The organism is Micromonospora sp. C28SCA-DRY-2, from assembly GCF_030519475.1.
GTDB lineage: Bacteria > Actinomycetota > Actinomycetes > Mycobacteriales > Micromonosporaceae > Micromonospora.
This window is the reverse complement of sequence record NZ_JAUMKD010000002.1, coordinates 280,265-365,000: the sequence shown is the minus strand read 5'-3', so window position 1 is coordinate 365,000 and position 84,736 is coordinate 280,265. Positions and strand designations below refer to the sequence as shown.

General features: G+C 73.6%; 80 protein-coding genes, 2 rRNA genes and 1 pseudogene (2 of these 83 cut by a window edge). 60 read left to right on the top strand and 23 right to left on the bottom strand.

Translation table 11 applies throughout. The annotated features are described in order from the left end of the window. Both Q3W71_RS10130 and rrf read left to right on the top strand, forming a co-directional pair. Positions 1 to 2,364: ribosomal RNA gene (locus tag Q3W71_RS10130) — 23S ribosomal RNA — on the top strand (it extends 748 nt beyond the left edge of the window). An 84-nt stretch (positions 2,365 to 2,448) separates the two neighbouring features. Continuing rightward, positions 2,449 to 2,565, top strand: a 5S ribosomal RNA gene (rrf, locus tag Q3W71_RS10125). A gap of 393 nt (positions 2,566 to 2,958) precedes the next feature. Here the strand turns inward: rrf and Q3W71_RS10120 are convergent. Continuing rightward, positions 2,959 to 3,639 carry a hypothetical protein gene (locus tag Q3W71_RS10120; protein ID WP_302919055.1) on the bottom strand — a complete coding sequence of 227 codons (681 nt, stop codon included), beginning with the start codon at positions 3,637 to 3,639 and terminating at the stop codon, positions 2,959 to 2,961. Between the two features lie 69 nt (positions 3,640 to 3,708). On the opposite strand from Q3W71_RS10120, the gene Q3W71_RS10115 reads away from it, so the two are divergent. From Q3W71_RS10115 to Q3W71_RS10105, 3 genes are read left to right on the top strand one after another with little or no spacing between them, the layout of a single operon-like run. Next, complete coding sequence (locus Q3W71_RS10115) at positions 3,709 to 6,327, top strand: valine--tRNA ligase (protein ID WP_302919054.1); 2,619 nt, start codon at positions 3,709 to 3,711, stop codon at positions 6,325 to 6,327. Continuing rightward, entirely contained in the window at positions 6,324 to 7,658 is a 1,335-nt protein-coding gene (locus Q3W71_RS10110; protein ID WP_302919053.1) for a folylpolyglutamate synthase/dihydrofolate synthase family protein, read from the top strand. The genes Q3W71_RS10115 and Q3W71_RS10110 overlap by 4 nt, the downstream gene beginning before the upstream one ends. Continuing rightward, entirely contained in the window at positions 7,655 to 8,092 is a 438-nt protein-coding gene (locus Q3W71_RS10105; RefSeq protein ID WP_302919052.1) for a DUF4233 domain-containing protein, read from the top strand. Before Q3W71_RS10110 ends, Q3W71_RS10105 begins: the two co-directional genes overlap by 4 nt. A 28-nt stretch (positions 8,093 to 8,120) precedes the next feature. Here the strand turns inward: Q3W71_RS10105 and Q3W71_RS10100 are convergent, their stop codons facing one another. Then, positions 8,121 to 9,416 (bottom strand): VOC family protein, encoded by a 1,296-nt coding sequence (locus tag Q3W71_RS10100; RefSeq protein WP_302919051.1) that lies wholly within the window; start codon positions 9,414 to 9,416, stop codon positions 8,121 to 8,123. Between the two features lie 143 nt (positions 9,417 to 9,559). Here Q3W71_RS10100 and ndk point away from each other — a divergent pair, with 143 nt between their 5' ends. Further along, positions 9,560 to 9,985: a nucleoside-diphosphate kinase gene (ndk, locus tag Q3W71_RS10095; RefSeq protein ID WP_088992371.1), complete on the top strand. Its 426-nt coding sequence runs from the start codon at positions 9,560 to 9,562 to the stop codon at positions 9,983 to 9,985. Positions 9,986 to 10,071: 86 nt separating this feature from the next. On the opposite strand, the gene sigJ is transcribed toward ndk, so the two are convergent. Together sigJ and Q3W71_RS10085 are read right to left on the bottom strand one after the other, a co-directional pair. Continuing rightward, positions 10,072 to 10,950, bottom strand: a complete 879-nt coding sequence (sigJ, locus tag Q3W71_RS10090) for an RNA polymerase sigma factor SigJ (protein ID WP_302919050.1) — start codon at positions 10,948 to 10,950, stop codon at positions 10,072 to 10,074. Continuing rightward, the gene (locus Q3W71_RS10085) at positions 10,947 to 11,387 is read right to left on the bottom strand and encodes a carboxymuconolactone decarboxylase family protein (RefSeq protein ID WP_302919049.1); all 441 of its coding nucleotides are present in this window, start codon (positions 11,385 to 11,387) and stop codon (positions 10,947 to 10,949) included. The genes sigJ and Q3W71_RS10085 overlap by 4 nt, the downstream gene beginning before the upstream one ends. Before the next feature lie 393 nt (positions 11,388 to 11,780). Here Q3W71_RS10085 and ileS point away from each other — a divergent pair, with 393 nt between their 5' ends. Both ileS and Q3W71_RS10075 read left to right on the top strand, forming a co-directional pair. Continuing rightward, complete coding sequence (ileS, locus tag Q3W71_RS10080; RefSeq protein WP_302919048.1) at positions 11,781 to 14,927, top strand: isoleucine--tRNA ligase; 3,147 nt, start codon at positions 11,781 to 11,783, stop codon at positions 14,925 to 14,927. Positions 14,928 to 15,113: 186 nt separating this feature from the next. Further along, positions 15,114 to 15,809: a 1-acyl-sn-glycerol-3-phosphate acyltransferase gene (locus Q3W71_RS10075; protein ID WP_302919047.1), complete on the top strand. Its 696-nt coding sequence runs from the start codon at positions 15,114 to 15,116 to the stop codon at positions 15,807 to 15,809. Positions 15,810 to 15,848: 39 nt separating this feature from the next. On the opposite strand, the gene Q3W71_RS10070 is transcribed toward Q3W71_RS10075, so the two are convergent. After that, entirely contained in the window at positions 15,849 to 16,919 is a 1,071-nt protein-coding gene (locus tag Q3W71_RS10070) for a hypothetical protein (protein ID WP_302919653.1), read from the bottom strand. A gap of 752 nt (positions 16,920 to 17,671) precedes the next feature. Between Q3W71_RS10070 and Q3W71_RS10065 the strand changes: the two genes are divergently transcribed. The 8 genes from Q3W71_RS10065 (at position 17,672) to Q3W71_RS10030 (ending at position 27,103) form a co-directional block, all read left to right on the top strand. Then, positions 17,672 to 19,651, top strand: a complete 1,980-nt coding sequence (locus Q3W71_RS10065) for a TIGR03960 family B12-binding radical SAM protein (RefSeq protein WP_302919046.1) — start codon at positions 17,672 to 17,674, stop codon at positions 19,649 to 19,651. A gap of 176 nt (positions 19,652 to 19,827) precedes the next feature. Next, positions 19,828 to 20,547 (top strand): TIGR03936 family radical SAM-associated protein, encoded by a 720-nt coding sequence (locus tag Q3W71_RS10060; RefSeq protein ID WP_302919652.1) that lies wholly within the window; start codon positions 19,828 to 19,830, stop codon positions 20,545 to 20,547. 131 nt (positions 20,548 to 20,678) lie between these two features. Beyond that, positions 20,679 to 23,675 (top strand): Rne/Rng family ribonuclease, encoded by a 2,997-nt coding sequence (locus tag Q3W71_RS10055; protein ID WP_302919045.1) that lies wholly within the window; start codon positions 20,679 to 20,681, stop codon positions 23,673 to 23,675. Between the two features lie 118 nt (positions 23,676 to 23,793). Then, a complete protein-coding gene (locus tag Q3W71_RS10050; RefSeq protein ID WP_302919044.1) occupies positions 23,794 to 24,276 on the top strand; it encodes a hypothetical protein in 483 nt (160 codons plus the stop codon). 165 nt (positions 24,277 to 24,441) lie between these two features. Then, positions 24,442 to 24,756 carry a 50S ribosomal protein L21 gene (gene rplU, locus Q3W71_RS10045; RefSeq protein WP_088992380.1) on the top strand — a complete coding sequence of 105 codons (315 nt, stop codon included), beginning with the start codon at positions 24,442 to 24,444 and terminating at the stop codon, positions 24,754 to 24,756. A gap of 11 nt (positions 24,757 to 24,767) precedes the next feature. Then, positions 24,768 to 25,022, top strand: a complete 255-nt coding sequence (gene rpmA, locus Q3W71_RS10040) for a 50S ribosomal protein L27 (protein ID WP_302919043.1) — start codon at positions 24,768 to 24,770, stop codon at positions 25,020 to 25,022. A gap of 91 nt (positions 25,023 to 25,113) precedes the next feature. Next, positions 25,114 to 26,583 (top strand): GTPase ObgE, encoded by a 1,470-nt coding sequence (gene obgE / locus Q3W71_RS10035; RefSeq protein WP_302919042.1) that lies wholly within the window; start codon positions 25,114 to 25,116, stop codon positions 26,581 to 26,583. 70 nt (positions 26,584 to 26,653) lie between these two features. Next, positions 26,654 to 27,103: a GNAT family N-acetyltransferase gene (locus Q3W71_RS10030; RefSeq protein WP_302919041.1), complete on the top strand. Its 450-nt coding sequence runs from the start codon at positions 26,654 to 26,656 to the stop codon at positions 27,101 to 27,103. A 61-nt stretch (positions 27,104 to 27,164) separates the two neighbouring features. On the opposite strand, the gene Q3W71_RS10025 is transcribed toward Q3W71_RS10030, so the two are convergent. Both Q3W71_RS10025 and Q3W71_RS10020 read right to left on the bottom strand, forming a co-directional pair. Next, a complete protein-coding gene (locus tag Q3W71_RS10025) occupies positions 27,165 to 27,824 on the bottom strand; it encodes a DUF6766 family protein (protein ID WP_302919040.1) in 660 nt (219 codons plus the stop codon). A 109-nt stretch (positions 27,825 to 27,933) separates the two neighbouring features. Beyond that, positions 27,934 to 28,416: a DUF4383 domain-containing protein gene (locus Q3W71_RS10020; RefSeq protein ID WP_302919039.1), complete on the bottom strand. Its 483-nt coding sequence runs from the start codon at positions 28,414 to 28,416 to the stop codon at positions 27,934 to 27,936. Between the two features lie 252 nt (positions 28,417 to 28,668). Here Q3W71_RS10020 and Q3W71_RS10015 point away from each other — a divergent pair, with 252 nt between their 5' ends. From Q3W71_RS10015 to Q3W71_RS10005, 3 genes are read left to right on the top strand one after another with little or no spacing between them, the layout of a single operon-like run. Continuing rightward, the gene (locus Q3W71_RS10015) at positions 28,669 to 29,442 is read left to right on the top strand and encodes a hypothetical protein (RefSeq protein ID WP_302919038.1); all 774 of its coding nucleotides are present in this window, start codon (positions 28,669 to 28,671) and stop codon (positions 29,440 to 29,442) included. 28 nt (positions 29,443 to 29,470) lie between these two features. Next, entirely contained in the window at positions 29,471 to 29,938 is a 468-nt protein-coding gene (locus Q3W71_RS10010) for a phage holin family protein (protein ID WP_302919037.1), read from the top strand. Next, a complete protein-coding gene (locus Q3W71_RS10005) occupies positions 29,935 to 30,585 on the top strand; it encodes a DUF3618 domain-containing protein (protein WP_302919036.1) in 651 nt (216 codons plus the stop codon). Before Q3W71_RS10010 ends, Q3W71_RS10005 begins: the two co-directional genes overlap by 4 nt. 159 nt (positions 30,586 to 30,744) lie before the next feature. Here the strand turns inward: Q3W71_RS10005 and Q3W71_RS10000 are convergent, their stop codons facing one another. Together Q3W71_RS10000 and Q3W71_RS09995 are read right to left on the bottom strand one after the other, a co-directional pair. Next, the gene (locus Q3W71_RS10000) at positions 30,745 to 31,845 is read right to left on the bottom strand and encodes a glycosyltransferase family 2 protein (protein WP_302919035.1); all 1,101 of its coding nucleotides are present in this window, start codon (positions 31,843 to 31,845) and stop codon (positions 30,745 to 30,747) included. Continuing rightward, the gene (locus Q3W71_RS09995; RefSeq protein WP_302919034.1) at positions 31,842 to 32,579 is read right to left on the bottom strand and encodes a class I SAM-dependent methyltransferase; all 738 of its coding nucleotides are present in this window, start codon (positions 32,577 to 32,579) and stop codon (positions 31,842 to 31,844) included. Before Q3W71_RS09995 ends, Q3W71_RS10000 begins: the two co-directional genes overlap by 4 nt. A gap of 145 nt (positions 32,580 to 32,724) precedes the next feature. On the opposite strand from Q3W71_RS09995, the gene Q3W71_RS09990 reads away from it, so the two are divergent. Both Q3W71_RS09990 and Q3W71_RS09985 read left to right on the top strand, forming a co-directional pair. After that, complete coding sequence (locus Q3W71_RS09990; protein WP_302919033.1) at positions 32,725 to 33,360, top strand: cyclase; 636 nt, start codon at positions 32,725 to 32,727, stop codon at positions 33,358 to 33,360. Beyond that, complete coding sequence (locus Q3W71_RS09985) at positions 33,357 to 34,529, top strand: zinc-dependent alcohol dehydrogenase (protein WP_302919032.1); 1,173 nt, start codon at positions 33,357 to 33,359, stop codon at positions 34,527 to 34,529. Before Q3W71_RS09990 ends, Q3W71_RS09985 begins: the two co-directional genes overlap by 4 nt. Before the next feature lie 74 nt (positions 34,530 to 34,603). On the opposite strand, the gene Q3W71_RS09980 is transcribed toward Q3W71_RS09985, so the two are convergent. Then, positions 34,604 to 35,851 carry a cytochrome P450 gene (locus Q3W71_RS09980; RefSeq protein WP_302919031.1) on the bottom strand — a complete coding sequence of 416 codons (1,248 nt, stop codon included), beginning with the start codon at positions 35,849 to 35,851 and terminating at the stop codon, positions 34,604 to 34,606. A gap of 349 nt (positions 35,852 to 36,200) precedes the next feature. On the opposite strand from Q3W71_RS09980, the gene Q3W71_RS09975 reads away from it, so the two are divergent. Further along, a complete protein-coding gene (locus Q3W71_RS09975; protein ID WP_302919030.1) occupies positions 36,201 to 36,587 on the top strand; it encodes a hypothetical protein in 387 nt (128 codons plus the stop codon). A gap of 14 nt (positions 36,588 to 36,601) precedes the next feature. On the opposite strand, the gene Q3W71_RS09970 is transcribed toward Q3W71_RS09975, so the two are convergent. After that, a complete protein-coding gene (locus Q3W71_RS09970; RefSeq protein ID WP_109899781.1) occupies positions 36,602 to 36,820 on the bottom strand; it encodes a DUF397 domain-containing protein in 219 nt (72 codons plus the stop codon). A gap of 68 nt (positions 36,821 to 36,888) precedes the next feature. Here Q3W71_RS09970 and pepN point away from each other — a divergent pair, with 68 nt between their 5' ends. Continuing rightward, positions 36,889 to 39,405, top strand: a complete 2,517-nt coding sequence (gene pepN / locus Q3W71_RS09965) for an aminopeptidase N (protein ID WP_302919029.1) — start codon at positions 36,889 to 36,891, stop codon at positions 39,403 to 39,405. Between the two features lie 104 nt (positions 39,406 to 39,509). On the opposite strand, the gene Q3W71_RS09960 is transcribed toward pepN, so the two are convergent. Continuing rightward, entirely contained in the window at positions 39,510 to 40,715 is a 1,206-nt protein-coding gene (locus Q3W71_RS09960) for an FAD-dependent monooxygenase (RefSeq protein WP_302919028.1), read from the bottom strand. Between the two features lie 153 nt (positions 40,716 to 40,868). After that, complete coding sequence (locus Q3W71_RS09955; protein WP_302919027.1) at positions 40,869 to 41,516, bottom strand: PadR family transcriptional regulator; 648 nt, start codon at positions 41,514 to 41,516, stop codon at positions 40,869 to 40,871. Between the two features lie 98 nt (positions 41,517 to 41,614). On the opposite strand from Q3W71_RS09955, the gene nadD reads away from it, so the two are divergent. From nadD to Q3W71_RS09905, 10 genes and pseudogenes are all read left to right on the top strand, one after another. After that, the gene (nadD, locus tag Q3W71_RS09950; protein WP_302919026.1) at positions 41,615 to 42,211 is read left to right on the top strand and encodes a nicotinate-nucleotide adenylyltransferase; all 597 of its coding nucleotides are present in this window, start codon (positions 41,615 to 41,617) and stop codon (positions 42,209 to 42,211) included. Positions 42,212 to 42,321: 110 nt separating this feature from the next. After that, positions 42,322 to 42,726: a ribosome silencing factor gene (gene rsfS, locus Q3W71_RS09945; RefSeq protein ID WP_302919025.1), complete on the top strand. Its 405-nt coding sequence runs from the start codon at positions 42,322 to 42,324 to the stop codon at positions 42,724 to 42,726. Continuing rightward, positions 42,723 to 43,352, top strand: a complete 630-nt coding sequence (locus Q3W71_RS09940; protein ID WP_302919024.1) for a histidine phosphatase family protein — start codon at positions 42,723 to 42,725, stop codon at positions 43,350 to 43,352. Before rsfS ends, Q3W71_RS09940 begins: the two co-directional genes overlap by 4 nt. 48 nt (positions 43,353 to 43,400) lie before the next feature. Further along, a complete protein-coding gene (locus Q3W71_RS09935) occupies positions 43,401 to 44,264 on the top strand; it encodes a DegV family protein (protein WP_302919023.1) in 864 nt (287 codons plus the stop codon). Positions 44,265 to 44,569: 305 nt separating this feature from the next. Beyond that, a complete protein-coding gene (locus Q3W71_RS09930; RefSeq protein WP_302919022.1) occupies positions 44,570 to 45,337 on the top strand; it encodes an SDR family NAD(P)-dependent oxidoreductase in 768 nt (255 codons plus the stop codon). A 54-nt stretch (positions 45,338 to 45,391) separates the two neighbouring features. Further along, complete coding sequence (locus Q3W71_RS09925) at positions 45,392 to 45,562, top strand: hypothetical protein (RefSeq protein ID WP_302919021.1); 171 nt, start codon at positions 45,392 to 45,394, stop codon at positions 45,560 to 45,562. Positions 45,563 to 45,867: 305 nt separating this feature from the next. Then, on the top strand, positions 45,868 to 46,662 hold the full coding sequence (locus Q3W71_RS09920) for a ComEA family DNA-binding protein (RefSeq protein WP_302919651.1): 795 nt from the start codon (positions 45,868 to 45,870) through the stop codon (positions 46,660 to 46,662). A 305-nt stretch (positions 46,663 to 46,967) separates the two neighbouring features. Further along, the gene (locus Q3W71_RS09915) at positions 46,968 to 49,322 is read left to right on the top strand and encodes a ComEC/Rec2 family competence protein (RefSeq protein WP_302919650.1); all 2,355 of its coding nucleotides are present in this window, start codon (positions 46,968 to 46,970) and stop codon (positions 49,320 to 49,322) included. 124 nt (positions 49,323 to 49,446) lie between these two features. After that, on the top strand, positions 49,447 to 50,427 hold the full coding sequence (holA, locus tag Q3W71_RS09910) for a DNA polymerase III subunit delta (protein WP_302919020.1): 981 nt from the start codon (positions 49,447 to 49,449) through the stop codon (positions 50,425 to 50,427). Beyond that, a pseudogene (locus tag Q3W71_RS09905) lies at positions 50,424 to 50,810 on the top strand (hypothetical protein); the annotation flags it as partial. The gene holA and the pseudogene Q3W71_RS09905, both read left to right, overlap by 4 nt. Before the next feature lie 712 nt (positions 50,811 to 51,522). Here the strand turns inward: Q3W71_RS09905 and rpsT are convergent. Both rpsT and Q3W71_RS09895 read right to left on the bottom strand, forming a co-directional pair. Continuing rightward, a complete protein-coding gene (gene rpsT, locus Q3W71_RS09900; RefSeq protein WP_302919019.1) occupies positions 51,523 to 51,789 on the bottom strand; it encodes a 30S ribosomal protein S20 in 267 nt (88 codons plus the stop codon). Between the two features lie 328 nt (positions 51,790 to 52,117). Next, entirely contained in the window at positions 52,118 to 53,089 is a 972-nt protein-coding gene (locus Q3W71_RS09895; RefSeq protein WP_368050613.1) for a phosphotransferase family protein, read from the bottom strand. A gap of 60 nt (positions 53,090 to 53,149) precedes the next feature. Here Q3W71_RS09895 and Q3W71_RS09890 point away from each other — a divergent pair, with 60 nt between their 5' ends. The 9 genes from Q3W71_RS09890 to Q3W71_RS09850 all read left to right on the top strand — a co-directional run bounded on the left by Q3W71_RS09890 (position 53,150) and on the right by Q3W71_RS09850 (position 61,732). Then, positions 53,150 to 53,764, top strand: coding sequence for a DUF4240 domain-containing protein (locus Q3W71_RS09890; protein ID WP_302919017.1), 615 nt, complete (start codon positions 53,150 to 53,152; stop codon positions 53,762 to 53,764). Next, positions 53,761 to 54,297: a DUF4240 domain-containing protein gene (locus tag Q3W71_RS09885; protein ID WP_302919016.1), complete on the top strand. Its 537-nt coding sequence runs from the start codon at positions 53,761 to 53,763 to the stop codon at positions 54,295 to 54,297. The genes Q3W71_RS09890 and Q3W71_RS09885 overlap by 4 nt, the downstream gene beginning before the upstream one ends. A gap of 207 nt (positions 54,298 to 54,504) precedes the next feature. After that, the gene (lepA, locus tag Q3W71_RS09880) at positions 54,505 to 56,382 is read left to right on the top strand and encodes a translation elongation factor 4 (RefSeq protein WP_302919015.1); all 1,878 of its coding nucleotides are present in this window, start codon (positions 54,505 to 54,507) and stop codon (positions 56,380 to 56,382) included. Positions 56,383 to 56,790: 408 nt separating this feature from the next. Beyond that, complete coding sequence (locus Q3W71_RS09875; RefSeq protein WP_088992413.1) at positions 56,791 to 57,078, top strand: GlsB/YeaQ/YmgE family stress response membrane protein; 288 nt, start codon at positions 56,791 to 56,793, stop codon at positions 57,076 to 57,078. A 293-nt stretch (positions 57,079 to 57,371) separates the two neighbouring features. Beyond that, positions 57,372 to 57,656, top strand: a complete 285-nt coding sequence (locus Q3W71_RS09870) for a GlsB/YeaQ/YmgE family stress response membrane protein (protein WP_302919014.1) — start codon at positions 57,372 to 57,374, stop codon at positions 57,654 to 57,656. A gap of 217 nt (positions 57,657 to 57,873) precedes the next feature. Next, a complete protein-coding gene (locus Q3W71_RS09865) occupies positions 57,874 to 59,163 on the top strand; it encodes a sugar ABC transporter substrate-binding protein (RefSeq protein ID WP_302919013.1) in 1,290 nt (429 codons plus the stop codon). Further along, positions 59,160 to 60,146 (top strand): carbohydrate ABC transporter permease, encoded by a 987-nt coding sequence (locus Q3W71_RS09860; RefSeq protein ID WP_302919012.1) that lies wholly within the window; start codon positions 59,160 to 59,162, stop codon positions 60,144 to 60,146. Before Q3W71_RS09865 ends, Q3W71_RS09860 begins: the two co-directional genes overlap by 4 nt. 23 nt (positions 60,147 to 60,169) lie before the next feature. Next, complete coding sequence (locus Q3W71_RS09855) at positions 60,170 to 61,000, top strand: carbohydrate ABC transporter permease (protein WP_302919649.1); 831 nt, start codon at positions 60,170 to 60,172, stop codon at positions 60,998 to 61,000. Between the two features lie 84 nt (positions 61,001 to 61,084). Next, entirely contained in the window at positions 61,085 to 61,732 is a 648-nt protein-coding gene (locus Q3W71_RS09850; protein WP_302919011.1) for an MOSC domain-containing protein, read from the top strand. An 81-nt stretch (positions 61,733 to 61,813) separates the two neighbouring features. Here the strand turns inward: Q3W71_RS09850 and Q3W71_RS09845 are convergent, their stop codons facing one another. From Q3W71_RS09845 to Q3W71_RS09835, 3 genes are all read right to left on the bottom strand, one after another. Continuing rightward, positions 61,814 to 62,719, bottom strand: a complete 906-nt coding sequence (locus Q3W71_RS09845) for a phytanoyl-CoA dioxygenase family protein (RefSeq protein ID WP_233257757.1) — start codon at positions 62,717 to 62,719, stop codon at positions 61,814 to 61,816. 219 nt (positions 62,720 to 62,938) lie between these two features. After that, a complete protein-coding gene (locus Q3W71_RS09840) occupies positions 62,939 to 63,802 on the bottom strand; it encodes a hypothetical protein (protein ID WP_302919010.1) in 864 nt (287 codons plus the stop codon). 192 nt (positions 63,803 to 63,994) lie between these two features. Then, a complete protein-coding gene (locus tag Q3W71_RS09835; protein WP_302919009.1) occupies positions 63,995 to 64,801 on the bottom strand; it encodes an enoyl-CoA hydratase-related protein in 807 nt (268 codons plus the stop codon). Between the two features lie 18 nt (positions 64,802 to 64,819). Here Q3W71_RS09835 and hemW point away from each other — a divergent pair, with 18 nt between their 5' ends. Then, positions 64,820 to 66,043 (top strand): radical SAM family heme chaperone HemW, encoded by a 1,224-nt coding sequence (gene hemW / locus Q3W71_RS09830; protein WP_302919008.1) that lies wholly within the window; start codon positions 64,820 to 64,822, stop codon positions 66,041 to 66,043. Between the two features lie 42 nt (positions 66,044 to 66,085). On the opposite strand, the gene Q3W71_RS09825 is transcribed toward hemW, so the two are convergent. Beyond that, positions 66,086 to 66,745, bottom strand: a complete 660-nt coding sequence (locus Q3W71_RS09825; RefSeq protein ID WP_302919007.1) for a DUF4870 domain-containing protein — start codon at positions 66,743 to 66,745, stop codon at positions 66,086 to 66,088. A gap of 215 nt (positions 66,746 to 66,960) precedes the next feature. Between Q3W71_RS09825 and hrcA the strand changes: the two genes are divergently transcribed. From hrcA to Q3W71_RS09810, 3 genes are all read left to right on the top strand, one after another. Beyond that, entirely contained in the window at positions 66,961 to 67,983 is a 1,023-nt protein-coding gene (gene hrcA / locus Q3W71_RS09820) for a heat-inducible transcriptional repressor HrcA (RefSeq protein WP_088992423.1), read from the top strand. Between the two features lie 73 nt (positions 67,984 to 68,056). Next, on the top strand, positions 68,057 to 69,199 hold the full coding sequence (gene dnaJ, locus Q3W71_RS09815) for a molecular chaperone DnaJ (RefSeq protein WP_302919648.1): 1,143 nt from the start codon (positions 68,057 to 68,059) through the stop codon (positions 69,197 to 69,199). 84 nt (positions 69,200 to 69,283) lie between these two features. Then, complete coding sequence (locus Q3W71_RS09810) at positions 69,284 to 70,018, top strand: 16S rRNA (uracil(1498)-N(3))-methyltransferase (RefSeq protein ID WP_302919006.1); 735 nt, start codon at positions 69,284 to 69,286, stop codon at positions 70,016 to 70,018. A 68-nt stretch (positions 70,019 to 70,086) separates the two neighbouring features. Here the strand turns inward: Q3W71_RS09810 and Q3W71_RS09805 are convergent, their stop codons facing one another. Beyond that, complete coding sequence (locus Q3W71_RS09805; protein ID WP_302919005.1) at positions 70,087 to 70,848, bottom strand: SDR family NAD(P)-dependent oxidoreductase; 762 nt, start codon at positions 70,846 to 70,848, stop codon at positions 70,087 to 70,089. A 68-nt stretch (positions 70,849 to 70,916) separates the two neighbouring features. Here Q3W71_RS09805 and Q3W71_RS09800 point away from each other — a divergent pair, with 68 nt between their 5' ends. The 8 genes from Q3W71_RS09800 (at position 70,917) to Q3W71_RS09765 (ending at position 78,493) form a co-directional block, all read left to right on the top strand. Then, complete coding sequence (locus tag Q3W71_RS09800; protein WP_302919004.1) at positions 70,917 to 71,267, top strand: histidine triad nucleotide-binding protein; 351 nt, start codon at positions 70,917 to 70,919, stop codon at positions 71,265 to 71,267. A 45-nt stretch (positions 71,268 to 71,312) separates the two neighbouring features. Continuing rightward, complete coding sequence (locus tag Q3W71_RS09795) at positions 71,313 to 72,689, top strand: serine hydrolase (RefSeq protein ID WP_302919003.1); 1,377 nt, start codon at positions 71,313 to 71,315, stop codon at positions 72,687 to 72,689. A gap of 132 nt (positions 72,690 to 72,821) precedes the next feature. Then, complete coding sequence (locus Q3W71_RS09790) at positions 72,822 to 73,880, top strand: PhoH family protein (protein WP_302919002.1); 1,059 nt, start codon at positions 72,822 to 72,824, stop codon at positions 73,878 to 73,880. 14 nt (positions 73,881 to 73,894) lie between these two features. Next, on the top strand, positions 73,895 to 74,368 hold the full coding sequence (gene ybeY / locus Q3W71_RS09785) for an rRNA maturation RNase YbeY (RefSeq protein WP_088992429.1): 474 nt from the start codon (positions 73,895 to 73,897) through the stop codon (positions 74,366 to 74,368). After that, complete coding sequence (locus tag Q3W71_RS09780; protein WP_302919647.1) at positions 74,344 to 75,759, top strand: hemolysin family protein; 1,416 nt, start codon at positions 74,344 to 74,346, stop codon at positions 75,757 to 75,759. Before ybeY ends, Q3W71_RS09780 begins: the two co-directional genes overlap by 25 nt. Further along, positions 75,752 to 76,138: a cytidine deaminase gene (locus Q3W71_RS09775; protein WP_109899809.1), complete on the top strand. Its 387-nt coding sequence runs from the start codon at positions 75,752 to 75,754 to the stop codon at positions 76,136 to 76,138. The genes Q3W71_RS09780 and Q3W71_RS09775 overlap by 8 nt, the downstream gene beginning before the upstream one ends. 64 nt (positions 76,139 to 76,202) lie before the next feature. Continuing rightward, positions 76,203 to 77,099: a GTPase Era gene (gene era / locus Q3W71_RS09770; RefSeq protein ID WP_302919001.1), complete on the top strand. Its 897-nt coding sequence runs from the start codon at positions 76,203 to 76,205 to the stop codon at positions 77,097 to 77,099. Between the two features lie 206 nt (positions 77,100 to 77,305). After that, positions 77,306 to 78,493 (top strand): acyltransferase, encoded by a 1,188-nt coding sequence (locus tag Q3W71_RS09765; protein ID WP_302919000.1) that lies wholly within the window; start codon positions 77,306 to 77,308, stop codon positions 78,491 to 78,493. On the opposite strand, the gene Q3W71_RS09760 is transcribed toward Q3W71_RS09765, so the two are convergent. Further along, the gene (locus Q3W71_RS09760) at positions 78,474 to 79,250 is read right to left on the bottom strand and encodes a DUF4097 family beta strand repeat-containing protein (protein ID WP_302918999.1); all 777 of its coding nucleotides are present in this window, start codon (positions 79,248 to 79,250) and stop codon (positions 78,474 to 78,476) included. The two genes, Q3W71_RS09765 and Q3W71_RS09760, sit on opposite strands and share 20 nt — an antisense overlap. 101 nt (positions 79,251 to 79,351) lie before the next feature. On the opposite strand from Q3W71_RS09760, the gene recO reads away from it, so the two are divergent. The 5 genes from recO (at position 79,352) to Q3W71_RS09735 (ending at position 82,443) form a co-directional block, all read left to right on the top strand. Further along, the gene (gene recO, locus Q3W71_RS09755) at positions 79,352 to 80,161 is read left to right on the top strand and encodes a DNA repair protein RecO (RefSeq protein ID WP_302918998.1); all 810 of its coding nucleotides are present in this window, start codon (positions 79,352 to 79,354) and stop codon (positions 80,159 to 80,161) included. Between the two features lie 8 nt (positions 80,162 to 80,169). Continuing rightward, complete coding sequence (locus tag Q3W71_RS09750) at positions 80,170 to 80,970, top strand: isoprenyl transferase (protein WP_302919646.1); 801 nt, start codon at positions 80,170 to 80,172, stop codon at positions 80,968 to 80,970. A gap of 70 nt (positions 80,971 to 81,040) precedes the next feature. Continuing rightward, positions 81,041 to 81,226 (top strand): hypothetical protein, encoded by a 186-nt coding sequence (locus Q3W71_RS09745; RefSeq protein ID WP_302918997.1) that lies wholly within the window; start codon positions 81,041 to 81,043, stop codon positions 81,224 to 81,226. 231 nt (positions 81,227 to 81,457) lie between these two features. Then, complete coding sequence (locus Q3W71_RS09740; protein WP_302918996.1) at positions 81,458 to 81,685, top strand: thioredoxin reductase; 228 nt, start codon at positions 81,458 to 81,460, stop codon at positions 81,683 to 81,685. Further along, entirely contained in the window at positions 81,682 to 82,443 is a 762-nt protein-coding gene (locus Q3W71_RS09735) for a pirin-like bicupin family protein (RefSeq protein ID WP_302918995.1), read from the top strand. The genes Q3W71_RS09740 and Q3W71_RS09735 overlap by 4 nt, the downstream gene beginning before the upstream one ends. A gap of 77 nt (positions 82,444 to 82,520) precedes the next feature. Here Q3W71_RS09735 and gndA read toward each other — a convergent pair whose 3' ends face one another. Together gndA and Q3W71_RS09725 are read right to left on the bottom strand one after the other, a co-directional pair. After that, entirely contained in the window at positions 82,521 to 83,966 is a 1,446-nt protein-coding gene (gndA, locus tag Q3W71_RS09730; protein ID WP_302918994.1) for an NADP-dependent phosphogluconate dehydrogenase, read from the bottom strand. A 135-nt stretch (positions 83,967 to 84,101) separates the two neighbouring features. Next, on the bottom strand, positions 84,102 to 84,398 hold the full coding sequence (locus Q3W71_RS09725; protein WP_302918993.1) for an MTH1187 family thiamine-binding protein: 297 nt from the start codon (positions 84,396 to 84,398) through the stop codon (positions 84,102 to 84,104). Positions 84,399 to 84,695: 297 nt separating this feature from the next. On the opposite strand from Q3W71_RS09725, the gene Q3W71_RS09720 reads away from it, so the two are divergent. After that, positions 84,696 to 84,736, top strand: the 5' portion of a protein-coding gene (locus Q3W71_RS09720; protein WP_302918992.1) for a hypothetical protein. It continues 202 nt past the right edge of the window; only the first 41 of its 243 coding nucleotides appear in the window; the start codon lies at positions 84,696 to 84,698; the stop codon falls past the right edge of the window.

The window sequence follows — 84,736 nt, the reverse complement described above, 5'->3', positions numbered from 1 at the left end:
TCCTAGACCCGAAGCGGAGTGATCTAGCCATGGGCAGGCTGAAGCGCGGGTAAGACCGCGTGGAGGGCCGAACCCACCAACGTTGAAAAGTTGGGGGATGACCTGTGGTTAGGGGTGAAAGGCCAATCAAACTCCGTGATAGCTGGTTCTCCCCGAAATGCATTTAGGTGCAGCGTCGCGTGTTTCTTGCCGGAGGTAGAGCACTGGATGGTCTAGGGGGCCCACAAGCTTACCGAAATCAGCCAAACTCCGAATGCCGGTAAGTGAGAGCGCGGCAGTGAGACTGCGGGGGATAAGCTTCGTAGTCGAGAGGGAAACAGCCCAGATCACCAGCTAAGGCCCCTAAGCGTGTGCTAAGTGGAAAAGGATGTGGGGTCGCATAGACAACCAGGAGGTTGGCTTAGAAGCAGCCACCCTTTAAAGAGTGCGTAATAGCTCACTGGTCAAGTGGTTCCGCGCCGACAATGTAGCGGGGCTCAAGTACACCGCCGAAGCTGTGGCACTCACACAAGTACTTCGCGAAGTTCTTCGGAGCTTCGTGCAGGTGTGTGGGTGGGTAGGGGAGCGTCGTGCCGGGGGTGAAGCAGCCGAGTGATCGAGTTGTGGACGCGGCACGAGTGAGAATGCAGGCATGAGTAGCGAAAGAAGGGTGAGAAACCCTTCCGCCGGATGACCAAGGGTTCCAGGGCCAGGCTAATCCGCCCTGGGTGAGTCGGGACCTAAGGCGAGGCCGAGAGGCGTAGTCGATGGACAACGGGTTGATATTCCCGTACCCGCGAAAGAGCGACCCTGACGAACCTCGTTGTGCTAACCACCCAAACCATCCAAGACCTTCGGGTTGAGGGTGGGGAGCGTGGGAACCTGGCGGGTAGTAGTCAAGCGATGGGGTGACGCAGGAAGGTAGCTGATCCCGGCCGGTGGTTGTGCCGGGGTAAGCGTGTAGGCCGTGCTGTAGGCAAATCCGCAGCACATGAAGGCTGAGACGTGATGCCGAGCCGATTCAGGTGAAGTCAGTGATCCTATGCTGCCGAGAAAAGCCTCTAGCGAGTTCTGAGCGGCCCGTACCCCAAACCGACACAGGTGGTCAGGTAGAGAATACCGAGGCGATCGGGCGAACTGTGGTTAAGGAACTCGGCAAATTGCCCCCGTAACTTAGGGAGAAGGGGGGCCGGAGACGTGAAGCCCCGCGCGGGTGGAGCGTTGTATGGCCGCAGAGAGCAGGGGGAAGCGACTGTTTACTAAAAACACAGGTCCATGCGAAGAAGTAATTCGATGTATATGGACTGACGCCTGCCCGGTGCTGGAACGTTAAGGGGACCTGTTAGCTCTTCGGGGCGAAGCGGAGAACTTAAGCGCCAGTAAACGGCGGTGGTAACTATAACCATCCTAAGGTAGCGAAATTCCTTGTCGGGTAAGTTCCGACCTGCACGAATGGCGTAACGACTTCCCCACTGTCTCAACCACAGGCCCGGCGAAATTGCAGTACGAGTAAAGATGCTCGTTACGCGCGGCAGGACGGAAAGACCCCGGGACCTTTACTATAGCTTGACATTGGTATCCGAATTAGCTTGTGTAGGATAGGTGGGAGCCGGTGAAGTCCATACGCCAGTATGGGTGGAGGCAATCTTGAAATACCACTCTGGTTGATTTGGGTATCTAACTTCGGACCGTTATCCGGTTCAGGGACAGTGTCTGGTGGGTAGTTTAACTGGGGCGGTTGCCTCCTAAAGGGTAACGGAGGCGCCCAAAGGTTCCCTCAGCCTGGTTGGCAATCAGGTGTTGAGTGCAAGTACACAAGGGAGCTTGACTGTGAGACTGACAGGTCGAGCAGGGACGAAAGTCGGGACTAGTGATCCGGCACTTGCGTGTGGAAGCGGTGTCGCTCAACGGATAAAAGGTACCCCGGGGATAACAGGCTGATCTTCCCCAAGAGTCCATATCGACGGGATGGTTTGGCACCTCGATGTCGGCTCGTCGCATCCTGGGGCTGTAGCAGGTCCCAAGGGTTGGGCTGTTCGCCCATTAAAGCGGTACGCGAGCTGGGTTTAGAACGTCGTGAGACAGTTCGGTCCCTATCCGCCGTGCGCGTAGGATACTTGAGAAGGGCTGTCCCTAGTACGAGAGGACCGGGACGGACGAACCTCTGGTGTGCCAGTTGTCCCGCCAGGGGCACGGCTGGTTAGCTACGTTCGGAAGGGATAACCGCTGAAAGCATCTAAGCGGGAAGCTCGCTTCAAGATGAGGTATCCCACCACCCTTTGGGTGGGTAAGGCCCCCAGCTAGACGACTGGGTTGATAGGCCGGAAATGTAAGCCCGGTAACGGGTTCAGTTGACCGGTACTAATAGGCCGAGGACTTGACTACCAAGCTGCTACGCGTCCACTGTGCAACTCCCGACAAACGAACAACACACCCGATGTGTGGTGTTGTTTGATATGTCGATAGAGTTACGGCGGTCATGGCGGAGGGGAAACGCCCGGTCACATTCCGAACCCGGAAGCTAAGCCCTCCAGCGCCGATGGTACTGCACTCGCGAGGGTGTGGGAGAGTAGGACACCGCCGGACAACCTTTCCATTCAGGGCCACCCCGACCAAGGGGGTGGCCCTGAATGCGTTCACCCCCCTTTCTGCCGGCCGCCAACCACCCCGCCGAACACAGCGGGGGCCGAACCCCACCCGGCCGCTAACCACGATCACCGCCGAGCAGTTGGAGGCCCGACCCGAGACCGCCGGCGCCTTTTGCGGTGTGCGAGCGATCGCTCTGAAGGTCCTCGCCCCCTTGGCGGGTGGACAAAACCGCGGCCGGGAGCCGTTCCACCCGCTGCGTTTCTGGCGCTACCGCTTGGCCACACCCCCAACCGCAACCGCATAGCGGCGGCCCAGCCACGTTCCAGCCGCCGCGGGAAAGTAGTCGGAGGGCACGCCGATATCGACGGCCGCGGAAGCGGCGAAAGGGCCTCAGTCCCGGGTCTGGATGCCCTCGCGGATCTTGCGGAGCAGCTCGCCCGCCTGGTCGACCGGACGTCCGGGGAACATCGCCATCACCACGCTGCCGTGGTCGGCCCAGCCGCAGATGGCGAAGTCGCCGCCCTCGCCGCTGGTGCTGCCGCACTTCATCACCCCGCCGAGCCGGCCGGCCGGCACCTCACGCAGCCCGGTCACCTTGCCGGTCTCGTCGGACATCAGGCCGAAGAGGGTGTCCAGGTCGCGCTCGGGCTGCCAGAGCAGCGTGGCGCCGCCGAAGATGAGCACCGACTTCCGCTCGTCGGCCGGGTCGCGGTAGACGGTGCCGAAGCTACGGTCCAGGTCGATGTCGGCGGCGAAGCCGCTGCGCAGGTAGTCGGCGGTGCTGCGGGCCCGTTCGCTGTCGTCCCGGGTCAGGCCGGCCACCCGCTCCGGCGTGGCCAGGTCGGTGTCCTTCTGCTGGCTCACCCGCCAGCCGGCAGTGCCCAGCGCACCGGCGCCGGCCAGGCCGGCGACGAGCAGCGCCGCGAGCAGCACCCGCCGGCGCCGCGACCGGGGCCGCCGTTCGGCGGCTGCCTCCGGGTCCCGGTTGCTCAGCTGGATCGGCTCCTCGGTCAGGTCGATGGGCTCCCGCCCGTCGTCGACCGGGCGCTCGGTGAGATGTGCGTCGGACATAGCCGACACCGTACGCGAAGCACCGGTGGCGCACGTCAGGTCCGCGGAAGCGCTCCGTAGACTTTCAGGGTGACCGAGAGACTGGATGCCCGACGCCCCGACGCCCCGACCCTGCCCGGCCAGTACCAGCCGGGCGAGGTAGAGCAGCGACGGTACGAGCAGTGGGTAGCCGCCGGCCACTTCCGGGCGTCGGCGGAGAGCGACAAGCCCCCGTTCACCATCGTCATCCCGCCGCCGAACGTCACCGGCTCGCTGCACATGGGCCACGCGTTCGAGCACACCCTGATGGACGCCCTCACCCGGCGCAAGCGCATGCAGGGCTACGAGGCGCTCTGGCTGCCCGGCATGGACCACGCCGGCATCGCCACCCAGAACCTGGTGGAGCGGCAGCTCGCCACCGAGGGGCTGTCCCGGCACGACCTGGGCCGGGAGAAGTTCGTCGAGCGGGTCTGGCAGTGGAAGGCCGAGTCCGGCGGCGCGATCCTCGGCCAGATGCGCCGCCTCGGCGACGCCGTCGACTGGGACCGCGAGCGCTTCACCATGGACGAGGGCCTGTCCCGGGCCGTGCAGACCATGTTCAAGAAGCTCTTCGACGACGGGCTGATCTACCGGGCGAACCGGATCATCAACTGGTGCCCGCGCTGTCTCACCGCGCTCTCCGACATCGAGGTGGAGCACACCGACGACGAGGGTGAGCTGATCTCGATCCGCTACAGCGACGAGGTCGTGGTGGCCACCACCCGGGCCGAGACGATGCTCGGCGACACCGCGGTCGCGGTGCACCCGGACGACGAGCGGTACCGGCACCTCATCGGCACGGAGGTGGCGCTGCCGCTCACCGACCGGCGGATCCCGATCGTCGCCGACGAGCACGTCGACCCGAGCTTCGGCACCGGCATGGTCAAGGTGACCCCGGCGCACGACCCGAACGACTTCGAGATCGGCCAGCGGCACGACCTGCCGGCGCTGACGATCATGGACGAGCGGGGCGTCATCACCGCGCCCGGCCCGTTCGAGGGGCTGGACCGGTACGAGGCCCGCCCGGCGATCGTCGCCGCGCTGCGCGAGCAGGGCCTGATCGTGGCCGAGAAGCGGCCGTACCTGCACGCGGTGGGGCACTGCTCGCGGTGCAAGACCACCGTCGAGCCGCGGCTGTCGCTGCAGTGGTTCGTGAACACCGGGCCGCTCGCCCAGGCCGCCGGCGACGCGGTGCGCGACGGCCGGGTGAAGATCGAGCCGGCCGAGCTGGCCAAGCGCTACTTCGCCTGGGTCGACAACATGCACGACTGGTGCATCTCCCGCCAGCTCTGGTGGGGCCACCGCATCCCGGTCTGGTACGGCCCGAACGGCGAGATCGTCTGCGTCGGCCCGGACGAGCAGCCGCCGACCGGCGAGGGCTGGCGGCAGGACGAGGACGTCCTGGACACCTGGTTCTCCAGCGGCCTGTGGCCCTTCTCCACGCTGGGCTGGCCGGAGCAGACCCCGGACCTGGCGAAGTTCTACCCGACCAGCGTCCTGGTCACCGGCTACGACATCCTCTTCTTCTGGGTCGCCCGGATGATGATGTTCGGCCTCTACGCGATGGACGGCGTGCAGCCGTTCGACGTGGTGGCGCTGCACGGCATGGTCCGCGACGAGCACGGCAAGAAGATGTCCAAGTCGTTCGGCAACGTGGTCGACCCGCTGGACTGGATCGACCGGTTCGGTGCCGACGCCACCCGGTTCACCCTGGCCCGGGGCGCCAACCCCGGTCAGGACGTGCCGGTCAGCGAGGAGTGGTGCCAGGGCTCCCGCAACTTCTGCAACAAGCTCTGGAACGCCACCCGGTTCGCGCTGATGAACGGCGCGCACACCGAGGGGCCGCTGCCGGCGGCCGAGGCGCTGTCGACCGTCGACCGGTGGATCCTGTCCCGGCTGGCGCACGTCACCGCCGAGGTCGACGAGCAGTTCGAGGCGTACGAGTTCGCCAAGGTCTGCGACCTGCTGTACCACTTCGCCTGGGACGACGTCTGCGACTGGTACGTCGAGCTGAGCAAGCCGGTGCTGGCCGAGGGGGGACCGGCCGCCGAGGCCACCCGCCGGGTGCTCGGGCACGTGCTGGACCAGCTGCTGCGGCTGCTGCACCCGGTCATCCCGTTCGTCACCGAGGAGCTGTGGTTGGCCCTGACCGGCGGCGAGACGGTGATGACCGCCGCCTGGCCGACCGCCGACCGGGCGCGGCTCGACGACGCCGCGGAGGCCGAGGTCGGCACCCTGCAACGGGTGGTCACCGAGGTCCGCCGGTTCCGCTCCGACCAGGGCCTGCGCCCCACCCAGCGGGTCGCCGCCCGGCTCGACGGCCTGGCCGCCGCCGGGATCGCGGCGCACGAGCCGCTGATCCGGTCGCTGGCCCGGCTGGACGCGGCCGGTGACGACTTCCAGGCCAGCGCCACGCTGGCCATGCCCGGCTCGGTGAACGTCGCCCTGGACACCCGGGGCTCGATCGACGTGGCCGCCGAGCGGGCCCGGCTCACCAAGGACCGGGCGGCGGCCGAGAAGGAGGCCGCGCAGGCCCGGGTTAAGCTGGACAACCCGGCGTTCGTCGGCAAGGCCCCGGAGCCGGTGGTCGCCAAGATCCGCGACCGGCTCGCGGTGGCCGAGGCCGACCTGGCCCGGATCGACGCGGCTCTGGAGGCGCTGCCCTCGTGACCGATCGTGACTCGTTCGCCGCGCTGGAGGCCGAACTGGCCGGCCGCGGGTTCACCCGGATGGTCTTCGAGCTGGACCGGATCCAGTCCCTGCTCGACCTGCTGGGCGACCCGCAGCGGGCGTACCCGGCCATCCACCTGACCGGGACGAACGGCAAGACCTCCACGGCCCGCATGATCGATTCGCTGTTGCGGGCGTTCGGCCTGCACACCGGCCGCTACACCAGCCCGCACCTGGAGACCGTCCGGGAGCGGATCAGCCTGGACGGCGAGCCGGTGAGCGAGGAGCGGTTCACCGCGACGTACCGGGAGGTCGAGCCGCTGGCCCGGCTGGTGGACGAGCGGTCGGCCGAGCCGCTGACCTACTTCGACATGACCACCGCGCTGGCGTTCGCCACCTTCGCCGACGCCCCGGTCGACGTGGCGGTGGTCGAGGTGGGCCTCGGCGGCGCCGAGGACTCGACCAACGTGATCCAGGCCGGCGTCGCGGTGATCACCCCGATCGGGCTGGACCACACGGAGTGGCTCGGCGACACGGTCGAGGACATCGCGCTGCACAAGGCCGGCATCATCCACAAGGGCGCGACCGTCATCTCGGCCGCGCAGGAGGAGGAGGCGGCCCGCCCGATCCTGGAGCGCTGCGCCGAGGTCGGCGCGACCATCGCCCGCGAGGGCTCGGAGTTCGGCGTGCTCCGGCGGGCCGTCGCCGTGGGTGGGCAGGTGCTCACCCTGCAGGGCCTGGGCGGCGTCTACGAGGAGGTGTTCGTCCCGCTGCACGGCGCCCACCAGGCGCAGAACGCGGCGGTGGCGCTCGCCGCCGTCGAGGCGTTCCTCGGCGCCGGCGCCCGGCGCCAGCTGGACGTCGAGACGGTCCGCGAGGGATTCGCGGCGGCCAGCTCGCCGGGGCGGCTGGAACGGGTCCGCAGCGCGCCGACGATCCTGCTGGACGGGGCGCACAACCCGCAGGGGATGGCCGCCACGGTCACCGCGCTCCAGGAGGAGTTCGCGTTCAGCAAGCTGGTGGCGGTGCTCGGCGTGCTCGCCGACAAGGACGCCGCGAGCCTGCTGGAGCTGCTGGAACCGGTGGTCGACCAGGTGGTGGTGACCCGCAACAGCTCGCCGCGGGCGATGCCGGCGGGGGAGTTGGCCGCGCTGGCCGCCGAGGTGTTCGGCCCGGACCGGGTCGAGGTGGCTGAGGAGATGCCGGACGCGATCGAGGCGGCGGTGGCGCTGGCCGAGGAGGACGTGCCGGGCGAGTTGAGCGGGGTCGGCGTACTGATCACGGGCTCGGTGGTGACCGTGGCCGACGCCCGCCGGCTGCTGAAGCGATGACCGGCCCGGAACAGCAGCGGGCCGGCGCGCCCGACGGGCCGGCCGGTGCACCGGGCGAGCCGGGCGGGCGCGGCGGGCCGCCGGCGGGTGGGCCGCGGCGGTCCGGGCTGCGGAACCCGGAGCGGGCGGTACGCGGCCTGGGCGCCGGCACGCTGAGCCTGGAGGCGTTGGTGCTGCTGCTCGCCATCCAGCCGATCCGGGTGGTCGGCGGTGACCTGAGCGGCACCGCGATCGGCGCGGTGGTGGCGCTGGCCGTGACGGCGGTGGTGCTGGCCGGCATGATGCGCCGGCCGTGGGCCTGGCACGCGGGCACCGCCCTGCAGGGGCTGCTGATGCTGGCCGGCCTGCTGCACTGGTCGCTGTTCGCGCTGGGCGTCATCTTCGCACTGGTCTGGGCGTACGCCCTGCACGTCCGCCGGGTCATCCTCGGCTGACCGCGGCCCGGCGCCGGGCGGCGGCGGTTCAGGCCTCGGCGCGTTCCCGCCACTGGGTCAGCGCGATGCCGTGGCCGTCCGGGTCGCGGAAGGCGGCTGCCCACACCTCCAGCCGGCTGCCCCGGTTGACCACCCGGGGCGCGTAGGTGAACCGCACCCCGGAGTCGCGCATCCGGTCGTACGCGGCCTGGATGTCGTCGACCTCCAGGTTGACGTGCACCAGCCGCCGGTTCACCGCCGCCGCCTCGGTGTTCTCCCGCAGCACCAGCCGGGTCGCGCCGGAGGCGAGCACCGCGTTGCCGGCGCCCCGGTCGACCTCGGTGAAGCCGAGCACGTCCCGGTAGAACGCCAGCGAACGGGACAGCTCGGTGACCAGCAGGGTGAGCCCCACCCCGCTGATCGGTGCGGCCGGGTCGGCCGGCGCCGCGTCCGGGTCGAAGCCGAAGATCGCCTCGTCCAGCTCCTCCGGGGTGACCGCCTCCTCGCGCGGCCGGGGCGGCGGCAGCGAGTCGTCCAGCGGCAGGTCGATCGGGTCCAGCGGCTCGGCCGCGGGCGGGTCGAACCGCTCCTCGGCGGGCGGCCGCGGGGCGGGGGTGGCCCGGCGGGGCAGGGTGCCGCTCTCCGTCGACTGCTCGACCACGGTGCCCTCCAGCACCACCGGACCGCCGGGACGCTGGTGCATCCGCACCGGCTCGCGCTCGTCGGCGGGTGGGCCGAGCTCGTCGACCAGCGGGTCCGGCCCGAGCGGCCCGAGCGGGTCGTGCGGTTCGTCGCGCAGGTCGTCCTCGGGCGCCCGGTCGGCCCACGGCGGGGCCTCCTGCTGGATCAGCACCTCCTCCACCGGCTCGGCGTCGGCGTACTCGGGCGGGAGGTCGGCGGCGGCCGCGGCGGTCTCGGTGTGGGTGGGCACCTCGTCCCAGAGGACCCGGACGTGCCGCTGGTCGTCCAGCGCCACCCGGATCGGCAGGGCCTGGCCGAGCGAGGGCCACTTCGCCACCGGCACCCGCGGCTCGATGATCTTCTTGGAGCGGGGCGGCAGGCCGGGCGCGTCGATCACCAGTTGCAGCTCACAGCGGCCGAAGGCGTACTGGGTGGGTGGCTCGGAGGCGCTGTGCACGTGCCCGACCCCGACCACCCAGGTGCGCCCGCCGCCGCGCACCGTGGCCAGCGCGATGGCCAGCACAAGCAGGGCCACCCCGAGCGCCACGATCGCCCAGCTGGTCATGCCGAGGCCGAAGAGGATCACGAAGGTGGCCACGGTGCCGAGCACCGCGGCGATCAGCTTGCGTACCGGCGCGATGGGTCGGTTCCCGCCATTCGCCACTGTGGACCTCCCGGGGGTCAAGGGCCAGGCTAGGCCGGACCGGTGGCCGGGGGAAAGACTGGCCGCCGCGCCGGCGCCGGGACCGGGTCGCTAGGCTGACCGTACCCAGCAGGACGGTCTTGCGCGCACAGGAGGAACCCAGCGTGTCCAGCAGCAGCCCGGATGAGCGCACCCTCGTACTGATCAAGCCGGACGCGGTGCGCCGCGGGCTGGTCGGCGAGGTCATCTCCCGTTTCGAGCGCAAGGGGCTGCGGATCGACGCGATGGTGACCCGGACGATGGACGCCGCGCTGGCCGACGAGCACTACGCCGAGCACGTCGACAAGCCGTTCTACCCGCCGCTGAAGGACTTCATGACCGGCGGCCCGCTGGTCGCCCTGGTGCTCTCCGGCGACCAGGTCATCGACGTGGTACGCGGGCTGGTCGGCGCGACCGACGGGCGCAAGGCGGCCGCCGGCACCATCCGCGGCGACTTCTCCCTGTCCAACCGGGAGAACCTGGTGCACGCCTCCGACTCCCCGGACAGCGCCAAGCGCGAGATCGCGCTCTGGTTCCCCGAGCTGGGCTGACCGACCTTCCCGGGTCCGGGATGCCGAACCTCCCCGCGGAGCCCGGCGGCGGCCGCCGCCGGGCCGTACGGGCTCCGGACCCCGGCTCAGTCGGTGAGCGCCGATAGCTTGTCCGGGTTCCCCATGACGTAGAGCCCGGTGATCCGGCCGCCGGCGGCGGCCACGGTGATCGCGTACCGGCTGCCGTCGGGCCGGACGATCAGCGCCGCCGGCTGGCCGTTGAGCTCCAGCCGGCGTGCCGAGAACGGGACGCCGCCGTAGATGCCGGCGAAGAAGCGGGCGATCCGGTCCACCCCGGCCACCGGGTTGCGGGCCGCCTTCACCCGACCGCCGCCGTCGGTCCAGGCGGTGGCGTCCGCGGCGACCAGCCCGGTCAGCCTCGCCAGGTCGCCGTCGCGGGCGGCGGCGAGGAAGGCGTCCAGCAGCCGCTCCTGCTCGGCCCGGTCGGCGGTGAACCGGCGCCGGTCCTGCCCGATCCGGGCCACCGCCCGGTGGTGCAGCTGCCGGCAGTCCGCCGGCGACCGGTCCAGGATCTCCGCGATCTCGGCGTACGGCAGCTCGAAGGCGGTGTGCAGCACGTAGACCGCCCGCTCCGGCGGGCTGAGCCGTTCCAGCAGGTGCAGCAGTGCGGTGGCCAGCGAGTCGCGCTGCTCGGCGCGGTCCAGCGGGCCGAACGGCGAGGGCGCGGTGGGCACCGGCTCGGGCAGCCAGGGGCCGACGTACGCCTCCCGGGTCGACTGCCGGGCCCGGAGCCGGTCCATGGCCAGCCGGGTGACCACCCGGGACAGGTACCGGCGCGGCTCGGCCACCCGCGTCCGGTCGACGTTGAGCCACCGCAGGTAGGCGTCCTGGAGCACGTCCTCCGCGTCGTGCCGGCTGCCGAGCAGGCGGTAGGCGAGGCCGAGCAGCATCGGCCGGTGCGCGTCGAGCGCACCGGCCGCCTGTGCCGCTTCGGTAGTGGTCACACGTCCAGCGGCGGCTGGGTCCGGCTGGGCACCGCGATCCGGTTCCACACGTTGATTGTGGCAATCGCGATCAGGAGATCCGCGAGTTCCTTCTCCGACCACACCTTCGCCGCGGCGTCCCACACCTCGTCCGGCACGCCGTCCTCGCCCAGCCGGGTGACGGCGTCGGTGAGCGCCAGCGCGGTCCGCTCCCGCTCGTCGAAGAAGGGCGCCTCCCGCCAGGTGGCCACCGCGAAGAGCCGCCGGCTCGACTCGCCCTCGGCGAGCGCGTCCCGGCTGTGCATGTCGACGCAGAACGCGCACCCGTTCAGCATCGACGCCCGGAGCTTCACCAGGTGGTACACGGTGCGCTCGACGTTCGCCCGGGCGTACTTCTCCAGCCCCAGCACGGCCTGGTACGCCTGCGGCGCCACCTCGGCCACGTTGATCCTCTGCATGACGACCTCCTCGGTCCGGTCGGTGTCGACACCCGAACGACGGATCGGCCGGGGCCGGGCGTGACAGCCGGCGCTGTGACGCCGGTCATGCCCGCCGGCCCGCGACCGCGGCCGTTACTCGGCGGCGATCTCCGCCGGAGGTCGGGTAACCTTGACTGCCGTAAGGCGATGACCCGGCCATCACCGGCGAGCCTCCGGAAGAACAGCCGGGTGACCGGCCCAGTAGAACCGGACGGGTCCGGCCCGTCACAGCCGGCCAACGAGCGGGCGGTCGATCCTGACCGCCAAGCGGGGTGGTACCGCGGGCCCACCCGGGGCGCCGACAGGCGTACCGGAACGGCTCGTCCTCGCAGACCCACACGACGCGTGAGCTGCTGAGGAGAGCGACCCCCGATGGCCTATCCGTTGCACGACCCGACCGCCGCCGGCGTGCCGGCGAGCCCGGACCTGCCCGCGGTCGAGCGCCGGGTGCTGGAGCACTGGACGGCCGACAAGACCTTCGAGGCCAGTGTCGAGGCCCGCCCCGCCGGCACCGACGGCAAGAACGAGTACGTCTTCTACGACGGCCCGCCGTTCGCCAACGGCCTGCCGCACTACGGCCACCTCTTCACCGGCTACGTCAAGGACGTGGTGCCGCGCTACCAGACCATGCGCGGCAAGCACGTCGAGCGGCGCTTCGGCTGGGACTGCCACGGCCTGCCCGCCGAGGTGGTGGCCGAGAAGCAGCTCGGCATCACCAGCAAGGCGGAGATTCTCGACCTCGGCGTGGCCCGGTTCAACGAGGCGTGCCGCACCTCGGTGCTGGAGTTCACCCAGGACTGGGAGCGGTACGTCACCCGGCAGGCCCGCTGGGTCGACTTCGCCAACGACTACAAGACCCTCGACCTGGACTACATGGAAAGCGTCATGTGGGCCTTCAAGACCCTGCACGACAAGGGTCTGGTCTACGAGGGCTTCCGGGTGCTGGCGTACTGCTGGCGCTGCGAGACGCCGCTGTCGAACACCGAGACCCGGATGGACGACGTCTACCGGGACCGGCACGACCCGACGCTGTCGGTGTGGTTCGAGCTGACCCCGGACGAGCGCGCGCCGGAGCTGGTGCGCGGGCCGGTGCGGCTCGGCGTCTGGACCACCACGCCGTGGACCCTGCCGTCCAACCTGGCGCTCGCCGTCGGCCCGGACATCGAGTACGCGGTGCTGGAGCGCGACGGCCAGCGGTACGTGGTCGGCGCGGCCCGGCTGGCCGCGTACGGCAAGGAGCTGGAGGGGTACGAGCAGGTCGGCACGGTGCGCGGCACGGACCTGGTCGGGCGCCGGTACACCCCGCTCTACGACTTCCTCGTCGAGCAGGCCGGCCCGAACGCGTACCAGGTGCTCGGCGCGGACTTCGTCACCACCGAGGACGGCACCGGGATCGTGCACCTCGCCCCGGCCTTCGGTGAGGACGACCAGAACGTCTGCAACGCGGCCGGCATCCCGACCGTCGTCACGGTGGACGACCACACCCGGTTCACCGCGCTGGTCCCGCCGTACCAGGGCGAGCAGGTCTTCGACGTCAACAAGCCGGTGATCCGGGAGCTCAAGGAGCGGGGGGTGGTGCTCAAGCAGGACACCTACACCCACTCCTACCCGCACTGCTGGCGCTGCGACACCCCGCTGGTCTACAAGGCGGTGTCGTCGTGGTTCGTCGCCGTCACCACGTTCAAGGACCGGATGGTCGAGCTGAACCAGCAGATCAACTGGACCCCCGGGCACATCAAGGACGGCTCGTTCGGCAAGTGGCTGGCCAACGCCCGCGACTGGTCGATCAGCCGGAACCGGTTCTGGGGCTCGCCGATCCCGGTGTGGAAGTCCGACGACCCGAACTACCCGCGGGTCGACGTCTACGGCTCGCTGGCGGAGATCGAGCGGGACTTCGGCGTACGCCTGACCGACCTGCACCGGCCGGCGGTGGACGAGCTGGTCCGCCCCAACCCGGACGACCCGACCGGGCGCTCGATGATGCGCCGGGTCCCCGAGGTGCTGGACTGCTGGTTCGAGTCCGGCTCGATGCCGTTCGCCCAGGTGCACTACCCGTTCGAGAACCGCGACTGGTTCGAGCACCACTACCCGGGCGACTTCATCGTGGAGTACATCGGGCAGACCCGCGGCTGGTTCTACACCATGCACGTGCTGGCCACCGCGCTGTTCGACCGGCCGGCGTTCCGCAACTGCCTCAGCCACGGCATCCTGCTCGGCTCCGACGGGCGCAAGATGTCCAAGAGCCTGCGCAACTACCCGGACGTCTACCACGTCTTCGACTCGTACGGTTCGGACGCGATGCGCTGGATGCTGATGTCCTCGCCGGTGCTGCGCGGCGGCGACATGCCGGTCACCGAGGCGGGCATCCGGGACGCGGTGCGCCAGGTGCTGCTGCCGCTGTGGAACGTCTGGTACTTCTTCTCGCTCTACGCCAACGCGGACGGGTACCAGGCGCGCCGCCGGACCGACAGCAGCCACCTGCTCGACCGGTACGTGCTGGCGAAGACCCGGGAACTGGTCGACACGGTTCAGGCGCAGCTGGACGCGTACGACATCTCCGGTGCCTGCGCCACCGTGCGGTCCTACCTGGACGCGCTGACCAACTGGTACGTGCGCCGCTCCCGGGACCGGTTCTGGTCGGGTGACCACGACGCGTTCGACACCCTGTGGACGGTGCTGGAGACGCTCTGCCGGGTGGTGGCGCCGCTGGCGCCGCTGACCGCCGAGGAGATCTGGCGCGGGCTCACCGGCGAGCGGTCGGTGCACCTGACCGACTGGCCGGACGCCACCGGGTTCCCGGCCGACCACGAGCTGGTGGCGGCGATGGACGACACCCGGGCGGTCGCCTCGGCGGCGCTGTCGCTGCGCAAGGCGAAGGGCCTGCGGGTGCGGCTGCCGCTGTCCCGGCTCACCGTCGCCTCCCCGGCGGCGGAGCAGCTGCGGCCGTTCGCCGACCTGGTCGCCGACGAGGTCAACGTCAAGGCGGTGGAGTTCACCGGCGAGGTGTCCGCGTACTGCCAGCAGGTGCTGACAGTGGTGCCCCGGGCGCTCGGCCCGCGGGTCGGCAAGCAGGTGCAGCAGGTCATCAGGGCGGTCAAGGCGGGGGAGTGGGAGCTGGTCGACGGCGCCCCGGTCGCCGCCGGGGTCACCCTGGCCGAGGGTGAGTACGAGCTGCGCCTGGTCGCCGCCGACGCCGAGCACTCCGCGCCGCTGCCCGGCGGTGAGGGGGTGGTCGTGCTGGACACCGAGGTCACCCCGGAACTGGCCGCCGAGGGGCTGGCCCGGGACGTGGTGCGGGTGGTGCAGCAGGCCCGCCGGGACGCCGACCTGGACGTCTCGGACCGGATCGTGGTGGCGCTATCGGCGTCCGAGGAGGTGCGCGCGGCGGTGGCCGGGTTCGCCGACTTCGTGGCGCGGGAGGTGCTGGCCGACCAGATCGACGTCGTCGAGGGCGTCGAGGGGTTCACCGGGGAGGTCGGTGAGGGCGATCGGGTGACGGTCGCCGTTCGCCGGGTATGAGATCCGGGTGAGCCGGCCGTAGTGGCCCCTTCCGTCGCGTTCGCGCGGCGGAAGGGGCTCTCCCGGTCCCTCGCCGCCCACCCGGACCAGCCCGCGGACCGCCCGCCACCCGCGCGGGGTGTCCCGGTGGCGTCCGCTAACGTGACACCGCCCGACCAGCCGACCAGTCCGACCGCCGGAGGATCCGTGCCCCTGCTCTACACCATCGGCAAGCTCACCGTGGCGCCCGCGCTCCGGTTGGCCTGGCGCCCCACCGTGGAGGGGCTGGAGCACATTCCGCCGACCGGCGGGGCGATCTTCGCCGCCAACCACCTCTCGGTCGCCGACGAGCTGCTGCTGGGCACGGTGGTGCCCCGGCACCTGGCGTTCTGGGCCAAGTCGGACTACTTCAAGGGCACCGGCCTGCGCGGCCGGTTCAGCAAGGCGGTGCTCATCGGCCTCGGCGCGATCCCGGTCGAGCGGGCCGGCGGGCGGGCGGCGCTGTCGGCGTTCGACGCGGCGATCCCCGCCCTCAAGGGCGGTGACCTCGTGGTGGTCTATCCGGAGGGGACCCGGTCGCCGGACGGTCGGCTCTACCGCGGGCGCACCGGGGTGGCCCGGCTGGCGGTCGCCGCGCAGGTGCCGGTGATCCCGGTCGGCACCATCGGCACCGAGAAGGTCCAGCCGATCGGCGCCCGGATGCCCCGGCTGCTGCCGGCGGACATCACCATCCGGTTCGGCAAGCCGCTGGACTTCACCGGCCGGCCGGACGACCGGACCTCGTTGCGGGCGATGACCGACGAGGTGATGAGCGAGATCCAGAAGCTCACCGGCCAGGAGTACGTGCCCCGGTACGCCCCGCCGCGGACGCACTCGGCCACCCCCGGCGACACCCCGGCCTGACCCCCGGCCGACCCGGTCGGTCGGGGGCCGCCCGTCGGCTCACTTCTGGTCGGCCGTCACGATCTGCCTGCGCATCCGGTCGAGCAGCCGGGCGCTGTCGTCGACGGAGAGCCGGGTGAACACCGCGGTGGCGATGCTGCCGTGGTCGGCCGAGGTGCAGACCACCACGTCCGTGCCGCCGTCCCGGCCGACCGCGCAGCGCCCGTGCCGGCCGCGCACCCCGGTCTCGACCACCTGCGCCTCGCCGAGCTGGTACTGCTCGGCGAGCCGGTTCAGTTCCTCCTCGGCGTCCGACTCCGGGGTGATCCGGAAGCCGGTGCCGCCGAACACGGTCACCCGCTTGCCGTCGCCGGTGGCGTAGACGCCGGCGAAGGTCTCCTCGGCCAGCCAGTGCGCCTTGCGTACCTCGGTCTCCAGTTGCCGGGCGGTCTGCTCCGACCGGCTGTCGTCGCGCAGCCGCAGATCGTCCACCTCGGCCGGCAGCGCCGCCTTCGCCGGGTACTGCGCCGTCATCGGCATGCCGTAGTAGGCCGGGCAGCCGCAGCAGCAGGCCAGGGTGAGCAGCAGCAGCCAGGGCCAGCGCCGGCGCTTGCGGACCGGGACCGGGACGTATCCCTTGGGGGCCTGCCAGCCGGGCGGCGGCGCCACCGGCGGCGGGGTCTTCCCGCGTCGTTGCCGGGGTGGCCGGACCGGCGCCGCCGGCGGCGGGGCGACCGGGGCCGGTGGACGGGCGACCGGGGCCGGTCGGGCGACCGGGGCCGCTGGCGGGGCCGGCGGACGGGCGACCGGTGGTGGCGGCGGCGGCGCGACCGGGTTGGCGGGTGGTGGGGCGGGCGGCCCGGAGTACGGCCGGGTCGGCGGCGGGGCCGGGTAGGGCAGCGTCGGCGGCAGCGCGGGCAGCTCGGCCGAGGGCAGCTCCCAGCCCCCGGTGTCCGCGCCCGCCCACGGGTCGACCGGCGGCCGGTGCTCGGGCGGCTCGGGCGGGGCCGGCGGCACGGGGGTCGGCTCCGCCGACTCACCCCAGGCCCGCCGGCGCGGCGGCGGGGGCGGGACCGGTGCCGAGCCGCTCCACCGGGGCGCGGGTGCGGCCGCCGGCTCACCGGCCGGCAGCCGCCGGGTGCCCTGCGGCCCACGGTCCGGACCGCCGTCCCCGGCGGCGGGGTCCGGGGTCGGCGCGGTGGCGTCGGCGGTCAGCCGGCGGGTGCCCTGCGGGCCGTCGCCGGCCACCGCGTCGACCGGTGTCGCGTCGGCGTCCCGCGGGCCCGGACCGGGCTGGTCGGCGGGCGGCTCGGGGGCGTCCGCGGGGGCCGGGTGCGGGGCGGCGTGGTCCGGCTGGTCGGCGGCGGCGCCCCGCGCGCCGATTTCGGGCGGGCTGGCCGGGGACGGGTGCGGGGCGGGCGGCTCGGGTTCGCCGGTGGTGGCGGCCCGTGGGTCCGCGCCGGGCTGGTCGTCGGCCGGCGGCGGCTCGCTCGCGGCCGTGGTGGGCGCGCCGGCCGGGCCGTCCTCCGGGGCTTGGCCGGGCCGGTCGGTGGGCAGCTCCCGGGTGCCCGCCGGGCCGGTGCGGGGCGCCTCGTCCGGCGGTACGGGGGAGAGGGTCGGCTCCTCGTTGACCGCCGGATCCCGGTCCGGGTGCTGCTCCGGGGGGCTCCCGTCGGCCGGCCGGTCTGCTCCCGGCTGCGGCTGCGGCATCGCGGCAATCTCCTCTCGCGCCGATCCGAGGTTAGTACCGCTGTGCCACCGTCGCCGATCCGCCCACCGCCAGCGCGGGTGACCCGGGCCGGCGGCGGCGGAGCACCCCGTCCGGTCACGTGCCCGTGGCGTGCACGCCACCACCGCCACCGGGCCGCGTACCCTTGGGCATCATGAGCGTCCCGTCCACCACCCCGCGCCCCGTCGCGGGCGAATCCGTCTGGCCCCGGCTGGAGCCGCTGCTGCCCCAGGTGACCAAGCCCATCCAGTACGTCGGTGGCGAGCTGGGTGCGGTGGTCAAGGACTGGGCCGCGGCGACCGTGCGCTGGGCGCTGATGTATCCCGACGCGTACGAGGTGGGCCTGCCCAACCAGGGCGTGCAGATCCTCTACGAGGTGCTCAACGAGCTGCCCGACGTGCTCGCCGAGCGCACCTACGCGGTCTGGCCGGACCTGGAGAAGCTGATGCGCGCGCACGGCGTGCCGCAGTTCACCGTCGACGCGCACCGCTCGGTGCGCGACTTCGACGTGTTCGGCGTCTCCTTCTCCACCGAGCTGGGCTACACCAACCTGCTGACCGCTATCGACCTGGCCGGCATCCCGCTGCTCGCCGCCGACCGCACCGACGCCGACCCGGTGATCGTGGCCGGCGGCCACGCCGCGTTCAACCCGGAGCCGATCGCCGACTTCGTCGACGCCGCCGTGCTCGGCGACGGCGAGGAGGCGGTGCTGGAGATCACCGCTATCGTCCGGGAGTGGAAGGCCGAGGGCTCCCCGGGCGGGCGCGACGAACTGCTGCTGCGCCTGGCCCGCACCGAGAGCGTCTACGTGCCGCGCTTCTACGACGTGGACTACCTGCCCGACGGCCGGATCCAGCGGGTCGTGCCGAACCGGGCGGATGTGCCGTTCCGGGTGCACAAGCGCACGACGATGGACCTGGACGCCTGGCCGTACCCGAAGAAGCCGCTGGTCCCGCTCGCCGAGACGGTGCACGAGCGGTACGCGGTGGAGATCTTCCGGGGGTGCACCCGGGGCTGCCGGTTCTGCCAGGCCGGCATGATCACCCGGCCGGTCCGGGAGCGGTCCATCACCACCGTGGGGCAGATGGTGCAGCAGGGGCTGGAGTTCTCCGGCTTCCACGAGGTGGGCCTGCTGTCGCTGTCGTCGGCCGACCACTCCGAGATCGGCGACATGTGCTCCGGCCTGGCCGAGCAGTACGCGGGCACCAACGTCTCGCTGTCGCTGCCCTCCACCCGGGTGGACGCGTTCAACATCGACCTGGCGCAGGAGCTGTCCCGCAACGGCCGGCGTACCGGCCTGACCTTCGCCCCGGAGGGCGGGTCGGAGCGGATCCGCAAGGTCATCAACAAGATGGTGTCGAAGGAAGACCTGATCCGCACGGTCGTCACCGCGTACACCAACGGCTGGCGGCAGGTGAAGCTCTACTTCATGTGCGGCCTGCCCACCGAGACCGACGAGGACGTCCTCGAGATCGCCGACATGGCGCACGAGGTGATCCGCGCCGGCCGGGCGGCCACCGGTTCCAAGGACATCCGCTGCACCGTCTCCATCGGCGGTTTCGTGCCGAAGCCGCACACCCCGTTCCAGTGGGCGGCGATGGAGCGGCCGGAGGTCATCGACGCCCGGCTCAAGCTGCTCAAGCAGGCGATCAACGCGGACCGCTCGCTGGGCCGGGCGATCGGCTTCCGCTACCACGACGGCGAGCCCTCGCTGATCGAGGGCCTGCTCAGCCGGGGTGACCGCCGGGTCGGCGCGGTGATCCGCAAGGTGTGGGAGAACGGCGGCCGGTTCGACGGGTGGAGCGAGCACTTCTCCTACCAGCGCTGGGTGGACGCGGCGGCCGAGGTGCTGCCCGCGTTCGGGGTGGACCTCGACTGGTATACCACCCGGGAGCGCGACGAGCTGGAGGTCCTGCCCTGGGACCACCTGGACTCGGGGCTGGACAAGGACTGGCTCTGGCAGGACTGGCAGGACTCGCTGAGCGAGTACGAGCAGGACGACTGCCGGTGGACGCCGTGCTTCGACTGCGGCGTCTGCCCCGCCATGGACACCGAGATCCAGATCGGCCCCACCGGCAAGAAGCTTCTCCCGCTGACCCCGATCAACGGCCTCAAACTCCCCACTCCCCAGTAGCCCGCCCGCCCCGCGCCCCGGGCCCACTCGGTTGATCATGAAGTTGTCGTCACCGCCACCGCGTGTCGCCGACGACAACTTCATGATCAACGAGCACTGACCGAACGAGGAGCACGACGATCAGTAAGAGACCACAGCCGGAGGGCGGGCAGGCGCCGGTCGTCCAGCGCGTCCGGATCCGGTACGCCAAGCGCGGACCGTTGCGGTTCACCTCGCACCGGGACTTCGCCCGCGCCTTCGAGCGGGCGCTGCGCCGGGCCGGGGTGCCCGTCGCCTTCTCCCAGGGCTTCACCCCGCACCCCAAGATCTCGTACGCCAGCGCGGCGCCGACCGGGGTGGCCAGCGAGGCCGAGTACCTGGAGATCGGCCTGCGGGAGCAGGTCGACCCGGCGGAGCTGCGCGCCGCCCTGGACGCCGCGCTCTCGCCCGGCCTCGACGTGCTGGACGCCGTGGTGGCCAGCGGGGGCAGCCTGGCCGACCGGATCGAGGCGTCCCACTGGCGGATCGAGCTGCCCGAGGTCGACCCGCGCGTGCTGTCGGCCGCCGTGTCCGCTTTCACCACCGCCGAGGAGGTGCTGGTGGAGCGGATGACCAAGCAGGGCCGGCGTACCTTCGACGCCCGGGCGGCAGTCATCGCTATCGATGTCGTCGCGCCGACGGAGACGCCTTCCGAGGTGGCGGGCGTACCGTGTGCGATACTCGAACTGGTCGTGCGGCAGGTCACCCCCTCCGTACGGCCCGATGACGTCCTTTCCGGCCTCCGCGTGGTGGCCGCCCTGGAGCCGCCGGTTCCGCCGAGAGTGACCCGGCTGGCTCAGGGCACGCTGACCGCGCAGGGTGCGATCGCGGATCCGTTGGACGCGGACCGCGACGGGGCAACCATCGGCGGGCACTGACCGACGGTCAGCGCCCAGGCAGGCAGACTTCGCCGGTCGCACGACTCGCGCGCCCGGCGGAAACACCTTTGCGGCAACCCTGCGTGGCAGCGCTCACCCGCGCCCGGGGTAGCCAGAACTGGAGAACGTCCATGCTCGAGAACGAGCCCGAGGGCGGCGAACGGACCGGTTCACAGCCGGCCGGCGAGACCGCCGACAGCAGCAACACCCTCGACGGCAGCGCCGTCGGAAGCGCCCCGCTGGCGGGACCGGAGGGCGAGGCCCCGGCCGCGCCGGCCCGGCGGCGGGCCACCCGGCGGCGGACCACCCCGCTGAACCAGCCGGAGCAGGTCGAGACGCCGGTCGAGGCGTCCACCGCGCCCACGCCGGGCAGCGGGGAGGCCCCGGAGGCCGAGGTCCTCGCCCCGATCTCCGGCGACCTCGACGCCACGCCGAAGACGCCGCGTCGCCGGCGCAAGGCCACCACCGCGAAGGCCGCCGAGGAGCAGCCGGCCGAGGTGACGGAGGCGGCCGCCGAGGCCCCGCCGGTCAAGGCGACCCGTACCCGGCGGCGGAAGGCCGCCCCCGCGGCGGCCGAGCCGGCCGCCGAGACGCCGGCCGAGGGCGCCGCCCCGGCCGCCGGGCCCGAGGGCGCCGCCCCGGACACCGAGCCGGCGGCCGGCACCGACTTCGGCGCGGCCGCACCGGCGACCGACAGCGGGGCGGAGCCCCGCTCCGGCGAGGTGCCGCCGGGCGTGGCGGTCAGCCCGCCCGCCGACGAGGAGACCGAGCCGGTCGCCGTCGAGCCCGAGGTCGTGGAGCCGGAGGTGGTCGAGCCGGAGCCCCGGACCCGCCGCCGGCGGGCCGCGCTCTCCGCGCCCACCGTCCTGTTCATGGCACCGCAGCCGGAGGAGATCCCGGTCGCCCGGGTCGTGCCGCCCGCTCCGGTCGAGGAGCCCGCCGAGGAGGCGGCCGAGCCGTCCCGCCGGCGCCGCCGTGGTCGCCGCGAGGCCGAACCGGTGGAGGCGGTGGAGGTCGAGGAGGAGCCGACCGAGGAGCCCGAGGAGGCCGAGGAGGGCGCCGAGGAGGACGAGGACGAGACCGCGGCCGCCCGCCGTCGTCGCCGCCGGGGTCGCCGGGGCCGGGGCCGCGGCAAGGGCGGCGTCGAGGACCTCGAGGACGAGGAGGCCGAGGAGGCCGTCCGGGCCGACGCCGAGGAGGCCGAGGCGGAGGAGGCCGAGGAGGACGAGGCCGAGGGCGGCGAGGGGCTGACCCGCCGCCGGCGTCGTCGTCGCCGCCGGGGCGCCGGGGACACCGAGGGCGCCGCCGAGGACGGCGTGCCGACCGTGGTCAAGATCCGCGAGCCCCGCCGGACCGTCGACGAGGTGCAGGGCGTCTCCGGTTCGACCCGGCTGGAGGCCAAGCGGCAGCGCCGCCGGGACGGCCGCGAACAGCGCCGGACCCGCCCGCCGATCCTCAGCGAGTCGGAGTTCCTGGCCCGCCGCGAGGCGGTCGACCGGGTGATGGCGGTGCGCCAGCGCGGTGACCGCACCCAGATCGCCGTCCTGGAGGACGGCGTGCTGGTCGAGCACTACGTCACCCGCAACTCCGCCGGCACCATGGCCGGCAACGTCTACCTGGGCAAGGTGCAGAACGTGCTGCCCAGCATGGAGGCGGCCTTCGTCGACGTCGGCCGCGGCCGTAACGCGGTGCTCTACGCCGGCGAGGTCAACTGGGACTCCACCGGTCTGGAGGGGCGGGCCCGCTCGATCGAGCAGGCGCTGAAGTCCGGCGACTCGGTGCTGGTGCAGGTCACCAAGGACCCGATCGGGCACAAGGGCGCCCGGCTGACCAGCCACATCGCGCTCTCCGGCCGGCACCTGGTCTACGTGCCGAACGGCAACGCCTCCGGGATCAGCCGGAAGCTGCCGGACAACGAGCGCAAGCGGCTGCGGGACGTGCTGAAGAAGCTGGTTCCGGACGGCGCGGGCGTGATCGTGCGGACCGCCGCCGAGGGCGCCAGCGAGGACGAGCTGGCCCGCGACGTGAAGCGGCTCCAGGCGCAGTGGGAGGACATCCAGGCCAAGGCGGCCTCCGGTGGCGCCCCGGTGCTGCTCTACGAGGAGCCGGACCTGGTCATCCGGGTGGTCCGGGACCTGTTCAACGAGGACTTCCGCGAGCTGGTCATCGAGGGCGACGAGGCGTACGACATGGTCGAGTCGTACCTGTCGCACGTCTCGCCCGACCTGGTGGCCCGGCTGCGCCGGCACGTCGGCACCACCGACGTCTTCGCCGAGTACCGGATCGACGAGCAGATCCTCAAGGGGCTCGACCGCAAGGTCTTCCTGCCCTCCGGCGGCCACCTGGTGATCGACCGGACCGAGGCGATGACCGTGGTCGACGTGAACACCGGCAAGTACACCGGCGCCGGCGGCAACCTGGAGGAGACGGTCACCCGGAACAACCTGGAGGCCGCCGAGGAGATCGTCCGCCAGCTCCGGCTGCGCGACATCGGCGGCATCGTGGTGATCGACTTCATCGACATGGTGCTGGAGTCGAACCGGGAGCTGGTGCTGCGCCGGCTGACCGAGTGCCTGGGTCGGGACCGCACCAAGCACCAGGTCACCGAGATCACCTCGCTGGGTCTGGTGCAGATGACCCGCAAGCGGATCGGCGCCGGCCTGCTGGAGGCGTTCAGCGAGACCTGCGACTGCTGCAAGGGTCGCGGTGTGATCATCCACACCGAGCCGGTGCCCGAGAAGCCGCGTGCCGGCGGGACGGCGGAGAAGGTCAAGGCGGTCGCCTCCGCGGTCGCCGCCCCCGAGTCGGCCGGCGGGACGTCCCGGCGGCGGGCCCGCAAGAGCGCGCCGGCCGAGCGGACCGTGGTCGAGGTGACCGACACCGACACCGCCGCCACCACCACGACGGACGCCGACTACCACGACACCATGGGCTACGACCTGTCCCGCTACGAGGCGGACACCGCGGCCGCGCCGGAGGTGTCCGACAGCCAGCAGGGCGAGTCGGCCCGGCTGGCCGCGCCGGACGACCCGGACGCGCTCGCCGAGGCCGAGGCCGAGGAGTCGGAGGGCGGCGCCGGGCGGCGCCGGTCCCGCCGGGGCGGCGCGCGGCGGCGTACCCGGCCGTGACCGGCTGACCAGCCTCGGGTTTGACAGGGCCCCTTCCCCGGCAAAGTCCGGTGGGAGGGGCTCTGCCGTCCGCGCCGGCCGGGACGGGACCGGTTCGCCCCGGGACTGGAGGAGAAGGATGCGCCGTCTGCTCGCCGTCACGGTGGCCGCCACCGCCCTGCTCGTTCCGGCGGGTTGCGCCGCCGACCGGCCGGAGCCGGCCGAGCCGGTCACCCCGGCCGCGTCGGCCGGCGCCCTGACCTCCGGCCCGGCGGCGAGCGGGGTGGCTGGCGGCGACGCCACCGGGGCGTGCGCCGCCGCGCGGCAGGCCGGCGCCACCGCGGTGAGCACGTACGTCGAGCAGGTGGGCAGGATGCTCGCCGCGACCGGGGCGAACGACGCCGCGACGGCGGAAACCGCCCGCCGGCGGGCCGAGGCCGCCCTCGTCGGCTGGCGGACCGCCCTGCGGCAGCAGGCGGAGCGGGCCGGGGATCCCCAGCTCAAGACCCTGCTGGCTGACCTGGCCGGTGAGCTGGAGGCGCTGGGCACCGACCTCGACGCGATAGACGAGAGCGAGCTCGACCGGCTCCAGCAGCGCCTTGACCAGCTCTGCGGCCGCTGACCGGCCGGCCCGGTTTGGGCGTCCGGCCTGCCATGGCGTACGCTTGCCTGCGGCGCACTTTGGTGTGCCGAGTTCCCGCGTGCCCACGCCGCCGTGCCACTGCTACCCGGCGAGCCGCCGCGGGGACTACCGCCAGCAGCCTCAACGACAGGGAGTCCGCCTCCGATGTACGCGATCGTCAAGACCGGCGGCAAGCAGTACAAGGTCGCCGAGGGCGACGTGATCGAGGTCGAGAAGCTCGCCGGTGCCCCCGGCGACGCGGTGAAGCTCGCCGCGGTGCTCCTCGTCGACGGTGACGACCTGGTGACCGACGCGGCGAAGCTTGCCAAGGTCGAGGTGTCCGGCGAGATCGCCGCGCACACCAAGGGCCCGAAGATCCGGATCCACAAGTTCAAGAACAAGACCGGCTACCACAAGCGCCAGGGTCACCGCCAGCCGCTGACCCAGGTCAAGGTGACCGGCATCTCCAGCGGGAAGTAGGTCGTCCTCCAATGGCTCACAAAAAGGGTGCGTCCAGCTCGCGTAACGGCCGTGACTCCGCGGCCCAGCGGCTCGGCGTGAAGCGCTTCGGTGGTCAGGTCGTCAGCGCCGGCGAGATCATCGTCCGGCAGCGTGGCACCAAGTTCCACCCCGGTGACCTGGTCGGCCGCGGCGGGGACGACACGCTCTTCGCGCTGGCCGCCGGTGCTGTGCAGTTCGGCACCAAGCGCGGTCGCAAGACCGTCAGCATCGTGCCGCAGCAGTAGTTGTTCGGTCGAAGCGGGCCGCGGACCTGGTGTCCCGGCCCGCTTCGCCGTTTCTCGTGCGGGGACGTGCCTCGCTGGAAGGATTGGCGTCGTGACGACGTTCGTTGACCGGGTCGTCCTGCACCTGCAGGCCGGCGACGGCGGGCACGGCTGTGTCTCGATCCACCGGGAGAAGTTCAAGCCCTTCGGCGGGCCCGACGGCGGCAACGGCGGGCACGGCGGCAGCGTCTCGCTGGTGGTCGACCCGCAGGTGCACACGCTGCTCGACTTCCACTTCCGTCCGCACGTCAAGGCGCCGAACGGCAAGGGTGGCGCCGGCTCGAACCGGGACGGCGCCAACGGCGGCGACCTGGTGCTCAAGGTGCCCAACGGCACGGTGGTGCAGACGCTCGACGGCACGGTGCTGGCCGACATGGTCGGCGCCGGCACCACCTTCGAGGTGGCCCGGGGCGGCCGGGGCGGCCGGGGCAACGCCGCGCTGGCCAACGCCCGGCGCAAGGCCCCCGGCTTCGCCGAACTGGGCGAGCCCGGCGAGCAGCTCGACGTGGTGCTGGAGCTGAAGAGCGTCGCCGACGTCGGCCTGGTCGGCTTCCCGTCGGCCGGCAAGTCGTCGCTGATCTCGGTGCTCTCGGCGGCCAAGCCCAAGATCGCCGACTACCCGTTCACCACCCTGGTGCCCAACCTCGGTGTGGTCCGGGTCGACAACCACACCTTCACCGTCGCGGACGTGCCCGGCCTGATCCCCGGTGCGGCCACCGGCAAGGGGCTCGGCCTGGAGTTCCTCCGGCACGTCGAGCGCTGCGCGGTGCTGGTGCACGTGATCGACACGGCGACCCTGGAACCGGGACGGGACCCGCTCGCCGACATCGACGCCATCGAGGCCGAGCTGACCGAGTACGGCGGGCTGGCCGACCGGCCCCGGCTGGTGGCGCTGAACAAGGTCGACGTGCCCGACGGCCGGGACCTCGCCGAGATCGTCCGCCCCGACCTGGAGGCGCGTGGCCTGCGGGTGTTCGAGGTCTCCGCGGCCACCCGGGAGGGGCTCAAGGAGCTCAGCTACGCGATGGCCGAGCTGGTGGAGGCGTCGCGCAAGGCGGCCCCGCCGGCCGAGCCGACCCGGATCGTGATCCGCCCGACCGCGGTGGACGACGCCGGGTTCACCATCGAGCCGGCGCCGGACGGCGCCTGGGTGGTGCGCGGCGTACGGCCGGAGCGCTGGGTGCGGCAGACGAACTTCGACAACGACGAGGCGGTCGGCTACCTGGCCGACCGGCTGGCCCGGCTGGGCGTCGAGGAGAAGCTCGCCAAGGCCGGCGCCGAGGCGGGCGACCTGGTCCGCATCGGCGACCGGGAGTTCGACTGGCAGCCCACCCTCTACGCCGGCGTCGACTTCATCCCCGGCAACCGGGGCACCGACGTCCGGCTGGAGGAGAAGTCGGCCCGCGCCTCGGCGGCGGAGCGGCTGGCGGCCCGCAAGGCCCGCCGGCAGCGGCCGGCCGACGAGGTCGAGGCCGGCGAGGTGGCGGCCGGCGAGTCGGCCGTGGAGGCCGACGCCGAATAGCTCGTTGCGCTCCGTGACCAGGTTGCGCGCTGGAAACCTGGGCGAAATCCGCGCGTCGTAGCGTGGCGTGATGCTGATCGAGTCACGTCCCGCCACCGATCCGGAGATCGCCGCCCTGGTCGCGGCCCAGCAGCGCGAGCTGCGCGAGGCCGACGGCGGGCTGGACGGGCAGGCCACCGTGACCCACGACGACATCCGTTACCTGGCGGTGGTGGTCGACGGGCGCGCGGTGGCCTGCGGCGGGATCCAGGCGCTGGACGCCGGCACCGGCGAACTCAAGCGGATGTACGTCCGGCCCGCGTACCGGGGGCGGGGGATCGCCCGGCAGTTGCTCGTCGCGCTCGAGGAACTGGCCTTCCGGCAGGGGCACGAGCGGCTCTGCCTGGAGACCGGCAGCTACCTGCCGGCGGCCATCGGCCTCTACACCTCCTGCGGCTACCAGCCGATCCCGGTCTACGGCGAGTACGTCGACAACCCGTACAGCGTCTGCTTCGCCAAGCGGCTGCCGGTGCCGGCCTGACGGCCGGTCGACCGCCCGGCGGGCTGGCGGCCGGTCGACTGGCCAAGCGGCTGCCGGCCGGTCAGGCGCCGGTGTGCGCGTGCTCGACGGTGACCGGCTTCGACTCCGGGGAGGCGTGCTGGCGCAGGAAGATGCTCAGCACGATCAGGGTGCCGACGGCGAGGAACTCGCTCTGCCAGTTCTGCATGGACTGGAACCAGAAGTCGCTGGTGCCGAGGAAGTCCCAGACGCCGATCGGCGGGGCGCCGCTCTGCAACGCCTGCTGCTGGTTGTACTCGGCGGTGCCGGCGAACAGGTGGCCGAGGAACGAGCCGGCGAAGATCAGCAGCAGCGCGATGGAGAGGCTGTTGCGGTACACCACCAGGGGCAGCCCGCCGACGCGTACCGGCCAGGGGGATTCCGGCTTGGCCCGCCGCTCGTCGTCCTCCGGCCGGTCGGTCTGCTCCAGCGGCTTCGACTCCGCCGATCCGCGCTGCACCAGGTACGCGGTGAGCAGCACGTAGCCGCCCATCTGGAGGAACTCCGACTCCCAGTTCTCGAAGACCGCCTCCAGGAAGTGTCCGCTGCTCAGGTACGCCACCCAGCTGACCTGGGGGGCGCCGAACTCGGCCAGTTCCTGGTTGTGGGTCTGCCAGCCGAACACGCTCTGCAGCACCAGGAAGACCAGGAACGCGCCGAACATCGACACGCTCAGTGCGTTGTTCCGTAGCCACCGGGGCATCGTCGCCTCCTCGTCGGAGATCCGGTGACTCTCCGTTGCCCCAACGGATCAGCCGGCAAACTCCGCCGCCGCCTCCGTCACCCGGTCGGTACGGCGGCAGCACCGCCGGTCAGGGGCGGTCGAACGGGGTGTCGAGCCGGCTGCCGGTGCCGAGCCGGTTGGACAGCAGCAGGCCGAAGGCGAGCATGCCGAAGCCGAGCACCAGGTGCAGCCAGTTGTCGGCGTCGTTGACCGGGATGAAGTTCGCCACGCTCTCCCGGTCGATGACGAAGCCGTAGAGCCAGAGCCCGAGGTAGAGGGCGCCACCGCCGGCCAGGAAGATCCGGGACCCGGCGATGCTGCGGGCCATCACCAGGCCGACCAGCCCGAAGCCCAGGTGCAGGATGTTGTGCAGGATCGACACCTGGAACACGCCGAGCAGCTTGGCCCCCGAGTGGTGCCCCGCGAAGTCCAGATCGTCGTAGCCGGTGGTGATGCCGGGGATGAACCCGAGCACCCCCACCAGGGCGAAGACCCCGGCCGCGGCCACCGCGGCGATCTGGACCCCGGGCTTGCGCCCCGCGACCGCGCCACCGCGTGCGTCACGCGCCATCGATGTCACCTCCGTGGATCCGCGGCCTCTCCGCGGCGCCGGTCGCGAGAAGCGCTCGTTACCGTCCGCATCGGCGACGTCACCCCAACCCGACGATCCTCCATTTTGTAACCCTGCGCGGACCGCTCCGCAGAGAAATGGCGAATCAGGTATGGACCCGGCGACGCAGGGTAGGTGAATCTGCGCGGCGGTCGGACGGCCGGCGCATCCCCCCAGCACACCCGCGACGACTTTCCGAGCGGAAGGGACATCATGACTTACGATCTGTCACCCACGTCTGCCACCTACGGGCAGGAGTCGAACGGCGGCGGCGTCCGCGAACAGGCCCGCCAGGTCGGCTCGGAGGCCAAGCAGGCCGGCGGCGCCGTCGCGCAGACCGCCAAGGAGCAGGGCACCGAGGTCGGCCGCGAGGCGGCCCGGCAGGCCCGCAACCTGTACGGCGAGGCGCGCACCCAACTCGCCAGCCAGACCAGCGAGCAGCAGCGCCGCGCCGCCGGCGGGCTCCGCTCGCTGGCCGACGAGATGCGGACGATGGCCGAGCAGGGCGGGCAGGCCGGCCCGGTGAGCGAACTGGCCCGCCAGGCCGCCGACCGGGTGCACGGGGTGGCCGGCTGGCTGGAGGCGCGCGAGCCCGGCGACATCCTCGCCGAGGTGCGCGACTACGCCCGCCGCAACCCGGGCACCTTCCTGGTGGGCGCCGCCGTGCTCGGCGTGCTCGCCGGCCGGCTGACCAAGAACATCGCCGCCACCGGTGACGGCCAGGGCGGCGGCCACCGGGCGTACGGCTCGGACGCCGGCTACGACCCGGAGCAGACCGCGGTCATCCCCACCCCGCCGGCCCCCCGCGCGGTTCCGGACGCCGCGCCCCCGGGCGGCTACCTCGACCCGACGCCGGGCGCCTACCCCGACCCCGGCACCACCACCAGCTACGCCGACCCGGCCGGCGGCACCGGCCAGCCGCTGCCGCCGGTGAACCAGACCGACCCGCTGCCGGGCGTGCCGTCCAGCGGAACCACCCGTCCGTGAGCCGAGTCATCCGAAGGGAGGCGGCGGCATGAGCATGCCGACGCAGGGGTCCGGACTGGACTCCGGTTACCAGCCCCCCGCGGGTGCGCCGCACACCGCGGACGAGGTCAGGGGCAGCTCGATCGGCGAGCTGATGCGCCAGGTCACCACCGACCTGTCCACCCTGATGCGCCAGGAGGTGGAGCTGGCCAAGGCGGAGATCCGCCAGGAGGGCAAGAAGGCGGGCAAGGCCGCCGGGTTCTTCGGCGGCGCCGGCTTCGGCGGCTACATGGTGGCGCTCTTCCTCTCGCTGGCCCTGTGGGCCGGGCTGTCCAACGTGATGGACGCCGGCTGGGCGGCGCTGATCGTGGCCGTGATCTGGGGCGTGATCGCCGCCGTCCTCTACTCCATGGCGAAGAAGAACGCGGAGCGGATCCGCGGCCTCAAGCAGACCAACGACAGCGTGCAGCGGATCCCCGACGCGCTCAAGCCCCACCCGCAGGAGGTCACCCGATGAGCACCGACCCCGCCCAGATCCGCCGGGAGATCGAGGCCACCCGCAACAACCTGAGCTCCGACGTGGACGCGCTGGCGTACAAGGTCAGCCCGAGCCGCATCGTCGACGACCGTAAGCAGCGGGTCCGCACCGCGCTGCAGAATGTGAGGGACAAGGTGATGGGAACCGCTTCGGACCTGGGCCACGGCACCGGCCACGCCGCCCACTCGGTGGGCGACCGGGCCTCGTCGGCGGCGCACACGGTCAGCGACAAGGCCCAGTCGGCGGCCTCGACCGTCGGGGACGCCGCGCAGCGGGCGCCGCAGGTTATCCGGGAGAAGTCCGAGGGCAACCCGCTGGCCGCCGGCCTGATCGCGTTCGGCGTCGGCTGGCTGGCCTCGTCGCTGATCCCGGCCACCCGCCGCGAGCAGCAGGTGGCCACGCAGGTCAAGGAGAAGGCCAGCGAGCACACCGGCGCGGTCAAGGAGAAGCTGACCGAGGTGGCCGGTGAGCTGAAGGAGGAGCTGCGCGAGCCGGCGCAGCAGGCGACCGAGTCGGTGAAGTCCACCGCGCAGGAGGCCGTGCACGCCGTCAAGGACGACACGAGGTCCGCCGCGCAGGACGTGAAGGACCAGGCGCAGCAGTCCCGCGACCAGGTGCGGTACTGACCGGCCGGTCACCGTACACCGCAGCTCGCGGCCACTACCCGGCACCGCCGGTGAGTGGCCGCGAGCTGCCGTGTGCGTCCCGGCTCTCGCGATCGTGCACCCTGGGTTCGGCATCCGCGGCGTTACCACCCCGCCGGGGCGGAACGCGCACGATCGCGGTCAGCGGAGGCGGCGGCGGAGGGCGCGTTCGGAGTGGGCGGCGCGGCGGACGCGGGTGCCCGCGTAGCGGACGCCGCCGAAGAGGACCCGGCGGCCGACCGCCAGCCAGGCGCAGACGCCCCGCTCCAGCAGCCACAGCGGCGCCGCCAGGGCGGTGGCGGGCGGGAAGACCGCCGTGCCGCCGGCCCGCCGCCGGCCGACCTCGGCCAGCCCCACGGTGGTCGCGGCCGCGCCGAGCAGCAGCCCGGGTCGCCGGGCCAGGGTCGCCGCCGCCAGCGCCGGCAGGACCGCCAGCGAGGTCACCAGCCGCACCGGCTGGGCCAGGTCGTCGTACGCCTGGCGGACCCGCTGGCCGCGGAAGTGCGCGGTGTCCGGGGGCAGCCGACGGACGTACAACCCGGCCGGGGCCGCCTCGGTGCCCCCGTACGCGCGCACCGTGCGGATCAGCTCCAGGTTCTCGAAGAGCACGTCCGGGTCGTAGCCGCCCATGCCGAGGAAGGTGCTCCGGCGCACGGCGAGGGTGCCCGGGTAGTCCGCGCCGAGCGCCCGGTTCAGCAGGGTCCGCCCGGTGTCCCAGTACGCGTGCCACGGCAGCGGGTCGAAGTAGTTCTGCGGCCGGACCAGGTCCACCCGGTGCAGCAGCCGGTGTACCGCGCGCAGCCCGGCCTCGTCGTAGCGGACGTCGTCATCGGCGACCACCACGTGCTCGTGCCGCGCCGCCCGGACGCCGGTGAGCACCCCGACGACCTTGCCGTTCACCCCGCGCAGCGCCGGATCCGGGGGCACGTGCCGGAGCAGCCCGCGCCAGGCGCGCGCGTGCCGGGCGAAGACCTCCGGGGCGGAGCCGTCCACCACTGTCACCTCGACCCGGGTGGCGAGCCACCGCAGGTAGTCGGTCAGCTCGGCCAGGCCGGCGTCGTCGGCCCAGCGCAGCGGCAGCACGTACGACATCGGCAGCGGGCGCGGCCGGTCGCCGGCGGGCCCGGCCGTGGCGGCCCGGGCGGATTCGTCGCCGCTGGTCGGACCGGTCGGACCGGGCGCGGGCGGGCGGGCCCGGTCGTCGCCGGTGGCCCCGCCGGCCGGGCGGGTCGGGGCGCTCACGCCGCCACCGGCCGGCGCCAGACCGAGACGTGCTCCCGGCTGCCGTCGGTGAACGGCCGCCCGGACCAGTCCGCCCAGCGGTGCTCCCGGGCCATCCCGGCCAGCTCGGCCATCAGGTCCAGCTCGGCCGGCCAGGCGTAGCGGTGGTTCGCCGGCAGCAGCCGCACCCCGCCGTCGGTGAGCCGGATCTTCGTGGTGGTCATCCGCTGCTCGGCCGGGTGCAGCACGGCCGCCTCCAGCAGCACCTCGTCCTCGGCGACCCGCACCGGCCGCAGCGCGGACCCGGCCCGGAACGCGCCCGGGTCCGGCACCCACGCCTCGACCACGAACCGGCCGCCCGGACGCAGGTGGGCGGCGGCGTTGCGGAAGCAGGCCACCTGAGCGGCCTGGTCCGGCAGCGCGAAGATGGTGTTGAAGGCCAGCACGACCAGCGCGAACTCGCCGGGCACCCGGGTCTGCGCGAAGTCGCCGACGGCTACCTCGATCCGGTCGCCGCCCGGCTTGGCCCGCAGCCCGGCCACCATCTCGGGCGAACCCTCGATGCCGGCGACGGTCAGGCCCCGCGCCAGCAGCGGCAGCGCCAGCCGCCCGGTGCCGACGCCGAACTCGCAGACCGGGCCGCCGTCGGCCAGCGCCGCCAGCCGCTCCACCGCCTCGGCCGGGTCCAGGTGGGCGTACGTGTCGTCGTAGACGGCGGCGACGTGCCGGCCGTAGGCGCTGGCGTCGAAGGGCAACGGGGCCTCCCGGGCGAGTTGTCGGTGCCCGCAGCAGGTGCCCGGATATCGCTGGATCAAACCGGTCTGTCGTTTCGCGGGGCCGGTGCCGGGTAGCGCAACGGCACGGGCTGTCCACCCCGAGGCGCCCGGTGGAGGAGACGTGATGACCAGCAACGGAACGAGGTGGGTGCTGCTCGGCGCCGGGGCGTTGACCGCGGTCGGCGTCGGCCGGACGGTGGCCCGGCGCCGCCGTCGGCACCAGCCGGAGCGGCAGGACGGCTGGTACGTGGTGCGGCGCGGGATCACCGTGGACCGGCCGGTGGACGAGGTGATCGGCTTCTGGACCGACCGGGAGCGGCTGGACCGGGCGCTGGCGGAGTGGGCGACGCTGGAGCAACTGGCCGACAACCGCTGGCGGTGCGTGGCCCGCGACCCGGCCGGCGGCGGCACCGAGTGGTGCGCCGAGATCCAGGTCGCCGGCCCGGGACGGCTGACCTGGCGGGTGACCGACGGGCCCGCGCAGCACGGCACGGTCGAGCTGGTGCCCGCGCCGCAGGACCGGGGCACCGAGATCCGGGCCGAGCTGCGCTACCGCTCCGGGCGGTTGCGCCGGGCGTTCGGCCTGGCCGCCGGCGACGAGCCGGACCTGGGCCTGCGGGACACCCTGCGCCGGGTGAAGTCGCTCATCGAGGCCGGGCAGGTGATCGACACCCGTCGGGACCCGTCCGGTCGGAGCCCGGCCCAGGAGGCGGCGACCGACAGGGTGCGCGAGAAGCTGACGACGGGAGGCCGGGCGTGAGGGCGCTGTGCTGGGAGGGAGTCGGCAAACTGGCCGTGCGCGACGTCCCCGAGCCGCGGATCCGCGCCGAGGGCGACATCATCGTCAAGGTCCGGGCCAGCAGCGTCTGCGGATCGGACCTGCACCTGATCAACGGCTACCTGCCGGCGATGCGCGAGGGGGACGTGCTCGGTCACGAGTTCATGGGCGAGGTGGTGGAGACCGGGCCGGGGGTACGCCGGCTGAAGGTCGGCGACCGGGTGGTGGTCGGCTCGGTGGTGGCCTGCGGCGGCTGCTGGTACTGCCGGACCGAGCAGTACTCGCTCTGCGACAACTCCAACCCGCAGCCGGTCTTCACCGAGAAGCTCTGGGGGCACTCGCCGGCCGGCATCCTCGGCTACTCGCATGCCGCCGGCGGCTACTCGGGCAGCCACGCGGAGTACGTCCGGGTGCCGTTCGGCGACGTCGGGGCGTTCCCGGTGCCCGACGGGGTGCCGGACGACTCGGTGGTCTTCGCCTCCGACGCCATGCCCACCGGCTGGATGGCCGCCGACTTCTGCGGGCTCACCGGCGGCGAGGTGGTCGCGGTCTGGGGCGGCGGCGGGGTGGGGCAGATGGCCGCCCGCGCCGCCCAGTTGCTCGGCGCCGGGCGCGTGATCGTCATCGACCGGCTGCCGGAGCGGCTGGCCCCCGCCGCCGACCGGCTCGGCGTGGAGACTGTCAACTACGCGGATACCGACGTGCTGGAGGCGCTGCGCGAGATGACCGCCGGACGGGGGCCGGACGCCTGCATCGAGGCGGTCGGCATGGAGAGCCACGACGTCGGCCCGGCGTACGCGTACGACAAGGCCAAGCAGACCGCGCGCCTGCAGTCCGACCGGCCCACCTCGGTCCGCCAGGCGATCATGGCCTGCCGCAAGGGCGGCACGGTGAGCATCGTCGGCGTCTACGGCGGGCTCGTCGACAAGTTCCCGCTCGGCGCGGCGATGAACAAGGCGCTGGTGCTGCGGATGGGGCAGATGCACGCCCAGCGCTACATCCCGATGCTGCTGGACCGGCTCGCCGCCGGCGAGATCGATCCCGGCTACCTCGCCACCCACCCGCTGTCGCTGGAGCAGGGGGTGCGCGGCTACGAGGTGTTCGAGAAGAAGCAGGAGGGCTGCCTGCGCAGCGTGCTGCACCCGGCCTGACCGGCTGGCGCGCCGGACCCGCCCGCCGAAGGGCCGCCCCCACGCCGGGCGGCCCTTCGGCGGGCGGCCGGACGTCAGGCGGTGCGCCGCACGTTGGTGATCAGGAAGCCGCTGGGCGGCAGCGCCGGCATCCGGCGCAGGCTCACCGCCAGGTCCTGCGGCGGCACGTCGTACCGCATGGCGGTGGTCAGGTTGGTCACCGCCCGCTTCATCAGCTCGATGGTGATCCACTCGCCGGCGCAGCGGTGCCCGGTCAGGTGCTCACCGCCGCCCTGCGGGATCAGCCCGAACGGGTCGGCCCGCCAGTTGGCGAAGCGCTCCGGGCGGAACTGCTCGGGCTGCGGCCAGAGGGTGGGGTCGTGGTTGGTGCCGTACAGGTCCAGCACCACCCGCCGCCCGCGCGGGAAGTGGTAGCCCTGCCAGTCGAAGGAGCGCCGGACCCGGGCCGCCGCCATCGGGAAGAACGGGTAGTAGCGGCGGACCTCCTGCACGAAGCACTCGGCGGCCTCGTCGCTCTCCCCGGCCCGCTGTCGCCAGGCCGGGTGGTCGTGCAGGGCCAGCGCGGCGAAGACGATGAAGCGGTCCACGGCGACCGTCGGCCGGAGCACGTTGAGCAGTTCCACCGCGGCGATCCGGCGGGGCAGCGGCCGCCCCCGCTCGTCCCGGTGCTCGGCGATCACCCGGAGCGCGCTGCCCTCCGGGGCGGGCAGGGTGCCGACCCGGGCCCGCTCGACGAGGTCGCCCGCCCAGTGTTCGCCCCGGCGGCGGCCCAGCAGGCCCCGCCAGTGCCGGGGGCCGAGCGCGGCCGGCCCGTCGATCATCGCGTGCAGCTCGTCGGTGCGCCGGAGCACGTCGCCGTCGGCCAGCGGCACCCCGGCCCAGGCGCAGACCGCGCGGGTGAGCATCCGGCCCAGCTCGTCGTAGAGCACGACCGGCCCGGACTTCTCCCAGACCGGGATCCGGGCCCGCCACTCGTCGTCGAAGAGCTGGCCGATCTGCCGGACCGCGGTCGGCGTCATGATCGACATCAGCATCGCCTTGCGGTCCCGGTGGGTCGCGCCGTCGAGCCCCTGCACGCCGCCGCGACCGGTGAGCGTCCGCTGGGCCCGCAGCGGCATGGCGCCGGCGCGGACGAAGCGTTCGTTGTCGTAGAAGAGCACCGCCGCCGGCCGGCCGCGCAGGCAGATGGTGCGTTCCAGCAGCAGCCGGGTCTGGAAGATGTCCGTGCCGTACCGGTCGCACCGGGCACCGACGAAGCGGTAGCCGTCGCGCAGGAAGGCGAGGGTGCTGTCCGGGCTGCGGTCCGCCGGGATGGACGGCATGGGGCCTCCTGACGCTGCGGTGCGGGGCCGTGACCGTGGCCGGCCCGCCGATGTGCTTCGGCCACGTTGCTTCTACCCAGGTCAGGGGCGCTGAATCCCGGGTCCGGCCGGCCCCGACGGCACGGCTGGCCGGGGAGGGGCCAGCAAACCGCCCGCCGGCTGGCCCCTCCCCGGAGCGGCCGGATCTGCTTGGCTGGGTGGGCGGCGTCGGGTGCGGTGGCGCGGGCCGTCCGGCAGCGGACCGGTTCGCCGGGCCACCGGCGGGTCACCCCCGGGTGGTCGGCCGGCGTGCCCGGCGAGGCGGCGCCGGGCGGGCCGGCGCCGATGAGTCGACCACGGGGAGGGGCCCATGCGGGACAACACGTCGCCGTACTGGCGGCAGCGTACGGTCGAGCGGCTCGGCGGGGGACGGGACGCCGGCGGGGCGCCGCTGCTCGCGCCGCCCCCGCGGGCCGCCCGGCCGGTCCGCTTCTACACCGTGCACCTCGGCTTCACCGCCGCCGGCCCGGCCGACGCCCGCGAGCTGGCGGTCGGCTACGCCGAGGCGCTGAGCCTGCTCCGGCCCGAGCTGGCGCTCGGCGCGGCCGCGTTGTCGCCCGCCGACGCCTGGCACCGGGCCGAGCGGCTGTTCTGCGGGGCCGTCGGTCCCGACGGCGAGCGCTGCGCGGACGTGGCCGAGCATCCGGGGTTCCACCACGCGGCCGGCCCCGGCGGTCTCGGCTGGGGCGACGGGTGAGCCCGCCGCTCCGGTCAGTCCAGGTCGAACTCGCCATCCTGGGCGCCGGCCACGAAGGCGTCCCACTCGGCCTGGGTGAAGACCAGCACCGGCCCGTCCGGTTCGGCCGAGTTGCGCATGCCGATCAGGTCGTCGACGAAGGCGACCTCGACGGCGCTGTCGGAGGTGTCGCCCTCGGCCCGTTGCCAGACCGCCCGGGACAGGTCGAAGTCGCCCTTGGGGTGCGAAGCCATGGTTCATCCTCCAGTGCCACGGGTCACGGGGGAGACACGTGCGGTTCCCCATCCGGCAGGATAAGCGGATGCCCAGCCTGACCCGTGTAGAGGCGACCGCGCGTGGCGCGGCGATCACCGTCGAGTCCTACCAGGTGGACCTCGACTTCACCGGCGGTGCGGAGCGGTTCCGCTCGCACGTCACCATCCGGTTCCGGGCGACCGCCGGCACCGCGACGTTCGCCGAGGTCAAACCCGCGAAACTGCTGGCGGTACGGCTCAACGACAGCGACCTGGACCCGGCCACGCTGGACGACAACCGGCTGCCGCTGACCGGGCTGGCCGAGACCAACACGCTGACCGTCGAGGCCGAAATGGCCTACACCAACACCGGCGAGGGGATCCACCGGTTCGTCGACCCGGCCGACGGCGAGACCTACCTCTACGCCATGTCCTTCCTGGACGACGTGCAGCGCATCTTCGCCGCCTTCGACCAGCCCGACCTGAAGGCCCCGGTCACCCTCGCGGTGACCGCCCCGGAGCACTGGACGGTGGCGGCCAACGGCGTGCTCGCCGCCACCCCGCGCCCCGGCCGCTGGGAGTTCGCCCCGACCGCGCCGCTGGCCACCTACTTCGTCTCGCTCGTCGCCGGGCCCTGGCACGTGCGACGCGACGAGCACGACGGCATCCCGCTCGGCGTCTACTGCCGCCGCTCGCTCGCCGAGCACCTGGACGCCGACGCGGACGAGATCTTCACCGTCACCAAACAGTGCCTGGACCGGTTCCACCAGCTCTTCGACGAGCGCTACCCGTTCGGCAAGTACGACCAGGCGTTCGTGCCGGAGTTCAACGCCGGCGCGATGGAGAACCCGGGGCTGGTCACCTTCCGCGACGACTACGTCTTCCGGTCCGCGGTGACCGACACCCAGCGCGAGCTGCGCGCCACCACCATCGCCCACGAGATGGCGCACATGTGGTTCGGCGACCTGGTCACCATGCGCTGGTGGGACGACCTGTGGCTGAACGAGTCCTTCGCGGAGTACCTGGGCACCAGGGTCACCGCCGAGGCGACCCGCTTCGACCAGGCGTGGACCACCTTCGCGATGCGCCGCAAGGCCTGGGGCTACGCCGCCGACCAGCGCCCCTCCACCCACCCGGTGGCGCCCGAGGAGGTGGCCGACGCCGCCCAGGGGCTGCTCAACTTCGACGGCATCTCGTACGCCAAGGGCGCCAGCGTGCTGCGGCAGCTGGTGGCCTGGCTCGGCGACGACGCCTTCCTCGCCGGCCTGAACGCCCACTTCGCGAAGCACCGCTTCGGCAACGCCACCCTGGCCGACCTGCTCGGCAGCCTCTCCGCCGCCAGCGGACGCGACCTGGCCGGCTGGGCCGAACGCTGGCTGCGCCGCGCCCAGGTCAACACGCTGCGCGCCGAGGTCGCCGTCGACGCCGACGGCCGCTACCGCGAGGTGACGGTGGTGCAGACCGCCCCGGAGACGCACCCGGTGCTGCGCCCGCACCGCATCGGCGTGGGCCGGTACTCCGCCGACGGCACTGTCGACCGGATCGAGGTGGATCTCGACCCGGACACCGACGGCGGCCGGACGGTGCTCGCCGAGCTGACCGGCCAGCCGGCGGCCCGGTTGCTGCTGCCCAACGACGGCGACCTGACCTTCGCCAAGGTCCGCCTCGACCCGGCCTCGGCCGACGCCGTGCCGCTGGTGCTGCCGGGTCTGGCCGACCCGCTGGCCCGGGCGCTGCTGTGGCGCGAGGCGCTGGACGCCGCCATCGACGGGGAGCGGCCGGTGAGCGGGCTGGTCGAGCTGATCGCCGCCGCGCTGCCCGCCGAGACCGAGGTGATCGTCGCCGAGGACGTGCTCACGCTCAGCCGCTCGCTGATCGACCGCTACCTGGAGCCGGCGGCCCGCACGGCCGCGCTGGCCCGGGTCGCCGACGCCTGCCGGCACCTGCTCGACGGCGCCCCGGCCGGCCGGTCGTTGCAGCTGGCCGCGGCCCGCGCCTGGATCGCCGCCACCACCGACGCCGACCTGCTCACCGGCTGGCTGGCCGGGCGCGGCGTACCGGCCGGGCTGGCCGTCGACGCGGAGCTGCGCTGGGCGGTGCTCTACCGGCTGGTGGTGCTCGGCGCGGCCGGCGAGACGGAGATCGCCGCCGAGGCGGCCGCCGACCCGAGCGCCGCGGGCGCCGAGCGGGCCGCCCGGTGCCGGGGCGCGCTGCCCGACCCGGCGGCGAAGCGGGCCGCGTGGGAGATCGTCGTGTCGAACGCCGAGCTGTCCAACCGGCTGGTCGAGGCGACCGCGGAGGGCTTCTGGCAGCCCGAGCAGGCCGAGCTGACGGCCGGGTACGTCGAGCGCTACTTCGCCGACATGCCGGCCGCGGCGCGGCTGCGTACGCCCTGGACGGCGGACCGGGTGGCCGGCCTGGCCTTCCCCCGCTACGCGGTGGCGCAGCCCACCCGGGAGGCGGCCGCGGCGCTGCTGGCCCGCGACGACCTCACTCCCGGTCTGCGCCGGGTGGTCACCGACGCCGACGACGACCTGCGCCGGGCGCTGGTCGCCCGCACCGCCGTCGCCGCCGCCACCGCCTGATCCGGCCGGGTGGTGGGCCGCCGCCTTCGGTGTACATGGGTGGCGGGTGCGGGGTGCGCCTGTGGGGTGGCACACCGAGCCGGGTTTGCCACCCCACTGGCCGGTCAGCGCCGCGCCGGCTCGGGCGCCACCGGGGCGTCCCAGTCGATGACGTAGCGCTGTTCCGGGCCGACCGTCTTCTCCGGGTTCATCGCGGTCTTCACCAGCAACGGCATCAGCAGCGGCATCAGCGCGCGGGCCACCGGGCCCGGCGCCTTGGCCTGGTTGATCCGGGCCGCCCGGGCGGCGATCCGCTCCACCCGGGCGCGCCGCAGCCGCTCGAAGGTGGCGAACGCCGAACCGACGTCGGGCAGGTCGCGCAGGCAGCGGGCGAGCTGCACGGCGCTCTCGATGGCCAGCGACGCGCCCTGCCCGGAACTGTTCGAGGGCGCGTGCGCCGAGTCGCCGACCAGCACCATCCGGCCCCGGTGCCAGTGCGGCACCGGCGGCATGATGTGCAGCGCGCCCACCACCTGCAGGCCGGCCGGGTCGCTGGTGCGGAGCAGGTCGCGGCCCGGGTCGTCGTCGGCGTACGCGGCCCGCAGCGTGCGCAGCCACTGGTCCGGCGCGACCGCGCGGGCCTCGACCAGGCTCATCGGCCGCTGCCCGGGCAGGTTGACCCCCCACCGGGTGCCGCCGCCCGGCTCGGGCCAGTAGAGGTAGTAGCCGCGCTGGCCGAAGGCGAAGGTCATGGTGCCCGGTTCGACGTCCACCTCGTGCCGGGCGACCGACTCGAAGCCGAGCAGGCCGGTGAACCGCGGGCCGGGCGCCGCCGGGTCGATGAGGGTGCGCACGGTCGACCGGACGCCGTCGGCGCCGATCAGCACGTCGGCCGTGGCGGTGCTGCCGTCGGCGAAGACCGCGGTCACCCCGGCGGCGGTCTCCCGCGCCTCGACCAGGCGCTTTCCGTGCTCGATCGGTACGTCCGCGGCGCGGGCCCGCTCGTGCAGCACCCGGTGCAGTTCGTTGCGGTGCACCACCCGCAGCGGTGGCACGTCGGCCAGGCCGGGCAGGTCGATGCGCTTGCGGCCGACGGCCATCACCGTCCGGTGGATGGGGGTGGCGATCGCGGTCACCGCGTCGGCCGCGTCGACGGTACGCAGGGCGGCGACGCCGTTCGGGGCGAGCGCGAGGGTGCCGCCGATGCCGTCGGTGGTGCTCGGGTACGCCTCGTGGACGGTGGCGGCGATGCCGGCGCGGCGTAGCGCCAGCGCGGTCACCGGGCCGGCGATGCCGCCGCCGATGACGAGGGCTGTCCTCACTCGGGTCATGGGTCCTCTCCAGGGGTTCGATGGTGTGCGAAACCGTCCTGGGTGGGAGCCCGGTTATCCTCGTGGTTGCCGCTTCGGGCCGGGCACCTTCCCAGGTGTGGTTCGAGGTAAGGGCCCCGGCGCGGTGTTGGCGCACCGCGCCGGGGCCGCCGGTCACTCGGTGCGGCGGCTCCTCTCCGCGACGTCGGTCAGCTCGGCCGGCAGCTCACCGGTCTCGTGGAAGGCCCGCCACTGGTCGAGCCCGGGGAAGTCGCCCGAGGTGAAGGCGGCCAGCAGGTCGCGGACCCAGGCCGCCTCCGCCTCCTGGACCGCCAGGTCGTACTCGGACTCGACCAGGAACAGCCGGGGCACCTGGCGCAGGTGCTCGGCGAGCGCCGCCCGACCGGCCCGGATCAGCTCGTCGAGCAGTTCCAGCCGGCGCCGCAGCAGCGCCGTCGCCTCGTCGGGGTGCAGCGCGGCGAGCACGGAGAGGCCGGCGCGGAACCGGGACTGCTCCGACTCCGGGGTGGAGACCAGCTCCCGCGCCCAGTCGACCAGCTCGGCCCGGCCGGCGTCGGTGATCCGGTAGACCGTGCGCTCGGGTCGCCGGCCCGCCCGGACGCTCTCCACCGCCGCGATCAGCCCGTGCCGGTCGAGGTTGCGGATGACCGTGTAGAACGACCCCCACTTGATCTCCATGTCCTGGTCCTTGCCCCAGGCCCGCAGCGCGGTGGCGATCTCGTACGGGTGCATCGGCCGCTGGACGAGGGCGGAGAGCACGGCCAGCGCCAGCAGGTTCCCCACCTTGCGTCGCTTGGGCATGGCCACCTCCTCGCCGCACTCGCCTGCGATTACTCGTAGACGAGTATAAGGGTGGCCGCGCCGGCTCCGCGACCCCCTGGCCGGCATAGGATCACGGGGTGGAGGAAGACATCCGGCGGATCGGGATCATGGGTGGCACCTTCGACCCCATCCACCACGGGCACCTCGTGGCGGCCAGCGAGGTGGCCGACCGGTTCGGGCTGGACGAGGTGGTCTTCGTCCCCACCGGCCAGCCGTGGCAGAAGGCCGACGAGCCGGTCAGCCCGCCCGAGGACCGCTACCTGATGACGGTGATCGCCACCGCCTCCAACCCCCGCTTCCAGGTCAGCCGGGTCGACATCGACCGCGGTGGCCCCACCTACACCGTCGACACGCTGCGCGACCTGCACGCCGAGTACGGCCCGAAGGTCCAGCTCTACTTCATCACCGGCGCCGACGCGCTGGCGAAGATCCTCAGCTGGAAGGACCTCGACGAGATCTTCGAGCTGGCCCACTTCATCGGGGTGACCCGGCCCGGGTTCGAACTCTCCGACGCGCACCTGCCGGCCGACACGGTCAGCCTGATCCAGGTGCCCGCGATGGCCATCTCGTCCACCGACTGCCGGGCGCGGGTCGCCCGCGGTGAGCCGGTCTGGTACCTGGTGCCCGACGGTGTGGTGCAGTACATCGCCAAGCGGCGCCTCTATCAGCAGTGATTTCGCCCGGTATCGACCAGATCGTGCGGGTAATCGGCCAGAACTGACAAGTCGGAATTCGGCCGCGTGTGAGACGCTTGGAGGATCGCACGGTTGATCGAAGGAGAACGGTGACAGTTTCCGAACGCGCTCACGAGCTGGCGATCGCTGCCGCACAGGCCGCCGCCGACAAGAAGGCGCAGGACATCGTCATCATCGACGTGGGCGACCAGCTCGCCATCACCGACGCGTTCCTGCTCGCCGCGGCCCCCAACGAGCGCCAGGTGCTGGCCATCGTCGACGCCATCGAGGAGCGACTGCTCCAGCTGCCCGAGAAGGCCAAGCCGGTGCGCCGCGAGGGCGAGCGCGGCGGCCGTTGGGTGCTGCTCGACTACGTCGACGTCGTGGTGCACGTCCAGCACACCGAGGAGCGCGAGTTCTACGCCCTCGACCGGCTCTGGAAGGACTGCCCGACCATCCCGTTCGTCGACCGGGACCTGGTCGAGGCCGAGTCCGGCACCGCCGCCGCGGAATGACCCGCCTGATCATCTGGCGGCACGGCAACACCGACTGGAACGCCGCCGGCCGGGTCCAGGGGCAGACCGACGTACCCCTCAACGACCTGGGCCGCGAGCAGGCCCGGGCCGCCGCCCCGCTGCTAGCCGGGCTGCGCCCGGACGCCATCGTCGCCAGCGACCTGCGGCGCGCGGCGGACACCGCCGCCGCGCTGGCCGCGGTCACCGGGTTGCCGGTACGCACCGACCCCCGGCTGCGCGAGCGGCACTTCGGCCAGTGGCAGGGGCTGGAGCTGGCCGAGGCGGCCCGCCGCTACCCGAGCGAGTACGCCCGCTGGCGGGCCGGCGACCCGGACCCCGGCGCCGGCATCGAGACCCTCGACGACCTCGGCAAGCGGGTCGGCGCGGCGCTGCAGGACGCCGCCGACGCGGTGGCCGGCGGGACCGTCGTGGTCGCCACCCACGGCGGCGGCGCCCGGCAGGGCTGCGGCCAGCTGCTCGGCTGGGACCACCAGGTGCTGCGCACCATCGGCTCGCTGCAGAACTGCCACTGGACCGAGCTGCGCCACGACGAGGTGCGGGGCTGGCACCTGCGCGCCCACAACGTCGGGCTGATCAGCGCACCGGCCCCGGCCGAGCCGGTCTGAGGGGCGCGGCCTCGGCGCACCGGGGCGGCATCGGCTAGCGTGCCGGGCATGCCCGTCGCGGTCGTCACCGACTCCACCGCCTACCTGCCCGCCGAACTGCTCGCCGCCCACCGGTTGACCGTGGTGCCGCTGACCGTCGTGCTCAACGGGGCGGAGGGGCTGGAGGGCGTCGAGACGTTCCCGGCCGACGCGACCCGGGCGCTCGGCGGCCGGCGGGTCTCGGTGAGCACCTCCCGGCCCGCCCCGGAGCAGTTCGCCCAGCCGTACCGCCGGCTGCTCGACGACGGTGCGGACGGCATCGTCTCGGTGCACATCTCCGCCGAACTCTCCGGCACGGTGGAGGCGGCCCGGCTGGCCGCCGCGGAGTTCGGCGACCGGGTCGCGGTGGTCGACAGCCGCTCCTGCGGCATGGGCCTGGGCTTCCCGGCCGTGGCGGCCGCCGCGGCCGCCGACCGGGGCGCCGACCTCCCGGCGGTACGCGACGCCGCGCTGGCCACCGTCGGCCGCACCACCATCTGGTTCTACGTCGACACGCTGGAGTTCCTCCGCCGGGGCGGCCGGATCGGCGCGGCCGAGGCGCTGTTCGGCACCGCCCTGTCGGTAAAGCCGATCATGCACATGCCGGACGGCGCGATCGTGCTCAAGGACAAGGTGCGCACCGCGAGCCGGGGCGTGGCGCGGCTGGTCGACCTGGCCGTCGAGGCGGCCGGCGACGCCGAGGTGGACCTCGCCGTGCACCACCTCGCCGCCCCGCAGCGGGCCGAGGCGCTGCTGACCGCGTTGCGCGAGCGGCTCGGCGACCGCCTGCACGACGCGTACGTCTCGGAGGCCGGTGCGGTGGTGGCCGCGCACGCCGGTCCGGGCCTGGCGTGCGTGGTGGTGCACCGCCGGCCCGCCCCCGACGGCGGCTGACCGGCCGGTCCCCGCCGGGGTGCGGCCTGTTCGGACGGTGCCCGTCCCGTCGAGCTGGCAGGGTTGGTGTGGCGTGCGTGCCCGGCCGGTGGCGGCTCTCCGCTGAGGCCGGGCCGGGCGGCGGAGGACGGGTCGGGCTGGCAGGTTGGCTTCGTGGAGCTGCCCGGGCCGGGTGGTCGGCTCCGCTGGGTTGCCCGGCGCGGCAGGCGGAGGGCGACGTGTCCTTTCGAGCTGCCCGCACGGATGGGGCAGCGGCCGGCAGGCAAGCGTGCTGGCCAGGGTGACGGCGGGGGAGAGGAGCAGCGATGTCCATCGTGGTGACCGGCGGTGGCCGGGGCGTGGGCCGGGCCGTCGCGGAACGGCTGGCGGCCGCCGGCGACACCGTCGTGATGATCGAACACGACGGCGACGCGCTCGACTGGCTGCGCCATTCGGCTACCCCGGAACGGCTGGTGGCGGTGATCGGGGACGCCGGCGCCGAGGAGATCGTCACGCGCGCCGCCGACCTGGCGGAACGCGCCGGCCCGCTGACCGGGTGGGTGAACAACGCGGCGGTGTTCCGGGACGCCTCGGTGCACGCCGCGCCCGCGGCCGAGGTGCTCGACCTGATCGGGCTCAACCTGCGCCCGGCCGTGGTCGGCGCGGCCACCGCGGTCCGCCGGTACCTCGCCGCCGGCACCGCCGGCGCCATCGTCAACGTCTCGTCCCACCAGGCCCGCCGGCCGGTGCGCGGCTGCCTGCCGTACGCGACGGCGAAGGCGGCCGTCGAGGGGCTGACCCGGGCGCTGGCCGTCGAGTACGGCCCGCACGGCATCCGCACCAACGCGGTCGCGCTCGGGTCGATCGCCACCGAACGGCACGCCGCCTTCCTCGCCGAGCGGGAACCGGCCGAGGCGGAGTGGATCGACGCGGAGTTGCGGCGCCTGCACCCGGTCGGGCGGATCGGCCGGGTCGAGGAGGTGGCGGAGGCGGTCGCCTACCTGTTGTCGCCCGCGGCGGGCTTCGTCAACGGGGTGACCCTGCCGGTCGACGGCGGCCGTTCGGTGCTCGGCATCGACCCCGAGGCGCACTGACCAGCGCGGTCGCGGACGCGCCGGGGAGGAAAGCGTGGCCCGGCGGCTCGGCTCGTGTCGATCATGATCACCGCGAAGGACCTGGCCGAGCGTCTGTCAGGACGGCTGGGTGGTGGCCCGAGCGGTGCGGGGGTGACACCGCACCACTGGTTCGACGGGCTCGACCTGGCCGGCCACCTGCGCCTCTGGCCGGCGCACACCGACGCGGCTGCGAGCATTCGCTAGCACACCCGCCGCATGATCAGGGCGCTGTCCACAGGGCAGGTGTGTGTCCACAGCCGGACCGGCGCGAGCGTACGGGGGCGGTCGGAGCGGCCTAGCCTCGCGCCGTGTCGAATGACGAGGACGCGGTGGTGCGCCAGCGCCTGCGGCGCCTGCTGCCCGGCGCGGCGGCCGACGACGCGGAGGGGCCCGATGCGCCTCCTGCCGGGCGGTCCGGCGCCGCGCCGGGGCTCGCGGCAGACCCGCCCGACCTGAGCGCTGCCCCGGGGTCGTTCGGCGGCGAGCCGCCGCTCGCCGGACCGGATCGGGTGGGCGGCCCTTCGCCCGCTGTCCCCGAGGATCTGCTGTCCGGGCTCGGCCACGTGCCGGTCCGGGCCACCCTGTCGCGGCCTGCCGCCCGGTCGGGTCCCGACCCGGAAGCGGTGGGCGGGGCGGGGGCCGGCCCGTCGACGCCCCGCCTGCCCGGCCCCGGGGTCTTCGATCCGGGGCGGCGGGGCGTACGGGCGCTGGCTCTGGTGGCCGTGCTGGTCGTGCTCGGCGCCGGCTTCTGGGCCTGGCGGTCCCGGCCACGGGCCGAGCCGGTCGCCCCGCTGGCGACCGCGGCACCGGCCGGGCCGCTCGGCTCGTCGTCGCTCGACGATCCGGTGGCGTCACCGGCCGGCGAGTTGGTGGTGGCCGTGGCGGGCAAGGTACGCCGGCCCGGGCTGGTCCGGGTGCCGGCCGGTGCCCGGGTCGCCGACGCCGTCGAGGCGGCCGGCGGGGCGCTGCCCGGCGTGGACGTGGCCCTGCTCAACCCGGCCCGCAAGGTCACCGACGGCGAGCTGATAGTGGTCGGCGTCCCGGCGCCGCCGAACGTGGCGGGCGCACCCGGCGCACCGGCCGGGCCGGGGCCCGCAGCGGCGGCACCCGGCGGGCGGGTCAACCTGAACACCGCCACGCTGGCGCAGCTCGACTCGCTGCCCGGCGTCGGGCCGGTGCTCGCCCAACGCATCCTCGACCACCGCGAGCAGCACGGCGGGTTCCGGTCCGTCGGCGACCTGCGCCAGGTGGACGGCATCGGCGACGCCCGGTACGAGCAGCTCAAGGACCTGGTGACGGTGTGAGCACCCGGCACCCGCCCGCTCCCGGCGCCGGCCGAGCCGGCACACCGGCCGCCCCACCCCGTTCGGCCCGGCCCGCAGGCACGGACAGGGCAGCGGATCCGGAGGCGGTGGCGGGCGTGGACGGGGTGATCTCTCCGGCTCGGACGGTGGGTGTCAGCCGGGTGGCGCGGGGCCCGGTGGCGACCGCCGAACAGGTGTCGGGTGAAAACCGGGTGCCGGGCGGGGACGAGGCCGAGGGGCCGGACGGCGCGGCGGGGGACCGGGCCGAGGGGTCGGACGGGTCGGCGGGCGGGGAGCGGGCGGCGGTGCCGGACCTGCGGCTGGCCGGGCTGGCGGTGGCGGCCTGGCTGGCAGCGCTGGCCGGGCTGCACCTCACCGCCGCGCGCACGCTGCTGCTGGCCGCGACGGCGGCCGCGCTGGCCGTCCTCGGCGTGCTGCGTCTGCTGGGCGTCCTCGGCCGGCCGTCGGCGCGCCTGCGGCGGTACGGCTGGATCGCCGTCGCGGTCCTGATCGGGGTGGTCTGCGGCGCCAGCGCGACCGCCGCCCGGCTGGCCGTCCGGGACGCCGGGCCGGTCCGCGCCCTGGTCGACGAGCGGGCCAGCGTCACCGCCGAGCTGGTGGTGCGCGACGATCCCCGGCCGGTCCGCGGCGGCGCCATCGGCCGGCCGGCGATGCTGCTGGTGGCGGCCGAACTGGTCGGCGTCACCGGCCCGGACGGTCGGCGGGTGGTCGCGCCGGTGCGCGTGCTGGTGCTCGCCACCGACCCGGGCTGGCGGGGACTGCTGCCCGGGCAGCGCCTCACCGCCGAGGGGCGGCTGGCCGCCCCGCGTGGCGGCGACCTCACCGCCGCCGTGCTGCGCGCCACCGGTGCGCCCGAGCCGCACGGCCCGGCGCCGACCTCCCAGCGGGCCGCCGGCCAACTCCGGGCCGGTCTGCAACGCGCCTGCGAGCCGCTGCCGGACGAGCAGGGTGGACTGCTGCCCGGCCTGGTGGTCGGGGACACCAGCCGGCTGCCGGCCACGGTGGAGGAGGACTTCCTGGCCACCGGCATGACCCACCTGAACGCCGTCTCAGGGTCCAACGTGGCGATCGTCGTCGGTGCGGTGCTGCTGCTGGCCCGGTGGGCGCGGGCCGGCCCGTGGCTGGCGGCGGGGCTGTGCGCCGTGGCGCTGGTGGGCTTCGTCATCCTGGTCCGTCCGTCGCCGAGCGTGGTGCGGGCCGCCACCATGGGCGCGATCGGGCTGGTCGCGCTGGCCGCCGGCCGACCCCGCGCCGCGCTGCCGGCCCTGGCCGCGGCGGTGACGGTGCTGGTGCTGGTGGACCCGGAGCTGGCCGGCGACCCCGGCTTCGCGCTCTCCGTCCTGGCCACCGGTGGCCTGCTGCTGCTCGCGCCCCGGTGGCGAGACGGGTTGCGTCGTCGGGGCGTACCGGCCGGGCTGGCCGAGGCTCTGGCGGTGCCGGCCGCCGCACAGCTCGCCTGCGCTCCGGTGGTCGCCGGGATCTCCGGCACGGTCAGCCTGGTCGCGGTGCCGGCCAACCTGCTGGCGGTACCGGCGATCGCGCCGGCCACCGTGCTCGGCGTGCTCGCGGCGGCGGTGTCACCGGTCTGGCCGACCGGGGCCGAGTTCGCCGCCTGGCTGGCGAGCTGGCCGGCGTGGTGGCTGGTCACGGTCGCCCGGTACGGGGCGCAACTGCCGGCCGGCACCCTGCCCTGGCCGGGCGGCGTGCCGGGCGCGCTGCTGCTGGCCGGCCTGACCGGCGCGCTGCTGGTGGCCACCCGACGGCCGCTGGTGCGCCGTTTGGTCGCGGTGGTCGGGGTCGCCGTGATGCTCGGCACGCTGCCGGTCCGGCTGGTGGCGGACGGCTGGCCGCCGGCGGGCTGGGTGGTGGCCGCGTGCGCCGTCGGCCAGGGCGACGCGATCGTGCTGCCGGTGAGCGCCGGGCGGGCCGTGGTGGTCGACGCCGGCCCGGAGCCGGCGGCGGTGGACGCCTGCCTGCGCCGGCTCGGCGTACGGGAGGTGCCGCTGCTGGTGATCAGCCACTTCCACGTCGACCACGCCGGTGGCGTGGCCGGGGTGTTCCGGGGACGCCGGGTCGCGGCCGTGCTCGCTCCACCGTGGCCGGAACCGGAACACGGTCGGGACCTGGTCCGGTTGGAGGCGGCGGCACGGGCCGCCGAGCTGCTGACCGTGACGCCCGGCTGGCGCTGGCGGGCGGGTGCGGTCGAGCTGGCCACCCTCGGGTCGGCGCATCCGTTGCGCGGCACCCGTTCCGACCCGAACAACAACTCGATAGTGCTGCGTGCCGTGGTGTCCGGGGTGCGGATCCTGCTCACCGGCGACGCGGAGACCGAGCAGCAGCGGGCGCTGCTGGCCGACGTACCGGCGGGGGAGCTGCGGGCGGAGGTGCTGAAGGTGCCGCATCACGGCTCGGCCTATCAGGACCCGGCGTTCCTCGACGCGGTCCGTCCGGCGGTCGCCCTGGTGCCGGTCGGCACCGGCAACACCTACGGGCACCCGAATCCGGCGCTGCTGGCCCGGCTGGCCCGGGGCGGGGCACGGGTGCTGCGTACCGACACCGACGGCGACCTGGCGGCGGTGGTCGGGCGCTCCGGCCTGGCGGTGGTGACCCGGGGCGTCGACCCGGGGCGCCAGCGTTGACGGATCGACGGCGATTCCAGCGATTAGCGATGAATCAACATAGATGTCTGGATTTGCGCTGAGTGCGGGCTCCGCGAGCGGAGTACCGATGACCAGGCTGGATCCGGCAGCGTGCCGTGCGAATATGGGCGGCGTGACCGCCGCCAGCCTCGCTCCCATTCTGCTCGTCCTCGGCGACGAAGAGCTGCTCGCCACGCGGGCGGTGTCCGAAGCCGTCGCCCGGGCCCGCAGTGTGGACCCCGACGTGGACGTCCGGGAGTACCAGGCCGGCTCGCTGACCGTCGGCGAGATCGCCGAGATGCTCAGCCCGTCCCTGTTCGGCGGCCGGCGGGTGCTGGTCCTCCGGTCCGGTCAGGACGCCCGCAAGGACCTGGTCACCGCCCTGCTGGCGTACGCGAAGAATCCCGACCCGGAGGTGCAGCTCGTCGTGCTGCACCTCGGCGGCGCCAAGGGCAAGGCGTTCGCCGACGGGCTCAAGGCGGCCGGCGCCACTGTCGTGCCGGCGGCCAAGCTCAAGGGCCACCGGGACCGGGTGGCCTTCGTCCGCGACGAGATCCGCCGGGCCGGCGGCAAGTGCACCGAGGACGCCGCCGAGGCGCTCATCGCGGCGGTCGGCAACGACCTGCGCGAGCTGGCCGCCGCCTGCTCCCAGCTGATGGCCGACACCGACGGCCGGATCGGCGCCGACACCGTGGCGCGCTACTACCGGGGCCGGGTCGAGGTGACCGGCTTCACCGTCGCCGACGCCGCCATGGTGGGCGACCTGCCCGGGGCGCTGGAGGCGTTGCGCTGGGCGCTGCACGTGGGGGTCGACCCGGTGCCGATCGCCGACGCGATCGCCGACGGCGTGCGCACCGTGGCCCGGGTCGCGGCGGCCGGGCGGGGCGACCCCTACCAGTTGGCGAGCACCCTCGGCATGCCGGCGTGGAAGATCCGCTCCGCCCAGCAGCGCGCCCGCGGCTGGACGCCGGAAGGGCTGGTACAGGCCATGCAGGCCGCCGCCGAGTGCAACGCCGCCGTCAAGGGCGGCGCGGACGACCGGGCGTACGCCCTGGAGCGGGCGCTCTTCTCGGTCGCGGCCGCCCGGCAGGGTGGCGCCCGGTGAGCGGAGCGGGCCACGGCTCGTGGGCGACGATCCCGGCCGACGAGGAGCGGTACCGGCCGCTCTACGCCCGGATCCTCGGCCTGCGCTTCGTCAATCCCGGCGGGGTGCTCTGCTTCCTCTTCTTCGAGGGCGTCGTCGCGCTCGCCGCGCTGCTCGCCCTCGCCGAGCTGGTGACCTGGTGGGCGGTGCTGGTCCTGCCGGCCGCGGTGGCGGTGATGGTGAAGCTCAACGACATGGTGGCCGCGCTGGTGGTCCGGTCCGCGGCGGCCGTGCCCGAGCAGGAGCGGGAGCGGTTCCGGCGGCAGATGGAGCCGGTCGTCGGCCGGGCCCAGGTCGAGTGGATCACGCACAGCGTGCCGGGGGTGGTCATCACGTCCGAGCCGGTGCGCAGGCCCGCTCGGAACAAGTCGGGCGGCGGGGACCGGCCGACCGGCGTCGCCCCGGCGACCGGGGCGGGCGGATCGGACCCGCCGGGCGGTCCCGGCTCGGTGCGCCGGGCGTCGAGCCCACCCGAGATCGCTCCCGGCGTGCGCCGGGCGTCGAGCCCACCCGAGATCGCTCCCGGCGTGCGCCGGGCGTCGAGCCCACCGGAGACCGCTCCCGGCGCGCGCCGGGCGTCGAGCCCACCGGAGATCGCTCCCGGCGTGCGCCGGGCGTCGAGCTCACCCGAGATCGGCCCCGGCGGGCGCGGGCCGTCGAGCCCACCGGAGACCGGCCCCGGCTCGACCACCGGCCGCCCGACTCCGCTGACCTGAACCGCCAGCGGCGGCAGCCCGTCACCTAACTGGGTGCGTCTGTGGTCGTGGGAACGACAACAGGTGCACCCGCAGGCGCCACGCCCCGGCCGACGGTAGCTGTGGCCCGCACCGAACGCCGGTGGCCGCGCCGCCATCTGGCAGCAGTGGCGGTAGCCGTCACTCGGGCAGCAGTGGCGGTAGCCGTCACTCGGGCAGCAGTGGCGGTAGCCGTCAGTCGGGCACAGTGACGCGGCCGCACCCGGGCGCCGGACCGGCGGCGGGGGAAGTGCCCGCGCACACACAGACGGAAGCCCCGGGCACCGCCCCGGGGCTTCCGGTCAGGTCTGGGTCCGCCGGATCAGGCGGAGAGCGACACCACGCGCTTGGCGATCGCGGACTTGCGGTTCGCGGCCTGGTTGGCGTGGATCACGCCCTTGCTGGCGGCCTTGTCCAGCTTGCGAGCAGCGTCGCGCATGAGGACGGTGGCCTTCTCCGCGTCGCCGGCCTCGGCGGCCTCGTGGAACTTGCGGATGGCGGTCTTCAGCGACGACTTGACCGACTTGTTACGCAGCCGGCGCTTCTCGTTCTGCCGGTTGCGCTTGATCTGGGACTTGATGTTCGCCACGCGACAGCCTCGTCTTGATAGCTCGGGTTGGTCTGCTTGTGCGCCCGACGAGCATGCGTCATCGCTGCGCGAAGAGCCAGGTTACCAGGTCGCCCGGGACGAGCCAAAACGGCCGGCTCCGCGATGCCCGGATCGGGCGCCGGGCGAGGACCGACCGCCCCATCCTGCCCCTGCCACGCCGGGGTCGACCAACGCCAGCCCGCGGCGGCTCGCAGGGACGCCGGCTCGGGTCGTCCCGCGGGACGCCGGGCTCAGGGGACCGGCGCGGAAGCCGGCTCGTGGCCGATCCGCGCGGGGACGCCGGGGCGGAGCGGCGCAGTCAGCGGGGTCACGCCCAGCCCTGGCGGCGGGCGAGCCAGTCGAGTGCCTGCTCACCGCTCCAGCGCTGGTGCGTCCGCAGGTGCACCGAGGCGGTCGGCGGGGCCGAGGCGGCGGTGGTGAGGAAGTAGCCGGCGAGCGCCGCCAGGGTGACGTCCAGCACGTCCGGGGGAGCACCGGCGGCGGCCGGGTGGGCGGCGAAGAGGGCGTCCGCGTCCAGTCCGCTGGCGTACCCGGTGATCAGCAGGCTGGCCAGGTCGAACCAGGGCGGGCCGTGGCAGAGCCAGGTCCAGTCGCAGAACCAGGCCCGGCCGGCGGCGTCGAGGAGCACGTTGTCCAGCCGCAGGTCGCCGTGGATCAGCCCGGGGGCGCCGGCGGCGTACCCGGGCAGGCGGGACTCCAGGGCGACCAGGTCGGGCAGCCGGTCCCGGACCGGGCCGGGCAGGGGCGGCGGTGGCTCGCGGCCGGCGGCCACCTCACCCCACCAGAGGATGTCCTCCCGGGCCAGGTCGGCGAGCTGGGGAAGCCCCAGGGCGACCAGTTCGGCCGGCGGATCGGCCAGCGCGGCGGCGAGCCGGGCGTACCCGGCCAGGGTGGCCGCCAGCTCGGCCGGGTGCCAGGGCAGCGCGGGCGTACGGCCGTCGATCGCCTCCTGGCCGACCGCGAACCAGCCCGCCGCGCGCAGCGTCCAGCGGGGGCGGGGCGCCGGCAGGCCGGCGGGCAGCCGGTCGAGGATCGCCGCCTCCCGGGCGTACCAGTCGACCAGGTGCGGTTGCCCGGCGGCCGGCGCGGCCTTGACGAAGACCCGGCCCCCGTCGGCGGTGCTGAGCACACCGGCGAACCCGCGGGTGAAGCCGGCCCCGGCGACCCGGACCGCGACCACCGGGGCGCCGAGCCGGTCGGCCAGCGCCGCGCGCAGCCCGGCCGGCAGGTCGGCCCAGTCCGGCCGCAGCGCCGTCGCGTCGTACGGCACCGGGGGCAGCGACGGCGGGGGCACGCCTCCATGCTGCCGGCTGTCGTACCGCCCCGCGATACTGCGCCGGTGATCGCCACCGACGACTTCTGGGCGCTGATCGAGGCGTCCGCCGCCGCCACCGCCGACCCGGACGCTCGCCTCGACTGGCTCACCGACCGCCTGGCCGAGCGGCCCACCGACGACCTGGTCGACTTCGCGCTCCGGCTCGACGAGGCCCGCGCCCGGGCCGACACCTGGTCGCTGTGGGGCGCCGCGCTGCGCGTCTGCGGCGGGCTCTGCTCCGACGACGGCTTCCACTACTTCCAGGCCTGGCTGGTGGGGCTGGGCCGGGCGACGTTCGAGCGGGTGGTCGCCGACCCGGACGCGCTCGCCGACGTGCCGCAGGTCCGCCGGCTGGCCGGCCGGTCGAACCGGGACTGGGCCGATCACGAGTGGCCCGACTGGGAGTCGCTCGACTACGTGGCCGAGCGGGCGTACGAGCGGATCACCGGCGACGAGGACGGCCTGGCGGGGGCGCTGGCGGCGCGCGGGCGGGACGTGAGCATGTCGCCCGATCCGCAGGACGAGGAGTGGGCGCTGGAGGATCCGGTCGAGTTCGCCCGGCGCTTTCCCCGGCTCGACGCGCTCTTCCCGCTGCCCGACCGGCGGCCGTGGTCGGTCTGGGAGACTGCCAGGCCATGAGGACCGACGACTTCTGGCAGTTGATCGACCGGGCCCGCGCCGGCGGCGGGGGCGAGCCGGGCGCGGTCGCCGCGCGGGCGGCGGCGCTGCTGGCCGAGCGCGACCCGGCCGACATCGTCGGCTACGCGCGCCACCAGCAGCGGGTGCTCGCCGCTTCCTACCGGGTGGACCTCTGGGGCGCGGCCTACCTGATCAACGGGGGCGCCTCGGACGACGGCTTCGAGTACTTCCGGGGCTGGCTGATGACCCAGGGCCGGGAGGTCTTCGCCCGGGCCGTGGCCGACCCGGACTCGCTGGCCGAGCTGCCGCAGGTGCGGGCCGCCTCGCTCAGCGGCGAGGAGTTCGAGTGCGAGGAGATGCTCTCGGTGCCCTGGGACGCGTACCGCAAGGCGACCGCGACCGACCTGCCGGCGGACCGTGACCCGGTCCCGGTGCCGGACCTCAACGACTTCTGGGACTTCGACGACGAGGAGGAGGCCCGCCGGCGGCTGCCGAAGCTCGCCGCGCTCTTCGTCGAGCCGCCCGCCGAGTAAGGGCGAGCCGCCCGCCGAGTCAAGGCGAGCCGCCCGCCGGGTGAGGCCGGCGCGGGCACGCCCGACGCCCCCCGCCCGGCGGCCGGCGGCACGAGGTCGCCGGCCGGGGATCGCCCGCGCAGCGGGAGCGCGCCGGCGACGTGGGAGCATAGAGGGGGCCGGCGTCGCGCCGGCCTGCTCAACGTCAGCCGACCAGAACGGACAGCTGTGCCTCCGACGCTCGATTCCGGCGCGAACGCTCCTGGTGCCACCGACCCGGCACGGATCAGGAACTTCTGCATCATCGCCCACATCGACCACGGGAAGTCGACCCTGGCCGACCGGATGTTGCAGCTCACCGGCGTGGTCGACCCCCGGCAGATGCGTGCCCAGTACCTCGACCGGATGGACATCGAGCGCGAGCGCGGCATCACCATCAAGAGCCAGGCCGTCCGGATGCCGTGGACCATCCGGGAGGGCGAGCGGGCCGGCGAGCAGGCCGTGCTCAACATGATCGACACCCCGGGCCACGTCGACTTCACCTACGAGGTGTCCCGCTCGCTGGCCGCCTGCGAGGGCGCCATCCTGCTGGTCGACGCCGCCCAGGGCATCGAGGCGCAGACGCTGGCCAACCTCTACCTGGCGCTCGAGAACGACCTGCACATCATCCCGGTGCTCAACAAGATCGACCTGCCGGCCGCCCAGCCGGAGAAGTACGCCGAGGAGTTGGCCCACCTGATCGGCGGCGACCCGGCCGACTGCATCAGGGTCTCCGGCAAGACCGGCGAGGGCGTGCCGCACCTGCTCGACGAGATCGTCCGGCAGTTCCAGCCGCCGGTCGGCGACGCCGACGCGCCGGCCCGGGCGATGATCTTCGACTCGGTGTACGACGTGTACCGGGGCGTGGTCACCTACGTCCGGGTGATCGACGGGCACATCAACGCCCGGGACCGGATCAAGATGATGTCCACCGGCGCGGCGCACGAGCTGCTGGAGATCGGGGTCATCTCGCCGGAGATGCAGAAGGCCGACGCGCTCGGCGTCGGCGAGGTGGGCTACCTGATCACCGGCGTGAAGGACGTCCGGCAGTCCCGGGTCGGTGACACGGTCACCATCAACTCCCGGCCGGCCACCGAGGCGCTCGGCGGCTACAAGGACCCGAAGCCGATGGTCTACTCCGGCCTCTACCCGATCGACGGCTCGGACTACCCGAACCTGCGGGACGCGCTCGACAAGCTCAAGCTCAACGACGCCGCGCTCACCTACGAGCCGGAGACCTCCGGTGCGCTCGGCTTCGGCTTCCGCTGCGGCTTCCTCGGCCTGCTGCACCTGGAGATCATCCGGGAGCGGCTCGAGCGCGAGTTCAACCTCGACCTGATCTCCACCGCGCCGAACGTGGTCTACCGGGCCGTCCAGGAGGACGGCCAGGAGGTGGTGGTCACCAACCCGAGCGAGTACCCGACCGGCAAGATCGCCGAGGTGTTCGAGCCGACCGTGCGGGCGACCGTGCTCACCCCGAACGACTACGTCGGCGCGGTGATGGAGCTCTGCCAGGGTCGCCGGGGCAACCTGCTCGGCATGGACTACCTCTCCGCCGACCGGGTGGAGCTGCGCTACACCCTGCCGCTGGCCGAGATCATCTTCGACTTCTTCGACCAGCTCAAGAGCCGCACCAAGGGGTACGCCTCGCTGGACTACGAGCCCTCCGGCGAGCAGTCGTCCGACCTGGTGAAGGTGGACATCCTGCTGCACGGCGAGCCGGTGGACGCGTTCAGCGCGATCGTGCACAAGGACAAGGCGTACAACTACGGCACCTCCATCGCCGCGAAGCTGCGCAACCTGATCCCGCGCCAGCAGTTCGAGGTGCCGATCCAGGCGGCGATCGGCAGCCGGGTGATCGCCCGGGAGACCATCCGGGCGATCCGCAAGGACGTGCTCGCCAAGTGCTACGGCGGTGACATCAGCCGTAAGCGCAAGCTGCTGGAGAAGCAGAAGGAAGGCAAGAAGCGGATGAAGATGGTGGGCCGGGTGGAGGTCCCCCAGGAGGCCTTCATCGCCGCGCTCTCCTCCGACTCCGGGGACGGCAAGGCTCCCGGCAAGAAGTGAGGCCGCCGCCGGTCCGACCGGCGGCAGACGTACGACGGCCGGCGCCCCGGTCGGGCCCGGACCCCACGGTCCGGGGCCATCCGGGGCGCCGGCCGTCGTCGTGTCGAGCCGCCGCCGCGGTGGGTGGTCGGGATGCCCCGGCGGGCGGTCGACGGGGGCTCTTGCCGGTCCGGCGGCGGTCGGCGAAGGAATTTTCCGGTGCCCGGCATCGGCCGCCGTCGCCGTCAGAAGGGTGGCCGCGACCTGCGCAAACGCCGGCCGAAGCGGAATCGGAGCCGGCCCGGGCATCGACCGCGGACGAGATCGACGGCGGCCGGACCGGTTTGGCTTTCCGACCGGTCGGGAACTTAGCGGTCACGACAGGAAGCACACACCGTGTGACAGACATTCTGCTGAAGGAGGGCGACCGTGGAGCTCACCGTTTGGGGCATCATCACCGCGCTCGTTGTCGGTCTCATCGTCGGCGCTCTGGGCCGCCTGGCCGTGCCGGGCCGCCAGAACATGCCGATGTGGCTGCACATGCTGATCGGCGTGGGCGCCGCGCTGCTCGGCACGGTGCTCGCCCGGGCCATGGGCATCGCCACCGAGACCGCCGGCATCGACTGGGGCGAGCTGCTCGTCCAGGTCGTACTGGCCGCCATCGCCGTGGCCCTGGTGGCCGGCGTGGGCCGACGCCGCAGCGTCACCCACCGGTAATCCCGTAACAGCTTGAACCGCGAACGGGCGCCCGACCAGCAGGTCGGGCGCCCGTCCGCGTCCCGGTCGCCGGGCCGGGCGCGAGGGCACGGGCGGCCGTACCGCCGGGTCGCCGGCCGTGCACCGGGTGCGGCGGCGCCGCGCGCCGGCTCTCCGGTGGTACGTCCCGTTCTGGTGCCGCTCGCGGCGCCCTGCCCTCGAAGGTCGGTTTGGTTTTCCGGGGCATCGGGCAATCAGGGGGCGCGACACGAACACCACCCATCGTCAGAGACACCCATTGAAGGAGGGCGACCGTGGAGCTGACCGTCTGGGGCATCATCACTGCGCTCATCGTTGGTCTGATCGTCGGCGCTCTGGGCCGGCTGGCCGTGCCGGGCCGCCAGAACATGCCGATCTGGCTGCACATGCTGATCGGCGTCGGCGCCGCACTGCTCGGCACGGTGATCGCCCGTGCCTCGGGCTTCGCCGACACCGCCGGTATCGACTGGCGTGAGCTGCTGCTGCAGGTCCTGCTGGCCGCGGTCGCCGTGGCCCTGGTGGCCGGGGTGGGCCGGCGCCGCGGCGTCACCCACCGGTAAATCCGCACAGCCTGAACACGACGGGCGCCCGACCGGCAGGTCGGGCGCCCGTTCGTCTGCGTACGCCCTGATTCGCCCCGTTGCCCGGCTGTCCCCGGAGCCGGGCCTGCGATACGGTCGCCTCGCTTCCGCCGAGCGTCCACTGTCGTAAAGGAATTTTTCCTACTAAGGTGCGGCGGAGAAGGTTAATGCCAGAACGGCGCGAGGGAGATATGGCGTGAACAGGTGGAAGCGGCTGGCTCCGGTCACCGCCGTCGTGGCCTCGGCCGCGATGGTGCTGTCCGGCTGCGGCGGCTCGGACGACGACGCGGCGGCCGACAACAGCAAACTGACGGTCTGGATGATGGGCGAGGGCAGCGAGGCGCAGACCAAGTTCCTCGACGGCGTCGAGACCGAGTTCCGGCAGAAGCACCCGGACACCGACGTCGTGGTCCAGTACGTCCCCTGGCTGGAGGCGCCGAAGAAGTTCCAGGCGGCGCTCGCCGGCGGTGAGGGCCCGGACGTCACCGAACTCGGCAACACCGAGACCCAGGGCTGGGCCGCCCAGGAGGCGCTGGCCGACCTGACGGGCAAGTTCGGCGGCTGGGCCGAGGGCAAGGACATCCTCCCCGACCTGGTGCAGAACGCCCAGCTCGACGGCAAGCAGTACGGCGTGCCGTGGTACGCGGGCGTGCGCGGCATCTACTACCGCACCGACTGGTTCGCCGAGGCCGGCGTGCAGGTGCCGAAGACCTGGGACGACCTGGTCGCCGCGGCCAAGGCCGTGCAGGCGAAGAAGCCGGGCACCTACGGCATCGCCCTGCCCGGCAACTCCGAGCTGCCGTTCTACTCGTTCCTCTGGGGCGCGGGCGCGGAGATCGCCACCAAGCAGGGTGACTCCTGGAAGTCCGGCTACAACACGCCGGAGGCCCAGAAGGCTGTCAAGTTCTGGACCGACCTGGTGACCGTGCACAAGGTCGCCCCGCCGGCCGCGGCCGGCTGGAACGAGATCGACGCGCGGACCCAGTTCGCCACCGGCAAGGCGGCCATGGCGTTCGGCGGCAGCTGGCAGCAGGGCGCGATCAAGAAGGACAACCCGGAGATCGAGAAGGTCTGGGGGACGTTCCCGATCCCCGGCCCCGACGGCCAGCCCGCGCCGGCCTTCGCCGGCGGCTCGGACATCGCCGTCTGGAAGGACAGCGAGCGGCAGGACCTGGCCTGGGACTACCTGACCGTGCTGCTGAGCAAGAAGAACGACGCGGCGTTCGCCGAGAGCCTGGGCTTCTTCCCGGTCTACCAGGACCTGGTCGGTGGGGACAAGTACACCAGCGACAAGATCATGGCGCCGTTCGCCACCGCTATGCAGAACACCAAGCTCACGCCGCTCACCCCGAAGTGGGTGGAGGTCAGCCGGACCAAGACGGTGACCCAGGCGATGAACAGCTCGGTCATCAAGGGTCAGAAGACGGTCGAGAAGGCCACCGCCGACGCGGCCGCGGAGATGGAAAGCATCCTCAACGCCAAGTGACCACGCTGACCGAGGTGCCGGAGACGTCCGCCGCGCGGGAGACCCCCGCGCGGCGGCGTCGCCGGGTGGACCGCCTCCCGTACCTGCTGCTCCTGCCCTGCCTGGTGATCATCGCCGTGCTGCTGCTCTGGCCGCTCGGCCAGGTGGTGGCGATGTCCTTCTTCCGGCTCAACAACGTCCGCCAGTTGCGCGGCGACCGGGAGTGGCCGTGGGTGGGCTTCGAGAACTACGCCGAGATCATCGGCGATCCGTTCTTCCTCACCGTCCTGCGCAACACGGTGCTCTTCGCGGTCGCCAACGTGGTGCTGACGATGATCCTTGGCACCCTGGTCGGGCTGCTGCTCAACCGGCTGGGCCGCAAGATGGCCGCGTTCGTGGCCAGTTGCGTGATGCTGGCCTGGGCCACCCCGGCGCTGACCGGCACGATCGTCTGGAAGTGGATCTTCGACGACACCAGCGGCCTGGTCACCTGGCTCTTCAACGCCCTGCCCGACGGGCTCTCCACCAGCCTGTTCGGCCGCAGCGACTGGACCGGCTACGGCTGGTTCAACTCGCCGCTGCTGTTCTTCTCGATCCTGACCCTGGTGGTGGTCTGGCACTCGTTCCCGTTCATCGCGGTGAGCGTGCTGGCCGGGCTGAAGAGCGTACCGAGTGAGCTGCACGAGGCGGCCCGGGTGGACGGGGCCGGCCCCTGGAAGGTGTTCTGGCGGATCACCTTCCCGCTGCTGCGGCCGGTCTTCGGGATCCTGATCGTGCTCTCGACGATCTGGGACTTCAAGGTCTTCACCCAGCAGTTCGTGCTCGCCGGCGGCACCCAGGACCGGCCGACGTTCATGCTCTCCATCTACTCGTACGCCGAGGCGTTCTCGCCGCCGCCGAAGTACGGTCTGGGCGCGGCGATCGCGGTGATCCTCACCCTGATCCTGCTCGTGGTGACCGGCTTCTACGTCCGCATGGTGCTCAAGCAGGAGGAGGACGCGTGACGCGACGCGGGCGCAGCGCAGGCGTGAAGCGGATCGCCCTCAACGGCGCGGGTCTGCTGGTGGCGCTCTTCGCGGCCTTCCCGGTCTACTGGATGATCGCCACCTCGCTGAAGCCGAGTTCGGAGATCTTCTCCAGCACGCCCCGGCCGGTGCCGAGCGAGCCCACCCTGGCGCACTACCGGGAGATCCTCACCGGCAACCTGATCCCCGGCGTGACCTTCGCCGACTTCTTCCTCAACAGCGCGCTGGTAGCGGTCTCCACCGTGCTGCTCAGCGGCCTGGTCGCGCTGCTCGCCGCCACCGCGGTGGCCCGGTTCCGGTTCAAGCTGCGGACCAGCTTCCTGATCATGCTGCTGGTGGTGCAGATGATCCCGCTGGAGGCGCTGGTCATCCCGCTGTTCCTGATGATCCAGCGGCTCGGGCTCTACAACACGCTGCCCAGCCTGATCCTCACCTACCTGGGCTTCTCGCTGCCGTTCGCGGTCTGGATGCTGCGCGGGTTCGTCGCCGCGGTGCCCAAGGAACTGGAGGAGGCCGCCGCGATCGACGGGGCCAGCCGGGCGCAGATCTTCCGGAAGGTCCTCTTCCCGCTGGTGGCACCCGGGCTGGTGGCGACCAGCATCTTCTCGTTCATCACCGCCTGGAACGAGCTGATCTTCGCGTTGACCTTCATCAACGACCAGGACCGCTACACCCTGCCGGTGGCGATGACCTTCTTCTTCGGCCGCGACGACACCGCGTGGGGCCCGGTGATGGCCGCTTCCACGCTGTTCACCCTGCCCGTGATCATCTTCTTCCTGCTGGTGCAGCGCCGGATGGTCTCCGGCCTGGTCGCCGGCGCCGTGAAGGGCTGAGCGTCGGGGCGGCGCAGCCCCGGCGTGCGGCCGGAGTGGATCTCGGAAGAGGGTGCCGGGGCGGGCCCGACTAGGCTGATCACCATGACGGGCAGGCTGGCGGCGGTGAACCTCGGCATCGTGACCGAGGCGGAGTGGGCGGGCGATCCGAGCGGCCGCAGCGGCATCGACAAGCGGCCGGTGGACGGCCCGGTGCTGATCCGTACCGAGGGCGTGGCCGGTGACTTCATCGGCGAGCGGGCCCACCACGGCGGGCCGGACCAGGCCGTCTACGCCTACGCCGAGGAGGACGCCGCCTGGTGGGCCGCCGAGCTGGGCCGGTCGATCGGGCCCGGCGGCTTCGGCGAGAACCTGACCACCTCCGCGGTCGACGTGACCGGGGCGGTGATCGGCGAACAGTGGGCGATCGGCTCGGTGCTGCTCCAGGTGACCAAGCCGCGTACCCCGTGCACCACGTTCGCCGGCTTCTGGGGCGTGCCCGACCTGATCAAGCGGTTCACCGTGCGCGCGCTGCCCGGGGCGTACCTGCGGGTGCTGCGCGAGGGCGAGGTCGGGGCGGGCGACCCGGTCGAGGTGGTCGAGCGCCCGGCGCACGGGGTGACCATCGGCGAGGTGTTCCGGGCGCTGAACCTGGAGCCGGAGCTGCTGCCCCGGCTGCTGGACGCGGCGGACCTGCCGGAGTCGATCCGGGACAAGGCGCGCCGCCGGCTCGCCGGCCGCACCCCCCGCTGACCCACCCCGCGTCCCGCGTGCGGGGCCGTGCGAAGCGGAACGGGCCCCGTCCCGGGAGGGAGGGGCCCGTCCGGCGTCGGGTCAGCGCAGCCAGGGGATGCTGCGGTCGAGCAGACCGCGCTCCTTGAGCTCCTTGCGCAGCGGGATCTCGTCGTCGATGTAGCCGTCCCAGTTGATGCCCCAGTAGTTGGCGGTGTGCGTGCCCTCACCGCAGAGCTGGCGCTGCACCGGGGTGCGGTTGGCCCACCACTCGCCGTCCTTGTCGATGTGCAGCTCGTCCAGCGGGCGGATCCACCGGTAGGTGTAGCCGACGAAGAGCATCTTGCGGGTGATGGTCGACAGGTTGGTCGACCGGGAGTGCCACTGGCGGCGGTCGAAGATGAACGCGTCACCCGGGTTGGCGGTGATCTCCACCGTGCCCTCCGGGTCCGGGTTGTGCACGGTGGTGTCCGCCGGGCGGGGCAGCGAGTTCCACAGGTGGCTGCCCGGGATGACCTTGGTGGCGCCGCGCCCGGTCTCCGACAGGTCGGAGAGCACGTAGGCGACCTTCAGCGAGAACATCGGCCGGGGGAGGTTCGGGTCCATCGTCTCCGGGTCGGAGTTCTGCCGGTACCCGTCCTGGTGCCAGCCCCAGTACGGCTTCTCCGGCTCCAGCGCCGGCGGGGTCACGTCGAGGTGGTTGTGGTGGCTGTAGATGTTCCACCCGGCCAGGCCCCACATGTACGGGAAGGCGATCGGGTGGGTGAGCAGGTCGCCGAAGAGCTCGTCCCGGTTCAGGAAGCCCAGCAGGTGCAGGGTGCCGTCCTTGGTGGTGTTGCCCTTGGCCTTCTCCTCGGCGTAGACACGGTCGACCGCCGCCTCCAGCGCCGCCCGGTGGTCCTCCGTCAGGACGTTCCGTAGCAGCAGGAAGCCCTGCTCGTGAAACTCCTTACGGTCAGTGTCGCTGATCGGTTCGTAACCGGTCCGGTCGCCGTAGTCGAACGCCACGTCGTACCCCTCCCCATGAGGCGAAACCATTGCTGGCACAGGCCGCCGATCGTAACGCGCTGCAAGGGCGGGCGGGAATGCCCGACTCGCCGCGGAGCGCGCCAGCCGGACCAAGGGCAGTGGTACGAGTGCGGTGCGTATACCCCGGCCACCTGCGGTGGGGCTATCGTCGGAAATGCCGGTTTGTGCGGTGACTGCCGGTAAGGAGATCAGGGTCCTTCACCCCTCGGCGAAGACCTCCGCCACCACCCGGGACTCCTCCGCCGAGCCGTCGGTCACCGGGTTCCAGGTGCCGCCCCGGGCGGTCCACTCCAGGCCGCCGAAGCGCACCCGCTTCACCCCGTGGTCGCCGGCGTGGGAGACCAGCCAGTGCGCGTACCGCCAGCCGCCGCGCTGGTCCGCGGCGGGCACGCTGAGGCCGGTCAGGTCGGTGGCGGCGGCCGACGCCGCCAGCCCCCAGTCGAGCGTCAGGCCGCGGGTCAGCGCCGCCGTCGCGGCAGTGCCCCGCATCGCCGGATCCCGCCCCACGGAGCAGGCGACCGCGCCGGTGGCGTGCCCGAGCAGCGCCCGGGTGAGCACCTGGGACTCGTCCGCCCACTTCTGGTACGCCTCCGGGAAGGCCGACCGCTGCACCTTCTGCGCCGCGTCGGTGACCCGCATCCGCTCCCAGCCGCGCACCTTCTTCAAGGCCGCGTAGAACCGGTTCGTCGCGTAGCGGGGGTCGCTGATCTGCGCCGGCGTGCCCCAGCCCTGGCTCGGCCGCTGCTGGAACAGCCCGATCGAGTCGCGGTCGCCGCCGTCGAGGTTGCGCAGCCCGGACTCCTGGTACGCGGTGGCGAGCGCGACCACCACCGCCCGCTCCGGCATCTCCCGCTGGATCCCGATGGCCGCGATGGTCGCCGCGTTGGCCATCTGGTCGGCGTCCAGCGCCACCTTGCCGTCGGCCTGGACGGTGCAGGTGCGGCTGGCCAGCGGCAGCCGCAGGCCTTCGCCGAACTGCCGGACGACGTACAGGATCCCGATCACGGCGACGAGCACGAGGACGACTCCACCCGCCACGACTGCCCGAGTTCGCACCCACACCCCCTGTTCGACAGCGCGACAAGCGTACGTCCCCGAACGGCCACTCCGGGTCGTCCGACCGGTTCAGCCCCGCCCCGCCGGATGCGCCGCCCCGGACGGGTGACCGGAGGTTCCCCGTCCAGCCGCTGTCTCACCTGGTCGTCCGGACCACCGGGCGGCACCGGGCCGTCGGCGAAGCGGAGCGTGCCTCGCTCAGCCGGCGACCTCCGTCGCCCCGTCCAGCTCGGCCACCCAGCGCGGGGCACGCTTCTCCCGGAACGCCAGGACGCCCTCGCGGCCGTCCTCGGAGAGGAAGAAGCCGGTGGAGATCCCGGCCAGGTCGGCGATCTCGGCGCGCAGGTCGGTGGCGGCCGGCCGGCGCAGCAGCCGCTTCGCCCCGGCCAGCGCGGCCGGCGCCCCGCGCACCAGCGAGTCGCAGTACCGGGCCACCGCGGCGTCCAGCCCGTCCGCCGGCACCGCGGCGGTGACCAGGCCGATCTCGGCGGCCCGCCGGCCGTCGAAGGTGTCCCCGGTCAGGTACAGCTCGGCCGCCGCCCGCGGGTGCAGCCGGGGCAGCACGGTCGCCGAGATCACCGCCGGGATCACCCCGATCCGCACCTCGGTGAAGGCGAAGGTGGCCTCCTCGGCGCAGACGGCCAGGTCGGCCGCCGCGATCAGGCCGAGGCCGCCGGCCCGGGCCGGCCCGGCGACCCGGGCGAGCACCGGCTTCGGGCACTCCCAGACGGCGGCCAGCACGTCGCCGAGCATGCCCGCCGGCACGGTTCCGCTGGCGTACGCGGCGGCGGTCTCCTTCAGGTCGGCGCCGGAGCAGAAGACCGGGCCGGTGTGGTCGAGCACGATCATCCGGACCGCGTCGTCGGCGACCGCGGCGGCCAGGCCGGCGAGCAGCTCGGTCATCAGCGGGGTGGAGAGCGCGTTGCGGTTGTGCGGGCTGTCCAGGGTGAGGGTGGTCACCCCACGGGCCGTGGCGACCCGCACCAGCGCGTCGGGAGAGGTCATGCGGGCACACTAGTGGCCATGCCCGGCGTCCTTCCAGAAGGCGAACCCGTCCCCGCCGACGGTTCGCTGCCCGCCACCGCCACCCGCGCGGTCGGCGCGCGTGGCTTCGGCGTGTACGTGCACGTGCCGTTCTGCGCCAGCCGCTGCGGCTACTGCGACTTCAACACGTACACGGCGGCGGAGCTGGGCGGCGGCGCGAGCCGGGAGGGCTACGCCGACACCGTGCTGGCCGAGCTGGCGCTCGCCGCCCGGGTGCTCGGCGACGCGCCGCCGCCGCGGGTGGACACGGTGTTCGTCGGCGGCGGCACGCCGACCCTGCTGCCCGCCGACGACCTGGCCCGGATCCTGGACGGCATCGACCGCACCTGGGGGCTGGCCGCCGACGCCGAGGTGACCACCGAGGCCAACCCGGAGTCGGTCACCCCGGAGTCGCTCAAGACGCTGCGTGCGGCCGGCTACACCCGGATCTCGCTGGGCATGCAGTCCGCCTCGCCCGGGGTGCTGGCGATCCTGGACCGCACGCACAGCGCCGGCCGGGCCACCGCCGCCGCGGCGGAGGCGCGCGACGCCGGGTTCGACCACGTCAACCTGGACCTCATCTACGGCACGCCGGGGGAGAGCGCGGAAGACTTCGCCGCCTCGCTGGCGCAGGTGGTGGCGGCCGGCGTCGACCACGTCAGCGCGTACGCCCTGATCGTGGAGGACGGCACCCGGCTGGCCGCCCGGATGCGCCGGGGCGAGCTGCCGTACCCCAGCGACGACGTCGCGGCGGACCGCTACCTGGCCGCGGAGGCCGCCCTCTCCGCCGCCGGTTTCTCCTGGTACGAGGTCTCCAACTGGGCCCGTACGCCGGCCGGCCGGTGCCGGCACAACCTGCTCTACTGGACCGGCGGCGACTGGTGGGGCCTCGGCCCGGGCGCGCACAGCCACGTCGGCGGGGTGCGCTGGTGGAACGTCAAGCACCCCACCGCGTACGCCCAGCGGCTCGCCGCCGGCCGGTCGCCCGGCCTGGCCCGGGAGGTGCTCACCCCCGACGAGGCGCACACCGAGGACGTCATGCTCCGGCTGCGGCTCGCCGCCGGGCTGCCGCTGGCCGGCCTGGACGCGGCCGGCCGGGCCGGCGCCGAGCGGGCGCTGGCCGACGGGCTGCTGGCCGCGCCCGAGTACGCGGCCGGCCGGGCCGTGCTCACCCTGCGCGGGCGGCTGCTGGCCGACGCCGTGGTGCGCGACCTGCTGCCCTGATCCGGGCTGCCCGGAGCCGGCCGGGGGAGCGGCCGGCCCGGGTCACCGGGTGAAGCTGTAGGTCATCGGGTAGCGGTAGAGCACGCCTTCGTTGGCCTTGAACCCGCCGATGATCCCGAAGATCAGCGGCACCAGCCAGACGAGCATCGGGACGAAGAACAGGATCCCGCAGGTGACCAGCGTGAGCACCCAGCTCAGCACGCTGACGATCGTCCAGGTGAGCTGGAAGTTCAGCGCCGCGACGGCGTGTGCGCGGACGCTCGGCGACTGCTGCCCGCGGACCATCATCGCGATGAGCGGCGCCAGCCAGCCGAGCAGGCCGCCGCCGATGATCACGCCGGCCGCGCCGCCGAAGTGGGCGATCAGGGCCCAGGTCTTGTCCTCGTTGTTGGCGTAGCCGGCGGGCGGGCCGTAGCCGCCACCGGCCGGGTATCCGGGCCCCGGCGGGTAGCCACCGGGCGGCGGGTAGCCACCGTACGGGGGCGCGCCGGCTGGCGGAGGGTAGCCACCCGACGGCGGTTGGTCACCGGTGGGCGGCGGATAGCCACCGGGCGGGGGATAGCCGCCCGAGGCCGGCGCCCCGGACAGTGGTGCGGTGGGTTCGTCACCGGACGGCGGGCCGGGGACGGCCGACGGAGCGGTCGGATCCGGCGGCGGAGCGCCGGGGCCGTCGGCTCCCGGGGGGCGAGGCGGTTCGGTCATGCACGTCACGGTAGGGGCAGCCGGCAAGGACACACCAGAGCGACATCGACCGGCTTGTCCGGATGATCGGTCGGTGCGGCCGCACCGGCGGTCCGTCTTGATCATCGCGCCGGCGGGCCCACCGACGTAGACTGGCACTCGCTACAGTCGAGTGCCAGGACGCGCCGCGCCGCCGGCAGTGCGCCGCCGGCCGACGTGCGACAGGAGGTGGGGAGATGGGTCTCGACGACCGCAAGCTCGCGGTGCTGCGCGCGATCGTCGAGGACTACGTCGCCACGCAGGAGCCGGTCGGCAGCAAGGCGCTGGTCGAGCGGCACCAGCTCGGGGTCTCCCCGGCCACGGTGCGCAACGACATGGCCGTGCTGGAGGAGGAGGGCTACATCCGGCAGCCGCACACCAGTGCCGGCCGGGTGCCCACCGACCGCGGCTACCGGCTCTTCGTGGACCGGCTGTCCCGGGTCAAGCCGCTCAGCCCGGCCGAGCGCCGGGCGATCGAGCGCTTCCTGGTCGGCGCGGTCGACCTCGACGACGTGGTGCACCGCACGGTGCGGCTGCTGGCGCAGCTGACCCGGCAGGTCGCCGTCGTGCAGTACCCGAGCCTGGCCCGCTCCTCGGTGCGCCACCTGGAGCTGGTGCCGATCTCCACCACCCGGCTGATGCTCGTGATGATCGCCGACACCGGCCGGGTCGAGCAGCGGCTGGTCGAGATGCCCGGCCCGATCCCGGCCGACGACGTACTCGACCTGCGCCGGCTGGTCAACGAGAAGCTGGTCGGCACCCGGCTGTCGGAGACCCCGCCGCTGGTGCAGGCGCTGGTCGACGAGGCCACGCCCGACCTGCGGCCGGCGATGGCCACCCTCTCCACCGTGCTGCTGGAGACGCTGGTCGAGCGGCACGAGGAGCGGATCGCGCTGGCCGGCACGGCCAACCTCACCCGGGGCGGGCTGCTCGACTTCCAGGGCTCGCTGCGGCCCATCCTCGAGGCGCTCGAGGAGGAGGTCGTGCTGCTCAAGCTCATCGGTGAGGTCGAGCCGAGCACGCTGCGGGTCCGCATCGGCGACGAGAACGAGATCGACAACCTGCGCGCCGCCTCGGTGGTCAGCACCGGCTACGGACCGGGTTCGACCATCGTCGGTGGCCTCGGCGTGCTGGGGCCGACCCGGATGGACTACCCCGGCACCATCGCCACGGTGAGGGCCGTGGCACGCTACGTGGGCGACCTGCTGGCCCAGAACTGACCAGGCAGAACCGACGGCCGGTTCCGGCCGGCGACCGGCGCAACGCGAGACGAACATGAGGACACGGAACGCAGTGGCCAGGGACTACTACGGCATTCTCGGTGTGAGCCGGGACGCCTCCGACGACGAGATCAAGCGCGCCTACCGCAAGCTGGCGCGGCAGTACCACCCGGATGTCAATCCGGACCCGGAGGCACAGGAGAAGTTCAAGGACATCAACGCCGCGTACGAGGTCCTCTCGGACGACCGGAAACGGCAGATCGTCGACCTGGGTGGCGACCCGCTCGCACCGGGCGGCGGGGGCCCGGGCGGCCCCGGGGGCCCCGGCGGCGCCGGTCCGTTCGTCGGCTTCCAGGACATCATGGACGCGTTCTTCGGCGGCGCGGGCGGCTCCCGCGGGCCGCGGCCGCGTACCCGGCCGGGCGCGGACGCGATCCTGCGGCTGGAACTGGACCTGCACGAGACGGCGTTCGGCGTGGAGGCCCCGATCACCGTCGACACCGCCGTGCTCTGCACCACCTGCTCCGGCGCCGGCACCGCCGCCGGCACCCACCTGGCCACCTGCGAGGCGTGCGGCGGCCGGGGCGAGGTGCAGTCGGTGCAGCGCACCTTCCTCGGCCAGGTCGTCTCGGCCCGCCCGTGCACGGTCTGCCAGGGCTACGGCACCACCATCCCGCACCCCTGCCCGACCTGCGCCGGCGACGGCCGGGTCCGCACCCGCCGGTCGCTGACCGTGAAGATCCCGGCCGGGGTCGAGGACGGCATGCGGATCCGGCTGGCCCAGCAGGGCGAGGTGGGCCCGGGCGGCGGCACCGCCGGCGACCTCTACGTGGAGATCCACGAGCGCCCGCACGACGTCTACTCCCGCAAGGGCGACGACCTGCACTGCCGGGTCACCGTGCCGATGACCGCCGCCGCGCTGGGCACCCGGCTGACCATCAAGACGCTGGACAGCGAGGAGACGGTCGACGTCAAGCCGGGCACCCAGCCGGGCAGCACGCTGCGGCTGCGCGCCCGGGGCGTGCCGCACCTGCGCGGCACCGGCCGGGGCGACCTCTACGTCCACCTCGACGTGCGCACCCCCACCAAGCTCGACGCCGAGCAGGAGCGGATGCTGCGCGAGTTCGCCAAGACCCGGGGCGAGGAGGTCGCCGAGCTGACCAAGCAGGGCGGCTTCTTCTCCCGGATGCGCGACGCCTTCAACGGCCACGCCTGACCGGCCGGCAGGCCGCGCCGCACCCCGGGTGCGGCGCGGCCGCCTCACCGCCCCGGCCGGCGGCGCTGCCGATAGCCTGATCCCGTGTCCGCGCCGCTGTTCCTGGTCGAGTCGCTGCCGACCACCGACTCGCTGACCCTCGACGGCCCGGAGGGCCACCACGCCGCCACGGTGCAGCGCCTGCGGGTCGGCGAGGAGCTGCTGCTCGCCGACGGGCACGGGGGCACGGCCACCGCCGTGGTCACCGCCGTCGGCCGGGGCAGCCTGGAACTCGACATCCGCTCCCGGGGGTACGTCGACGCGTCCGTCCCGCGGCTGGTGGTGGTGCAGGGCATCGCCAAGGGCGACCGGGGTGAGCTGGCCGTGCAGGCGATGACCGAGGTCGGGGTGGACGAGATCGTGCCCTGGGCGGCGGCCCGCTCGGTGACCCAGTGGCGCGGCGACCGGGGCGTACGGGCACGGGAGAAGTGGGCGGCGACCGCCCGGGAGGCCGCCAAGCAGGCCCGCCGGGCCTGGCTGCCGGTGGTCGCCGGGGCGCCGGACGAGTCCACCGGCACGGTGGCCCGCCGGATCGCCGGGGCGGCCGCCGCGTTCGTGCTGCACGAGGAGGCCGACGACCGGCTGACCACCGCCGAGCTGCCCGACTCCGGCGAGATCGTGCTGGTGGTCGGCCCCGAGGGCGGCATCACCCCGGCCGAGCTGGACGCGTTCGCCGCGGCCGGCGCCCGCCCGGTGCGGCTCGGCCCGTCGGTGCTGCGTACCTCGACGGCCGGCGTCGCCGCGCTCGCCGTGCTGGCGACCCGCCTGCACCGCTGGTAGCCGTTCCGCCCGGCGCCCCGACCGGGTCGCGGCGGCGCGAGAGGCGGGCGGCGTCTCGACCGGGCCGGTCAGCTACGCAGGTAGGAGGCGCCGTTGAGGTCGACGATGGTGCCGGAGGCCCACTCGGCCTCGGGAGAGGCGAGCCAGTGCACCGCGGCGGCGATCTCCTCCGGGCGGGCGACCCGGTTGAACGGGCTCTGGGCCCGTACCGCCGCGCCGCGCTCGGCCTTCAGGTGCTCGTTGGTCATGTCGGTCGCCACGAAGCCGGGCGCGACAGTGGCCACCGCGATCCCGTACGGGGCCAGCGCCACCGCGAGCGACTGCCCCATCGCGTTCAACCCCGCCTTGCTCGCCCCGTACGCCGGGTTGCCCGGCTCCCCCCGGAACGCGCCGCGCGAGGAGACGTTGACGATCCGCCCACCGCGCCCGCGCATGTGCTGGGCGGCGCACCAGGTGGCGTTGGCCGCGCCGAGGAGGTTGGTGTCGACGACCTCGCGCCAGCGCTGCCGCCACTGCTCGTAGCTGTTCTCGAAGACCGGGTGCGGCGGATCGGCGGGCCCGAACACGCCCGCGTTGTTCACCAGCACGTCCAGCCCGCCGAGCTGTTCCGCGGCCTCGTCCACCATCGCCCGGACCGCGTCCGGGTCGGCGAGGTCGGCCCGGACCACCACGTGCCCGTCGCCGGGCAGCTCCGCCCGCAGCTCCTCGGCCAGCTCCGCCGAGTCCCGGTGGTGGATCGCCACCCGGTCGCCCCCGGCCGCGAAGGCCCGGACCACCGCCCGCCCGATGCCGCGCGAGCCCCCCGTCACCAGTACCGCCCGTGAAGTCACGCCGGCCATCATGCCGCAGCGGCCCGGCCCTGCTCACCGGCCCCCGGCGCAGCGCTTAACATGCCCGAATGGGAGCCGACTGCCTGTTCTGCCGCATCGTCGCCGGGGAGATCCCGGCCACCGTGGTCCGGGAAACGGACACCACCCTCGCGTTCCGCGACATCGACCCGAAGGCGCCGGTGCACGTGCTGGTGATCCCCAAGGAGCACTACGCCGACGTGGCCACCCTCGGCCAGGGCGACCCGGCGCTGGCTGGTGCGGTGCTCGCCACGGCCGCCGCGGTGGCCGAGGACGAGGGACTGCTCGGCGACGGCTTCCGGCTGATGTTCAACACCGGCACGTACGGCGGCCAGGAGGTCTTCCACGCGCACGCGCACCTGCTCGGCGGCGCGCCGCTCGGCCCGATGCTCTGCCGCTGACCCGTCGCCGCCCGCCGGCCCGCCGCGCCTCCTTACACTGCCCGGGTGACGGATGTGGGGGACCGCCTCGGGCGGATGGTGCGGCGGGTGCAGGCGCAGGCGCGGGTGCCGGCGGTTTCGGCGGCGCTGCACCGGGCCGACCGGCCGTTGTGGCAGTGCACGGTCGGCTGGACCGCCAACGACACCGCGCTCGACCCGGAGACCCGGTTCCGGATCGGCTCGGTCACCAAGACCTTCACCGCCGTGCTGACCCTCCAGTGCCGCGACGACGGCCTGCTCGACCTCGACGACCCGATCGGCCGGCACCTCGACCTGCCGGCGCACGGCGAACTGACCGTCCGCCGGCTGCTGTCGCACACCGCCGGCCTGCAACGGGAGCCGTACGGCGACGTCTGGGACACCCTGCGGGCCCCGGACGCCGACGCGCTCCTGGCCGACCTGGCCCGCGCCGAGCGGGTGCTGCCGCCGGGACGTCGCTACCACTACTCCAACCTGGGCATGGCGCTGCTCGGCCGGATGGTCGGCGAGCTGCGCGGCGGCACCTGGGCCGAGGTGCTGACCGAGCGGGTGCTCACCCCGCTGGGGCTGACCCACACCTCGGTGACGCCCGGCCGGCGGGCCGCGACGGGCTTCCTGGTCGACGCGTACTCCGACGAGGCGCACCCCGAGCCGCCGACCGACTTCGGCGCGGTCGGCCCGGCCGCCCAGCTCTGGAGCACCGCCGGGGACATGGCCCGGTGGGCCGCCTTCCTGGCCGATCCCGCGGCGCTCGACGCGGCCGGCCGGGTGCTCGCCCCGGCGACCCTGGACGAGATGCGCTGGCCGGTGACGATGACCGACGAGACGCTCTGGGCCGGCGGTTTCGGGCTCGGGCTGATCCTGGTCCCGCAGGGCCGGCGGATCATGCATGTCGGGCACGACGGCGCGATGCCGGGCTTCCTGGCCGCCGTCTACGGCCGGCGGGGCGGCGAGGGCACCGCAGGCGCGATGGGCGCGGCCGTGCTCGGCTCCTCCGGCACCGCCGCCGAACTGTTCGAGCTGACCCACCGGCTGCTCGACGCGGCGGTGGAGCACGACCCCGCCGAGATCGAGCCGTGGCGGCCCGGCCCGCCGGCCCCCGAGGCGGTACGCGGGCTGCTCGGCCGCTGGTGGGGCGAGGGCTTCGAGTACGTCTTCTCCTGGCACGACGGGGCGCTGCGGGCGCGGGGGGCCGACGATCCGGCGGGGAAGCCGCCGGCGGTCTTCGCGCCGCTGCCGGACCAGCCGGACGTCTACCGCACGGTCTCCGGTCGGGAGGTCGGTGAGCTGCTCCGGCTGACCCGGGACGAGCGCGGCACGGTGGTCCGGATGCACTGGGCGACCTACCGGTTCACCCGCACCCAGGAGACCTTCGAGCGGTACGACTTCCGCGCCGGAAGCTGACCGCCGGCCGGCGGAAATGGGCGAGGTGCCACCCGTGTTGAACCGATACGATGGGTGTAACGTCCGCACGCCGTGCCAGCAGGGCCGGCGCTGATTCGAGAGCAGGTGGCGCAGGGCCCCTCGGCCCGACCTATGACCGGCACCCCACCTCCCGGCCCGCCTCGGGTGCAGACCAGGATCACGGTTCCCGATTCCAAGATCATGGTCAACCTGCTCGGCGCGGGTGACGAGATCCTGCGACTGGTCGAGCGCTCGGTGAACAGCGACGTGCACGTCCGGGGCAACGAGATCACGATCAGTGGCGCGCCCGCGGACAACGCCCTCGCCGAGCGGCTCTTCAGCGAGCTGCTCGAACTCATCGAGAAAGGCGAGACCCTGACCACAGACGCCGTCCGGCGTACCGTCGGCATGCTCGAGCAGGGCGGCGCCGAGCGGCCCGCCGAGGTCCTGACGCTCAACATCCTCTCCCGGCGCGGCCGCACCATCCGTCCCAAGACGCTGGGGCAGAAGCGCTACGTCGACGCGATCGACGCGCACACCATCGTCTTCGGCATCGGCCCGGCCGGTACCGGCAAGACCTACCTGGCCATGGCGAAGGCCGTGCAGGCGCTCCAGGCCAAGCAGGTCAACCGGATCATCCTCACCCGGCCGGCGGTCGAGGCGGGGGAGCGGCTGGGCTTCCTGCCCGGCACGCTGAACGAGAAGATCGACCCCTACCTGCGCCCGCTCTACGACGCGCTGCACGACATGCTCGACCCGGACTCGATCCCGAAGCTGATGGCGGCGGGCACGATCGAGGTAGCGCCGCTGGCGTACATGCGCGGCCGGACGCTCAACGACGCGTTCATCATCCTCGACGAGGCGCAGAACACCACGCCCGAGCAGATGAAGATGTTCCTCACCCGGCTGGGCTTCAACTCCAAGATCGTCGTCACCGGCGACGTGACCCAGGTGGACCTGCCCGGCGGCACGACCAGCGGCCTACGGGTGGTCCGGGAGATCCTGGCCAACGTCGAGGACGTGCACTTCGCCCAGCTCTCCAGCTCGGACGTGGTCCGGCACCGGCTGGTCGGGGAGATCGTCGACGCGTACGCCCGCTGGGACGCCGAGCGGGAGAACCAGCAGGCGCAGAGCGTGCGCGCCGTGCCGGGGCGGGCCGCCCAGGGCGGCCGTGCCGGCCGGCGCCGCTAGACAGAGGAAGTCACTTGTCCATCGAGATCGCCAACGAGTCCGGTGTCGACGTCGACACCGACGCCGTGCTCGCCGTCGCCCGGCACGCCCTCGACGAGATGGGGGTCAACCCCCTCGCCGAGCTCTCCGTGCTGCTGGTCGACGTCGACTACATGACCGAGCTCAACCACCGCTGGATGGGTGGCGACGGGCCGACCGACGTGCTCGCCTTCCCCATGGACGAGGGCAGCGTCGACCACGGGCCGGGGGAGGCCACCGCCGCGGGCGGCGAGCCGGCCCTGCTCGGTGACATCGTGCTCTGCCCCGAGGTGGCGGCCAAGCAGGCGGCCACCGCCGGGCACTCCGCCGCCGACGAGCTGCACCTGCTCACCGTGCACGGCGTGCTGCACCTGCTCGGCTACGACCACGCCGAGCCGGAGGAGGAGCGGGAGATGTTCGCGCTCCAGGCCCGCCTGCTGGCGAGCTGGCGGTCGACCCGGTCCCGGTGATGTCCACACCGCTACTGGCGGCCGGCGCCACCGCCGGCCTGCCCGACGCGCAACTGATCGTTTTCGCGGCCGGGCTGGTGGTGCTCGCCGGCCTGATCGCGATGACCGAGGCCGCGCTGGCCGCGGTCTCCCCGGCCCGGGCCGCCGAGCTGGCCCGCGACGGCGCCCGCGGCGCGCGTACCCTCCAGGTCGTCGCCGGTGACGTGGTCCGCCACCTCAACCTGCTCCTGCTGCTGCGGCTGCTCGCCGAGCTGACCGCCACCACCCTGGTGGCCCTGGTCGCGGTGGACACCTTCGGCGCGGGCTGGCGGGCCGCGCTGATCACCGCCGGCGCGATGACCGTGGTCAGCTTCGTGGTGGTCGGCGTCGGCCCGCGCACCCTCGGCCGGCAGCACGCATACGCGGTGGGCCGCGCGGTCGCGCCGCTGGTGCGCTGGCTCGGCCGGGCGCTCAACCCGCTCGCCTCGCTGCTGATCCTGATCGGCAACGCGGTGACCCCGGGGCGCGGCTTCCGCGAGGGGCCGTTCGCCACCCAGGTGGAGCTGCGCGAGCTGGTCGACCTGGCCGAGCAGCGCGGCGTGGTGGAGCACGGCGAACGCCAGATGATCCACTCGGTCTTCGCGCTCGGCGACACCATCGCCCGCGAGGTGATGGTGCCGCGTACCGAGATGGTCTGGATAGAGGCGAACAAGACCCTCTCCCAGGCGCTGGCGCTCTTCCTGCGCTCCGGCTTCTCCCGGATCCCGGTCATCGGCGAGAACGTCGACGACGTGCTCGGCGTGCTCTACCTCAAGGACCTGATCCGGCGCACCCAGGGCGGCGCGCCGGAGGACCGGCGGCTGCCGGTCGCCGAGCTGATGCGCCCGGCCACCTTCGTGCCCGAGTCCAAGCCGGTCGACGACCTGCTCTCCGAGATGCAGGCCGCCCGCAACCACCTGGTGATCGTCGTCGACGAGTACGGCGGCACCGGCGGGCTGGTCACCATCGAGGACATCCTGGAGGAGATCGTCGGCGAGATCACCGACGAGTACGATGTCGAGCGCCCGCCGGTCGAACGGCTGGAGGACGGGGCGGTGCGGGTCACCGCCCGGCTCCCGGTGGAGGACCTGGGCGAGCTGTTCGACACCGAACTGCCCGCCGACGAGGTGGAGACGGTCGGCGGCCTGCTCGCCCAGTCCCTGGGCCGGGTCCCGATCCCCGGGGCGCAGGCCGAGGTGGCCGGCCTCCGGCTGGTCGCCGAGGGCACCACCGGCCGGCGTAACCGGATCGACACGGTGCTGGTGCGCCGGGTGGAGTCGACCGGCGAACCGGACGGCTCCGGCCGGGGCGAGCACCCCGAGTCCCGGGGCGACCACAACCGATCCGAGGAGAGGCAACCCGCCGATGCCTGAGTCATCCGCCGCGCCGGCCGCCCGGCCCACCCCGTCCGAGCCGGTCGAGCTGAGCGCCGAGGACGCCAAGCTGGTCGTGCTGGCCCGGGGCGCGCGGGGCCGGGTGGGTGCCGTGGAGGGCGCTGCGGTCCGCGACCAGGACGGCCGGACGTACGCGGCGGCCAGCGTGTCGCTGCCGTCGCTGACGATCACCGCGCTCCAGCTGGCCGTCGCCTCGGCGGCCGCGGCCGGGGCCACCCGGCTGGAGGCGGCCGTGGTGGTGACCGAGGCGTCGACGCTGGACGGCGCCGGGCACGCCGCGGTGCGGGACCTCTCCGCCGACGCGCCGGTCCACGTGGCCGCGCCGGACGGCACCGTCCTCGGCACGGTGACCGCGTGACCCGGCGGACCGTCGCGCCCCGGGGCTTGGCCCCGCGCGCCGCCGCACCGGGCGGGGCTGCCGCGTGAGCGACCTGGCACAGCGGCCGTACCGGGCCGGATTCGCCTGCTTCGTCGGCCGGCCCAACGCCGGCAAGTCGACGCTGACCAACGCGATCGTCGGGCAGAAGATCGCGATCACCTCGAACAAGCCGCAGACCACCCGGCACGTGATCCGGGCCGTGCTGCACCGGCCCGACTCGCAGCTCGTGCTGGTCGACACCCCCGGCCTGCACCGCCCCCGGACGCTGCTCGGCGAGCGCCTCAACGACCTGGTCCGGCAGACCTGGAGCGAGGTCGACGTGATCGGGCTGTGCATCCCGGCCGACGAGCCGGTCGGCCGGGGCGACCGGTTCATCACCGGCGAGCTGGCCGGGCTGAAGGCCACCGTGCTGGCCGTGGTGACCAAGACCGACCTGGTGGACCGCAAGCGGCTCGCCCAGCAACTGCTCGCGGTCAGCGAGCTGGGCGAGTTCGCCGAGGTGGTGCCGGTCAGCGCGGTCTCCGGGCACCAGGTCGACACGCTGGTCGACGTGATGACCCGCTACCTGCCCGAGTCGCCCCAGCTCTACCCGGACGACATGCTCACCGACGACCCGGAGCAGGTGCTGGTCGCCGAGCTGATCCGGGAGGCCGCCCTGGAGGGCGTCCGCGACGAGCTGCCGCACTCGATCGCGGTGGTGGTCGAGGAGATGATCCCCGAGGGGCAGCTCACCAGGATCTACGCCGACGTCTACGTGGAGCGGCCCAGCCAGAAGGCGATCGTGATCGGCCACCGGGCCAGCCGGCTGAAGGAGGTCGGCACCACCGCCCGCCGGCAGATCGAGGAGCTGCTCGGCACCCGGGTCTACCTCGACCTGCACGTACGCGTGGCCAAGGACTGGCAGCGGGACCCGAAGCAACTGCGCAAGCTCGGCTTCTGACCGGCCCGGCCCGGACGGCGGCGGTCACCACGGACCGCCGCCGCGAGGGGCACGGTGGCGAGCCCCCGGATGCCCCAGGGCGGAATGATCGGTATCGGTCGGGCATATGGGGATTTTCACGTTCGATCGGGGCCTCTGTCGTTTGGCGGGCCGGCGGCGCAGGGTAGGGGAGGAAGATCCCCCTGCCCCCGGACCCCTGCAGGCTGATGCGAAACCGATACCTGGACCTGCTCCGCTTCCTGGCCATCGTTCGAGTCGTCGTCTACCACGTCACCGGCTGGGCCACCCTGACCCTGGTCTTCCCGGCGATGTCGGTGATGTTCGCGCTCGCCGGTTCGCTGATGGCCGCCTCGCTGCACCGCTGGGGTCCGTCCGCCGTCGTCCGCCGGCTGCGCCGCCTGCTGCCGTCGCTCTGGGTGGTGGCCGCTGTCTTCGTACCGGCGATGCTGCTCACCGGGATGCCGCTGAGCCCGAAGGTGCTGCTCTGGCTCTTCCCGGTCGCCGACCCGCCGGCCAACGACTGGGGCGCCCTGGCGCTGAGCGTGATCTGGTACCTGCGCGACTACCTCTGGTTCGTGCTCGCCTCGCCGGTCGCGCTCTGGCTGTTCCGGCGCGCCCCGGTGCCCACCCTGCTCGCCCCGTACGCCCTGCTCGCCGCGGCGGAGTTCGGCCTCTACCCGACGGCGCCGGTGGTGTTGCGCGAGTTCGGCCTCTACTTCGGCGCCTGGCTGCTCGGCTTCGCCCACCAGGCCGGGATGCTGCGCCGGCTTGCCAACCGGGTGCTGCTGCCGGTCGCCCTGGCCCTCGCCGCGGCCGGCGGCGCCTGGATCGTCACCCACCCGGGCCCGCGGGGTTTCGACCTCAACGACAACCACCTCGGCAACGCCCTCTGGTCGGCCGCCTTCGTGCTCGTCCTGCTGGGCCGGGCGCCGGCCGGCGCGGCCTGGCTGGGCCGGTTCCCCCGGTTCGACCGGCTGGTGACCGTGTTCAACCGGCGGGCGTTGACCGTCTACCTGTGGCACATGCCGTTCGTGGTCGCGCTCACCCCGCTGGTCGACGTGGTCGGCTGGTCACACCAGGACCCGCTCGGCCTGGCCATCCGGGTCGCGCTGGTCTTCGCGCTGGTAGCGGTGGTGACCGCGCTGGTCGGCTGGGTGGAGGACGTGGCGGCCGGCCGCCGGCCGGAACTGGTCCCCGGCGGCCGCCGCCCCGCCCCGCCCCGCCCGGCCCGCCCCGGTGCGCGCGTCGGCGGGGCGCCCGGCGAGCCGGTGCCGTCCAGCCCGCCGCCCGCCGGCGCCGCGCACCTGCCCGTGCCGGTCAGCGGCCGGGCCCCGGTACCGGTGCCGCGCGGCGGCGAGGTCGAGACCGTCGAGCTCAGCGCTGGGCGACCGTGACGTTGCCGCTGCCGGTGCCCACGTCGATGACCAGTCGCGCGGCCGGGTCGTCGGGTACGGCGACCTGCACGTCGCCCGAGTCGGCCTGGGAGCGGACCCGGTAGGGGCCCGGGGGCACCACCAGGGTGACGTCGCCGCTGGAGGCGTGCACGCGGGCCGAGGCCGCGGTGCGCAGCTCCACGGTGACGTTGCCGGAGCTGGCCTCGGCGTCGACCTCGCCACCGAGCCGGCTGGCGGTGATGTCACCCGAGGAGGCGCGCAGGGTGGTCGGGGCCGCCACGTCGGCGATGTCGATGTTGCCCGAGCCGGTCTCGGCGCGTACCGGACCGCTGGCGCCGCTGACCCGGATGTTGCCCGAGCCGAGCCGGAACTCCACCGGGCCGACCCGGCTCAGCTCGACGTCGCCGGAGCCGGTCTCGCCCTGGACCGCGACCCCCTCCGGGGCGGTGACCTCGTAGGAGACGCTGCACCGGTTTCCGCAGTCGGCGTCCAGCACCAGCTCGGCGCCCTTGATCTCGTACCGGGCGTCGGGCTGGCCGCCCTGGTAGCGCACCACCCGCTTGATCCGTACCTCGCCGGCCGGGCCGCTGGCCCGGACCACCACGTCGCCGGAGCCGGGCAGCACCCGGATGGTGGTGATCCGCGCCGCCTCGGTGTTGTCGTAGTCGAGGCGCCGGAAGGAGAGGTTGTCGCACCCGGCGAGGACGATGAGGGTGGCGGCCGCGGCGACAGCGGCGGTGGTTCGGTGCAGGGCCATGGCGAGCACGCTACGGCGGATACCCGGTGCCACACATCCGGGACGGCCGGCCGCGCACCCCGAACCGACCCTGATTTCCCACCCCGAGGGAGAATGACCCGATGGCCGGGTACCGCCGACAGCTCTACCGCGACGACGCGGTGGTCCTGCGCGTACAGAAGCTCGGCGAGTCCGACCGGATCATCACCCTGCTCACCCGCCGGCACGGCCGGCTGCGCGCGGTCGCCCGCGGCATCCGGCGCACCACCAGCAAGTTCGGCGCCCGGCTGGAGCCGTTCGGGCACGTCGACCTCCAGCTCGCCGGCGACCCGAAGGGCAACCAGGGCAGTTCGCTGCACACCGTGAGCCAGGTCGAGGGGATCGACCTCTACGGCAAGCGGTTCCTGGGCGACTACCCGCGCTACACGGCGGCCAGCGCGATCGCCGAGACGGCCGAGCGGCTCACCCCGGTGGAGCGGGAGCCCTCGCTGCGGCTGTTCCAGCTCACCCTCGGCGCGCTGCGCGCGCTCGCCGACGGCAGCCACGCCACCACCCTGGTGCTCGACGCCTACCTGCTGCGCGGGATGGCGCTGGCCGGCTGGGCGCCGGCGCTGACCGCCTGCGCGGTCTGCGGCACCCCGGGGCGGCACCGGGCCTTCTCGGTGCCGGCCGGGGGAGCGGTCTGCCCGGACTGCCGGCCCCCCGGCGCCGCCCACCCCGCCCCGGCCACCATCGACCTGATGTCCGCGCTGACCAGCGGCGACTGGCGGGTCGCCGACGCCACCGAGGCCGGTGTACGCCGGGAGTGCAGCGGTCTGGTCGCGGCGCACCTGCAGTGGCACCTGGAGCGCGCGCTACGCTCGCTGCCGCTGGTCGACCGGGGCGCCCCGGCGCCCGGCGCGGAAGGCGCGAGCAGGGAGAAGAGCGAGTGATCCGATCCATGAGGGCCGGCCGGCGCGAGCCGGTGCCGCCGACACCGCACCCGTCCGGCGCGCGGCCGCCGGCGCTGCCCCGGGAGGCGGTGCCCCGGCACGTCGCCGTGGTGATGGACGGCAACGGCCGGTGGGCCAAGGAGCGCGGGCTGCCCCGCACCAAGGGCCACGAGGCGGGCGAGTTCTCCCTCTTCGACACCATCGAGGGCGCCATCGAGCTGGGCATCCCCTACCTGTCGGCGTACGCCTTCTCCACCGAGAACTGGCGGCGCTCGCCGGAGGAGGTCCGCTTCCTGATGGGCTTCAACCGGGACGTCATCCGCCGCCGCCGCGACCAGCTGGTCGACCTGGGCGTCCGGGTGGTCTGGTCCGGCCGGGCCGGCCGGCTGTGGAAGAGCGTGATCTCCGAGTTGCAGACCGCCGAGGAGATGTCCCGCGGCAACTCCACGCTGACTCTCCAGTTCTGCGTCAACTACGGCGGGCAGGCCGAGATCGCCGACGCCGCCGCCGCGATCGCCCGGGACGCCGCGGCGGGCCGGCTCGACCCGTCGAAGGTCACCGAGAAGACGGTGGCGAAGTACCTCTACCACCCCGAGGTCCCCGAGGTGGACCTCTTCCTCCGCCCCTCCGGCGAGCAGCGGATCTCCAACTACCTGCTCTGGCAGACCGCGTACGCCGAGCTGGTCTTCCTCGACACGCTCTGGCCGGACTTCGACCGCCGGCACCTGTGGTACGCCTGCGAGCTGTACGCGCAGCGCGACCGGCGCTTCGGCGGCGCGCTGCCCAACCCGGTCGCACCGACCACCTGAGGCGCAGGCTTACCCGCCCGTCACGCCGGGTATCAATCCGGTCAGCAGTCACTGACGGAGGTGAACCCACATGATCCAGAAGCGCATTGCCCAGTGGGCGGTGATGGCGATCGCGGTGCCGCTCGCGGCGGCCGGCGTGCGCCGGCTGAGCCACACGCTGGAGGCCCGGCGCGGCCCGTCCGGGGTCACCCGCATGCTCACCAAGGGCGCCGACCTGCTCCGCCCGCAGAAGGCCAAGCGTCGCCGCTTCTTCTGACCCGTCCGGCGCCCGCCTCCGGCGGCGTCGCCCGCCGCCCCGACCCGGCGGCGATCGGGCGGTTCCCGGTGTCCCGCGACGGTCACCCGACCGGGTGGCTCGCCCACCGCAACCGCCCGCTCGACCCCCGGGTCGGGGTTCGTGGTTTCCGGCGTGGGCGGGGGTGGCGGTGCCTAGGATCGGGGGCGGGGCAGGGGCAGGCCCCGACCGCGTCGAGCCTCGGGGGTGGGGATGCGGGATCTCCGGTACAAGATGATCATGGCGCTGAACGCCGCCGACCTCGGCGACCCGATCTGCGAGCAGGTGGCCGAGATCTGCGCCGAGATCGCCGAGCAGCACTGCGCCGAGTTCGGCCACACGCCCCGGCTGCGGTCGGGGGAGATCGCCGAACTGGCCACCGGGGAGCCGGCCCTGACCTGGGCCCCCGCGCCCACCGACACCGGGCAGCGTGCCTGGTGACACTCCCCGTCCCGGGGGTGGACGTCCGCCGGGCCGACGACCGCTTCGCCACCCGGATCTCCTGGCTCGACTCGAAGCACTCCTTCTCGTTCTCCCGGCACTACGACCCGGCCAACACCCACCACGGCCTGCTGCTGGTCAACAACGACGACGTGGTGCGGCCGGGCGCCGGCTTCGAGACCCACCCGCACGAGGACATGGAGATCGTCACCTGGGTGCTGCGCGGGTCACTGGTGCACCAGGACTCCACCGGGCACTCCGGGGTGATCTATCCCGGGCTGGCCCAGCGGATGAGCGCCGGCACCGGGATCCTGCACTCGGAGAAGAACGACGCCTGGCGGCTCGACGGCCGGGACCCGCACACCGACCCGGTCCACTTCGTACAGATGTGGGTGCTGCCCGACACCGAGGGCGTCGATCCCGGCTACGAGCAGCTGGAGATCGACGACCAGTTGCTGCGCGGCGGCCTGGTGCCGGTGGCCTCCGGCATGGACCGGTACGACGGGGCGTCGGCGATCCGCATCCGCAACCGGTACGCCACCCTGCACGCCGCCCGACTCCAGCCCGGCGACGAGGTGGTCCTGCCGGACGCGCCCTTCGTGCACCTCTACGTGCCGGTCGGCGCGGTGACCCTGGAGGGCAGCGGCCCGCTCGGCACCGGCGACGCCGCCCGCCTCACCGCCACCGGCGGCCAGCGGGTCACCGCCACCGACCCCGCCGAGATCCTGGTCTGGGAGATGCACGCCACCATCGCCTGACCCCACCCGCCTGGCCCGCGATCCCGCACCCTCGGCCCCCGTGACGCGGCGGTGAACCCGGGCGATCACGGATCGGGTCAGGCCTCCAGTTCGGTGCGGTCGCTGGCCCAGCGGGTGTGGAAGGTGCCGTCGCGGTCGACGCGGTGGTAGGTGTGCGCGCCGAAGTTGTCCCGCAGCCCCTGGATCAGCGCGGCGGGCAGCCGCTCGGCGCGCAGCGCGTCGAAGTACGCCAGCGAGGAGGCGAACGCCGGCGCCGGCACCCCGGCCCGGGCCGACTCGGCCACCACCCGCCGCCAGCTCGGCACGCCGTCGTTGACGGTGTCCGCGAACCAGGGTGCGACCAGCAGCGTGGGCAGGTCCGGCTGCTCGTCGTACGCCTGCCGGATGCGGTCCAGGAAGCGGGCCCGGATGATGCAGCCGCCCCGCCAGATGGTCGCGGTGCCGCCCAGGTCGATGTCCCAGTCGTACTCCCGGCTGCCGGCGCGGATCTGGTCGAACCCCTGCGCGTACGCGACGATCTTGCTGGCCAGCAGCGCCCGCCGGACGTCCTCGACGAACGCGTCCCGGTCGGTGACCTGCCACGTCTTGTCGCCCGCGGCCGGGAACGCCCGGCGGGCCGCCGCCCGCTGGTCGGCGTGCCCGGACAGCGACCGGGCGAAGGTCGCCTCGGCGATGCCGGTGATCGGGATGCCCAGGTCGAGGGCGCTCTGCACGGTCCACCGGCCGGTGCCCTTCTGCTCGGCCTGGTCCAGCACGACGTCGACGAACGCCCGCCCGGTGGCCGCGTCCCGGTGCGCCAGCACGTCGGCGGTGATCTCGATGAGGAAGGACTCCAGCTCGCCGGCGTTCCAGTCGCGGAAGATCTCCGCGAGCTCCGCCGGCTTCGCGCCCAGCCCGGCCCGCAACAGGTCGTACGCCTCGGCGATGAGCTGCATGTCGGCGTACTCGATGCCGTTGTGCACCATCTTCACGAAGTGCCCGGCGCCGTCCGGGCCGATGTGCCGGCAGCACGGCACCCCGTCCACCTGGGCCGCGATCTTCTCGAAGATCGGCCCGAGCTTGCGGTAGGACTCGGCGGAACCGCCGGGCATGATGCTCGGCCCGCGCAGCGCGCCCTCCTCGCCGCCGGAGACCCCGGTGCCGACGAAGTGCAGCCCGTGGCCGCGCAACGCCTCCTCCCGGCGCCGGGTGTCGGCGAAGTGCGCGTTGCCGCAGTCCACGATGATGTCGCCGGCGTCCAGCAGCGGGACCAGCTCGTCGATCACCGCGTCGGTGGGGCCGCCGGCCTTGACCATGACGATCACCGCACGGGGCCGCTCCAGCGCGGCGACGAAATCGGCCATCGACTCGGCCGGCACGAACCTGCCCTCGTCGCCGTGCTCGGCGACCAGGCTGCGGGTGCGCTCCGGCGAGCGGTTGTGCACCGCCACGGTGAAGCCGTTGCGGGCCAGGTTGCGGGCCAGGTTCCGGCCCATCACCGCCAGCCCGGTCACCCCGATCTGCGCCGTCGCCTGCTCGGCCATCCGTCGTCACCTTCCGCCGTGGAACCTGCCGCTGCGACCGTATCGCGGCCCGGACGGCCGGCGCGCCGGACATCGACAGCGGGTGACCGCGACGTCGCGGCCGGTCGGTCTGGAGCGGGGCGACGCGGGGCCGGTTCAGCCCTCGGCGAGGCGGGCCTCGACGTGCGCCACCTTGGCGGTGAGCGCGTCGGTCACGCCGGGCCGGATGTCGGCCTTGAGCACCACGCTGACCCGGGGCGCCTGGGCGGCCACCGTGTCCACGGCCCGCTTCACCACCGCCATCACCTCGTCCCACTCGCCCTCGACGGTGGTGAACATGGCGTCGGTGCGGTTCGGCAGGCCGGACTCCCGGACCACCCGGACCGCCTCGGCGACCAGGTCGCCCACGGACTCGCCGACGCCGAGCGGGGTGACGGAGAACGCGATCAGCATGCCGCCGATGGTGCCAGTAATTCGGCTGCGCGGGTCGGGGTGGGGGGCTACTGTGTTCCCATGCGCAAGTGACGCCCCACCTCCGAGCCGGCCCGCCGCCCTGTGCCGCGGGTCCGCGTGCTCCCGGGCGTCCGCATTCCCCACCCGCCGCGTCGGCGGTGGTGTCCTCCGTGGTCGGTCCCGGCGAGCAGTCCCGAATCCGTACGACCGTCGCCCGACGGTCACCTGACGAGCCGGGTCGTCCCGTCGCCCGCGCCCAGCGCCGGCCGGAACGGTCCGCAGACAAGGAGGCACCGGATGCCCGCCAAGCGCAATCCGAAGAAGTCCCGCAGCGCCCT

Excerpts from the sequence above, each read along its gene's own strand:
- Q3W71_RS10120 (WP_302919055.1), bottom strand. The coding sequence starts at position 3,639 with ATGTCCGACGCACATCTCACCGAGCGCCCGGTCGACGACGGGCGGGAG.
- Q3W71_RS10105 (WP_302919052.1), top strand. The coding sequence starts at position 7,655 with ATGACCGGCCCGGAACAGCAGCGGGCCGGCGCGCCCGACGGGCCGGCC.
- Q3W71_RS10085 (WP_302919049.1), bottom strand. The coding sequence starts at position 11,387 with ATGCAGAGGATCAACGTGGCCGAGGTGGCGCCGCAGGCGTACCAGGCC.
- ileS (WP_302919048.1), top strand. The coding sequence starts at position 11,781 with ATGGCCTATCCGTTGCACGACCCGACCGCCGCCGGCGTGCCGGCGAGC.
- Q3W71_RS10065 (WP_302919046.1), top strand. The coding sequence starts at position 17,672 with ATGAGCGTCCCGTCCACCACCCCGCGCCCCGTCGCGGGCGAATCCGTC.
- Q3W71_RS10055 (WP_302919045.1), top strand. The coding sequence starts at position 20,679 with ATGCTCGAGAACGAGCCCGAGGGCGGCGAACGGACCGGTTCACAGCCG.
- Q3W71_RS10050 (WP_302919044.1), top strand. The coding sequence starts at position 23,794 with ATGCGCCGTCTGCTCGCCGTCACGGTGGCCGCCACCGCCCTGCTCGTT.
- rplU (WP_088992380.1), top strand. The coding sequence starts at position 24,442 with ATGTACGCGATCGTCAAGACCGGCGGCAAGCAGTACAAGGTCGCCGAG.
- rpmA (WP_302919043.1), top strand. The coding sequence starts at position 24,768 with ATGGCTCACAAAAAGGGTGCGTCCAGCTCGCGTAACGGCCGTGACTCC.
- Q3W71_RS10030 (WP_302919041.1), top strand. The coding sequence starts at position 26,654 with ATGCTGATCGAGTCACGTCCCGCCACCGATCCGGAGATCGCCGCCCTG.
- Q3W71_RS10025 (WP_302919040.1), bottom strand. The coding sequence starts at position 27,824 with ATGCCCCGGTGGCTACGGAACAACGCACTGAGCGTGTCGATGTTCGGC.
- Q3W71_RS10020 (WP_302919039.1), bottom strand. The coding sequence starts at position 28,416 with ATGGCGCGTGACGCACGCGGTGGCGCGGTCGCGGGGCGCAAGCCCGGG.
- Q3W71_RS10015 (WP_302919038.1), top strand. The coding sequence starts at position 28,669 with ATGACTTACGATCTGTCACCCACGTCTGCCACCTACGGGCAGGAGTCG.
- Q3W71_RS10010 (WP_302919037.1), top strand. The coding sequence starts at position 29,471 with ATGAGCATGCCGACGCAGGGGTCCGGACTGGACTCCGGTTACCAGCCC.
- Q3W71_RS10005 (WP_302919036.1), top strand. The coding sequence starts at position 29,935 with ATGAGCACCGACCCCGCCCAGATCCGCCGGGAGATCGAGGCCACCCGC.
- Q3W71_RS09990 (WP_302919033.1), top strand. The coding sequence starts at position 32,725 with ATGACCAGCAACGGAACGAGGTGGGTGCTGCTCGGCGCCGGGGCGTTG.
- Q3W71_RS09980 (WP_302919031.1), bottom strand. The coding sequence starts at position 35,851 with ATGCCGTCCATCCCGGCGGACCGCAGCCCGGACAGCACCCTCGCCTTC.
- Q3W71_RS09975 (WP_302919030.1), top strand. The coding sequence starts at position 36,201 with ATGCGGGACAACACGTCGCCGTACTGGCGGCAGCGTACGGTCGAGCGG.
- Q3W71_RS09970 (WP_109899781.1), bottom strand. The coding sequence starts at position 36,820 with ATGGCTTCGCACCCCAAGGGCGACTTCGACCTGTCCCGGGCGGTCTGG.
- pepN (WP_302919029.1), top strand. The coding sequence starts at position 36,889 with ATGCCCAGCCTGACCCGTGTAGAGGCGACCGCGCGTGGCGCGGCGATC.
- Q3W71_RS09960 (WP_302919028.1), bottom strand. The coding sequence starts at position 40,715 with ATGACCCGAGTGAGGACAGCCCTCGTCATCGGCGGCGGCATCGCCGGC.
- Q3W71_RS09955 (WP_302919027.1), bottom strand. The coding sequence starts at position 41,516 with ATGCCCAAGCGACGCAAGGTGGGGAACCTGCTGGCGCTGGCCGTGCTC.
- Q3W71_RS09940 (WP_302919024.1), top strand. The coding sequence starts at position 42,723 with ATGACCCGCCTGATCATCTGGCGGCACGGCAACACCGACTGGAACGCC.
- Q3W71_RS09935 (WP_302919023.1), top strand. The coding sequence starts at position 43,401 with ATGCCCGTCGCGGTCGTCACCGACTCCACCGCCTACCTGCCCGCCGAA.
- Q3W71_RS09930 (WP_302919022.1), top strand. The coding sequence starts at position 44,570 with ATGTCCATCGTGGTGACCGGCGGTGGCCGGGGCGTGGGCCGGGCCGTC.
- holA (WP_302919020.1), top strand. The coding sequence starts at position 49,447 with ATGGGCGGCGTGACCGCCGCCAGCCTCGCTCCCATTCTGCTCGTCCTC.
- Q3W71_RS09885 (WP_302919016.1), top strand. The coding sequence starts at position 53,761 with ATGAGGACCGACGACTTCTGGCAGTTGATCGACCGGGCCCGCGCCGGC.
- Q3W71_RS09850 (WP_302919011.1), top strand. The coding sequence starts at position 61,085 with ATGACGGGCAGGCTGGCGGCGGTGAACCTCGGCATCGTGACCGAGGCG.
- Q3W71_RS09835 (WP_302919009.1), bottom strand. The coding sequence starts at position 64,801 with ATGACCTCTCCCGACGCGCTGGTGCGGGTCGCCACGGCCCGTGGGGTG.
- hemW (WP_302919008.1), top strand. The coding sequence starts at position 64,820 with ATGCCCGGCGTCCTTCCAGAAGGCGAACCCGTCCCCGCCGACGGTTCG.
- Q3W71_RS09825 (WP_302919007.1), bottom strand. The coding sequence starts at position 66,745 with ATGACCGAACCGCCTCGCCCCCCGGGAGCCGACGGCCCCGGCGCTCCG.
- hrcA (WP_088992423.1), top strand. The coding sequence starts at position 66,961 with ATGGGTCTCGACGACCGCAAGCTCGCGGTGCTGCGCGCGATCGTCGAG.
- Q3W71_RS09800 (WP_302919004.1), top strand. The coding sequence starts at position 70,917 with ATGGGAGCCGACTGCCTGTTCTGCCGCATCGTCGCCGGGGAGATCCCG.
- Q3W71_RS09790 (WP_302919002.1), top strand. The coding sequence starts at position 72,822 with ATGACCGGCACCCCACCTCCCGGCCCGCCTCGGGTGCAGACCAGGATC.
- Q3W71_RS09775 (WP_109899809.1), top strand. The coding sequence starts at position 75,752 with ATGCCTGAGTCATCCGCCGCGCCGGCCGCCCGGCCCACCCCGTCCGAG.
- Q3W71_RS09765 (WP_302919000.1), top strand. The coding sequence starts at position 77,306 with ATGCGAAACCGATACCTGGACCTGCTCCGCTTCCTGGCCATCGTTCGA.
- Q3W71_RS09760 (WP_302918999.1), bottom strand. The coding sequence starts at position 79,250 with ATGGCCCTGCACCGAACCACCGCCGCTGTCGCCGCGGCCGCCACCCTC.
- recO (WP_302918998.1), top strand. The coding sequence starts at position 79,352 with ATGGCCGGGTACCGCCGACAGCTCTACCGCGACGACGCGGTGGTCCTG.
- Q3W71_RS09750 (WP_302919646.1), top strand. The coding sequence starts at position 80,170 with ATGAGGGCCGGCCGGCGCGAGCCGGTGCCGCCGACACCGCACCCGTCC.
- Q3W71_RS09745 (WP_302918997.1), top strand. The coding sequence starts at position 81,041 with ATGATCCAGAAGCGCATTGCCCAGTGGGCGGTGATGGCGATCGCGGTG.
- Q3W71_RS09740 (WP_302918996.1), top strand. The coding sequence starts at position 81,458 with ATGCGGGATCTCCGGTACAAGATGATCATGGCGCTGAACGCCGCCGAC.
- gndA (WP_302918994.1), bottom strand. The coding sequence starts at position 83,966 with ATGGCCGAGCAGGCGACGGCGCAGATCGGGGTGACCGGGCTGGCGGTG.
- Q3W71_RS09725 (WP_302918993.1), bottom strand. The coding sequence starts at position 84,398 with ATGCTGATCGCGTTCTCCGTCACCCCGCTCGGCGTCGGCGAGTCCGTG.